Here is a 115,343-nt window from a genome sequence, read left to right as displayed (position 1 = left end):
GTTGCCTTCGATCATTCTCGGGGTCTTCTGTTTTTTCTATCTGCCTGACGGACCTCAGTCCGCGAAATGGCTCACGTCCGGCGAAAAAGCGTCGTTGCGCGCCGTGCTCGAACGCGAGGCGGGGCGGGATCATGGCGACCATTGGCGCGCGCTCAAGGACGTGCGCATTCTGATTCTCGGCGTCGCCTATTTCGGGATCGTCATCGCGCTCTACGGCTTGAGCTTCTGGCTCCCGCAAATCATCAAGGCTTTCGGATTTGGCGTCATCGCCACGAGTTTGCTGGCGTCCATTCCCTATATTTGCGCCGCGCTCGCGATGTGGGCCTGGAGCCGCAGCTCCGACCGGCGCCGTGAGACCGTACGCCATACGGCGCTCGCCGGCGTCGTCGGCGCAATCGGACTGGCCTGCGCCGCCTACGCGCCGACGCCGTTGCTATCGATGATCGCGCTGTCCGTCGCCGCCGTCGGCGCGGTCGCGGCGCTGCCGACCTTCTGGAGCTTCACGACGCTGGCGCTCGGAACGGGCGACGCCGTGGTTGGCGTCGCGGTGATCAATTCGATCGGCAATATCTCGGGTTTTGCCGGGCCTTATCTCGTCGGTCTGGTCAAAGGCGCGACGGGCGAATTTTCTGACGCGCTGCTCGCGCTCGCCCTGGGACCGCTGATCGCGGCTTTGCTGATTCTCCGCATCGGCGGGGTCAGCCTTCGATTTCGTCGCGCCTGATGTCTCGTTCCAGCCATTTTTCGGCTCCGGAGAGAGGCTTTCGCCGCGGCGAAAGCCTCTCTCGTTGCGGCTGATTGGACGTTCGCCAACGCCGCATTTAGGCGCGAAGACTCAGAGGCTCCCCAGAAGTTTCGTCATGACCTCGCCGGCCTTGCCGGGCAGCTTCGCCTGCTTGGCGGCGTCGAGATTGGTCGGCTCTCCGACGATGACAACGCCGACCATTCCCAGCGTGTAGTGCGGATCGCAACGGAAGCCATAGACGCCGGGCGTGGACAGCGTGATCGCCAATTCCTCATTGATCTTGCCGCGGAACGGCTCCGCGCCCGAAGGGAGCAACTCCTTTATCGTGACGGCGTTATGCCCCTTATCGGCCGCGACGAATTTAATCGTGTCGCCCGGTTTGATCCGCACGACCTCCGGCTCGAACACCATGTAACGGTCCGCGCCCTTGTTGAGCATTTTGATCTCGACGGTTTCGCCCGCCATCGAAGAGCGCGACCATCCGATGAGGATCGCAAGAGCCAAAGCGGTTGCGCCGAAACGGCGGCCGAAGGTGAGATATGCGCGTGTCACGAAGCTTTCTCCCTGGAACTATTATTAGTTGACGCGCCAATGCAAATTTCTGTGCAACGGCGCTTCTCTTGGAAGAGAGCCCGACATCTAGCTATGCTGTTTTCGATCATCAATAACGAGCGGCAAAACTTCGCATGGAAGACTTCCATTGTGCTGCTGCAGAGCGGAATTCTTCTAGTTTGACCGCTCTTCCTCGCGCTTGATTTCGAGCGCGAGCCACTCATCTTCCGCCTTGGCGATGTCGGCTTGAAGCACGGCGAATGCTTCGCTCGCCTTTGCGAATTTGGCCGGATCGCGCGCATAGAGCTCCGGGTCATCAAGCAGTCTCTGCAATTTCGCGCATTGTTCCCGCAACGCGTCGATCTTGCCGGGCAGGGTCGCGAGCGCATGCTGCTCCTTGAAGGAGAGCTTCTGCCGTATCGCCGCCTTCACGCGCGGTGCGGGCTTTTCTTTCGTCTCCCGCGCCGAGGCGAACGCGCCTCGCGTCTCCACGCCCTTGCCGCGCTGAGCGACCATGTCGCTATAGCCGCCGGCATATTCAATCCAGCGGCCGTCGCCATCGCTCATCAAAACGCTCGTCGCGACGCGATCGAGAAAATCGCGATCATGGCTGACGACGATCAGCGTGCCGGGATAATCGGCGAGCATTTCCTCTAAGAGATCGAGCGTTTCGAGATCGAGGTCGTTCGTTGGTTCGTCGAGCGCGAGGAGATTCGACGGCTTCGCCAGCGCCCGCGCAAGCAGCAAGCGTCCGCGTTCGCCGCCCGAAAGCCTCCCAATGGGCGTGCGCGCCTGTTCCGGCTTGAACAGGAAATCCTTCATGTAGCCGATGACGTGACGCCGCTCGCCATTGATCTCGATCGTGTCGGAGCCGCCGCCGGTCAGCGCGTCCTGCAAGGTGGTTCCCGGATCGAGACTCGCGCGGCTTTGCTCGAGAGTCGCCATTTCGAGATTGGCGCCTAATCGCACCTTGCCGCTGTCGGGCGCGAGCGCGCCGGTCAGCAGGTTGACGAGCGTCGTTTTGCCGGCGCCGTTCGCGCCGATGATTCCGATGCGGTCGCCCCGCAGAATGCGCGTCGTGAAATTTTCGACGATGACGCGTTCGCCGTAGGACTTGCCGATCTTGATCGCCTCGATGACCAGCTTGCCGGACAGCTGCGCTTCGCTGGCTTCAAGTTTCACGTCGCCGGTCGGCATGACGCGATCGCGGCGCTCCGCGCGCAGATGATGCAGGCCCCCGAGTCGCTTCATATTGCGCTTGCGCCGTCCCGAAACGCCGTGGCGCAGCCAATGTTCTTCGGCGACGATCTTGCGCTCCAACTTGTGCTGCTGCTTTTCCTCTTCCTCCAATTCGCGGTCGCGCCAGGCCTCGAACTCCTTGAAGCCGCGCGCTAGATGGCGCGTGCTGCCGCGGTCGATCCAAAGCGTTTCACGGGTCAGATCCTGAAGAAAGCGGCGGTCGTGGCTGATGAGCACGAGCGCGGACCGCAACGTCGCGAGCCTTTCTTCGAGCCACAGGATCGTTGGCAGATCGAGGTGGTTCGTCGGCTCGTCGAGCAGCAGAATGTCGGGCTCGGGCGCGAGAACGCGGGCGAGCGCCGCCCGCCGCGCTTCGCCGCCCGAGAGGCGCCGGGGGTTTTCGTCCCCCTCGAGCCCCAGATCGTTGAGCAGGGTTCTGGCGACGTGAGGATCGTCGAGCGGCCCGAGGCCAGCTTCGACATAGGCGAGAGCCGTGGCGAAGCCGGAAAAGTCCGGCTCCTGCGGCAGATAGCGCAGCGATGCGCCGGGCTGCAGGAAACGCACGCCGGCATCCGGCTCGATTTCGCCGGCCGCGATCTTGAGCAGCGTCGATTTGCCCGAGCCGTTGCGGCCGACGACGCATAGCCGGGCGCCTGTCGCAACGGCGAAATCGACGCCTTCCAGCAGCGGCTTCCCGCCGAGCGTGAGCATGACGCCCTGGAGGGCGAGGAGGGGCGGAGGGGCCATTGGAAGCTTAGCAGCGTCTTATGAACATGAGATAAGCTTCTTCCACGCAGGCGGGCCGGTTGTCACCCCCGAAGCCGCCGATAGTTCCGGAGCGAGAGCGATGCCGATCACCACCGAGCAAATTCACGCCGGACAGGCGGTCTACACGCCGAACATGCTCGCGATTTACGATGTGCTGGTGCTCGGCCTGTCCAATCGCTGGATCTGGAAATGTCCGACTCCGCGGCTGCTCGCCCATTACGATCAACACATAAGCGGCAATCATCTCGATGTCGGCGTCGGCACCGGCTATTTTCTCGATCGCTGCAGGTTTCCCACTCCGACGCCGCGCGTCGCGCTGATGGATTTAAACCGCGATGCGCTGCAATTCTCGGCGCGGCGCATCGCCCGCTACGAGCCGGAGACCTATGTGCGCAATGTGCTGGAGACGATCGACTTTGACGGCGCCAAATTCGACTCGCTCGGCGTCAATTATCTTCTGCATTGCCTGCCGGGCGACATGGCGTCAAAGGCGCGCGCGTTCGATTTCCTGTCGCCCGTAATGTCTCCAGGCGCTGTCGTTTTCGGCTCGACGCTGCTGCAGGGCGGCGTGGCGCGCAGCTTCGCGGCGCAGAGGCTGATGGCGTTCTACAATTCCAAGGGTATATTCTCGAATACGCAGGACGATTTGGCGACGCTGACGCGCGAACTCGAAAAGCGCTTCAGCGCGGTCCGCGTCGAAACGGTCGGCTGCGCCGCGCTGTTTTCCGCGACGGTGTAAGGTTCAGGCGCCTAGCCCCAAAGCCTTCCGCACCCGCGCCGAATAGCCGTAGAGATCAGGGCGCAGCACGATTCGCCCGCCTTCATCGACATAGGCGGTGAAATATTCGATGTGGATCGGCAGCGGCTTGGCGAGATTGATGTAGCGCTCCGAGCCGCCGATCAGTCGGCGAACGCGGCTCTCCGACCAGCCGCTGCCGGGGCCGAGCACGGCTTCGGCGAACGCGAACGGCGCATCGACGCGCATGCAGCCATGACTGAAGGCGCGATGTGATGCGGAGAACAGGTTGCGCGACGGCGTATCGTGCAGATAGACCGAGAAATCGTTCGGGAACATGAATTTGATGCGCCCAAGCGCGTTGCGCTCGCCGGGGGGCTGGCGCACCACGAGCTTGCCGCCGCGATAGGACACGTTGAAGCCGCTCGCCGCGATGGCGGCGACGTCGCCATTCGCCTTCGGCAGCATCTCCTTGTTCAGGATCGACGGCGGCACGTTCCAATACGGATTGACGATGAGGTACTGCAGCGCGTTGGAGAAGATCGGCGTCGGCGTCGCCTCTTTGCCGACGATGACGCGCGTGCGATGCGTCACCTCGCCGTTGCGCACGACGGCGAGTTCGAAATCGGGAATATTCACCTCGACCCGTTCTTCGCCGAGGTCGCGCGGCAGCCAGCGCCACCGCTCCATATTGGCGATGATTTCGGCTTCGACTCGCGAGGTTGAAGCTTTGGCGAGCCCGGCGGCGCGACGCCGCTTGGACTTGCTTGCGGGCGGCAGGACGTCGCTCTGGGTGACGTTCCCAGTGGCTGCGGCGTAAAGTCCGTCAGAGGCCGGCGCGCTGGCGCGCTGCGTTCTCAGCTCGATGAGTTTTTCGCGCAGCTGCTGATAGCCATAATGCGTGGGATTATAGGCCTGCAGCGCATCGCCGGCGGTCGCGCCGGCGCCGGCGACTTCGGCCACGGCCAGCGCTGGATCGGGGAGGGTCGTTTTCGCCCCGACGAGTCGCGAGATGCGTTCAGGTTCGATCCGGGCGCCTCGCGCCTGCAGCGCATAGGCGGCGATGGCCTCCGACAGAGCGAGTTCGTCCGCCGCCGAGGGCGCCGCCTTCTCTGCGTCGGGCGCGGCATAGGCGCGAAGATCCAGCCCGTCGTCGGCGGCGAGCGCGAGGCGCGCGAGCGCGGCCCGAGCCGAAGCGCGCCATTCTCCATTCTCGATCCAGAAAGGCGCGAGATCTCGAGCGGCGTAGGCGGTGGCCAGAGTGGCGCGCAGACGATGGCGTTCAGGGCCGAGAGCCGCGCCGCCGGACGTCGTCCAGGCGTCGAGCGCCACGGCGAGATCGCGCTTCTCTTCAGGCTGAAGGCTCCAGGCAAGGTCCAGCGGGTCCGGTTTTACAGGCTCGGCGCGCAGCTCGACGTCGAGCAAAACCGCGGCGGGCGCGGCGTCCGCGACGGCGAAGTTCGGATTGTCCAAGGCCGCGCGCGTCGGGACGCGCACCACGTCAAACAGCGCGACCAGCGGCGGCGGGTCGAACAGTTCGGCGCGGCGCGGCGGATACTGCGCCGCGACCGCCGGAGCGGCGAACGCCGACAGGGTCGCAGCCGCGAGCGCGGCGCGGAGAAGTCGCTTGGCTTTTTCGCCAGCGGTCATAGCGGTTCCTTGCGCAAAATCCCGTCGCGGCGAGATCTGCGGCGCCTTTCCAGTCAAGATATGGGTGGAGCGCCGCCGCGCGGCAATCCTCCATTGCTTCGCCGGAACAGTAACGCGCGCCGTGAGGCTTGTGAATCGGCGCGAGGCGGCGCGCCCGGCTCACGATCCGAAAAAGCCGGACTGTGGCGGCGACGCCACAACGGCCCGGCCTCCGAATCCAGGTTAGCGAGGCGTACTCACCGCGTCACGGCCGCGCTTGTCGCGGCCATCCCCGCGACGACACGATGCAATTGTGAGAACAAGAGCCGAATGCCTCCGCGCGATGCGTTTCGCGATGTCCTGTACAATGGCGCCGAGCGATGGCGGGCCGGATTCGAACGCGCTATGATGTGTCATGGACCCCAGAGGCCGCCAATGAAGCCCTACATCGTCATTGTCCATAAGGACGAACACAGCGTCCATAAGGACGAACACAGCGCCTACGGCATGAGCTTTCCCGACGCGCCGGGATGTTTTTCGGCCGCCGACGAGATCGACGATATTTTTATCATGGCCAGCGAGGCGCTGGAACTTTGGGCGGAGGGCATGCGCGAGGACGGTCTACCGATTCCTGAGCCGCGCAATTTTGAACTCTTGCGAGCCGACCCGAAATGGGCTGAGCGTTTTGCCGATGCGGAAATTGTGATCGCCATCGAAGCGCCTTGGGCGCAAAGGCGAGAAGCGGCCGAGTGAATCAGTCTTTGGGCCAGCCTGCGCTTTCATAAATGCTGAGCACAGTCTTTGGCGGCATGTCTTTCTTGTCACGAGCCGCCACCCTTCGCTTTCGAGGCGGCGAATGATTTCGCGACTGTTGGTGAGCATGTGAACGCCTTTTCGATTCGGCGCTCATTATTTCAGCAAGAAACAGCCTCTGCCGGACGAAGAATAGTTTTCCGCGTTATGCACATTGCGATGATGAAATACGGGGAGATTGGGGAAAGAAGTTGATCAAGCCTTGACTGTCTCGAATCACCCCGCCTCGACAAAACTCTCCAGCACCATCTTCCTGCCGGCCTTGTCGAATTCGACCGTGAGCTTGTTGCCGTCGACCGCCGCCACGGAGCCGGGCCCGAACTTCAAGTGAAACACCCGCGCGCCCACTACAAAGCGCGAGCCGCCGGTTGAACGCGCGATCACTTCGCCCTCGATCGTCACGGGCTGCTTGCCGCGTGCGCCGTGCGACTCGCGCGTCGCGCCGCCACGCGCGCTGTCGCTGCGCGCCGAATCTGCACCCGCCTTGGCCCGCTTCCATCCCGGCGTCGAATAGTCGGAGCCGTAGACGTCGAGATTGGCGAAGCGCGAGACGCCATAGGAGCCATATTGCGAACCGCTCGGCGCCTCGACCACCTCGACATTGTCCGTCGGCAGATTGTCGATGAAGCGCGAGGGCACGGTCGCCTGCCACAGCCCGTGAATGCGTCGGTTGCTGGCGAAATAGATTTTGGCGCGGCGCTTGGCGCGCGTCAGCCCGACATAGGCGAGACGGCGCTCTTCCTCGAGGCCGGCGCGTCCCTGTTCGTCGAGCGTGCGCTGGCTCGGAAACAGCCCTTCCTCCCAGCCGGGAAGATAGACGGTTTCGAACTCGAGGCCCTTGGCGCCGTGCAGCGTCATGATCGACACGCGCTCTTGATCGACGGCGCTGTCGGCCTCCATGACGAGCGACACATGTTCGAGGAAGGACTCGAGGTCGGGAAAGGCCTCCATCGCCCGGACGAGCTCTTTCAAATTGTCGAGCCGCCCGGTGGCCTCTGGCGTCTTGTCCGAACGCCACATCTCCGTGTAGCCGGATTCATCGAGCACGTGCTCGGCAAGCTCATGCTGCGGCTTTGAATCGATCAGCGTGCGCCAGCGGTCGAGATCCCCGATGAGGCCGCGCAGCGCGCCGCGGGGCTTCGGCTTCAGCTCCTCGCTTTCGACTAGAACGCGCGCCGCCTGCATCAGCGGAATGGCTTCGCGCCGCGCATATTCATGCAGCATCTGCAGCGTCGCGTCGCCGAGACCGCGTTTGGGCGTATTGATGATGCGCTCGAAGGCGAGATCGTCGGCCGGCTGCGCGACGCAGCGCAGATAGGCGAGCGCGTCGCGAATTTCGAGCCGCTCGTAAAAGCGCGGACCGCCGATGACGCGATAGGGCAGGCCGATCTCGACGAAGCGTTCTTCGAATTCGCGCATCTGAAACGACGCGCGCACGAGAATGGCGATCTCTTCGAGCGAATGGTCCTTGCGGCTCAACTGCTCGATGTCCTCGCCGATGCTGCGCGCTTCTTCCTGGCTGTCCCAGACGCCGGTGAGCGTCGGCTTTTCGCCCTCGCCGCCATCGGTGAACAGCGTTTTGCCGAGCCGGCCTTCATTATGCGAGATGAGATGCGAGGCGGCGGCGAGAATATGTCCCGTCGAGCGGTAGTTGCGCTCCAGGCGGATGACCTTGGCGCCGGGAAAATCCTGCTCGAAACGCAGGATGTTCTCGACCTCGGCGCCGCGCCAGCCATAGACGCTCTGATCGTCGTCGCCGACGCAGCAGAGATTCTGTTTCCCCGGCGCCCGCTGCGAGATCAGCCGCAGCCACAGATATTGCGCGATATTCGTGTCCTGATATTCGTCGACAAGAATATATTTGAAGCGGCGCTGATAGTCGGCGAGCACATCCGGATTGTCGCGAAAGAGCCGCAGGCTCTCCATCAAGAGGTCGCCGAAGTCGACGGCGTTCAAGACCTTGAGCCGCTCCTGGTAGAGCGCGTAAAGCGCCGCGCCTTTGCCATTGGCGAAGCTCTCGGCGTCGCCGGCGGGAACCTGCGCCGGCGTCAGACCGCGGTTCTTCCAGCCGTCGATGCGCATGGCGAGCGCCCGCGCCGGCCAGCGCTTGTCGTCGATATTCTCCGCGCGCAGCACCTGCTTCAAGAGGCGGATTTGATCGTCCGTGTCGAGAATGGTGAAGTTGGGCTTCAGCCCGACGAGCTCGGCATGGCGGCGCAGGATCTTGGCGCTGATCGCGTGAAAGGTGCCGAGCCATTGCATGGCCTGCGCGCCCTCGCCGACGAGCGCTTCCACGCGCTGGCGCATCTCGCGCGCCGCCTTATTGGTGAAGGTGACGGCGAGGATTTCATAGGCGCGCGCCTTGCCGAGCGCGAGAATGTGGCCGATGCGCGTCGTCAGCGCGCGCGTCTTGCCGGTGCCGGCGCCGGCGAGCACGAGCACCGGGCCGTCGAGCGTTTCGACGGCGGCGCGCTGCTCGGGATTGAGCGCGTCGAGATAGCGCGGCCGTCCCGCCCTCGCCGCCACGCGCGCGGCAAGCCCGCCCGTCTGCGGCGCGTAATCGTCGATCTCGGGCGGAGGGCTCTTCATGATTCTTCAATCATATAGGAGAACGGAAGGCGAATCACTGTTTCCGCGGTTTATCGCACGCCAATCCCCCGGCCCCTCATCTCACTTCTCCCCGCAAGCGGGGAGAAGAGGCGGCTGACGTCGCGCAAACGTTTGCAAAAGGAGCGCAGTCTCTATGACCCCTCTCCCCGTTCACGGGGAGAGGTGAGGTGAGGGGCTTGGGGACGTTTCACGCGCATCCAACGCCCATTCCAGCACGAACACCCGCAGCGCCGAGGAGAGGTTCGCCTCTCCGCGCCCCGCATCCACCCGCGCGATGAGCGCCGCGAGCGACACGCCGTCCTGCGCGGCGATGTCTTTCAGCGCGCGCCAGAAGGCGTTCTCAAGAGAGACGCTGGTGCGATGGCCGGCGATGACGACCGAATGCTTGACGACCCGGCGGGAACTGGCGTCTAGAGCGCGCTGCGAAAAAGTGGACGCCGGTTTTTCCTGCAAAGCGCGCTCTATGCTTTTGGAATCGATCACGTCATCTGCATTTGGGCGATCGCCCAAATGCAGCGTGATCTCTTGGCGCCTGCGCCTCGCTCACGCCTGATCGTCCGCTTCTTCCCGCTCGCGCCTATGCGCCTCCAGCCTGGCGCTTTCCAGCTGCGCCTGCGCGGCGGTCAATTCTCGCTCGGATTTGCTGCGCCCGAAGGCCGCGCGCTTCGCTTGCGCGGCGTCGTCCTTGGCGCGGCGGTCGCGCTCTTTGCGCGCGCGCCGCAGATTGACGACCTCGCCCATCAGGGCTTTTTGCGGAAGGCGTCGATCGAGACGACCTTCTCGTCGCCGTCTTCCTTGGCTTCGACCGGCTTAAGTTTTCTTGGCTTATCGGCGCTCGGCGTCTTGTTCGGCTCTGCTTTGGCGGGATCGACCTTCGCCGGCTTGAACTCCTTCACCGGCTCCGGCGTTTTCACGACGAGGCTTGGTCCGGCGGAAGGCGCGTCCTCCTCTTCGCTGTCTTCAAGCGCGTCATCGGCGCTTTCAAACCGCAGGCCGAATTCGACGGCGGGATCGAAAAAGCCGGTGACGGCCGAGAAGGGCACGTAGAGATGCTCGGCGACCGAGCGGAACGATAGGGTGACGCCGAAACCTTCTTCGTCGACTTCCAGATCGGAATATTGATGTTGCAGGATGATCGTCAGCTCGCTCGGCCATTGCTCGGCGAGGCGTCGCGACATCGTAACGCCCGGCGCGTCGGTGCGGAAGCTGATGGTGAAGTGATGGTCGCCGGGTAGATAGCCATTCTCGGCGACGTCGCCCAGCACTTTGCGCATGACGCCGCGCATGGCGTCCTGAACGAGAAGATCGTAGCGAATAATGTCTTTAGCCATTGCGTCGCGCCAGACTGCCATCTGTATGGTCGACCGGCTACCGCTTCCGACCGCCATGCCTGCCGCGCATGCATTACGGCGGCGCGGCGCGAGAAATTGAAGTGGAGGCTTCTGTTGCCAGGCGCCTCCTGACCCCGCCTAGAAGTGCTAACCCCTAGGGCTTAATTCCCAGTTTGGGCGCCGCATTACGCGGCGACGGCCACCGGAGCATAGTTGTCGTTGGCAACTATAAGTTTGACCCGATAACGGCGGTATCATGCCGAGCAAAAAATCACCCTTTACACCCTCGTCAATCCTATTTCGCCCCCGCCGAAACCCGCCGCCCGGATGGGCTTTGGTGGAGGCGCCGGGTACCGCCCCCGGGTCCGAATGGTTTATTACGGTGTTCGTTTATCGCCATAGCCGACGCAAGCGCCGGCAAAGTGAATATAGGCGCTTGCGGGATTTTGTGAAAGTCCCCACCGTCTGCGTCTTCAGCGCTTTTGTCGAAGCAGGCGAAGCCCGGACCTATTGCGCGCCGACGCGCTTCACCGCGCCAAAGCCCTTCGCGTCCATGGCGAGGTGCAGCCGGTTCTGCAGTCCGGCGTCGTCGCCCTTGACGAGCAGTCCGGCGTTTTCGGCGATCGCCTCGCAGAGCGCAGCCACCCAGGGCTCCTCGCTTTTGGCGAAATCGCTGAGCACATAGGAATGAACGAGGGCCTTATCGCCGGGATGGCCGATGCCGAGCCGCAGCCGCTTATAGTCATTGCCGATATGCGCGGTGATCGAGCGCAGCCCATTGTGCCCTGCGACGCCGCCGCCTGTCTTGATCCGGCATTTGGCCGGCGCGAGATCGAGTTCGTCGTGGAGAACCACGATCTCATCGAGGCCGATCTTGTGAAAACGCGCGGCTTCGCCGACCGAACGGCCGCTCTCGTTCATATAGGTCTGCGGCTGCAGCAGCATGACCTTTTCGCCGCCGATCGCCCCTTCGCTGACGAGGCCTTGAAAGCGCGCCCGCGCTTGTGGGAAGCCGTGTCGCTTGGCGATCGCTTCGAGCGCCATAAAGCCGATATTGTGCCGGTTCTTGGCGTAGGCGCGTCCGGGATTGCCGAGTCCGACAAGGAGCAGCATGGAATACCCCCACCCCAACCCTCCCCCGCTTCGCTGGAGAGGGAGCAGAACCGGCGCTTCGCCAGCTTCGTGAGATGCCAATCGTTAGCGTTCCCTCTCCCGCAAGCGAAGCGCGGCGGGGGAGGGACAGGGAGGGGGCTACTTCTTCTTTTCTTCCTTGGCGGGAGCGGCCGCAGGCGCAGCTGCAGCGGCCGGAGCCTCCTCGGCGCCGCCGCCCGCCGGCGGCGTCAGGCTCGCGACGGTGAAATTCTTGTCGGGATTTGTGGGCTTGCAGCCCTCCGGCAGCGGAATCGCCGAAATATGCAGCGAATCGTTGAAGTCCATGCCCGTCAGGTCGGCGGTGATGGCCTCCGGAATATTGTCGGCCGGCACCCACATCTCCACCGTATGATAGACGATGTTGAGCGCGCCGCCGCGCTTGATGCCAGGCGCCGCTTCCTGGTTGATGAAATGCACCGGCACTTGCACGCGCAGCCGCGAACCTGGCTTCAGGCGCAGGAAATCGACGTGCATCGGCGTATCTTTGATGACGTCAAGCTGATAGTCGCGCGGGATGGCGCGCTCCTTCTTGCCGTCGATGTCGAGCTCGAAGATCGTCGTGAGGAAGTGCCCGGCGAAAATCAGTTGAGACAGGTTCTTTTTCTCGAGCGAGAGCGGCTGCGGCGCTTCGCCGCCGCCATAGAGCACTGCTGGTATACGGCCCTCACGGCGAACGCTGCGGGCGGCCCCCTTGCCTGTCCCGCTGCGCACCGTGGCCGCGAGCTTTTTGGTCTCGGCCATGTCGGTGTCCTTTAAATCAAAAGAAAAGGCGCTGCTTCGCCTCCAGGGGTGTCGGAAACGCAGGCGCCGCGGCGCTTATAGGGGAGGGAGAGGGGCATGGCAAGATTGGAGGTTGGCAGGCGAGAAACGGTGCGAGTATGGAACATTACTGAGAAGGAAACTTGGGAGGGGTTCCAAAAAATTCCCCAATGCGAAATCGAGCTTCGAAATCTGGTGTATACGTGGGTGCGCTTATGTCCAAAGAAAGCAAGGGCAATTGAGCAAAAATCTCGTGGCGCACTGCGACACGTGGCATATCTATACTTTGAGGATCGTCCTGATCCGGGTTTAAGATGTCCTGGACTAATGACCTGTCCTTCTCATTCAGATCTTGCATCGCTTCACGCAATATTTCAGTTATTGCCGCTCGTTCACGTTTAACATCAGTCTTAGATAGATATTTCTGATTTTTTTCGAGCCATTCAAGTCGCTTGGTCGCGCGCATTAGTTTCCCAGGCGTCTTAGTCCTTCGCTCTGTTCTAAATACCTGTCTTGGCGATTTGACCGTTTCCGACGCGAAGCTTTCAATAAATGCTCCACTGAACCTTCGACCGTCAGCAATTATTTCGCTAAGACCTTCTTTGAAATCCTTATAATTCGCGATTGCAGTACAAGTAGTAAAAATTCCTGCCATGACAATGGTCGTCCATCCTTTGAGACTCCCCGCGGAAAGCCGGATTATCAGTTCAGTGTCGGCGGGATAAATTGAAATGGCCGCCGCAAGAGCCAACTCCGACGCTCTCATTCCGAGGCGCTCCAAGTTGGGCTCCTTAATTTCAAAAGGTTTTAAATGAAAATACGCCTCGGCTAATTTGGCCATCTCGGCTCTCGAAACGAATCGCTTAGCAAATACTGTGAGACATAAAATGCGTTCGCAACCGGCGATCGAAGTGGCGAAGCGCAAAACACTTGCGAGCGCCCCTTTCCGATAGCGACTGACGCCTCATATGGCCGCAGATCGCCGGCCTTTTGGGCGGCATGGCGCAGCCGCGGCTTTTCCGGCTGCAAGAGAAAGGGTTCCAACATGCGTACACTCGTGACTTGCATGGCGCTCCTTGGACTCGTCGGCTTGGCGGCGACGCCGGCCCAGGCCGACCGTCGGCTCACCGGTCAGGAGAAATCAAGCATACGATCGGCGATGAAGGACATGGGCTGTTCGGGTGGCAAGATGGAATTCGACGACGGAAAATTCGAAGTTGACGACGCCAGGTGTCGGGGCGGCAAACAATACGATCTGACGTTCGATCGGAATTTCAAGCTGACCAGCAAGGAGCTCGAAGACAACGGCGGTCGCGGGCACTATGGCAGCGGACGTTATAACATGCGCGATAACACCCGCGACGACAGGCGCGGCGCGTATTAACGCCGCCTTTCGCGGTCATAGAATTTGCCGTCCGCGCATATGCGCGACGCCGCGCCGGAAGATTGATGTTGGCCGGTGCGGCGGCGCGTGTGGCGCGATTGGATCAGGTCCCCACCCGATGTCGAGCGTTGAGGAGCCTGGAAAGCTTCCGGCGCGATCGACATAGGGTGGGGTTTTCTCCAACCGAATCGCCGGCGCAACCCGCGTCAACAGGCCGAGCGGGGAGTCCTGATCGACCAGATAATGATTGAGATCGTCCTGGCTGATCGGAATGGGCGCTTCCCCGTTGGCGGCGAAACGCATGCCGAGCATGGCCGTCCTCGCAAGCGACGCACGGACGATCCAGCGGCCGCCTTCCTCTGCGCGGCGCAGCACCGCGGCGAGCACGCCGAGCGCGCCCAGGCAGCCTGAACCGTAATCATTGAAATAGGCGGGAATGAGCGCCGGCTCGCTACGTTCAGCGCTGTGCATGGCGGCGAGGCCGGTTGCGGCTTGAGCGAGCTGCTCCCAACCGCGCCGCTCGGCCCAGGGACCCTGAAAACCGTAGGCGTTGACCTCTACGTAGACCAGGCGCGGGTTGATCCGCCACAGCTCCTGCGGCCCGAATCCTCGCTTGGCCAGCGATCCCGAGCGAAATCCCTGCACGAAAACGTCGCAGTCGCGAACGAGATCGAGCGCACGGGCGCGGTCGGCGTCGGCGCGCAAGTCGATATAGGCGGTCTTCTTGCCGGATGACGTGTCGATGTCGAAGCCGAGAATATGGTCGAGATAGGGGTTGCGGCAGTGAATGACGTCGGCGCCATGCTCCGCCAGCAGTTTGCCGATCGTCGGCCCGGCGACGACATGCGTGAAATCGAGAACACGGAGCCGCTCGAGCGGCCGCGCGGCGGCAGGCGTGAAAGGAACGGGCGCCGCGTCGCCCTGCCGTATAAGCTCGATCGGCGGCGTATCGCCGAGCGCGCGACCCTGCGGATGCGCGCGCCACTCCTCGGGGCTTCGCAGGATCGCCGCGCAGAGGCCGAGCGCCGAAAGTTCGTCCTCGAGCTTCTGCGCGTCAAAGCGCGCAACGCTCTTGGCGATGGCTTCACGCGCGTTCGGACAGTCGAGATGGCGCAATATGCCGTCGCGCAGATGCTGGTAGGCGCCGTTGAAGAAAATGTGTCGCCCGTCGCGGGTGCGGTAGAAATTATTCACCGCCGTATGGACGGCGCTGATGTCGAATTGCCAGCCGCTTTGAAAGAAATAAGCGATCTCATTGAACAGCAGGCCGGCGTGCCGCCGGTCGATTCGCACCTGCTGCGCGCCCAGGCCGCGACTCTCGCCGATAGAGGCGATTGTTGCGCCGATCGCGCCCATCAGCGCGACGGCGAAGTCATGAACCTCGATGGGCGAGTCGACATAGCCGGGCGTCTGATCGACATGAACAGGCGACGAATGTTGAGGCAGGTTCAGTCCTTGCGCGATCGCCGCGAGAATTTCTTTTTGCCGCGCGCTATACAAGTCTTCAACTCCGCAACGCGCGCCTTGGCGATTGTCGCTACGCCTTGGTCTCCGGCAGATTCAGCCGGATGTGCAGTTCGCGCAGATGCTTCATCGTCACTTCCGACGGCGCGCCCATCAGCAAATCCTCGGCGCGCTGATTCATCGGGAACAGCGTCACTTCGCGCAGATTTTCCTCTTCCGCGAGCAGCATCACGATGCGATCGACGCCCGGCGCAATGCCGCCATGCGGCGGCGCGCCATATTGGAAGGCGCGATACATGCCGCCGAATTTCTCGATCAGCACGTCTTCGCCATAGCCGGCGATCTCGAACGCCTTTTTCATGATATCCGGGCTATGGTTTCTGATCGCGCCGGACGACAGCTCCACGCCATTGCAGACGATGTCATATTGATAGGCGAGGATGGTGCGCGGGTCCTGACTCTCCAGCGCCTCCATTCCGCCCTGCGGCATGGAAAAGGGATTATGCGAGAAGTCGATTTTCTTCTCGTCCTCGTTCCACTCATACATCGGGAAATCGACGATCCAGCAGAATTCGAAGACGTCTTTCTTCGATACGCCGAGCTCGTCGCCGATGCGCAGCCGCGCCATGCCGGCGAGCCTTGCGGCGGCGGTCTCCTCGCCGGCGGAGAAGAACACCGCGTCGCCCGCCTTGACGCCCGCTTTGGCGGCGATCGCGGCCTGCGCCTCCGGGGGAATGAATTTCGCGATCGGGCCCTTGCCGGCGAGCGCGCCGCCTTCTTCCTCAAAGATCACATAACCGAGGCCCGGCGCGCCTTCGCTGCGCGCCCAGTCGTTCAATTTGTCGAAAAAGCTGCGCGGCTGGGCGGCGGCCCCCGGCGCGGGTATGGCGCGCACGGTCTTGCCTTTGAACGCCTTGAAGCTCACGTCCTCGCGGGCGAATTCCTCCGACACGTCGGCGATGAGCAGCGGGTTGCGCAGATCCGGCTTGTCGGTGCCATATTTGAGCATCGACTCGCGGAAGGAAATGCGCGGGAATTTCTGCGTAACGGCTTTACCGTTCGCGAACTCCTCGAAGAGTCCGCGCAGCACCGGCTCGATCGCGCCGAACACGTCTTCCTGCGTCACAAAGCTCATCTCGACGTCGAGCTGATAGAACTCTCCTGGCGAGCGGTCGGCGCGCGCGTCCTCGTCGCGAAAGCAGGGTGCGATCTGGAAATAGCGATCGAAGCCCGCGACCATGATGAGCTGTTTGAATTGCTGGGGCGCCTGCGGCAGCGCGTAGAATTTTCCCGGATGCAGGCGCGAGGGCACGAGAAAGTCGCGTGCGCCCTCGGGCGAGGACGCTGTCAAAATCGGCGTCTGGAACTCGAAGAAGCCCGCCTGCTTCATGCGCATGCGGATCGAATCAATGATGCGGCCGCGCAGCATGATGTTCTGGTGCAGCTTCTCGCGCCGAAGATCGATGAAGCGATATTTGAGGCGCGTGTCCTCCGGATAGGGCTGGTCGCCGAAGACCGGCACCGGCAATTCGGCGGCGGCGCCCAACACCTCGATCTCGTTGACGTAAACCTCGACCTGTCCTGTCGGCATGTCGGGATTTTCGGTGCCGGCGGGGCGCTTGCGCACCTCGCCGTCGAGGCGCACCACCCATTCCGAGCGCAGTTTCTCCGCCTGCGCGAAGGCGGGCGAATCGGGATCGACGACGCATTGCGTCAGGCCGTAATGGTCGCGCAGGTCGATGAACAGCACGCCGCCATGATCGCGGATGCGATGGCACCAGCCGGAGAGGCGGATTTTCTGGCCGACGAGCGCCTCATTGGGCGCGCCACAATTATGCGAACGGTAGCGATGCAAGGGCCGGCTCATGGGGTGGAGTGTAAAAGGACGGGATCCCGAAACGATCGGGCATTTTCGCGCGCAGAAAGGGCATGGGCCATCGTCGGCTGTCAAGCCGAGCCCCGTCGGGCGGGAGACCTATTTTCTGAAGAATGCTTCCGCCGCCGCGCTCGCCGCCTGTTTTCCCGCGCGCTTGGCCTCAAGCCGGGCGATCTCTAGCCGTAGTCTTTCGATGCGCTCGTCGAGTTCGGCGACGGACAGAAGATCGAGCGGCTGGCCGATCTCGAAAGCCGCCGGACGCGGCGCGTCATCCTGTTCGCTTTTCATCACCGCGCGACCTCGGCTGGATTTCTTCGCTCGCTGGCCAAAATAGCGCTCAAGGAGTCGCGCGCCAACTTGTGGACGCGCGTCATTTGAGCGTAACTTCCGGCGCGCTTGATGATCCGCGCAGGCGGGGCGTCGGCGGCCGCGGCGCGGCCGGAAGCGCCAAGACCGCCAGGGCGCGGCGCGTTCCGCGCCCGCCTCTCTCGCCGGACGAACTAGGTATGACCAAGTGGGTGTATAGTTTCAGCGCCGGTCGGTCCGAAGGATCGGCGTCGATGAAAGAGCTTTTGGGCGGCAAGGGAGCCAATCTCGCTGAAATGGCGTCCCTCGGACTGCCAGTGCCGCCCGGCTTCACCATCACCACCGAGGTCTGCGCCTATTTTTACGCCAACGGCAAGACCTTTCCCGCCGATCTCGCCGGGCAGGTCGACGCCGCGCTTGCCGATATCGGCCGCGTCGCCGGGCACGCCTTCGAAGACAAGCAGCAGCCGCTGCTCGTCTCGGTGCGTTCGGGCGCCCGCGCCTCAATGCCCGGGATGATGGACACGGTGCTCAATCTCGGTCTCAACGACGAGACCGTGGAAGCGATCGCGCGCAACTCCGGCGACGAACGCTTCGCATGGGACTGCTACCGACGCTTCATCGAAATGTATTCCTCCGTCGTGCTCGGCGTCGAACATCACCAGTTCGAGGAGGCGTTGGAGAGTATCAAGGAGAGCAAGGGCTTCGCGCTCGATACGCAGCTGACGGCTGACGATTGGCGCAAGGTCGCCGCGCAATACAAGGCGATCGTCGAACAGGCCGCCGGCAAGAGCTTCCCACAGGATCCCCGCGAGCAATTGTGGGGCGCGATCAAGGCGGTGTTTTCATCCTGGATGAACAATCGCGCCATCGTCTATCGCGGCCTGCACAACATCCCCGAAAGCTGGGGGACCGCGGTCAGTATTCAGGCGATGGTGTTTGGCAATATGGGGGCGCAATCGGCGACCGGCGTCGCCTTCACGCGCAACCCTTCGACCGGCGTGCGCGAGCTCTATGGCGAATATCTGATCAATGCGCAGGGCGAAGACGTCGTCGCCGGCATCCGCACGCCGCAACCGATCGCCCAGTCCGCGAGCCACGCCTCCGGTTTCGAGAAGATTTCGCTCGAAGCGGCGATGCCGGCGATCTTCGCCGAATTCAAGGGCTACGCCGACAAGCTCGAACGCCACTTCCGCGACATGCAGGACATGGAGTTTACCGTCGAGCGCGGGAAATTATGGATGCTGCAGACGCGCGCGGGCAAACGCACGGCGCGCGCGGCGCTCAAGCTCGCCGTCGACATGGCTCGCGAAGGCCTCATCGGCAAGGATGAGGCGATCACGCGCGTCGAGCCGCAGTCGCTCGAACAATTGCTGCATCCAACGATCGATCCCGCGGCGAAGCGCAATATTCTCGCCACGGGTCTCCCCGCCTCGCCGGGCGCGGCTGTCGGCGAAATCGTCTTTAACCCCGAAGAAGCCGCGAAGCTCGCCTCGAACGGACGCAAGATCATCCTCGTGCGCATCGAGACGAGTCCCGAAGACATCACCGGCATGCATGGGGCGGAAGGCATTCTCACCGCGCGCGGCGGCATGACCTCGCACGCCGCCGTCGTGGCGCGCGGCATGGGCAAGCCCTGCGTCACCGGCGCCGGCGCGCTGCGCATCGACTATGAGGACCAGAGCTTTACCGTCGCCGGCAAGCGTTTCGGCAAAGGCGACCGCATCACCATCGACGGGTCCGCCGGGCAGGTCATCGCCGGCGAGGTGAAGATGCAGCGGCCGGAGCTCACCGGCGAATTCGCCGTGCTGATGTCCTGGGCGGACCAGAAACGGCGGCTGAAGATTCGCGCCAATGCCGAAACGCCGTCGGATGCCCGCGCCGCCCGCCGTTTCGGCGCCGAGGGCATCGGCCTCGCGCGCACCGAGCATATGTTTTTCGAAGGTGAGCGCATTGTCGCGGTGCGCGAGATGATTCTCGCCGACGACGCCGAAGGGCGCCGCCTCGCGCTGGCGAAACTGCTGCCGATGCAGCGCGAGGACTTCAAGCAGCTTTTTGAGATCATGTCGGGCCTGCCGGTCACGATCCGTCTGCTTGATCCGCCGCTGCATGAATTCCTGCCGCATTCGGACGCCGAGATCGCCGCCGTGGCGCGGGCGATGGGCGCCGATCCGGTGAAACTGCGCCGCCGCGCCGCGCAGCTTTCCGAATTCAACCCGATGCTCGGCTTTCGGGGCGTGCGGCTCGCTGTCATCTTCCCCGAAATCGTCGACATGCAGGCGCGCGCGATCTTCGAGGCGGCGATCGAAGCCAGCCTTTCGACCGGCGAACCCGTCGACATCGAGATCATGGCGCCGCTCGTCTTCACACGCGCGGAACTCGATCTCGTCAAGGCGCGCGTCGCCGAAATGGCGAAGCTCGTCGAGGGCGAGACCGGAATCAGGCCGAACTATCACGTCGGCACGATGATCGAATTGCCGCGCGCGGCGCTGCGCGCCGGCGACATCGCGCCATCTGCGGATTTCTTCTCCTTCGGCACCAACGACCTGACGCAAACGACGCTCGGCATTTCTCGCGACGATTCGGGATCCTTCCTCAACGCCTATCTTGAAAAGGGGCTGCTGCCGGCCGACCCCTTCGTGACGATTGATCAGGAAGGCGTCGGCGAGCTGGTCGAACTCGGCTGCAAGCGCGCCCGCGCCGCGAACCCGACGATTACGCTCGGCGTCTGCGGCGAGCATGGCGGCGATCCGGTTTCCGTCGCCTTCTTCGACAAGATCGGCTTCGACTATGTGTCCTGTTCGCCGTTCCGCGTGCCGATCGCGCGGCTCGCCGCGGCCCAGGCGGCGCTCGGCGAGAAGGCCGTGAGCACGGCGTGATCCTGCTCGGAGAGCAGCGCTAAGAAAGGCGCGCGTCTCGTCGACTCGTCATGGCCGGGCTTGTCCCGGCCATGACGCAGGAGAGACGCCGCGCGCGCTCCGCCGTTCCCTCACGCGCTCTCCAGCTCCTGCTCACGGTGATTCATCTCGAAGCGGCGCACGATCAGCCGCACGAGATAAAGGCCGAACTCGGGGTTTTGAAAATAGAGCTGTTCGAACTGCTCATAAGTGATGACGAGCAGACTGACGTCGCTCTTGCAGCGCGCCGTCGCGGTGCGTTTGCCGTTGGTCGTAAATAGCGCCATCTCGCCGAAAATGGCGCCGGGCGAGAGAAGCGCGCCGCGTTCGACGATTTCAACGCTTCCTTCGACGACGACGAAGGCCTCGTCGGCTGCGTCGCCTTTCATGAAGACCGCTTCGCCGCGTCGCAACGTGCGCGGATGCATGAAGGGCTTCAGCCATTCGATGTTCAGGTCGCTGCCGTTGGCTTCGCGCACGCTGGAGATGAGCTTGCGCATTTCGCGCATGCGGGTGAAATTGAGCGGCAGGTTGATCGCATGTTTGGCGATCGTCGGCGGGCTGCCGATGATGAGCCCCAAGGTCACGCCCAGCACATTGCCCAGCATCGCCGTGATGCGCAGCGGAATCATCCGCTTCATGTAAGCGGCGCCGACGACCGTCGACGCTTCCGCCCAGGCGAGCGCCGTCAGCGCCACCCCGCCGACGGTCTTTCCCGTATCCGACGCGGCCCAGCTCATTAGCGTATCGATCAGTTCCGACATTGCAGCTTCCATCCTTACGGCGCGCTTAACCTTTGCGCGTAACCAAGACAAGCGTTCAAAAAGCCTGCGGGACTGGACTTTCCCATGCGCTTTCGCACATTCGCTCCATGCGACAAACGAGCCGAATCCTGCGGATCGACACATCCGGGCGCGGATTTTACGAATTTACCGAGGCCGTCCGCGACTTTGCGCGCGGCGCGCGGATAACGCAGGGGCTGGCGACGGCGTTCTGTCGCCACACCTCCGCGTCGCTGCTCATTCAGGAAAACGCCGATCCCACCGTGCTGCGCGATCTCGAAGCCGTCTTTGCAAGGCTCGCGCCCGAAGGCTCGGATTACGCCCATGATACGGAAGGCGCCGATGACATGCCGGCGCATATCCGCGCCGCGCTCACGCAGACTCAGCTCTCGATTCCCCTCATTGGCGGCGCGCTGGCGCTTGGAACTTGGCAGGGCGTCTTTCTTTTCGAGCACCGCCGGCGGCCCCACCGGCGCGAGGTCGCGCTGCATCTGATCGGCGAATGATCGCGCCGTTGCGTCATTCTGGCACGATCGCGGCGCCGCGCCGGCAACGGTTCCGCAAGGCTAATGAACGATAAGGTTTTGCGAAGGATCGCATCCGAGGCGGAGCGACGCAAATCGCGGCGCCTTGCCAGACGCGCCGTCGCACATGGATCAGTCTATGCGTCGTCAGTCGAGAACGCGTTTCGTGCGCAAAGGGGTTGCGCCCTGGGTCTTTAGCGTAACGGCGCCTTGGGCGCTCGGCGTCGGCATGCTGGTCTCCTTCACCGCGGTCGCCGGGCAGGACCCCGTCGCCGACTGGCGCGTTTCTCCGCTCGCGGCGCGCGCGCCAGGGGCGCTGACGCTCGGCTTCAGCGAGGCAGCGAGCGGCGATTACGGATTCTATGGCCCCAGCCGCGCCCAAATTCAGCAGGCGCGCCTCAACGTCGGCGGCCCAGAGGAGGGCGTTTCCGACGAGCGCGAGCCGCATGTCGACCTCAAGCCCGATGTGAAGCATTTTCCCCAGGTCGATCGGCGGCATAAGGGCGATCCGGTGGTCGCCATGCGGCCCGGTTTCGAGACGCGCCGGCCGCAGCCGGCGAATTTAGGGCTGAGCGAATCGCCGCCACTCTCCTTCGGCCTCGATGGCAAGTCGACGCGGCCGACGGCGACGCCGCTTGCGCCGCGCGGCAAAACCCCCGGCGACGAAGCGCTCGAAGAGGCGGACGCGGGCTCCGCGCCAGAGCCGGCGACGACGCAAAAGTCGATGGCGGCCGCCTCGCCGGCGCAGAGTTCGTCGATCTCGACGCCGACGGGGGCCGACGCGCCTCGCGACCTCGGGCGGGAGGCGCTGACCGAACGCGCCCTTCATGGCGCATCCCCGCAGACGCCGCGCGCCGTCGCGCTGGGCTCTTCGACGCCGGCGCTGCCCGACGCCGTGCCCATCGAAGTGTCGTCTTTCCCCGGCGCGACGCTGGCGCTGTCGACGCCAGGCCAGGCGTTGAGCGCGTCACGTCCGGATTATGCCGCTTCGATCGATCCGGAAAAGCTCGGCCGCGAGGCCCGCTGTCTGGCGGAAGCGGTCTATTTCGAGGCCCGCAGCGAGCCCGAGGCGGGGCAGGCGGCGGTCGCGCAGGTCGTGCTCAACCGCGTCCAGAGCGGGCTTTATCCGGCAAGCGTCTGCGGCGTCGTCTATCAGAACCGGCACCACTATCGTGGCTGCCAGTTCTCCTTCGCCTGCGAGGGCAAGTCGCTCCGCATCACCGAAGGCGACGCCTGGGAACAGGCGGTGCGCGTCGCCAAGGAGGTCATGGTCGGTCGAACCTACATCTCCGACGTCGGCCGTTCGACGCATTACCACGCCAATTACGCCCATCCGCGCTGGGCGCGCGCGCTCCGAAAGATGGACGTCATCGGCAGGCATATTTTCTACCGGCTGAAGCCGGGACAGACCTAAGACGTGTAGCGCGAACGAATGGCCTCTCGCGACAGATCAAATGGCCGCGCCATCAAGCGCGGCTGATAACCTCCATTAGGCGGCTTCAGGCTCCGCAAATAGTCAGCGCACGAACGGCGGCTCCTTGCCTTCCCCGCGCCACGCAGGCGGCGGCGACCGCCTTTCAGGGGCAGGCGCAGCCCTTAGTGCGCATCCATGCTGGGATAATTGATTGTAAACCATTTCGAAGAGCGGTAATTTACGTTAGCTTAGTCGCTGAGCGCATTGCGTTGTCTGTATTGTTATGAGGCCGGCCTATGCAATTTGAGGTCACAATTGAGTGTCGCACTGCGCCGCTTGTCGGGGATTCAGTCTCCCGCAGCCAGGAACTCGCCAACATTCTAATCGCTGTCGCCGCGGATTTGTTGGACCAAGGCTTGGCGCCCGGCGCCAAACTGCCTTTGCGTGACCGCAACGGCCACTCTGTCGGAATAGCCCAACTGATTGAACACCCCCACATGCTCGCTTCCAGCTCGCCCCTAGAGCTGAACGCGGGAGCCGGCGCTGATCGTCTACGACAAACAGGCGGCCAAGCGCCGCCATTGCGTCGGAAGCTTTTGGTGACCAGACGCTTGCAGCGTGACTGATGCGCTGCACTGTGCTTCGCCAAACTCGACCCGCATCCGCTTCCTAAATCCTGGCAATCCCGCCTCAGCCATTTGATCTGTCGCGTTACGATTCTACCGCGGCTCTAGCCTGAGCCGATGGCATTTTCCCTGCGAACGCCGGAAGAATCAGAAGCGAGCGTGCGGAACAACAAAGCGGCGGCATTCGGCGGCGGGACGATTATCGGAATCCTGGGGGCTGATGGGCTTGGGCGGCGCTGAGTTTCGGCTGGAGGAGCCGCTTTTTCGGCCGCTAATCCGTTAATCGACGAGTCGCGCGCGAACCAGCCCGCGCACCGAATTGCCGAGAAAAAACCCGGAGCGAGAAATATCTTCAAGGCGCAGGATCGACTCGCAGGCGCGCCCTTGCGCGATGAGCGCAGCGCGCAGCGTTCCCGGCAGCAGGCCGCAGGACAGTGGCGGGGTCAGTAAAATGTCGCCCTGAGGCGCGAAGAGGTTGCAGCGCGCCCCCTCGCATAGCTCTTCGCGCTCATTTTGAAAGAGAACTTCGTCGGCGCCGCAGCGCTGCGCCGCCTCGGCGAGCGCGTCTTCATAGAGCGCGCGCCGAGTCGTCTTGTGCCGCAACAGCGGATCGGCGGACGAAAAGCGCCGGTTTGCGACGGCGACGCGCCAGATGGTACCGGGCGGAATCGGCTCGATCGGCGTGACGCTGGTTTCAATCGTTCCGTCGCGCGCCAGGACCAGCCGCACGCGAAGGCGCCCGCTCGACGCCCCCGCGGCAGCGGCGTTCAGCGCATCGCGGACTCGCGCGTCATCATGGGCGAAGCCGAGCGCGGCGCTCGAAGCCGCAAGCCGCGCGAGATGTTCAGGCAAGAGGCGAAAGCCTTCGTCGCGCGTCCACAGCAGCGTTTCGATCAGGCCGAAGTCGTTCTCGCGCCCGTCAGAAAGCGCGCCTTGATCAGACATTCCTCATACTCTTCGCGCGCGCGGGAATCGGCGACGACGGCGGAGCCGACATTGCAGACGAGGTCGCCTTCCGGAAAAATGGTCAGCGTGCGGATCGCGACGTTGAAACGAATGTCGCCATCAGGCGCGATGACGCCGAGCGCCCCGCAATAGACGCCGCGCGCCGCGCATTCGAGATCGCGGATGATCTCCATCGCGCGGATCTTGGGCGCGCCGGTCACCGAGCCGCAAGGGAAAAGCCCGGTGAACAGATCCTTCAGCGTCACGTCGTCGCGCAGCCGCGCCTCGATGCCCGACGTCATCTGATGCAGCGTCGGATAGGTCTGGATGGTGAAAAGATCCGTCACTTTCACCGTGCCGACGACGGCGAGCCGCGAAAGATCGTTTCGAAGAAGATCGACGATCATCAGATTTTCGGCGCGCGATTTTTCGTCTTCGACGAGATATTGCGCGCGCGCCATGTCTTCGGTCGGCATCACGCCGCGCTGCGCGGTGCCTTTCATCGGACGGGCGCGAATGTCGCGGTCCTGCGCCTCGAAGAAGACTTCCGGCGAGAGCGACACGACGGTTTCGGCTTCCAGCGCGACGACGCCGCCATAAGCGACCGGCTGGCGCTTGCGCAGACCGCGATACAGCGAAAGCGCATCGCCGTCATAGCGTCCGTACAGCGGGAAGGTGAGATTGATCTGATAAACGTCGCCGGCGAAAATATAGTCTCGGCACGTGTTGAATCGCTGCGTGTACTCCTCCTGAGTCCAGGCAGGCGAAAGCGGAATGTTCGGCGCCGCGCTCTCGGCGGGCGGCAGCGACCAGGGCCGCGGCGCCCGAAACGCGCCGAAGAGGAGCAGCGGCGTCTGCGCGTCGGGCGTAGCTTGAGCGGCGAATCTGGGCTCCAGCGCATAGCCGAGCTCGTAACCGGCGTAGCCGGCGAGATAGAGGCCGCGTCGGGTCGCCGCCTCCATGCGTTCGAACGCCGCCGCGACGTCTTTCGCCGCGCGCGCGACGATGAACTCCTCCGGCTCCTCAAACAGCAGCGCCTGTCCCTCGCTGCGGCCGTCTTCGAAAACGACGTAAGGCCGCGCCGGCGCGTCTTTTTGCGTCAGGACGGCGGGTCGTTCGGCGGCGTCTTGCATTTTTGGCGGGGCTCGCAATGGAATGTGATGTTACATCAGCCGGCTCCAGTTATGAAACGCCGCGTCGTCGCGCAACCTCCGATCGGCTTTGCTCTGGCTGCGCGCGCGGGCTATGAGGCCATATGTCGAAATCCTCGCCGCTCCGCTTTCTCTTCATCGGCGACGTTCTGGGCCGTTCGGGCCGTGCGGCTGTGTCGCGCTTTGTCCCCCGGCTGCGCGAAAAATGGGCGCTCGACTTCGTCGTCGTCAATGGCGAGAACGCCGCCGGAGGCTTCGGCATCACCGAAGCCATTTGCGATGAAATGCTCGGCCTTGGCGTCGATTGCGTCACGCTCGGCAATCACGCCTTCGATCAGCGCGAAGCTCTTGTTTTCATCGAACGCCAGCCGCGGCTGCTGCGCCCGGTCAATTATCCGCCGGGAACGCCGGGACGCGGCGCCGGCCTCTATACGGCGGCGCGCGGGCAGCAGGTGCTCGTCGTCAATCCGATCGGCCGGGTCTTCATGGACGCGCTCGACGATCCTTTTGCCGCCATTGAGCGCGAGCTGGGCGCCTGCCCGCTGGGCGTTGGATGCGACGCCATTTTTATCGACATGCACGCCGAGGCGTCGAGCGAGAAAATGGCGATGGCGCATTTCGTCGATGGCCGCGCGTCCGTGGTGGTCGGCTCGCACACGCATACGCCGACCGCCGACGCGCAGATCCTGCCGGGAGGCACCGGCTATCAGACCGACGCGGGCATGACGGGCGATTACGACTCCGTCGTCGGCATGGACAAGGAGGAGCCGCTTCGCCGGTTCCTGCGCAAAACGCCCGGCGCGCGCTTTGAGCCCGCCAATGGCGAGGCGACCTTCTGCGGCGTGGCGGCCGAAATCGGCGCCGACGGGCTGGCGACGATGATCTCGCCGGTGCGGCTCGGCGGCCGACTGCGGGAAGAGTGGCCCCAGGAATGGGACGCGTCATGAGCATGCGCGAGGGCTTCGCTCAGCGCTATCGAGACACCGCGCGATCGACGAGCGACGCAGCAAAATGCTGGACGAGGTTATAGAGGATCACAGGCAGCATCACTTGCGGATGCTCGGCAAGGGCCGTTGAGGCAAGCACCAGCGCCGTGCCGTTGTTATTCATCCCCAGACCGAACATCATCGAAGCTGTGTCCGCCCGAGTGGCGTCCAAGGCCCGGGCAAGACCGTAGCCAGCCGCGAACATCACGAGGCATAAGCCGCCGACGATCGCCAGAATCGCCGCCAAAAAATCCAAGTCGGGGTGGGCGACGACGTTCGGCAAGGACAACGCCGCATTCGAATAATTGAGCAGCGCCAGGACGATCATATTCGCGATCTTCAGGTAAGGGCTCGCCACTCCGACCCCGGCTTGCCCCACAATCCGATTGACCGCGAGTCCTAAAACCGTCGGCAGGATGACCCATGCGCCGAGAAAGGCGAATGCGCCGCCAGCGGCGAGTTCATGCAGGTCTTCCGAATAGTCCCCGATCGTCACATAGCCGACTCCATGCAGAACAAGCGGCGTCAGTATCGGACTGAGCAGCGTCGTGAGCAGCACGAGTGAGAGGCTGAGCGCGAGATTGCCATTTGCATTTTGCGACCAAGCCGTCGAAGCGCCCGCAATCGGCATGGAGGCGATAAGCGCGAGTCCAACCAGGATCTGTTGAACCTCTTGGGGATTGTGCCAAAACAACAGCGTGACGCTTATCGCGGCGATAAATGTGAGCGGCACGAGAATATTGGCCGCCAATCCAGAGGCCAAGAGAGCCGGGCGGCCCAACAGATTTTTGATGTCGGCGGTCCTGGCCGAGAGCCCTGCGTTGAAAAGCAGGAGCGCCAACATGATCGTTGGCGGCGAAATATGCAGCTTTACCGCGAAGAGATCGAGCGGCGTGAGTTCTACGCTGCGGATCTTCAAGCCGGCCGTTGGCCAAAGCGCGGCTACAAAGTAAGAAGCTCCTACAATGTAGATAAAATAGTGATGAATAAAACCAGCTATTGTTTGAGCGTGACTTTTATTTTCAAGAGGCTTCATCGTGAGGCTGCCGTCAGCTGGACGAGTTAAAGTTGAAACTTCGCATCTGTTTGCGCGCCGAACCGTTGCAGTCGGCGTCTGCGCGCCGCCGTCGCCTGCATAAACTCTACCAAGAGCCGATAAGCTCGCTTAAATAGCTCATCGAGCAGCGCCCCCGGGCGCCGGTCCGGAGCGCGCGAATATGAAATGGGAAGATCTCCAGTCGTCCGAGAATATCGAGGATCGCCGCGGCGGCGGGCCGATGATGGGGGGCGGGCCCCGCATGGGTGCGGGGGGCCTCGGCCTTGGCACGATGGTGATTCTCGGATTGATCGGCTGGGCGCTCGGCATTAACCCCGCGATTCTCATCGGCGGCGCGCAGATGGTCAACAATATGCGCCAAGAGCGCGAAGTGGCTCTGCCCCGCCAGGAGGCGCCGCGGCAAAGCGCGCCGACCGATCAACTGGGGCGCTTCGTCGCTAAGGTGGTGGGCTCCAACGAGCAGGTCTGGTCGCGAGTGCTTCCCGAGCAAAAGGGCGTACGCTTTCAGCCGCCGCGGCTCGTTCTCTTCAACGGCTACACCCAGTCGCGCTGCGGCGCGGCGCAATCGGCGATGGGGCCGTTCTATTGTCCGCTCGACCAGCGCATCTATCTCGATACGTCCTTCTTTCGCGACATGCAGCGGCGGTTCGGCGGCGGCGGCGATTTCGCCTATGCCTATGTAATCTCTCACGAGATGGGCCATCACGTCCAAAACCTGCTGGGCATTCTGCCGAAGATTCAGAGGGCGCAGCAGCTCGCAGGGAGCCGTTCGGAGGCCAATGCGCTTTCGGTGCGCGCGGAGCTGATGGCCGATTGCCTCGCCGGCGTCTGGGCCAACAACGCCAACAAGCAGAAGCCCATTCTCGAGGAAGGCGACATCGAACAGGCGGTCGCTTCGGCGCAGGCGATCGGCGACGACCGGCAGCAAAGGGCGACTCGCGGATATGTGGTGCCGGATAGCTTTACGCACGGCTCGGCGGCGCAGCGCACGCAATGGCTGCTGAAAGGCTTGCGCACGGGCAGCATCGACGCCTGCAACACGTTCAACGAGTGAAAGTTACAAGACGCGGCGGGCGCGGGTCGTCAGATCGGCCCCCCGCATCTTGCGCACAAGTCGCGCGAGATCCGCGCCTTCGGCGGATAAGAGCGCGCTTTTTGGCGCAATGAGCCCGACCGGACGCGCCAGACCCGGCGCAAGACGAGTGATCAAGGAATCTGGAGCCAGCCGAAGCGTCCGGGCGCGGCTGGCGTCTTCATAGGCGAAAAAATCCTGCGCTTCCTCGGCGAAGTCGCGCTCCACGGCGAAACCGGCAAGCAGAAGGAGAAGATGGTCGCGCCGCGCCGCTTTCAGCGCCTGCGCCATGCCGTCGGCGGCGTGCGGCGCTTCGATCAGCGCGCAGCCGGCTTCGTCGGCGATCCGGGCCAGGCCTCGTCCCGGCGCGGCGAGGATCAGGGCGTCGGCGATCAGTCCCTGAACGCATGATTCGACGAGCGAACCGAGGCTGCGCGCCACGGCCTCCCGGCGCAGCGGCGCGCCGGGAGAGTCGAAGGCGATGAGCGCGGCGGTCAACATGTCGATGACATACCGGAAACCGAGGCGCGGCGGAATGCGGCGCCGCGTCAACGGGCGTTGCGTCCATCTTGTGAGCGGCGCCCATTGCGCGGGCGGCGGCCTTCGGTCACCATCGCGCCATGCCCTCCGCTTTCCCGCTCGAAATCCTCACGACGGATCAAATGGCGCGCGCCGATCGCCTGACGATCGAGAGCGGCGTGCCGGCGATGTCGCTGATGGAGAGCGCCGCCGCGGCGATCGCGCGGGCGACCAGCCAAATTCTTCAACGCACCAGCGGGCGGCGGGTCTTGGTGCTCTGCGGTCCGGGCAACAATGGCGGCGACGGCTTTGTCGCGGCGCGGCTGCTGCGCGCGCTGCGCTATAAAGTCCGCGTCGCCTCCCTGACCCCGCTCGACCAATTGCGCGGCGACGCGGCGCAAGCGGCCGCCGCTTGGCCTTGTCCAGTCACGTCCGCGCTCGACTGCAGCTTCGACGGCATCGATCTCGTTATCGACGCTCTGTTCGGAACGGGTCTCGCGCGCGATCTCGATTCGAACGCAAGCGCGCTCGTCCGCCGCCTGAACCGCTGGCGGCGCGAAAGCGGCCAGAACGTCGTCGCCGTCGATATTCCCAGCGGCGTCGACGGCACGACCGGCGCGGTGCGCGGCGCGGCGGTGGAGGCCGACGCGACCGTCACCTTCTTTCGCGTGAAGACCGGCCATCTGCTTTTGCCTGGCCGTCTGCATTGCGGCGCGCTCACCTGCACGCATATCGGCATTCGACCCTCCGCGCTGGATTCGCTCGGCGTTGAGACTTTCGTCAACATGCCGCAGCTCTGGCGCGACGCGCTGCCGCTGCCGCAAGTCGAGGGCCACAAATATTCGCGCGGCCATGCGCTGGTCGTTTCGGGCGGCGCCTCTTTTACAGGCGCCGCGCGGCTTTCGGCGGCTGCGGCCTTACGCGCCGGCGCGGGTCTCGTGACGCTCGCCAGCCCAACCGAAGCGCTTGCGGTCAACGCCAGTGCGCTCACATCCGTCATGGTTCGGCCGGCCGACGGGGCGAAGGGCCTCGCCAAGGTTCTCTCCGATGAACGAAAGAACGCCGTCGCCATCGGTCCAGGGCTGGGCGTCAGCGAGGAAAGCTGCGCACAGGTCGAAACAGCGCTTGCGCCGCAGGCCTATCGCCGCGCCGCGGTCCTCGACGCGGACGCGCTCTCGAGCTTCGCCGGCGATCCAGAGCGGCTATGGCGCGCAACGCGCGCTGCGCCGGGCCCGGTGGTGATGACGCCGCACGCCGGCGAGTTCGCGCGGCTCTTCGCCGCTTGCGAGAACGATTGCGGCTGCCGCTCGAAACTCGACAAGGCGCGCGAGGCGGCGCGCGCCAGCGGCGCGATTGTGCTCTTCAAGGGGGCGGACACAGTCGTCGCCGCGCCGGACGGACGCGCCTCAATCCTTCCTTATGCGACGCCGTGGCTTGCCACCGCGGGCTCGGGCGACGTCTTGACCGGCGTCATCGCCGGCTTGCTGGCGCAGCGCATGGACGGCTTCCTCGCTGCGTCCTGCGCCGCCTGGATGCATGCGCGCGCGGCCGAGATTTTTGGACCCGGGCTGATCGCCGATGATGTCATCGCCGCCTTGCCGCAGGTGTGGCGGGAACTCTGCGCGGTCCAACAAAAGTAGACCGAAGCGAGCGGCGTCCCTGGTTGTTTTACGAGCGTGGCCCCATGCCCCGATAAGCCGGCGGACACTTGTGGTGACCTCAAGACCTTCGTAGACTCGTCCTGCTTGAGCGAGGGCGCTCGACTCCGACGATAATCGCCGTCGTTCGCGCTCCTGTCCGAGCGGCTTCCGTCGCTGTCACATTGCTGTCGCAGCCAGACCGCTTTTGAGGCGATGGCCGAAAGAAAACGGGCGTGATGAAATCCTTCGAAAAACTGTTGCTTGAGAACAAGGCCTGGGCCGAGGAAGTCCGTGAGCGCGATCCCGGCTATTTCGAACGTCTTGCAGCCAATCAGAAGCCCGAATTCTTGTGGATTGGCTGCTCCGACAGCCGCGTGCCCGCCGACATCATCGTCAACGCGCTGCCGGGCGCCATTTTCGCGCACCGCAACATCGCCAATCAGGTGATCGCCACGGACTTCAACTGTCTCAGCGTCATCCAATACGCTGTGCAGGTGCTCAAAGTTCAGCACGTCATCGTCTGCGGTCACTATAATTGCGGCGGCGTTCGCGCCGCGCTTGACCGACAGCGCCCCGATCTGGCGCTGCTCAATAAATGGCTGATGCATATCAAAGACGTCTATCGGATGCACAGAGACGAGATCGACGCGCTCAACTCTCAGACGGAACGCGCCAACCGACTGGTCGAAATCAATGTGATCGAGCAGGTGATGCGTCTGTCGCAACTTTCGATTGTTCAGACCGCCTGGAAAGAGGACCAGCAGCCGATGCTGCACGGCTGGGTGTTCGGACTCGACGATGGAATTCTGCATCAGCTCATCACATTGCCGCCGGGCAGCGAAGTAGACGTCATCTATCAGCAACATGGCGGCGAAGATCTCTAACCCGCCGCGCGGCATAAACCGCCAATAGGGAGAACTCAGGCGTGTTTAAGAGACATCTCGACTATTACGTCCGCTACCTCGATCATGATATTCCGGCGGGGGTCGTGGTGTTTCTCGTCGCAGTGCCGCTGTGCCTCGGCATTGCGGTCGCTTCCGGCGCGCCGCCCTTCTCCGGAGTGATCGCCGGGATCGTCGGCGGGCTCGTGGTGTCGCTTGTCAGCGGTTCGCAGTTGAGCGTTTCGGGTCCTGCCGCAGGCCTGACCGTCATTGTCGCGGCTGCGGTCGAAAAACTTGGCTTCGACGCCATGCTGCTTGCGGTGGCGCTGTCGGGCCTCCTGCAAGTGGGGATGGGCTTTCTGCGGGCGGGCGTCATCGGCGCGTTTTTTCCGTCAGCCGTCATTAAGGGCATGCTCGCGGCGATCGGCCTGATCCTGATCATGAAGCAGCTGCCGCACGCGGTTGGCTACGACGCCGATGCGGAAGCCGACTTGTCGTTCCTCGAGGACGACAGCCACACGCGTCTCTCCTTCCTCTGGGACGCCTTTCGCTCTTTTTCGACGGGAGCGGTGATCGTTAGCGTCGTCTCCCTCGCGATCATGCTCCTTTGGGATACGCCCTACATCAAGAAGCATCGCTACCTTTCGATCGCTCCCGGTCCGCTGGTCGCGGTGCTGTTTGGCATCGCCTATAACGTCGTGGCTCAGACGCTGTTTCCCTCTTTGGCGATCGCGCCGCAGCATCTCGTCAATCTTCCCGCCATCTTTGGACCGATAGATTTCGCGCGGGAGTTCAACTTTCCGGACTTTACCCGGCTGATCGATGTCCAGATCTACGTAACCGCCGCCACTTTGGCGCTGGTCGGCAGCCTTGAAACTCTGCTGAGTCTCGAAGCAGTCGATAAGCTCGACCCACTCAAGCGCATCGCGCCGACCAATCAGGAGCTCAAAGCGCAGGGCGTCGGCAATTTCCTGAGCGGCATGTTGGGCGGATTGCCGATCACCGCAGTGATCGTGCGCAGCTCAGCCAGCATCGACGCTGGCGCACACACCAAGGTGGCGTCCTTTGTCCACGGCGTGCTGCTGTTGCTCAGCGCGATGTTCCTGGCGAGCGTGCTCAATATGATTCCGCTCGCGTGTCTTGCGGCGGTGCTGCTGCTGACGGGCTACAAACTCGCGAAGCCGAAGCTCTTCGTTCAGCAATATGAAAAGGGATTCAACCAATTTGCGCCCTTTGCCGTGACGATCGGCGCAATTCTCTCGACGGATCTTCTCAAGGGCATGGCGATCGGCATGGCCGTGGGGCTCTTCTTCGTGTTGCGCGCAAATTATCACTCCGCATTCACGCTCACGCGCGACGGGCGGAACTACCTGCTGCGCCTGCAAAAGGACGTGTCCTTCCTCAACAAGGCGCAGCTGCGCAACTACCTCGAGAATGTCGAGGAGAACAGTTACCTCGTGATCGATGGCACGCGCGCCGGCTTTATCGATCAGGACATCATGGAGACGATTCAGGATTTCATAAAAGCGGCGAGCGATTACAATATCCGCGTTGAACTCAAGGACATGCGGGGCCTGGAGCCGGTCAACGGATTGGTCCCCGCCGAATAGCGCCGCGGCGAGTCACATCGACGTCAGCGCGCGGCGGGAAAAATCGCAGGCGGCGAATTCCGGGTCGAGCCTGCAGGATTTCCTGTAGGAGCGACGCGAGAGGGCAAGGCTCTTCTTGACGCCCTCGCCGTTGCGGTGCGCCTGTCCGAGCATGGCGCACCCCCAAGGATCGTTTTTGTCGCAGGCGATCCTAAAGCTGCGAAATTGACAGCGATCTTTGGCCCTGTCCGAAAGCGACTCAAGCGGATCGCCCTCTTCGGCGGCGTTGCGCATATGCGCGGCGCGGTTGGTGCAGCCGGAGGCCTTGCCAAGCGCACAGGCCATTGCGAACAGGAGCTGCGCGTAGCGCGGCGCGACGACGCTTTCGTTCTCCTGAAACGCAAGCGCCAACCGGAAGCAGTGTTCGCCGCTGCGCTTGCCAATGCAGGCTTGATAGCATTCCTCAGGGCGGGCTGCGCAGTGATCGCGCGTGACCGCTTCATCCCCCAAGAGCAATCCGCCAAGCGAGGCTTCCTTACGGAAGACGTCCGCCGGACAGGTGCGCGCGCTGGATTGCAGCGTCTTGTCGCGATCCGTTTCGCCTGTTGCGCGGCGGGCGCCGTCAGCGTCGAAGGATCCGTTTTTTGCGTCGGCGATGGCTGTTCCGACTCCCAGGATCGCGGCTATCGCAATTGTTAGCATAAGGCGAATTGAGCATCCGCGCTGGCGCATGGCGATATTGCTCCCGTCGATCGAGGGGCGCTCGATTGTGATCCATGTCGCGCCCGATCGGCTCTGCTAACAAGAATTGGCGCTTGGACGGATGCGGCGGCGCACGCCGCGCGACTCGAGCGCTTATGGCGCGAAGCCCTCGAAGACGATCTGATCGGCCCATTCTCGCGCCCGCGCCGCCATCTCCGGCGAGCGCACGGTCCAGGTCGTTACGGGAACCTTGAGCGCCTCGCGCAGCAGCAGCGGAATCGCGTGCGGAAGATCGCGCACGCGCCAAGACAGGAAGTCCGGCAGGGTGCGCCTGTAGTGCAGAAAGTGCGTGAGCTCCGCGCGCTGTGCGGTGGACAGCTGCGGCCAATCATCTGCGTCGTAATGCGCCTCGCCGACGATGCCCAGCGGTCGATGCGCGATCCCGAGCGCGGCGGCGCGCGCGCGAAGAAAGGCGATCTGATCGGGGTCGAAACTTTCGACGGCGACGGGACCGCTGTAACGCGCCAGCGCCTGCGCCGTGCGCTGCGCGACGGTCGTGTCGCCATCGAAGGCGCTCTTGATCTCTACAATGATCGGCGTTCGCCCGCCGATCTCGGCGAGAAACTCGGAAAACCTCGGAATGGCGTCACTAGCGCCGCGCAGCCTCAGACGACTGAGCTCATTCGCGCTGCGCATCGCGACAGCCCCGGCGCTTTCGGTCAGGCGCTCGAGAGTCTCGTCGTGAAATACGACGAGTTCGCCGTCAGATGTGAGCTGCACGTCGCATTCGACGCCAAAGCCCGCGGCGATCGCCGCGCGGGCGGCTGAAATCGAATTTTCGATCACGCCCTTCGAGGGATCATGCAGTCCGCGGTGGGCGATCGGCCGCGCCGTCAGCCACGAAAAATCCCGGGAGTTCACGGAAGAATCTCGAAGATTCCTTCCACTTCGACAGCGGCGTCGAGCGGCAATTGCGCGACGCCAACGGCGAAGCGCGCATGTTTGCCATTCTCGCCCAACACGGCGGCGACGAGATCGGAAGCGCCGTTAACGACCTGCGGCAGCGAAGCGAAGTCGGGCGCGCTGTTGACATAGCCGCCTAGCCGGACGGCGCGCAATTTCGAAAGATCGCCGACGGCGGCGTTGGCTTGGGCGAGGACGTTGAGCGCCGCCTGACGCGCGGCGGACTGCCCGGCCTCAAGCGAGACGCCGGCGCCGAGCTTGCCTTGATGCGCCGGGTCGAGGCCGTTGGCGCCGAGCGGCAGCTGTCCCGATATGAACAGCAAGGCGCCCGTGCGCACAAAAGGAACATAGTTGGCGACCGGCGCGGCCGCAGCGGGTAGAATCAGTCCCAGCGCTTGCAGCCGCGCGAGCGGGGTGTCGGACGGTGCGGTCATAGCGCCTCCTCAAAGAGAAAGTCGTTGCTCCCAATGAAGCGCGACCCTAGTTTCCTACGCCACGCGACGCAATGGCGTCGCGTGGCGCCGCCACCAGAAAGAGGTCCAATGATTTCGTTACGCGTGCTGGCCGCCGCGATCTGCGCGGCGACGCCGGTTGGCCAGGCGTTCGCCGAGCGCGCATTGCCGCTCGCCAATCACCGCGCTGTTTATGATCTGAGCCTGTTGAAATCGAGCGGCGCGAAGGCGCCGGCGCAGGCGCGCGGTCGGATCGCCTTCGACTTCTCCGGTTCGGCCTGCGAGGGCTATGTGCAGAACTTTCGACAGATCACCGAATTGCAGCCATCGGAAGGGGCGACCAAGCTGTCCGACATGCGTTCGGCGACATTCGAGGGCGGCGACGGCGCGGAGTTTCGCTTCAAGGTGGAGACCAAAGTCGACAATTCGCGGACCGATGAAGTCGACGGAAAGGCCAAAAAATCCGCCGACGCCCGGCTTGCCATCGATCTTGCAAAGCCAAAGCGCACGCGCCTGGAGCTGTCCGGTCCGATGCTTTTTCCGACGGAACATTTGCGCAAAATCGTGGAAACGGCCGCGGCCGGCGAACAGCTGCTGGAAGCGCGGGTCTTCGACGGCACGGGCGACGGCGAAAAGGCGTTCGATACTTTAACGGTCATTGGCAAGCCGACGACCGAGCCGCCCCAGGAAAAGGTCGCGCGCGTGAATGCGCTCAACAATATCCGTCGCTGGCCGGTTGCGATTTCCTATTTCGAGCTGGGCAAGAAGGACGGGCAGCCGATTTATGTGCTGTCCTTCGACCTTTATGAAAACGGCGTCTCGCGCGCGCTGAAGCTCGACTACGGCGACTTCGTCTTGCGCGGCGACATGACGGATCTCGTGTTGCAGCCGACGCCGACGTGCAAAAAATAGCCCGACGTTCAGCGGTTCACCGGCGGAGCAACAGCGCTGCGATTTTGCGCGCGATGGATCGCGGCCGCCAAAAGATCACGGCGTGGATATCGAGAGTCTGGTCCAAAAAATCCGCCGTCGGCGGAATGGCGAGGAGCGTCGCATCCTCTGGAGCGCGTCTCAGCGCCGCTTCGTCGTCGGGCATTGCGATGGCGACGCCGCGGTCCGTGGCGATTGCGCGCGTTACGTAATGCAGCAGCATGAGATTGGCGACGATCTCCTGCATCTTCGAGCGCGGATTCTTGCGGTAGACGCATCGCGGCGCGCGAATGAGATATTCGCCGCTGCTGTCGTCGGACCGCAGCATCAGCGCGACGAGACGGCCGCTTCCGGGCCAATAGCATTCGCTCTGTCGGTTGAGATGGATGAACGCGCCTTCGAAAACCTTCGAGTCTATGTGATGTAGCTCGCATGCCCCGCGACGCTGGGCCTGCGTCGCGTCGACGTAATCGAAGCGAATCTCGACGTTGGGCGCCAAGGGAACGCGCGCGTCGCCGATCCGGCTCAGCACTGCGGCGGCCACCGCCGTTGAGGCGTCGACCGTCAGATGGTTTTCGTCCTGATAATGCGCTGCCGTCGGGCTTCCTGAAAAAATCTCGTTAAGCCAGATGGCGGGCGTCGCATAACGCGTCGCCGCGTCCGCGTAGAGCCGATGCGCGCGCCGCGTTGCGCTGCGTAGCGCTTTGGAGGCCGTCGGCCGCGGGTCCAGGCAGAGAAACATCAGGCGGATTCGACGCCGGGCGCAACAGGCCGCGATCGCTTCGAGCGTATCGGCGACGAGGCTCGCGCGCAGGCAGCCGGCGGCGAAAAGCAGAATGTCGTTGAGACAATATTCGAAAATGATGACGTCCGGAGAAGCCGTCGCGTCACGCTCCATCTTCAAAAGCGCCAGCAAACCGTAGAGCGACCCTACCGCGCCGAGAAAACGATTCTCGACCTCGTGCGCCGACGCCTGCCGTTGAAATTGGAAGGCCCAGCCTTCCCGCATTCCGGCGTTGGAGCCGCCGAGCAGCAAAATTTTCATGCCATCGAAATTTTCATGCCATGGAGATATGTTGCGCCAATGGTCGCGACCAGCAGCCCGCTTGACGATGCTAGCCGGTTCGCGCGCGCGAGGCCATAGACGAAGCTTGCTAAAATGCTTATGGCCTAACGGGCGCCTTGTCCTAATTGAAGCGGTGGTCTTTGCGCGAGGGAGCGCGTTCGATGTTTCCCATTCCGCAATGCGTCTTTCTCACGCGCGGCGTCGGCGTTCATCGCCATCGTCTGACGGCGTTCGAATATGCGCTGCGCGACGCCGACATCGAACAGCAGAACCTCGTGGCGGTGTCGTCGATTCTTCCGGCGGGATGCGAAATCGTTCCGGTGGAACTGGGCGTCGCGACGCTTCAGCCTGGCGAAATCACTTTCACGGTGCTTGCGCGCGCTGAGACCGACGAGCCCGGTCGGCGCGTCACGGCGAGCATCGGCCTCGCCCGGCCAAGGGAGCCGACGCTCTACGGCTATATTTCGGAGCATCACGGCTATGGCATGACGGAGCGCGAGAGCGGCGATTATGCGGAAGATCTCGCCGCGACGATGCTCGCTTCGACGCTCGGGATCGAATTCGATCCAGACGCCGCCTGGAATGAGCGCAAGAAGGTCTATGAAACAAGCGAACTGATCGTCGAGAGCCTGTCTTTGACCGCGGCGGCCGAAGGCGCGCCGAACGGCGATTGGACCTGCGCGGTCGCCGCGGCGGTGTTCCGCTTCGTCAAACTCGATGGTTTGCCATGAGCGGGACGCCGACATTCGCCGCTCCGCCGACCTTCCTCGGCGTCGCACCTGGTGCTGACGCGGCGGTTGTCGTCGCCGGCGTCCCTTTCGACATCGGCACGACCAACCGCAGCGGCGCGCGCTTCGGGCCGTCGGCGATTCGTCACGCCAGTCGTATGTTGATGGACGGCGAGCATCCCGCGCACTGGACGTCCCCCGTCGATCTGCCGCTCGCCGACGTAGGGGATTTCGCCATCGCGCTGGGCGACATCGCCGCAAGTCTGAAGCTCATCGAGGATCAGGCGTCGGCCTATGCGCATCTCGTGACGCTTGGCGGCGACCATGGAATCACGCTGCCTCTCTTGCGCGCCTGCGCGAAAAGACGCGGCCCGCTGGCGCTAATCCATTTCGACGCTCACGTCGATACATGGCCCGATAATTTCGGCCAGCCCTATGCGCATGGCTCGATGTTCTATCATGCGATCAACGAAGGCGTCGTCGATGCGCGCCGCATGATTCAGATCGGCATTCGCTCGCCGGTGCAACGCGACGTCTACGACTGGACGCGTGGACAAGGCGTCACGATCGTCGCCGCGCAGGAGGCGCATGAAATTGGGCCAGCGGCGATCGCCTCGCGGATCGTCGAAGTCGTCGGCGACGCCCCCGTCTATTTGACGTTCGACGTCGACGCGCTTGATCCGGCCTTTGCCCCCGGGACCGGCACGCCGGAAATCGGCGGTCTGGCCACGTGGCAGGCGCAGTCGATCATCCGCAAGCTCGCCGGTCTGAACTTCGTCGGGATGGACGTCGTCGAGGTGGCGCCGGCCTATGATGTTTCCGAAATCACCGCTCTCGCCGGCGCGACGATGGCCTGGGAATACCTCTCCCTGCTGGCGGCCTCTGCCGATACATCCCGGTCCGCCTTGCGCTCTCCTTAGCTCCTTCGCCAGCGTCAATGCGGCTCTTGCCAAGGGCCGGCCTTCGGCAGCACTCTGCCCCGAACAGCCGGATGCGGCGGGACGCTTCGAAGCGGATCGAGGCGTGCAAGGGCTAGGGGAGGGCGGCATGTCCAGTGCGGAGCGGCGGGCGCGAGAGGTGGTCGGCGTTTTCTCAGACGGCTATGTGCTCGAGAGCGCTGTCGAGGAATTATTGAATTCGGGGTTCGACCTTGGCGATATCAGCCTGCTTGCGGGTGAAAAAGCGATCGTCGGCAAGCTCGGCCATAAATATGAAAAGGTGGAGGCGGCCGAAGACGACGGCGCCGCCCCGCGCGTGGCCTATGCGCCCAGGGAATCTTTGAGCAAGAAAGAGGGCGCCATCATTGGCGGTCTCGTCTACGTCGGCGCCACCGTGGCGGCCGGCGCGGCGCTCGCGTCAGGCGGAGCACTGGCGATGCTTCTTGTGAGCGGCCTGATCGGCGCGGAATTTGGCGGCCTCATCGGGGTCGTGCTTGGCGAGTTCATGGAGGAGCGTCACGCGAAATATCTCCAGGAGCAACTTGACCACGGCGGCTTGTTGCTCTGGGTGCGAACGCGAAACGAGGCGCTTGAGGAAACCGCCAAGCGCATCATCGCCAAACATTCCGGCCGCGACGTGCATGCGCATGACGTGCCAGCCGCCGCGGCGTGAATGACGTTGAAGCGGCCGCGATCAGGCCGCTTTTTTCATCAGCTCGGCTTTACGCTTCGATAGCTTGACGCCCAGGGCGTCGAGATCGACATCGCTCTTGCGCGCCTCGGGAAACATTTCCTGCTCTTCTTCCTGGACATGGTGCATGACATATTCGCCCAGCACCTTGACCTTTGCGTCGAAGAGATGGTCTTGCGGCGACATCGAGAGGATCTCGGCGATCAGCTGCTTGGCGCTTGCGTGCTCAACTTCGGCTTCGTCGAGAAGCTCTTCGTCGTCGATGCTCTTGCGCAACGCCGGATAGAAGATTTCCTCTTCGATCTTGGCGTGAACAGTCAGCGCGGCGCAAATTTTTCGCGCGAGCTCTTCCTTCTCGGTTTCCTTACCGAGCTTTTCATACTGTTTGAACCAGGTTTTCACCTCTCGGTGATCCTCCCTCAGGAGCTTGATGGCGTCCGCCGTTTTGGAGGCGCTGGCCGACGTCTTCGCGCCCGTTCGGGGCTTCGACCTTTTCGTGCTGCCGCCCGTGCTTGCTGTTGGCATTTTGGTTCTCCTTTGCGCGGTTGTTAACTTGGCTGTTCTGTCTGCGTGACCGCATCACGCATCCAGATCGACCGTCAGTTCTCTGGGCCAGTAACGAAGTTCGGCGCAGGCCGCGATGAACGCGGCCGCGTCCTTGACGGTCGCAAGCGGAATGCACGCTTTATCCAGCGCGTCCGCGACGCCGGCTTTCTCCAGCAGCGGCAACGCGCTCTTGGTGAAGCCGATGAACTTGCAGTGCGCGAAGGCGTCGCTTGCAAAATCGCGCGCGGCGGCATCGACGACGAGATCGGCGGCGCCGGTCTCCGACGCGATGATGGCGACGGCGTCATAGAGCACCGACGGTCCTCCGTCGATCTTCTGGGCGGCGGGCTGCATGGCGCCGTCGTCAAGCACCACGCCGCCGATGTGGGGCGCGACAATCTCGTAAACCGCTCCGATCTTTTCGACGGCCTCGATCAACGCCTTCAACAACTTCGCATCGGCGCCGTCCGTCACGAGAATCCCGAGCTTGCGCCCCGTGAAGGATTTGGGACGCGCCAAAATGCTCAACGGCGCGGACGGGGGAAGCTCTTGCCGCGTCGGGCGCGCGGCCTTCGCCGGATCGGGCATTTCAAGCCGCAAGCCGTCAGCCACGCGCGTCGCGAGCGCAACGTCAATGTTTAAGAGATGCGAGACGACGCGGGAGCGAACGTCCGGGCGCTCGCATTTGCTCAGTTCGAAAACGAGCGCATCGCCAATGTGTTTGCGCTCAATCGGCGTCTGGCTGATGAAGAATTGCCGCGCCTGGCTGTAATGATCGGCGAAGCTTTCGGAGCGAAGTCTCGTCTTCGGCCCGGCGACTTCTTCCGGGAATGACGTGAAGCCGCGCTCGGGATTCTCGCGCGGTCCGCCGAGCGCGCCCCAGCTGTTGGGCTCGTAATTGACGCGGCCCTTCGGGTTCTTCATCGCCATATGCCCGTCCTGCTGGAAATGCGCCATCGGGCAGCGCGGCGCATTGACGGGAATATGGGTGAAGTTCGGGCTGCCGAGCCGCTTCAACTGTGTGTCGAGATAGGAGAAGTTGCGACCTTGGAGCAGCGGATCGTCGCTGAAATCGATGCCAGGAACGATGTTCTGCGTGCAGAAAGCGACCTGTTCGGTTTCTGCGAAGAAATTGTCTACGGTGCGGTCGAGCACGAGGCGACCGACGATCTGCACGGGAATCTGCTCTTCGGGAATAATCTTCGTTGAGTCGAGAATGTCGAATTCGAATGTGTCGGCGAACTCTTCGTCAAAGAGCTGAAGGCCGAGCTCCCATTCCGGGAAATGTCCGCCCTTGATGGCGTCCCAAAGATCTCGCCGATGAAAGTCGGGATCGGCGCCATTGATCTTGACTGCTTCATTCCAAAGCACCGACTGCAGACCGAGCTTCGGCTTCCAATGAAACTTGACGAACGTCGACTTGCCTTCCGCGTTGACGAAACGGAAAGAGTGAACCCCAAAGCCTTCCATGAAGCGGAAGGAGCGCGGAATGGCGCGATCGGACATGATCCACATGATCATGTGAAAGCTTTCCGGCGACAGCGAAACGAAGTCCCAGAAGTTGTCATGCGCCGTTTGCGCCTGGGGGAAGCCCCGATCAGGCTCAGGCTTCGCCGCGTGGATCAAGTCTGGAAACTTGATCGCATCCTGGATGAAGAACACTGGGATATTGTTGCCGACGAGGTCCCAATTGCCTTCTTGGGTATAGAACTTCACCGCGAAGCCTCTCACGTCGCGGGCGAGATCGGCGGATCCCTTACTGCCCGCTACGGTCGAGAACCGCACGAAGACTGGCGTTTGATCGCCCACCCGCTGGAAAAGATCCGCGCGCGTCACGTCTGCGAGAGATTTCGTGAGCTCGAAATAGCCGTGCACGCCGAATCCACGCGCGTGAACGACGCGTTCCGGGATGCGCTCGTGGTCGAAATGGAAGATTTTCTCGCGGAAATGGAAGTCTTCGATGAGGCTCGGACCGCGCGCGCCAATGCGAAGCGTGTTTTGGTCATCGGAAACCGGGATGCCCTGCTGCGTGGTGAGCGTCTCAACTTCGTCGTTCGCAGTCTGGTGCGTTTCACCGCCGTCGCCTTGCGGCTGCGCGTAAGACATCTCAGTCTCGGCCGCCAGAATATCGGGTTGCGCGATTTGACTCTTTCCGGCGTTCGCCATGGCGGATTTGACCGGATTGCGCTTTGAGCCCATCAGAAAAACTCCGAAAAAAACCGCGACGAAACGCGAGTGTCCCGTGAGCGAAACCTCGGGCGATCCGACTTGTTCCCCCGGGCAGAAAATTCTCTCGGAGCCAAGAGAAGCCCAACTGCAACTTGCGACGCGACGTTATCTCTTGGCTACGCCGCGAGCGCGTGGGATGGCGGATGCAGCGGCAGCGCATTCGATCTTGTTCGGAACTATGCGCTATGCTGTATTCGCGTGCCCGAGTGGGTCGGAAATCACGGGATTTCGGCAAGTTACGTCAGGGTGCTCAAGGTGGCGTGGGCGACGAAAGTCTACAGGGCGTCGAAAAGAATAGAGGGCGCGCCCTCCTGGATTATTGCTTTGGCGTTATTCGGCGCGAGCCTGTCTGTTCGCATCCTGTTGGATCGCTGGCTCGATCCGATGAAGTTTCTCACCTTTCATCCGGCGATCGCCGCCAGCGCGCTGCTGTGCGGCTGGCGTCAAGGCGCGGTGGTGTTGGCGCTCTCCGCTGTGTCGGGGTGGTATTTTTTCTTCGAGCCGCGCAACTCGTTTTTGCTCAGAGAGCAGAACGCAACGTTCGCGTTGATCGCATTTCTCCTCGTCGGCGGGTTCCTGCTTGTTCTCGTGGCGGGAATGGCCGATCTGATCAGGCGTCTGGAAGCGGCGCACCAGGTGCAGGTCAGCCTGTTTGGCGAGCTTCAGCATCGCGTTGCCAATAACCTCCAAATTGTCCTGGCCATGATCAGCAACGCCCGTCGGGGCGTGCTGGACGTGACGGCCGCCGAACGGATCGCGGCCGCCGAAGATCGGATCGCGGCGATGTCGGCATTGCATCGCCGGCTCTACGACAAAACAAGCTACGAACAGGGCCTCGCGCCTATTCTTGACGAGATGTTGCGCAATGACTTTGGCGACCTGCCGATCCAGCTGTCGTTAGAGATATCCCCAGACGCAAAATTGTCCCTGGATCAGATGACCGCGGTGCTTCTTCTGGTCAATGAAGCCGCGCTCAACGCCGTCAAGCACGTCTTCCAAAAAGGCGCGGGATCGAAATTCGAAGTCGCCTTGCTCAAACAGGCGAACGGCCGCCTGCAGCTCATCGTTCGCGACGACGGTCCCGGAATCGCGCCGGCGTCTGCGGTCGCGTCTGGCTCTCTCGGCATGAGCATCATGCAAGCCTTTGCGCGTCAGCTGGGCGGATCGCTGGAGATGAACGCCTCCGCCGGCACGACGTTGATGGTGGAGTTCCCTGGCGACTAGCGGCGCAAGCGGGCGGTCGCGAGCCATCCCGTTTGGCGGGCGCTGGGAGGCGCCGATGCAGCTCAAAGGAAATGTCGCTGAGCGGCGCTGGCATGTTGGAGAGCTTCGTAAAGACGCTCAACGTGACTAAGCGCTCAAGATCCTGCCGAATGGCGAAAGGTGCTGGCCAAACTGCGCGGTGGACTCGCACTCCGGCTTGAAGCTCCGATCGTCCTTATTCATCCGCCAATGCTTAAGCCAGCCTGCCGGTTTTCCGGTCACGGAGTGCACACCAAAGACGCTCCCGCGCCAGTTTTAAATGCGTCCAATTTGCGACTGAGGCATTTTTGGCACTATTGTGACATCGCTCACAAGAAATTGGCGAGAGCTGATTGCATACATATTGACTTGCGGCACGGCGTCAATTAGCGCATATGCTGCAATGCACTTTAAGCTGCGAATGTTACCGGATCGAATACCTCATATTTGCTTTAATCGGAGACGCTAGGATGGATAATTATCCAATCAGGTCATGCAATTGGACGCGACTGAAAGGAATAATGTCGCCGTCCATAAGCGATGGTGGCGGCCCGATCTAGGCACTAACAGCACGTCCCTCGGTTTTAAAACGCATCGCACATGCCCGCTTCGGCGACGCATGATCCCCAACCACATGTGTACAGCCAGAGATATCCCATGGACGAACGCAATCCGAACCTGCAGAACTCGGGATTTCGCGGCGACGAGGTCGGAGAGTCGGAGCCGATCGCGATCATCGGAGTGGGATGCCGCTTCCCTGGAGGAGCCAATAGCCCGGACGCATATTGGGACCTCCTCGTCTCCGGCCGGCCGGCTATTCGCGACGTTCCGGAAGACCGCTGGAGCATGGATCGATTCTTCAACGAAAACCCAGATAAACCGAACAAGATCTACACCCGCAAGGGTGGCTTTCTCGACGAGGCGGTCCATCGCTTTGATGCTGCGTTCTTCAATATATCGCCGCGGGAGGCGGTCCATGTAGACCCGCAGCAGCGGCTGCTCATGGAGGTGGCCTGGGAATCTCTGGAGGACGCTGGCGTCGTTCCGGAAACGCTCGCGGGCTCCGAAACAGGCGTCTATATTGGCGGCTTCACGCTCGACAGCATGCTCGATCAGCTGAGCCCGCATAATCGGGAGAATATCAGCATCCATTCGGGCACCGGCGCGCTGATGACGTTGCTGTCGAATCGGCTTTCCTATTTTTTCGACTTCCGCGGCCCAAGCCTTTCGGTTGACACGGCCTGCTCCTCGTCGCTCGTGGCCGTGCATCTCGCCTGCCAGGATATTTGGCGTGGCCACGTTTCCTTGGCGCTGGCGGGCGGCGTCAACGTCATGTTGCGCCCCGAGTATCCGATGATCATGGGCAAGGGCCACTTCTTGGCGCCGGACGGCTATTGCAAGAGTTTCGACGAACGCGCCAATGGCTATGCGCGCGGCGAGGGCGCCGGGGTGGTCCTGCTTAAGCCCTATGCCGCCGCCATGCGCGACGGCGATCATGTCTACGCGACGATACGCGGCACAGGCGTCAACCAGGACGGGCGCACCGACGGCATCACAATGCCAAGCGCTGCGGCGCAGGAGGCGCTGATTCGGCGTGTCTACGCGCAAAGCGGCGTGCCATTTAGCGACGTGCGCTACGTTGAGGCGCATGGCACGGGGACGCCGGTGGGCGATCCCATCGAAGCCGGCGTGCTCGGGCGCACGATCGGCGCTGGCCGCGAGGTTGACGATGCCTGCCTGATCGGTTCGGCGAAATCGACGATCGGCCATCTCGAAGCGGCGGCGGGCGTCGCCGGTCTCATCAAGGCGGCGCTCTGTCTTGATCGAGGGGCCGTGCCGCCGCAAGCCAACCTGCAGAACCCCAACCCGAAGATTCCCTTCCAGGAACTCGGCATTCGCTTGCCGACCAGCCTCGAGCCGTTTTCGCAAGGCGATGAGGACATCTATTGCGGAGTCAATTCTTTCGGCTTTGGCGGCACCAACGCGCATGTGGTCCTTCAGCGCGCAGAGAATCCGCGGTTGGAAGAGAAGAAGGATGGGTCAGCGGGAGAGCAGATCCTCACCCTTTCTGGCCGCGATCCCAAGGTGCTGACCATTCTTGCCCGCTCCTATGCGCAGATGCTCTCGCGCGGCAGACGTGCGGCGCTTGAGGACATTTGCCATTCGGCGCGAATTCGACGTTCCGCCCACGAGTGCCGATTGAGCGTCGTCGCCGCTTCGGCCGCCGAAATGGCGACGGAGCTCGAGCAGTTCGCCGCGCATGGCTATAGCGACCACGTCATTCAGGGCAAGGCGGCTCGGCGAGCCGAATCGCGACCGGTTTTCGTGTTTACCGGCATGGGGCCCCAGTGGTGGGGCATGGGCCGGCAATTGCTCGAGAATGAACCGGTCTTCCGCAAGGCGGCGGAGGAGATCGACGCGATCTTCCGCCCGCTCGCCGGCTTTTCCATCCTCGAGGAAATGCGCGAGGACAAAAGCCGCTCACGGGTCAAAGAGACTCGTATCGCGCAACCCGCAAATTTCGTTGTGCAGGTCGCCTTGGCCGAACTTCTCCGTTCCTGGGGCGTCTATCCGGCGGCGGTGGTCGGACACAGCGTCGGCGAGGTGAGCGCCGCCTATATCTCGGGGGCGCTCAGCCTCGAGGACGCCGTCGCTGTCTCTTATCATCGCAGCCGACTTCAGCAGCTGGCCGCCGGCAAGGGACGCATGCTGGCCACCGGTCTCAACAGAGAGCAGGCCGACCGCATTCTGGAGTCCTATCCGGATACAGTTTCGGTCGCCGCGATCAACAGCGTGTCAACGGTCACGTTGGCTGGCGATGGCGAAGCGCTGGCGTCAATCGCCGAGCAGCTCGCCAAGGACGAAATCTTCAATCGATTCCTCGATGTCGAGGTGGCCTATCACAGCCCCCAGATGGAGGAGCTGAAGCCCGAGCTGCGGGAGTCCCTGCGCGGGCTTCGCCCGCAAACGCCCCACACGACGCTCTATTCCACCGTCACCGGTCGGCGCGTCGAAGGGCCCGACTTGGACGCCGAATATTGGTGCGCCAATATGCGGGAGCCTGTGCTGTTCGCCGATGCGATGGTCGCCATGGTGGCCGATGGACTGAGCGGCTTCCTTGAGGTCGGCCCGCATCCTGTGCTCTCGACGTCAATCAAGGAAGTTCTCCGCAACAGCGAAGCGGGCGGCGTTTCGATCGCCACCTTACGCCGTGAGCATCCCGAGCGCGCGACAGTGCTGGCCGCCCTCGGCGCGCTCTATGTAAATGGTTATGACGTGAACTGGCGCGCGCTTTCTCCCGCCGGCGCGCGCTTCGTGAAGCTGCCTTTGTATCCCTGGCAGCGGGAATATTATTGGAACGAGACGAGCGCAGGCGCGCTCGACCGACTTGGCCGCACGGAGCACCCCCTGTTGGGAAGTCGGGTGTCGTCGCCCACGCCGAGCTGGGAGCATGATCTCGGTAGGCCGTCGATCTCCTATCTGGCCGATCACGTCATCGAGGGATCAATCATCTTTCCGGCCGCCGGCTATATCGAGCAGGGTCTGGCGTTGGCGTCGCTTCTTGACGGCGGACAGGCCAGTTACACGCTCGAAGATCTTTCCTTCCTTAGACCCCTCGTCTTCCCGACGCTCAAAGATCCGATTGTTCGGGCGACCTTCGATCGGAGCTCGAGGGAATTCCATATCTATGGCCAGACGGACGACGAAACCGACTCTTGGACGCTGCACGCGATGGGCCGGGTGCTTACCTTGCCGCCGCCTCCCACCGGAGCCGAGTCGTTGGCGGAGGTGAAGGAGAGAATAGGGGAGTCGGTCGACGTCGGCGAACTTTATGATCGGTTGGCTGCGCACGGGCTGTCCTATGGTCCGCACTTCCGCACGATTCGCAATCTGACGCGGTACGGCGCGGAGATACTGGCGGAGCTGGAGGTCATTCAAGGGCCATCTGAGGAGCTTGAGGCCTATCGGCTTCATCCAGCCCTCCTTGACGGCGCCATCCAAACCCTTGTGGGCGCGATCGGCCAGGGCAACCTCCAGGAATCGACCTATCTGCCGGCTGGGGTGGGTCGAGTGGTTTTTCATGCTGGAAGCGGCGCTCCGCTTTGGGCGCACGGACGCGTGACCAATCAGTCCTCGGACGGGTTCGAAGGCGACCTCATTCTCTATCGCGCGGACGGCAGCATCGCGGCGGAAGTCCGCGGCGTCAGGTGCAAGGCGCTCCACACGAAGAAGCTCACGCCAGAGGAGCGGCGTGAAAGCCGATCCTACGGGCTCGCCTGGGAGGTCAAGCCGCTCAGCGAAACCGATCAACAGGCTGGAGATTGCCTGCTCTTCGCCGCAAATCCGGACTCTTGCAAAGAACTCGCGGCCGCGCTCGAAGAGGTCGGCGCCAAAGTTCGGACGGTGGACGCGCAATCACTGACGGACGTCGTCGCCGCGCGCAAGCTTATCGACGAAAGCCCGCAGCTTCGCGCCATCGTCTTTGTGGGAGAATCGACGCCGGGCGCGGACGATGCGGTGAGCGATCTTGGCGAATCCAAGCGCCTCCTGCGCCTTGCGCAAGCGCTCGAAGGCCGGGACGCGGGCGACGCCTCCCCCAGACTGTTCGTCGTGACGTCGCTGGCGCAGCCCCTGCCTGGTTCGCAGACGGTGAATCTGGCGCACGCCGCGCTGATCGGTCTGGCGCGCACGATCGCCGGCGAAAATCCCCAATTGAGATGCACCGCCGTCGACGTCGATCCCCTTGACGGGAGCTGCAGTCTCCTCGCTCGGCAAATCCTCAGCGACGATCCCGAGACTGAGGTCGCGTTGCGGGGCGATGTGCGGCGCGTGCAGCGGCTTGTTCCGGCGGCCGCTCTCCGCCAGGAGGAGGAGGAGCCCGAGACACGCACCGTCTCCGCCACCTCCGTAAAGGCCTTCCGCCTGTCGCGCGGAGCCGAGAACCGCCTCGAGAGCCTGCGCTTCGAGGAGGCTCCTCGGCCAGCTCCCGCCGCAGGCGAAATCGAAATCGAAATCAAGGCCGCGGCGCTCAACTTCAAGGACGTGCTGAAGGTCCTGGGCATGTTGCCCGCCAAGGCTCTAGAGGGCTCCTATCACGGCGCGGAACTCGGCATGGAGGCGGCGGGCGTCGTCACCGCCGTCGGCGAAGGGGTGACAGCCTATAAGGTCGGCGACGAGTTGATGGGCTCCTTCAAAGGCTCCTTCAGCTCCCATGTGCGCGTTCCCGTCGATCGCCTGCTCACCATGCGCAAGCCTTCTTCCTTGACGTTTGAAGAGGCCGCCAGCGTTCCCGTCATCTTCATGACGGCCTATTACGCCCTGCATGACATCGCACGGCTGAAGGCTGGCGAAACCGTGCTCATTCACGCCGCCGCCGGCGGCGTGGGGCTCGCGGCGATCCAGGTCGCGAAATCGATCGGCGCACGTATCTTCGTCACGTCGGGAAGCGAGACGAAACGCGACTATCTGCGCACGCTGGGCGTGGAGCAGGTCTTCGACTCGCGCAGTCTCGAATTCGCCGACGGCGTCCTGAAGTCGACTGGCGGCCGGGGCGTCGACGTCGTCCTCAACTCGATCGCGGGAGAGACGCTGGTCAAAAGCTTGGAGGTGACGGCTCCCTTCGGACGGTTCGTGGAGATCGGCAAGCGCGACATCGTCGAGAACGCGCGCCTGCCGCTGCTGCCCTTCAACAAGAACCTCCTGTTTGCAGCGATTGATCTCGACCGACTCATGGCCGAGCAGCCGAGTGCGATTCGGGAGCTTCTCGCCCAGATCTGGGACCGTTTCGAGCACGGCGATCTCCGCCCCACGCCTGTGACCATCTTCCCGCTGCACGAGGCCGCGGACGCGTTCCGGTTCATGGCGCAATCAAAGCAGACGGGTAAAATCGTCCTGTCCTTCAGCGACCCGGCGCGCGTCGAAGTCGTGCCGGAGGAAGTCGAGAAAAAGCTGATTCAGCCGAAAGCCTCCTACATGGTGACCGGCGGCTTCAGCGGCTTCGGCCTGAACGCTGCGCGTTGGCTGGCGCAGCAAGGGGCGGAGAATCTGGTCCTCGTCAGCCGCAGCGGCGCCTCCTCCAGCGAGGCGCGACGCGCGGTGACGGCGCTCGAAGCGCAAGGCGTCAACGTCATGAGCGTCGCCGCCGACGTCAGCGTCGAAGCCGACGTGGCGGCGATGATGGCGCGGATCGACCTCGAGCTTCCGCCGCTGCGCGGCGTGGTGCATTCGGCGGCTGTGTTGGATGACACCGTGCTTTCTGGACTCACCGACGAACGGTTCGATGCGGTCTATCGCCCCAAGGCGGTCGGCGCCTGGAACCTGCACCAAGTGACCCGCAACGCGCCGCTGGACTTCTTCCTGTGTTTTTCGTCGATTTCGGCGCTCATCGGCAATCCTGGGCAAGGAAACTATGTCGCGGCCAACGTCTTCCTCGACATGCTCGCGCACTACCGGCAGACGCTCGGCCTTCCCGGTCAAAGCGTCAATTGGGGCGCGATCGGCGACGTCGGAATGCTGACGCGCGACAAGACGGTTGCGCAGCACCTCGCGCGGGCAGGCATCCAGCCGATTTCCTCCACAGAGGCGCTCGAGGATCTAGAAGGATCTCTGCTTCAAGGGACGGCGCAATTCGCCTACGTCGATGTCGACTGGTCCAAGTGGGCGTCCACCCATCCGGCGAGTTCGGCTCCCCGCTTCGCGCCTCTTGTCAGTGAGGCCCGCGACGAGTCCGACAGCGTCATCGACCGCGTCCGCGCTGAACTGGCGCAGATTGAGCCGGAACAGCGCGGCGAGCACATTGTCGGCATCGTTCGTCGCGTCGTCGGAGAGACTCTTCGCATCCCCTGCGATCGCATCGACATAGACGCTCAATTGTCCGATATGGGCATCGACTCGTTGATGGCCGTTGAATTGCAGGTCGCGGTCAAAGCGACGCTGGGCGTCGAAGTTTCTCTCATGGAGCTCATGAAGGGACGAACGGTCGCGTCGCTCGGTCGAGATTTGCTGAAGCGTTTAGGCTGAAAGCGACTGACCAATCTATCAGATCTGCACCTGCTGAGTTCGAGGAACATAAGAAATGCGCATTGATGCCGTGAAGGCCGCCTTGCCGTCGCGCAAGCTGTCGAATGAAGACATCCTTCAGATTGTCCGTGAAAGCAGCGAAGCGACGTATGACGGCGATCTCGACGCGGCGATAAAGAGAATCGAGAGCTGGCTGACCTACAGCGGCGCGCAGACGCGTTACACGCTTGAGGAAAACGAAACGCCGTTGAGCGTCTTGACCGGCGCCATCGACGCGGCGCTCGAAGAAGCGAAATGCACCAAAGATGACATCGACACGCTCGTCTATGTTGGCGTCGGACGCGGATTCATCGAGCCGGCTGGCGCGTATCTCGTGGCGCATGCGCTGGGCTTTAAGAATGCGCATTGCTTCGATGTGCTGGACGCCTGCAACAGCTGGTCGCGGGGGGCGCAGATCATCTATCACTTCCTGCAGTCCGGAAGCAGCAAGCGAGCGATGATCGTCAATGCCGAGTTCAGCGTCACCGGCAATCGGCTTGGCAATTTCGCCCTGCGGCACGAGGGAGAGTTGACCTGGACGTTCCCGACTTACACGATCGGCGAGGCGGCCACGGCGACCATCCTTTCAGCCGATCCGACGAACGAGTGGAAGTTCAAGTTCCGCTCCCGGCCCGATCTCGCCGATCTGTGCACGATCCCCGTCAACGGCTTTCAGGGCTATTGCAACCAGACTGAGCGCATCGGCAAGAACGGCAACCGGTTTACGTCTTACGGCTACGAGTTGTTTGAGGCCGCGGGCCCCGAGCTCATCCAGGTGTTTCAAGATCTCAATCCGCCTTTGGACAAGCTCCGCGCGATTTTCCCTCACGCGGCGTCGCAAAAGGCGGGCGACGACCTCGCCGATCTGTTCAAGCTGCGGCATCTGGTGTCCAACGTCTATCCGCGTTGCGGCAATCTCGTTTCCTGCTCGGTGCCGGCGGCCATGGCCTTCGCGATCGAAGAACAACGTGTCGCGCGTGGAGACCTGCTTGCCGCGGTCGTCGCCAGTGCGGGCATGTCATTTTCGGCATATTCCTTCACCTACTGAAGCAGCTCACGATGATGCTCAAGACATTGCCCGCCACTGTCACCGGCGCCTATGGCGTCGGTTGCTGCATCGCGGCGCGTTGCTCAAACAGCCAGCGTCGATCACGAGTCCTTGCGGAGTGGAGACGCGCCTCTCTCATTCGCCGGGATCCCGGTCCTTCGTTCCGGCGACTGTTTTCCAAACGGCCGCGCGCGGTCGAAGGGCGGGAGAAATGAGCGACGACCACATCGTCGCGATCTGTGCGGACGATTACGGCCTGTCCTACGGGGTGAGCATCGGCATTCTCGAGGCGCTGGACGCCGGCCGGCTGACGGCGGTCTCCGCCCTGGTGAATGGCCCACGCTGGCCCGCCATGGGGGTCGAATTGCGCCGGCGCTGCCGGAACGCAGACGTCGGTCTGCATTTCAACCTCACGCTGGGCCGCCCGCTGGGACCGATGCCGACCTTCACTTCGGAGGGGAGCTTTCCGCCGGTCTCGACCGTCGTCCGCCTCGCCCTGCGCCGCAAGCTTCCCCTGGCTGAGATACGCGCTGAGATCGATCGCCAGCTGGACCGCTTCGAGACGGTGATGGGCCGAGAGCCGGATTACGTCGACGGCCATCAACATATGCATGGGCTGCCGGGCGTCCGCGACGCGTTGATCGAGGCCTTGGCGGCTCGAGGGCTCGCCGGTCGGGTTTGGCTGCGCGACGCCGGCGACGAGCTCCATCGCATCGTCCTGCGCGGCGCGCATGCGCCCAAAACGCTCGCCCTGGCGCTTGCTGTTCAGGGCCTGTCTTCCGGTTTTCGCCGCGCCGCGCTGCGTCAGGGCTTCGTGACCAATGAGGGTTTCTCCGGCCACTCGGTTTTCGATCCGGGGAAGGACTACGCACGCGCCTTCGAGACCTATCTTCGCGCGCCGGGGCGCCGCCATCTCGTCATGTGCCATCCCGGCCATGTCGACGACGAGCTCAGGGCCCAAGACTGGGTGACCGTCACCCGCGAGCAGGAGCTCGCCTTCCTGCTCTCGCCGCGTCTACCGGACATGCTGGAAGAGCGAGGATTAAGGCTCGCGCGGCTCAGCGAGGCCCGTCCGCAACCATCGCCGGGCGGCGGACGGATGAGCGAGGGGATGCCGCAATGAGCGAAGCCCTGACGCGGCTGCTCGAAGCGCAGGGGATTTCCGCATGAGCGAAGGCGCGAAGCGGGCCGTCGTCATTACAGGCGCATCAACGGGCATCGGCGAAGCCTGCGTCAAGTTGCTCGTCGAAAGGGGCTTCCTGGTTTTCGGTTCGGTGCGCACGGCCGCCGACGCCGAACGTCTGAAGGCGCAATTCGGCGAAAATTACGCGCCTCTCCTCTTCGATGTGACCGACGGCGATGCGGTCGCGCGGGCAGCCGTTGCGGTCGAGGACCGGCTTCAGGGCGGGACGCTGGCGGGGCTCGTCAACAACGCCGGAATGGCCGTGGCGGGGCCGCTGCTGCATGTGCCGATCGAGGAGCTGCGCCGGCAGCTTGAGGTCAACGTCATCGGCCAGATTCGGGTGACGCAGGCCTTCGCGCCGCTGCTCGGCGCCCGCGCCTCGCAGGAAGAGCCGCCGGGCCGCATCGTCAACATGAGCTCGGTGGCGGGCCGGATGGTCGGGCCGTTGATGGGACCCTACAGCGCTTCGAAATTCGCGCTCGAAGCCATGTCCGACGCGCTCCGCCGCGAATTGGCGGTCTATGGGATCGCGGTCGTGGTGATCGAGCCCGGCATGATCGCCACGCCCATCTGGGACAAGGCCGAATCGGCCGCCTTCGACGCCTTCGACCGGACGATCTACGGCCCAGCCGCGCGTCGCGTGCAGAAATGGGCGGTGGACCAGGGGCGCACCGCAGTCGGGCCAGAGCTTGTGGCCGAAGCGGTCCATCGCGCGCTCGTCGGGTCGCGGCCGCCGCTGCGCATCCTCGTGCTCGGCAGCAGCGCCTTACACTATTACGCACAGCTGCTCATACCGGCGCGCCTCATGGACTGGCTGATGGCGCGCCATTTCGGTTTCGATAAAATTCGGCGGCCGCTGGTCTCGAGTCGCGCCGCCAAAAAAGAAGTGATCCAATGGCCCTAGACCGCCCGAAGATCCTTATCGCGACCTTTGGCACGCTTGGCGATGTGAATCCGTTTATTGGACTAGGGCGCGCCCTGCAGCGGCAAGGGTGCGTCCCTGTCATCGCCACGTCCGAAGAATATCGGGATGTGGTGCAGAGCGAAGGGCTGGACTTCCGGCCTATGCGACCGGATCTCGGAGAAATCTCATCTCGGCTGAATATGCAGAAGGGCGAGATCGCGACCAAAATGTCGCGGAGTAAAAGATTCCTATTCGATCAGGTGATGTTTCCACATCTTCGCGACGCCTACCGTGACGTCATGGAACTGACGAAGGATGTTGATGGAGTTGCGACGCATTGCTTAGCGTTCGGCGCTAAGGCCGCCGCAGAACAGCGGAATCTTCCTCTCTTCAACGTGTTTCTTTCGCCCATGCTGCTGTTTTCTGCGGAAAATCCTCCGTTAGGGACGCCGGCGCCGTTCATTATATCTCCGTCGCCGCTCGCCGTCGGATACAACGGACTCCTGATAAAAACGCTCGAAGCGGGGTTAACTCTTCTGGCTTCGCCGCTCGCGCGATTCAGAGATGAACTGGGTTTGCCTCGCGTGCGCGGTTTTGAGCTTTTGGTGGGCGCTCCGGGCGCAGCGGCGACGATCGGGTTGTTTAGCTCGCTCCTCATGCCCCCGGCTTCCAAGCGGACAAGGTCGGAAATTGTTGTTGGACATAGTTTCCACGATGGGTGCAACACGCCAGCGGGCGCGTCGGACCCGGAGGGGCTTCCGTCTGAGTTAATAGAATTTTTGGACTCAGGGTCCGAACCGATCGTCTTCACGCTTGGGAGCCTCGTCGCGATCGATCGGATAGACTATTTTCGAGCCTGCGCCATCGCAGCTCGATCCCTCAACAGGCGTGCAATTCTTTTGGCGGATAGCGCCGATGTGAACAAATTGCGCCAAGAGATGTCTTCCGAGATTTCCGTGCACGGCTACGTCCCGCATTCGCTGCTGTTTCCCAGATGTTGCGCTATCGTTCATCACGGCGGAATGGGATCTGTGGGGCAGGCGCTTCGCGCCGGCAAGCCACAACTCGTAACCCCCTTCTGTAACGACCAATTCGATATCGCTGAGCGCCTGAGGCGACTTGGCGTTGCGCGTACGCTGAAGGCTAAAGACGTCTCCGCTGATCAATTGGCGCGGAACATTGAATGGCTCTTGTCGTCGGCTAGTTATGCTGACTGTGCGAGGGCGGTCGCTAATGAAATCGCATTAAACGATGGCGCGGAGTCCGCCGCGGCGTTAATATCGCAAAGGCTCAGGCGTCCAGGACGAGGAATAAGCGGTTGCGTTGTCGAAGGTGAGCCTGGAACAGAGCGCGTCTGAGGGTTGCGGCGGCAATGTCTTAATCCCGAAAACGGCATGGCGGGTGAAATGAACCACGAATTTCGTTTCGGAGTGTCGGATGGCGCGGCTCTGCATCGGGCGGAACGTTTGCTGCGGAATCGCATTTCCCTGCGATCGATCCACCAGATCCTTCTCATCGCAGCGTTGACCATCGGCCTGCCGCTTTTCGTGTGGGCGTATTTCGTGGGCGCCGACGACGCGCCCGCCAAACCGATCAAGGAGACGGCGTGGGCTCCCGCGGCCCTCGGCGTTGGCGCGCTGGGCTGGATCGAACCGCGCTCGCGACTCATCCGAGTCTCGAACGAGGCGGCCGCGACCGGCGGCGTGGTCGGCGAAATACTGGTGCGGGAAGGCCAGGCCATCAAGGCGGGGACCCGGATCGCGGTGCTCTCGGACTGGCGTCGTCGCCGAGCGGAAGTGGCGCTCGCTGCGGCGGAAATTAGCGCCGCCAAGGCGCGCCGCCTTGCTGCCGAGGCCGAACTCGAGAGCGCCCAGCGGGACGCCGAGCGCAAGAAGAGCCTATACAAATCCGGCTCCGCCACGCTTTCCGTGGTCGATGGCGTCGAGTTGCGCCTGAAAAAGGCCAAGGCGGATGTCGACGTCGCGACCGCGAGCGTACTGCAGAGCGAGGCCAATCTGGAACTCAAGGAGGCGCAGCTGTCGCAGGCGGTGTCGACCGCGCCGATCGACGGCGTCGTCATCAAGATCAATGCGCGCCCCGGCGAGCGCATCGGTCCCAACGGAGTGGCCGACATTGCCAATCTCAACGAGCTGGACGTCGTCGCCGAAGTTTACGAGACCGACATTCCACGGGTCAGAGTCGGTCAGAAGGCGATTGTAAAACTTCCGGAGCGGACCGCGCCCTATCCGGCAAAGGTGCGTGAGATCGCTTTTCTCGTCCGCAAAAATCATGTCAACGACGCTGATCCGCTCGCCGACCGCGACAATAGGATCGTTGAGGTGCGGTTGACTTTGGAGCGTCCAGGCATCGAGCAGCTTTGGCACCAGCTCTTCCGTCAGGTTCAGGTGCAAATAGAAAAGTGAGCGGTGTACCCCCGGCGCTCTTCGCCGCTCGATTGGCGTGGCGCCAGCTCATCTACGACAAGCCCAAACTGCTTGCCGCCACTTTGGGCGTGTTGTTCGCCTGCGTGCTCGTGTTCATGCAACTAGGCTTTCGAGATTCGCTTTACACCAGCGCGTCTTCCGCGCCGCTGAAAATGCAGGGCCAGCTGTTTCTACTGCACAAGCAGACGGAAGCCCTCTGGCGCCCCGTCTCCTTCGAACGAAGCATCCTGATGCGCGCCTTGGGCCTTCCAGCAGTGCGGCGAGTCGTGCCCCTCTACATGTCGCTCGGACAATTCAAGAATATGGATACCCATATCCAGCGGACGCTGATGATTTATGGGTACGATCCCACGGCCGAGCTCATTCATATTGACGACTTTGCGACGTTCAGATCCGAGCTGCAGCGGCAGGATACGGCGCTCTTCGACGTGACCTCACGCCCGGAGTTTGGTCCGATAAAGGAGTTGATCGCCTCCGGGCGCGACATCACCGAAATAAACGGTCGCAAAGTAAAGCTCGTCGGCACCTTCAATATGGGCACCACTTTCGCCGCCGACGGCAACGTCGTGATGAGCGATCTCAACTTTCATCGCGTTTTTCCTTCGCGATCCCTCGATCAGATTGATATCGGCTTCGTCCTGCTGGCGCCGGGCGCCGACATCGCCGCGGCGCAAGCCGCACTCCTGCGACTCGTCGGGCAGGAAGTGCAGGTCTTGACCTATGAGGAGCTCGTCCGCTTCGAGCAAGCCTATTGGGAGAATTCGGCGCCGCTCGGCTTCATTTTCGGTTTCGGCACGCTTATGGGCCTGATCGTTGGCATGGTGATCGTCTATCAGATCTTGTTCACGGATATCGGAAACAACATTCCGCAATACGCCACTCTGGTGGCCATGGGATACAGCCAGTCTTATCTGCGAAACATTGTCTTTGCTTCGTCGATATATCTGGCCGTATTCGGATTTCTGCCGGGCATGGCGCTGTCCACGCTGCTGTATCAAGTGGCTGAGCGTTCTATTTTCATCCCGTTCCCAATGACGCTCGGGCGTATCGCCAGCGTCTTCTTTTTCATCCTGACAATGTGCGCGCTGGCTGGCTTGCTGGCGATACGCAAATTGAAATCGACGGATCCGGCCGACATGTTCTCATGAGCATGATCGACGTGAAGGGTTTGAATTTCGCTTTTGGACAAGGCGAGTTGCGTCGTCAGGTCCTGACAAACATTCATCTTTCCATCGAAACCGGCGAAATCGTTATTCTCACCGGGCCCTCTGGCTCGGGAAAGACGACGCTGTTGACCATTTTGGGAGGGCTGAGGCTTGCGACCTCCGGAAGCGTCGTCGTGCTCGGCGAGCAACTGGTGCGAAGCGAAACCAGCACACGGATCGCTGTGCGGCGGCAGACAGGATATATTTTTCAGCAGCATAATCTCTTCCTCTCGCTGACCGCCACAGAGAACGTCTGCATGGCGCTTGAGCTGCATGATCTATTTTCTGAAAAGGAACGGGTTGGGCTCGCGCGTCAAATTCTGACTCAGGTCGGACTGGAGGAGCGTCTGGAGTATCGGCCCCAGCAGCTTTCTGGCGGACAGCGCCAGCGCGTTTCGATCGCGCGCGCCTTGGTTTCCAGGCCGAAGATCGTGCTCGCAGATGAGCCGACCGCGTCTCTCGATAAGAATAGCGGCCATGAGGCGGTCGAAATATTGAGAAACCTCGCCAAGCAGAATGGAACGACGATTTTGATCGTCACCCACGACTATAGAATATTGGATATCGCCGATCGCATCATCAACCTCGAGGATGGGATCATCAAATAGCGATCAAGTCGCACCAAAGCCGTCAGTGTCACGATACGTCGAAATGGGTTTGATCCACTCGCGTCGGCCAAAGCGTGGATCGGTCGCGCCGGAGACCAGCATCGCAAGTTAAATCAGGTGAATGCTGTCCGGACGCAACGTTCGTTCGTTTTCTGGTAGGAACGTCAGCCAGAGTCGCACAAAGTCCTACTCGGCCGAATACAGGCCAGAGGAGAAAGTCAAAATGCGTAGAGTCTTCTTCTCAATATTAGGCCTGCTGGCCGGCTATGCCGCTGGAGCAGCCCTGGGAGGAGTCCTCGTCTCGCTTTTCTCTGGCAACGTGCACGATAAGGATCTTGAGATCGTGATGACATCTGCCTTCGTCACGGGGCCAGTGGGAGCCTTGATGGGATTGCTGGCCGGGTTGTTCGTGCAGCGCGGCTCAAAAGGGGATGAGCGAAAAAAGCAAGGCGAGCCCCGATAGAATGAAAGCGATGATCCCCCCGGAACGCACGAAACTCCCGATCTTGTAAAAGCCTTCGCTGCGCAGGGATCGACCCAGGAAGTAAAGGCAGATGGCGCCGATCAAGAGCTTGAACCAGATCGGGTTATCGCCAAAGGAAAATATCGGTACGACCATCGCGCCTGCCCTTCAGAAACGTTTGTCAGCAAGACATTCGCCTTCCAAAGGAATGCCCGCTTTCTTCAACAAGCGCGTTGAAGGCTTGCCGAGCGGATCAATTATGCAAGCTGCTCGCGCTCCTTCGCGCTCAGCAGCACAACGTAGTTTTGACGACCATCTTTTTCCCGGCCACGAAACACCTTGATCGCTGTTGTGCAGAGACAGAGACTCAGAAATCGATGACGCGAACCACTAGCGCCGCGCAGAGCCCGGCTTGGCCATCCTGCGATGCTGTTTGGCTAGGAAGGTCGCGGGCATAGCATGTATGAACGTCGCGGAAATCTTGTTCCTCGATCCGCTGACGACTTGCGCCTGGCCCTGCATCATCGCCTCGAACCCGTCACGCGGGACGCCGGCCGCGCTCGCCTTCCTGGCCTGGCCGACGCGCGTATCCAACATGTCGGCGCGGCGAAAGAAGTCCGTCTCCGTCGCGCCCGGCATGAGCAATATTTCAAAAGTTCTCGCCGATCGTCGAGCCAGCGTCCATGCGTGCTCAAGTAATCTCGTCCATTTCGGCGCGCTTCAGCTGCATCAGCAGATAGCGCTGGCCGGCGTCTGAACCATGCGAGGCCAAACAGGCGCTTTCGTTGCTTGCTCATCAACCTGTTTCTGAACTGGTTCACCCATCGAAACTGACAATGGCCGCACGAACTTTTCCTGTCGTTCGTCGAAAAAGCGTTAGGCCTTGCGTATGAGGGCTGCTGCGCTGAAGGCGCAGGCCTCGCGCATTGGGCTTCGGTTACGAGCCTTCTACGGCGACGACAAAGGCCTTCGTCATTGCATCAGCAACGGCAAAACGCCCGAGGAGAAACCGCAACAAACATCGACGAGCTCCGCTTGTCGCTATACGCGCGTGACTTAAATGCAATGACGGTCAACGGCCGGAAATCTGTGGTTTTCAATTAGAGCTTACGATGATCCCACGGAAAAGATTACTCTTTCTTCTGTCGCTTATAATGGCGTTCGCGCTTGCGCGCGTTCCCTGCCTCGCACATGCGGCTCTCATCTCAGCTTCGCCTCAGGATGGCGCAACGGTTCCAAGCGGAGAAGTCGTCATTCAACTTCGGTTCAATAGCCGTATTGACTCGAAGCTTTCGCGTCTCACGCTTCTCAAGGCCGCAGATCCAAGCGTCGTTCAGCCTCTCGAAACGAGCCCAGTATCCGAGGGCCTGAAAGCGAGAGCGCCGGACTTGCGGTCGGGCGCGTATACGCTCGAGTGGCAAATACTGAGCGTTGACGGCCATCTGACGCAAGGCAGGCTGAACTTCCGCGTGGAACGCTGATTATGCAAGCTTTCATTGCGTTGTACGGCTTTTTGGACCTCGTGCTGCGCGCATATCTCCTCGCGACGCAAGCGATCATCGTGGGGGGCATAGCGTTTCTGACGCTTGTTCTGTCCCCTGTTGACGGGAAACTAGACGCCGAAGAGGCGCCGATTGCGCGACGTTGCCTGCGCATCATTTTTTGGAGCTGCTGTGCTTCGGTCTTCGGCGAGATCGTTGCCGTGGGCGTGCTGACCGCGATGCTCGTCGGAACGTTGCAGGTGGATTTTGCGGTCGCAGCCAGCGCCGACGCCGTCGTCAGTCATTTCATCGCCATGATCCTGTCGGGCGCACTGGCGCTTTACGCCCGCCTCGGCGCAAGCGCCTTTTTCAAGTGGAGAGGAGGCGCCGTCGCCTTAGCGTTGCTGCTGGCGTGTGCGCATGTGGGCGTGACACATGCCGCGAGCCGGCCCGTCGCCTCAGCGTTGCTGGTGACAACCGAGATTGTGCATGTGCTTGCAGCGGCGATCTGGATCGGCGGCATTCCGTTCCTTTTGGTCGCGCTCGGAATGACGAAGCAGGGTGCGGCGCGGCGATTGATCGTCTCCAAATTCTCCCGGAACGCCATGTGGTCTGTGGGAGCATTGATCGCCGCCGGCCTTCTGATGACGACGCGCCACTTTTCGGATTTCAGCGCGTTGTATGAAACGAATTACGGAATGCTGCTCAGCACTAAAATCGTGCTCCTCTTTGGCTTGCTGTGCTTTGCCGCCGCGAATCTCTCAACAACTCGCAAACTGTGGCGGATTTCTTCCACGCCGATCAGAAGATTATTACGTTTCTCTGAGGTGGAGGTGGGACTGGGCCTCGTTACGCTGTTTTGCGCCGCCGCTCTTGCATCTGCGTCGCTCCCGACAGACGGCGCGGAGCGCACGAGCCTGTCTGAGATCACGGCGCGTTTTGCGCCGCGTTGGCCGAGTTTCTATAGTCCAGCGTATGCCGAGCTGTCCGCTGCGCAAACGCCCGCTGACGTCTCCAGCGTAGCCGAACCAGCAACGCCTAGCCCCCCCAGCGCGGCGGACATTGCCTGGGCGGAGATGAATCATCATTTGGCGGGCGTTTTTGTTGTCCTCATGGGCTTTTTCGCGTTGCTTGAGCGCCATCGCCAAACCGCGTCGGCGGCGCGTCATTGGCCTTTGTTATTTTTGTTGCTTGGCGGCATTTTGGTGGTTCGCGCGGATGAAACCGCATGGCCCCTCGGACCCATAGGGTTCTTCGAAAGCCTTCGTGATCCTCAGATCGTCCAACACAAAGTCATTGTGGTCCTTATTGCGACCTTTGCGATATTCGAATGGCAGGTTCGACGAGGCCGCTTTAAATCAGACTGGCCAGCCTTCGTCTTCCCGATAACAACTGGCGCGGCGGCAGCGTTTCTGTTGACGCACTATGGACACACGGAAGGCAAAGACGAGGTTCTGGTCGCGATCAGTCATACGCCTATCGCGTTGCTCGGGGTTGTCTCCGCGAGCGCGCGCTGGCTGGAAATACGTTTGTCGGACACCTCCGCGGGTCGAATTGCTGGTTATGTTTGGCCCATGGCATTCCTCTTATCGGGCCTCCTGCTTCTGCTCTACCGAGAAGCGTGACCGGCAGCAGCATGCATCCTGAGAAGAACAGTTGAGCAACCGGGAGCTGCGCCTACCTTCTCCCGGTCAGAAAAAAGGCTTCCATCGCGCCCTTGCCTTTGATTTCGAGGCCGTCGCGCGGCGCCAAAACGAAGTCCCTGCACAAATGCTCGTAGGTCGATGCTGAAACCTGGATGCGGCCCGGAAGGCTGTTCGACTCCAGCCGGCTCGCAACGTTCACCGCATCGCCCCAGATATCGTAAATGAACTTGTGCGCGCCGATGACGCCCGCGACGACGTCGCCGGAGTTTATGCCCATCCTGATTTCGAGGGGCGTCGGCAAAGTATCGTTAAGAATGTCCAGTGTTTCGGCCATAGCCAACGCCATGTCCGCGACGGCGTGCGCGTGATCGCCCCGATCGCCGAAGAGCCCGCAAGCGACCATGTACGCGTCGCCAATCGTCTTGATCTTCTCAACGCCAAATTTGAGCGCGAGCCCGTCAAACGCCGAGAAAACGCTTCCCAATACGCCAACAAGTTCGGGAGCCGGCAGCCTGGAGGAGAGTTCGGTGAAGCCGACGAAATCCGCAAACAGAATCGTGACGTCGCTGACATGATCCGCGATGACCGTTTCGCCGCTCTTCAGGCGCGCGATAATCGGCGCCGGAAGAATATTGAGGAGAAGCTGCTCGGAGCGCTCTTTTTCGATGCGCAACGCTTCGAGCGCCTCGCGCTCTCGGTCCCGTAGATGCTTTTTCTCCAGTGACGATCCGATACGCGCGCGAAGGAGCACCGGATCGAAAGGTTTCGCGAGATAATCATCGGCGCCCGCTTCGATGCATCTGACGATGGAGTCGATCTCGTTCAAGGCCGATATCACGATGACTGGAATGTCTCTCAATGCAGGATCAGACTTGAGGATCGAAAGAACATCGAAGCCGCTGATATCCGGCATCAGCAGATCGAGGAGAATGAGATCGACGGGCGCCTCCCTCAACATCTCCAGCGAGCAAGACCCATTTTCAGCCAGCGCGACAGAGTGGCCCTGTCGTTCCAGTCGGCGCTTCAGGAGCTCCCGATTGGACGCGTTGTCGTCGACCACGAGGATACGGCTCGGCCGTACGGCGACACTGTCGGCTTCGGCTTCTGAGATCGGCTGGACAGAGGCGACGAAGCGATGAGCGACCATGGCGGACACAGGTCCCGAGCCGACTTCGGCGTCCGCCCGCGCCTCGGTTTCGGGGAGTGAAAAACTGACCAGGCCGTCGATACGCTCAAGCAGGCGCGAGGCTTCCTCTAAAAGTCGATTGAGGTCCGAGACCAGCGCCTGCGTGTCGTCAATGCCCGCTGCGTCTTCGCGCAGCATCTCGCCATATCCCTTTATGGCGTTGATGGGCGTGCGCAGATCGTGCCGCAAGTGGCGACGATAGTCCTCGGAATCCTCGCCTGGCCCGTGTGTCGGCTCGCGCGACCGACTGACGAGTGACGCGATGACATCAATCAGCGAATGGCTGGCGGCGTGGATTTTTTCGAGGTCGTCACGAAATTCCCCGTGACCGTTCCTTTCGGCCTCGTCCAGCAAAATTTCTGCATAGCCCGCAATCGCCTCTGCAGGCGCGCTCAGCTCCTGCTGCACATAAGCGAGCAGTGCGCGATCGCTCCTGTCGGCGGACGGCCGGAAGTCATGCGACGTCATGTTATTTTCCCAGAAAACCGGAACGCGCCAACGTCCGCTGTCCAAGATGCGTGAGTCGCATTTCTCATAAATGGTTCAACCGGTGGGGTCGCCAGAGTTCGCTCTACGATGACGGCGACAGGAACGCGGCCGTGCATCTGGAGACGGAGGCTTCGAGACGACAATTGATCAGACGATGCTAAGCGCCAGATTGAATCAGGGCCGTGATCTTGCCCAGAAGTCGCGTGATCTCGACAGGTTTCGTGTCATAGTCGTCGCATCCCGCTTCGATCGCCTTCTCCCGGTCCCCCGCCATCGCATGGGCGGTGAGGGCGATGACCGGAATCTTGCGCGTCGCTTCGTTTTCTCTGACCCGGCGGGCCGCCTCCCAGCCATCGATGACCGGCAGGCTCATGTCCATCAGGATGAGATCGGGCGATTCGGCGGCGGCCATGTCGACGCCCTGCTGGCCGTCTATGGCGATCACGACTTCATAGCCATTTCGCCTGAGGCGCCGCGACAGCATATCCCGGTTCATCTCATTATCTTCGACAAGCAAAATCTTCACCACCGACCCTGTCTCCGATGTCAATGCGCTTGGACGGCGTCCGTCGCGCTGGGATTGAGGCACTGACGCATAATCGTCACCAGCTCCTCAAGATAGTCATGGTCCTTCGTGATGATGTCGGCTCCGAATTCTTTCAGCTTGCAAATATCCTCTTCGCTGAGATCTTTCGCCGTGACGATGATGACCGGCAAATGGTCATAGACGCGGCGCTTACGCAATTCTCTCAGGAAACCGAACCCGTCGAGATTTGGCATCATCAGGTCGAGAAGGATCAGGTCCGGCGCCGGATTTTCAGCGATCCAGTCGAGCCCATCCTGCCCGTTGATGGTGGCTTCGGCCGTGTAGCCAGCGCCCGAAACGCAGCGGCAAAGAAGCTCGCGCGTCGCGGAGTCGTCCTCGATGATGAGCACCGTCGTTTCGCTCGATGCCGCGCAATATTGCGTCATCAGGGCCGTCAAGCGCTGACGGTCGATGGGCTTTGTCAAAAGCTCCGCCGCCCCGAGCGGAATCGCCAGAGCGCGCTCGTTGAGAATCGTCACCATGATGACGGGGATGTTCCGAAGCTCATCATCCTCCTTGAGCTGCCTGAGCACGCTCCAGCCGTCGAGCTGGGGCATCATCACATCTAGCGTGATCGCATTCGGCCTGTGCTGTCTCGCCAGGGCTAGCGCTTCCAGCCCATTACGGGCGGCGATGACGTGATAGCCCTTGTTCTCCAAAGTTCGTGTGAGCAGGTCGCGCGCGGTCGCGTCGTCGTCGACGACCAGTATCGTCGGGAGAGGCCGGGACGAAGTCGGCTCGGCTCGTTTCTTCGTCGCGATGGGCTCCTGCCGGTCCGGAAGCCTGATCGTGAAGGTCGAGCCTGCGCCCAGCGCGCTCCCAACGGAGATGTCGCCGCCGAGCGCTGCGCAAAAATGCTTGGTGATCGCGAGCCCCAGCCCCGTCCCCCCGAAGCGCTTCGTGGTCGACGCGTCGGCTTGAGTGAAAGCCTGGAACAGGCGGGAAAGCTGCTCCTGCGTCATGCCGAGCCCCGTGTCGGACACGTGAAAAATCACGGAAGCGTCGGCGTCTCGCTCGACGGTCAAAGTGACTTTTCCCTGGCTCGTGAATTTGTTTGCATTGCTCATGAGATTGAGCAGGCACTGCTTGACCTTCGTTTCGTCGGACAAAAAGCCGCCCACGTCGTCCGGGCAGCAGAGCTCCAGCGCATTGCCGTTCTTGTCGGCGAGGGGCTGAACGATCGACAGGACCTCATTCACGAGAGGCCTGATCTCCACCCTCTCGATGAAGACCTCCATCTTTCCGGCTTCGATTTTGGAAAGATCGAGAATATCGTTGATCAGGCCAAGCAGGTGCCGGCCCGCGCTCTCGATCCTCTTCAGGTCTTCGATCGGCTCTGGGTCGTCGTTGTCGAGCGCGTTCTCCTGAAGCATTTCGCTATAACCGATGATGGCGTTGAGCGGTGTGCGCAGCTCATGGCTCATGTTTGCAAGAAAGGCGCTTTTCGTCTTGCTGGCTTCCTCGGCCGCCACGCGCGCGACGGACAATTCCTCGTTCGCGAGCTGAAGTTCGCGCGTGCGCGCCCGGATCTTGTCCTCCATGGAGTCGTAAAGGCCGCGCAGCTCCACGGTCATCGAGCGGATCGCCCTCAGCAGGAGCCCCGTTTCATCACGGCTGCCGATCTCGAAATTTGCGTCGAGATCCCCCGCGGCGACCTTCTCGGCGACGCCGACAGCGGTCTTGATGGGCTTGGTGATCGTGCGCGCGACGCCCATGGCCAGAGCGATAATCGGCGGAATCATGAAAAAGAGCAGCCAGAGCGTCGCCTCCTTTTGCGCGCTGGTGAGCGCGAAGGCCTCCTTCGTGCTCTGCTGTACGACCATGCCCCAACGAAATGAGGGAACGTAGGTCCACGAGGCGACGACGGGCCTGTTCTCGAGGTCATCGAAGAGGCCCGAGCCGTGGACGCCGGCGAGCGCCCGAGCGAGCGCAGGAAAAGCGCCGCCATCGAGCGGCGCTCTGATGCTGAACGCCTTAGAAGCGTCGTGCCGCAGCGGATTGACCACGACCATTTGGCCCTGATCCAAGCGGGCGGCGACGAGCACCTCTCCCGTCTCGCCGAGACCCGTGTAGTCGTTGATGAGGCTGTAAAGCTCCTGATTATCGAGCTGGAAGACGACGACGCCAATCACGACGCCGTTTTCCAGAATGGGCCCTGCAATAAAGGCGGCAGGCTCTTTCAGCCCGGGGTAGATCTGAAACGCCGAAATTTCGGCCTGCAGCAATGTGCGCGCCCGATTAAGCGTGTCCGAAAGCTCCGTTCCCTTGAGCGGTCCGCCGAGCGAATTTGGGTTGAAAAGGGCAGGGTCCGATTGCTCGAAAAGCGTGAAGCCTTCGGGCGAGACGATCGCGCAGTTGACATAGTTGAACGTGTCGGAAAAACGCTTGAGAACCGGGCCGTGTTTCGCGACAGCCTGGCGATAGGACTCCGAGTCTCTCCCGCTCGTCCTTATGGCTTCGGAAAATTCCCTTGTGGCCTCGCCAATTGAGGCGCTGTGCATCAGCGACTCGACGCTTCTGATTTTTTCAAGCGTCAGAGTCTCCAGCTGCTCCACTTTCTTCTTGGCGACAACCTGCAACGACGTCTGAATCGTCTGCTCGAGAGACTCTCGCGAAATGTCATAAGTTCGCCAGGCGAGGAGGCCGCAGGAGACGATATTGATCGCAAGGAACCAGAAGATGATCTTGGCGCCGATGGAGCGCCGGAGGAAATCGAGCCTGGGGAGCTTCATGGATCAGTCCGCCTCTGTCGGATTAGCCCATCTGCCGCCCCATCGGTTGTACAAGGCGGCAAGAAACTCCTCCCACTCGGCTTTCGTGCGGGTGGGCGGATAGGGCACGGGACGGATCGGACGATCGATCGTCCAGACAAGCTCGATTCGGCCATCAGGTTGAATTTTACCGACAGAGAAAGACCGCCACGTATGCTGCGTGTAGGGATCAACCGACACCAGACCTTCGGGCGCATCGAGGGTCTCGGTCAGCATGGTGCGTTTGACCCTCTGCACGTCGAAGGACTGCGCCTCCTCGACCGCCTTCGCCCATAAGATGACGCTGAAGTATGAGGTCGCGATAACGTCGCCCGTCACACGGTTGGCGCCATATCTTTCACGAAAGGCGCGAACAAACCGCTCGTTCGCCGGCTTCTTGATCGCCTCGAAATAGCTCCAGGCGCTGTAATGGCCTTGGAGGTCGGCGATCGGTAGGCTGCGAAGCTCTTCCTCGCCGATGCTGACGGAGACAACCGGCGCCTTGTCAGCGGAAAGCCCAGCGTCGCTCAGCGCCCGATAGAACGCCTTGTTGGAATCGCCCACGACTGAACTGACAATAACGTCCGGCTGCGCCAGCTTGATTTTTTGGACCGCCCGAGAGACGTTGGCGCTTCCGAAGAAAATATAGTCTTCGCCCACAAGCTCCGCGCCTAGCGCGCGGATCGTGTCCTTCATAATTTCGTTGATGCTGTGCGGCCAAACATAATCTGAGCCGATCAGATAGAATTTTCTGCCAATGTGATCGAGGCTCCATTTGATCGCCGGAATGACCTGCTGATTGGGCGCCGCGCCCGTGTAGATAATGTTGGGCGACTGTTCGAGTCCCTCATAGGCCATGGGATAGACCAGGAGCTGACCGTATTTTTCGATAATGGGCGCAACCGTCTTACGGCTTGCGGAGGTCCAGCATCCGAAAATCACGGATACGTGTTCCTCGGTGATCAGGCGCTCGGCTTCTTTCGCGAAGGTCGGCCAATCGGATTTGCCGTCGGCGATGATCGGCTGAATCTTGCGCCCCAGTAAGCCGCCCTTCGCATTGATCTCCTCAATCGCGAGCAGCTCCGCGTCGACCATTGAATTTTCGCTGATCGCCATCGGCCCAGTGCGCGAATGCAGAATTCCGACTTTGATCGGCGCGCTTTCCGCCTGGAAAAGGAACATCGTCGCGGCGAATACCATCGCGGCGGCGATAGCGACCGCGACAAAGCCTTTCCACGCGCTGCGAGTGTCGAGGGCCATTGGCCGTATCCTGCTTCCGAGTTTGCGAAGATCGAAATCGAACGTCATTTACTCGATCGTCGCATTGCATGACTGGATGTTTGAACGGAGGCTGTTCGAACGCGCCTCGAAGTGTCGGCGTCGGCGTTGTTTGTCAATTCCGTTCAACAGAAATTCGCGCCGTGTCGCGTAAAGCCCGACGGGATTCATCCCGCACATAAGGCATGTGCCCGCCGGGCAGAACAACGAACTGCACGCGCGAACCATCGCCAAAGGCGGGAAGCTGGTCCAGCAAGAGTTTCGTCGCAAAATAGGGCGTAACGAGATCGGTAATTCCGTGCACGATGAGAACCTTGAGCCGCGGATCGAGCGCCAACGCCTCGCGCAGGTCTGAGACGGCTTCCGCGTTGACGCGCCCACCGCGCCCGTAATCCCATTGGTGCGCAATTTGCGCATTGAGGATTTCATATCGCGCGTCGTTTATTGGCCACTCTAGCTTTTCGGTCACGATCCGGCTCATGGCGGCGCCCAACGGCGTGCGTAGCGTGTCAAGCACTGGGTCCTCCCAGTCGCTGTCTTGCGAAAAGGGCGCGGGGTCGAAGCCGGCGACGTCGCCATCATAAGCGCTCAGAATCCGTTGGTCGTCGCGCATCCGCTCGCGACTGAACGTCTTGACGTGCACACGGCCGCCGAGCTGCGACACAATCTTGCTGTTGAGACCGGTGAATTGCGCTACCCTGGCGCTCAGCCGCGACAGAGCGTCGGCATCCCGCACCCCCTTGAGCAGATCGGTCAGATAAGCGCCTCCGGCATATTCCTCGACGTCGGCAAGTGCGGCTCGATCCTTTGCGCCGCGCGTGACTGCTGCAAACGAAGGTAAGTAAGCTGAGTAGGACAGAAGATTGCGCGCGTCCAACCAGGTGAAGTCGAGGACTGGGGAGATGAGAATGAGGCCTGTCACACCTACGCTTTCGCGCTCTCGCAGCGCGTGCACCAGTTTGACGGCGCGGAAACTCCCATAGCTCTCGCCGACAAGATATTTGGGGGAGGCAAGGCGTCGATGTGTGGTCAGCCATCTGCGAATGACCACGGCAAGCGCGTCGGCATCGCCTTGGACCGAGAAGAATCGCTTCCTGAGATCCTCGCCGTCGCCAAGGATCTTGCTGTAGCCTGTGCCCGGCGGATCAACGAACACCAGATCGGCGAAATTCAGCCAGCTCTCGGCGTTCTCCACGATTGTGGGCGGCGCCGATGGCGAGAGCGGGTTGGCCATCTGAAGGCGCCATGGCGACAGCGCGCCCAGGCCCATCCACGCTGAGCCCGCGCCGGGTCCGCCATTGAAGACGAAAGCAACCGGCCGCATGAGCGATTCCGCGCCCGCGCGTTCATAGGAAACATAGGCCACATCCGCTTGCGGCGCATCACTTTGGGCGTCCCGCAGATGCACGGCGCCTGCTCGCGCCGTGAACGCCACCTTCTCGCCGCCGAGCGTGATCGTATGGTTGGTGACGACTTCCGCGGGCAGACCGCGTGACGGAACGGATTGTTCGTTTACACTTTTCTTTCCCGCTGTCGCATCGTCCGCCCGGCATGGGAAGCAGCCGCCCGCGACGATTGCGGCAAGCAAGAATATCCATCGAATTGGCGGTTTACTCGTCATGCTTCGCCCATAGCAATCGCGTCGTACAATTAGTTTGAAGCGGTCTTATTGCGACATCTCGCTGCAACGCGCGAAGTTCCCTCTCGCCTATATGCTCTCAGAAAAGCATCGATTCCCGCATCGACCATCGCGTTAACCGAGGCTTCGGCTCTCGGTTCGAGACCGAGCGCGGTGTGAAGCGGCAGGTCTCCGCGGACAAGACTCAAAAAATGGCTCGCGGCTTCTGTCGCGTCTGAGAACGTCAAGAGGCCGCGGTCTTTGGCCTCTTCGAGCAAGGCGGCGACGCGCATGAGCTCGTTTTTCGGCCCGCTTTCAAAGAAGAGCCTGCAGAGTTGCGGAAAGCGCATGCGCTCACTGGAAATCGCCTGAAAAAACGCCATCGACTCCGGCGTCAAATACACTTCGACAAATTGACGCGCGAAGCTTCGAAGCGCCTCGACAAGGCCGATGTCGAGATCGGGCATCTTCAGCCTGCTCGCTTTCAGGCGGCATTCCGCTTCGATCAAATGGGCGAATAAAGCTTCCTTGCTTGGAAAGTAAGCGTAGAGCGTCGCCTTCGACACGCAAGCGGACCGCGCGATCGCGTCCATGCTCGTCTCCGCGAAGCCCTGTTCGAGGAATAATTTTCGCGCAGCCTCGATCACGGAACATTCCTTCCGTCCCGCAACATGCGCCTCTGTCGATCCTGCCGTCGCATGATCCGCCGACGGGCTCTTCATGGCGGGGTCCTCAATTTCAATCTTTGTAGCGGTAACGCCGCAAGGACTCTGGCTTTCATTCAAGGCTCTGCCCCGCACCATAGGCTCATTCTCGCACCTTCGCCGGGCTCAACCCGGCCTGTCGCCGTGGGGTGTGACGTATCTATCGGCCCACTTTTGAAAAGTTTCAAACTAAACGATCCAGTTCAATTTAACGTTGACACGCGCCAAAGGGCAAGCATAAAACTGAACCGTTCAGTTTAACCTGGGTCCGACATGAGCTGGAGGGCGCCTCAAATATCCCGGCCGTTGCTCAACCCTCATGTGGGGGATCGCCTCGCTCTTGCGCTCGAAAGCCCGAAGGCGCGAAACATCGCCCAGAGCGATCGACGCCAAGGGACATTGATCAGCTCGAAACGCAGGGCGGCAGCGCTGGGGCTTCTGCTTGCCGCGTTTCTTTCCGGCTGCGCTGTGGGCCCCGACTTTGTCGCGCCGGAGGCGCCCTTGGACGCGGGCTATGCGACGGGCAAGCCAGCGAACATCACCCAGTCAGCGCCCATCGCGGGCGGCGGCGCGCAAAAGCTCGTTCCTGGCCGCGACATTCCGGGCGAATGGTGGCGACTGTTCCGCTCCAAGCAGATTTCGGCGCTGGTGGCTGAGGCGGTGACCAACCATCCCAACATCGCGGCCGCGGAAGCGGCGCTTCGCCAGGCGCGCGAAACTACGGAAGCCGATGCGGCGTCCTTCTTTCCCTCGGCCACTCTGAGCCAGAGCGTCGCGCGCACGCAAATGACGACGGCGCAATTCGGCGGCTTCTCGCAAAGCTCCTCGTCGAGCGGGCCGACGGCGCTGCTCTACACGCTCCATAATTCGAATGTCGCCGTGTCGTTCACCCCCGACGTCTTCGGCAAGACGATGCGCACGGTTGAGAGCGATTTCGCCGCGGCCGAGTATCAGCGATTCCAGCTTGAGGCGACCTATCTGGCGCTGGCCGCCAATGTGGTGACCGCCGCGATCGCCGATTCCAACTACGCCTCGCAGATCAAGGTCACGCGCGATCTCATCGCCGCCTATCAGAAGCAACTCGACATATTGCAGAAGCGCTTCGAGCTCGGCGCCGTGAGCGCGGCCGACGTGGTGTCGGAAAAGGCGCTCGTCGCTCAGGCGCAAGCGACGCTGCCGCCGCTCGAAAAAGCGCGCGCGCAGACGCGCAATCAGCTCATGGCCTATCTCGGCCGCTTTCCCAATGACGATAAGGGCGAAGCGATCGACATCGAGCATCTGCATCTGCCGCGGGATCTGCCGCTCAGCCTGCCGTCCAATCTAGTGCGCCAGCGTCCGGACGTTCTTTCGGCGGAGGCGCAGTTGCAACAGGCAAGCGCCAATGTGGGCGTCGCCACGGCAAATATGCTGCCGCAGCTGACGTTGACGGGCAATGGCGGCAGTCAGGCTTCGAATTTCGCGCAATTATTCTTGCCGCAGACCTCGGTCTACAATCTTGCGACGCAGATCTCCGGCCAGGCGTTCGACGCCGGCAGATTGTTCCATCAGCGCGAGGCGAAGCTCGCCGCGCTGGAACAGGCGGAAGCGCAATATCGCGCCACCGTGATCAGCGCCTTCCAGAATGTCGCCAACGCCCTGCAGGCGATCAAGCATGACGCGGAGACGCTGCGTGCGCAGGTTGCGGCGGAAAAGGCCGCCGCCGAAAGCCTGGATATTTCGCAAGCCCAATATTTGGCTGGCTCGACGACCTATCCGACGGTGCTCAACGCCGCGCAGACCCTGCTCAACGCCCGTCTCAATCGCGTCCAGGCGCAGGCGGCGCGCTTCTCGGATACCGCGGCGCTGATGCAGGCGCTCGGCGGCGGGTGGTGGAATCGCCTCGACGAGACGCCGGCGTCGCTTCCAAAACCCACCGACCTCATTTCAACCCTGCCGATCGCAGCGGCGATACGCGCCGAGGCTGAGGAACGCTCCCGTGCCCGTTAACACGCTTTTGCAAGACCGTCTCGGATCGATGTTCAAGCCCATGATGATCATGCTGGCGATCGTCGCCCTCGTGTTCGCAGGCCTTTACGGTTTCGTCAGTTTCCGCTCGATGATGATCGGGCGGTTCCTCGCCTCCATGGCCAATCCGCCGCAGACCGTGTCGGTGACGACGGCCGCCTATCGGGAATGGCGCCCGAAGTTTTCCGCCATCGGCACATTCCGCGCCGTCAATGGCGCGGACCTCGCGCTCGAAACCTCCGGCATCGTTGAGAAGATCCACTTCCAGTCGGGAGAGGACGTCAAGGCGGGGCAAATTCTCATCGAGCTGCGCAAGGATACGGACAACGCTCGGCTCGAAGCCTTGAAAGCCACCGCGGAGCTCAACGCCATCAACCTGCGCCGCGACCAGTCGCAGCTCAAAATCCGCGCCGCGAGTCAGGCGACTGTGGATACGGACATCGCCAATCTGCGAAGCGCCAACGCCCAGGTCGTTCAGCAGGAGGCGGTGATCGCGCAAAAAACCCTGCTCGCGCCCTTCGCAGGAAGGCTCGGCATCCGTCAGATCGATCTTGGCCAATATATCGGCGCCGGAACGGTGATCGTGACTTTGCAGGCGCTCGATCCGATCTTTCTCGACTTTGTCTTGCCGCAGCAGGACTTGAATGGCGTCTCGGTCGGACAAACGATCGCCGCGACCGTCGACGCCTTTCCCGGCCAGAGCTTTACGGGCAAGATCGACGCCATCAGCTCCAAGGTGGATCTCGCAAGCCGCAACGTGCAGGTCCGCGCGAGCCTCGCTAATGGCGAACGCAAGCTGCGGCCCGGCATGTTCGCGTCAGTGGAAATCGCGACCGGCAAGCCTCAACGCCTGATCACGCTGCCGCAAACGGCGATCGTCTATGCGCCCTTCGGCAATTCGGTGTTCCTTGCGCAAAAAAGCGAAGAGAGCGCCGATAAGAAGGCGCCGCAAGGCTCCGGGCTCATCGCGCATCAAGCCTTCGTTCGGCTCGGCGAAGCGCGCGGCGATGAAGTCTCGGTGCTCGAAGGGGTGCCCGAAGGCGCGACAGTTGTGACGGCCGGTCAGGTCAAGCTGCGCAACGGCGCGCCGCTCGCCGTTTCGCAAGAGCCGTCGCCACCTGTCGACGACAACCCCAAGCCCGTGGATCAGTGAACGGAGATTTCGCAACATGCGTTTCACCGACATTTTCGTGCGCCGCCCGGTGCTCGCCACCGTGGTGAGCCTGCTGATCCTGGTGCTTGGCCTGAGATCGCTGGCGACTTTGCCCGTGCTGCAATATCCGCGCACGCAAAACGCCGTCGTCACGGTGATGACATACTATTTTGGCGCCGATCCGGCGACCGTCGCCGGCTTCGTCACGACGCCGCTCGAAAACGCCATCGCGCAGGCGAATGGCATCGACTATCTCACCTCGACGAGTCAGATCGGCGTGAGCACGATCACCGCCAATCTGCGCCTGAACTATGATTCCGGCAAGGCGCTCACCGAGATCAGCACCAAGATCGATTCGGTGCTCAACCAATTGCCGCAGGCCGTGCAGCGGCCCGTCATCACCGTCAAGATCGGACAAACGACCGACGCCATGTACATTGGCTTCAACAGCGACATCCTCACGCCGAGCCAGGTGACCGACTATCTCATCCGCGTCGTGCAACCGCGTCTGCAATCGGTGCCGGGCGTGCAGACGGCGGAACTCATCGGCGGCAAGACCTTTGCGCTCAGAGCCTGGCTCGATCCGGTGAAGCTCGCCGCCTATGGGCTCACCGCCAGCGAAGTGGCGGCGTCCCTCCAGAGCAATGACTATATCGCCGGCCTCGGCTCGACCAAGGGCCAATGGGTTCAGGTCAATCTCTCGGCGGCGACGTCGCTCCATTCACTCGAGGAGTTTCGCAACCTCGTCGTCAAGCAGGTGAACGGCGCCAATGTGAAGCTGCGCGACGTCGCCAATGTCACGCTCGGCGCGGACGATTATGAATCCTCGGTGTCGTTCGACGGCAAGCAGGCGGTCTATATCGGCATTCTAGTGGCGCCGAACGCGAATTTGCTCAATGTCGTCAAAGGCGTCAAAGACGCATATCCCGACATTGTCAAAGCGCTGCCCCAAGGCTTGAATAGCGAGATCGTCTACGACACGACGAATTTCGTGAACAGCTCCATCGACGAGGTGATTCACACGCTCATCGAAGCGGTCCTCATCGTCACCGCCGTCGTCTTCGTGTTTTTGGGATCGTGGCGCTCGGTGCTGATCCCGATCATGGCGATTCCGCTTTCGCTCATTGGCTCGCTGACGTTTCTCCTCGCGCTCGGCTTCTCGATCAATCTGCTGACGCTTCTGGCGCTGGTGCTCGCGATCGGCCTCGTGGTCGACGACGCCATCATTGTCGTCGAAAACGTCAACCGGCATCTCGGCGAAGGCCTCACGCCTGTCGACGCCGCGCTGCTGGCGGCGCGCGAACTCGCGGGGCCGATCATCGCCATGACGATCGTGCTGATCGCCGTCTATGTGCCGATCGGCTTTCAAGGCGGCCTCACCGGCGCGCTCTTCGTCGAATTCGCTTTCACTCTGGCGGCGGCGGTCACCGTGTCGGGCGTCGTCGCGCTCACCTTGTCGCCAGTGAGTTGCGCGCTCGCGCTCAAGCCCCCGAAGCGAGGCGAGGAGACGCTTGAGTCCCGCATCGTCGGCTTTATCGATGCGCGGATGGACGCCGTCCGGGACCGCTATCACCGGCTGCTGGACTCCTCCCTCAATTACGTCCCGGTGACGCTCGTCTTCGGCGGGCTGGTGCTTTCGAGCATCTATTGGCTCTACGCCAGCGCCAAGAGCGAACTCGCGCCAAACGAGGATCAGGGCATCATTCTGGCGCAGGCGACTCCGGCGCCCAACGCCACTCTCCAACAAAAGCTGTACTACGCCGATCAGGCATATAAGATCATCGCCAAGCATCCAGAGACCGACAGCGTGTTCCAGATCAATTCGCTGGCGGCGAATCTGTCCGGCGTCGTGCTCAAGCCCGCGGATGAGCGCAAGGTCGGCGCGGAGGACTTGCAGCATATGCTCCAACAGGAGCTGAGCGCCGTTGCGGGCGTGCGCTTCGTCGCCTTCCAACCGCCGCCGCTTCCGGGCTCGATGGGCTTGCCGATTCAATTCGTGTTCCAGAGCACCGACCCTTTCGAGAAGATGGACGGCATCTCCCGCGAATTCCTGTCGAAAGCTCTGGCGACGGGAAAGTTCATGTTCCTCGACACTGATCTCAAGATTGATCAGCCGCAGTTGTCGCTTGTCATCGACCGCGAAAAGACCGCGCAACTCGGCTTGAGAATGATCGACGTCGGCGGCGCGCTCACCACCGCGCTGAGCGGCGGTTATACGCAATATTTCGGGCTCGCCGGCCGTTCGTACAAAGTCATTCCGCAGGTCGCCCAACGGTTTCGGCTGAATCCGGATCAGATCTTGAACTACTACATCAAGACGGCGGACGGCTCCTTGGCGCCGCTTTCGACCGTCGCCAAGCTCGAAACCGCCATCGTTCCCGAGTCGCTCAATCATTTCCAACAGATCAATTCGGTGACGATTTCTGGCGTGGCCGCGCCGGGCGTCATCGCCGGCGAGGCGCTCGACGCGCTGAAAGAGGTCGCGCGCCAAGCGTTGCCCGCGACCTATACGATCGACTATGCCGGACCCTCGCGCCAGTTCATTCAGGAGTCGAGCGGCTTCGCGGTGACGTTTGGCTTCGCCCTCATCATCATCTTTCTCGCGCTCGCCGCGCAATTCGAGAGCTTCCGCGATCCGCTGATCATTCTCGTATCCGTCCCAATGTCGATCGCCGGCGCGCTGGTTTTCATCATGCTCGGCTTTGGCGGCGCGAGCATCAATATTTACACCCAGGTCGGTCTGGTGACGTTGATGGGCCTGATCAGCAAACACGGCATTTTGATCGTGGAGTTCGCCAATGAATTGCAACACGGCGGCATGTCGAAACGGGAAGCGATCCTGGAGGCCACGTCCATTCGCCTGCGTCCGATCCTTATGACCACCGCGGCGATGGTGCTCGGCGTCTTCCCGCTCATCATGGCGGCGGGCGCGGGCGCGGCGTCGCGCTTCAACATGGGGCTGGTGATCGCCTCGGGCCTTTCTATCGGCACCTTGTTCACGCTGTTTGTTCTGCCCGCGGTCTACCTCGTCCTCGCGGCGGACCATTCGGGGTCACGCAAGAAGGCCGCGCTCGATGTTGTGTCGCCAGCGCATCCATAAGTTGGGTCGGAGATCGTTCTTAAAGGCATGAGGCCCAGCCAGCGGAGTTTGATCTCTTTCTCCATGTTGCCGCGGCTTAGATCCGTCTCGCGAGGAGAAATTGAAGCACGTGGGTCTTGCCGCTTGGATAGACGCTGGGCTGCAAATCAGGCGAGGACCACCTCAGTGCGGGTCTGATAGGCATCGTGCAAGATTAGGTTAGCGAGACTGCGCGCAGAATCGTCCCAGGAATAAATCGGCATTTTTTCCTTTGTGATCGGTTCTCGATAGAGCTCCTCGATTTTGTCGGCCAAGTCGATCGAGTCCAGTAAATTGAAATAGCGGACGTGGTCTCCGCCGATTTCGTGGAACACCGGCAAATCCGAGGCGATGACGGGAAGCCCGTAACGACCAGCTTCAACAAGCGGGAGGCCAAACCCTTCGATCATCGATGGATAAACCAATGCGCGCGCATGGGTATAGCAGTGATGAAGATCGGCGTCGCTCGCCTTATCGAGCCATAGGAGGCGTCGCCCAAATTCACAGTGTTGTTTGATGCGATGTTGGAGAGATTCGCTTTGCCAGCCTGCTTGGCCAATGATGACGTAACGCGCTTCGACGCCGCTCGACCAAAGACGTTCGAAAGCGTCGAGCGCGATCGGATAGCATTTTCGCGGTTCAAGAGTGCCTACGCTCAGAAAGTAAGGCGTTTCGCTTGTGGTCACGATTTTGGCTTCAGGAGAAATCGAGGAATTCTCTTGGTCGTCGAAATCCGCGCCCAGTCGCCACCAGCCGATGCGAAGATTCGGCTTGGTAGCGAGGTCTTTGCGCGCGACATAGGCGATGAAATCCGTCGCAGTGCTCTTTGAGACGCATATGATGCGATCGCTTTTCAGCACGAGTTTTTCGAACCACTCGTTGAATTCCTCAGTCATTCGCGGCGTGACGCTGAGCGGATGGATCAAGGGGATCAGGTCATGTACGACCGTTATGAGCTGTCCGCCGACATCGGCCAGCCGCTGAGTAAGAGGCAGATGCTCGGAAAGCATGCCCCAGCTTGCGTCGAGGAGCATGAATTTGTCGCCTTCGCTGAACGTGATCGACGCCGGGAGCAACGGATGATCGTAGTAGGAAAGAAGTTCACTGTTTTCGACAACGACGGGAAGCGCAAATCGATCCTGGATCGATCTCTTGGCTATTTCGCGAACGACGCGCTGCACGCCGGTTTTCCCTCCAACACGTAGCGTTGGCGTTACATCGATGAAAATACGGCAAGAGGAGATTGAGGAGAGCGTGTCGTCCGAGGCGAGTTCTTTTGGCAATAGAGGCCGACGCCTGAGCCTCAAGCGGTCACGAGTCCTCGATCCATTGTGCAGGTGACCAAGTCCTAGCTGCTTGGTCACAGTCCAGTAGAATTCTCTCAATTTGAAGTAGACGAAAGCCGTTACTGGATCGAGCGCATCCGCCATGCGTCTGCGTTTCATTTCCAGGTTCTCTAGCTGAATCTGCGACGCGAGAAAAAGGGCGACCTCGCTTTCGTGTTCAATGTGCTGCTCCATCTTTGCTCTTCTCCAGAGTGTACGCCGAAAGCGCGGACGCGCGCCGCCTCGGAAGATTGGGGTGCTTTCATCTTGGTTGTCTTTGCCGCTGCCCTTCGCGGCGAGAGAAAGGAGCGCCGATTGCGTGGGCTCACTTCGCTTGCATACGGGCCATCAACTTGCTTGCGATGTCGCCGAGGCGACTCGCATAACGCTCAGATGAGTATCTCTCTTCGTATAATGCGCGCGTATCGCTCGTCATCGGATCGCTTCGTTCGCTCATCCCACGACGCTTCATCATGGCGGCGGCGAATTCGCTGGCTTCGTCCGCGATGAACACGTTGCGAAGCTGTGATGGATCGATCCCCATGCCCCTGAAAGCCTTCGACGTCGCGACGACCGGCAGTCCGCTGGAGAGAGCCTCCACGGTTTTGATCGAAAGGCCATGCCCTTCTCTGGTGGGGAGGAGAACTAAAGCTGCATCGGCGTAGGCAGACTGTATTTCAGCTACTCTGCCACGGAACAGATTGCGATGCTCCTTATACAGGAGTCGGTCATGGCTTTTCACGCCATCGGCGATATCGCCAAAAATTGAAATCGATATTTCGGGCACGCGCGGCACAATATATTTCAAGAACCATCGAACGCTGATGTAGTTGGCGGCGTTGTTGCCAGCGACGAAAATAGCGCGATCGCCATTGTCGTGAGGCGCCGCAGGGGCGATCGAGGGATAGATCAGCTCGTGTTGCGCGAGAGGCAGAAGCTGCTGAAACGCCGCATACTCTTCCGAATTCAAGTGAATGCAAACGTCCGCGCGCTTGATCCAATCGAGTTCGACGGCAAGCATGCTCCTATAGCCCACGTAAGGCGGGATGCTAAAGCCCGAACGATTGCGGAGTTCGTATTGCCGAGCCTGGATGTCGTGAGTGTCGAGGACGACGGGAATACTGCGCCTCTCGCGCATCTTCTCGGCGAAAGGCAAGACGAAAAAGTGGTTGGCATGAATCAGGTCAATAGCGTTCGTATCGAGCGCTTCGGGAAGAGGCGCGCGCTTCACCAGCTCCACCAGCCAGGTTGCCTGATCGCCATGCGTTAAGGGCCACCAGCCGTCCTTAAGGAGCGTTGTCTTGAAGAGATCAGGGATCGTGGCGGACGATTCATATCTCTCGTCGGCGGCGAGATCCTGACTATGCGCCCTGTAATCTTTCCAGCGTGCGCCGCGGCCGACCGAAGGCGTGACATCGTCCATGAGCGCAATGGAAAGCACACGCGCGCCGAGCTTTTTGTAGGCTCCTATCTGACTAGCGATAACCTGATGCGTCCCGCAGGAATGCCACGCAGGATGAACGACTGCGACTGTTTTACCCGATAGCGCGGCGCGGCCTGGACCTGATTGATGTATCGACATCCCGACGACCCCCTTTGGGCGTCAAGGTCGAACTCTCAGGGGACATTTATTTGCTCAATTCGTTTCGATTTGTTTCGATGTCGGTTTTGGGCAGCGATACCCTCGCGATCAGGCCGCCGCCGGTCCGCTCATTCAGCGTGAGGCGTCCGCAGTGGGCTTCGACGATCGCGCGCGCGATCGCCAGGCCGAGCCCGAAGCCCTCTGTTGTGTTCGCGGACGCGCCTACGTCTCCTCGCTCGAAGGGTTCCAGCATCAGATCCCTCCTTGCTTGGGGGATGCCTGGACCCCTGTCGGCAATCTCGACGACCGCTGCGTCATCGCTTTCGAGCACCCGGATTTCAGGATTCTCCCCGTGTTTCACCGCATTGTCGATTAGGTTGGAGAATGCGCGTTCGAGATTGTCCGGACTGCCCAGAACGTTGACGTGATCGATTCCGTCGTAGCGCGCATTGGCGCCCACATCGACGAACTGATCGACAATCGCTTGCAACAGGCTCGCCAGATCCAGCGCGACGATCTCCTGCTGGAAACCACCGCGCAGATAGTCGAGGCAGCCGCCGACCATCGCTTCCATCTGGTCGAGGTCCCGCAGCAGTTTTGCTTTCGTTTCGCTGCTCTCAATGTATTCGGCGCGAAGACGCATCCGCGTGATTGGGGTCCGAAGATCGTGGCTGACCGACGTCAACATCCGCGTTCGCTGAGTCGCCATCTCGGCAATACGACGCTGCATGCGATTGAAGGCCCGCGTCGCCTTGCGGACCTCTTCGGGGCCTGTCTCGGCGAGCTGCGCCGGAACGCTGTCGAGGCCGAAGGATTCGGCGGCGTCCGCGAAATTCGTCAGGGGCCGCGTAAGCGACAGCGCGGCCCATAGGGAGAATATGAACAAGCTCACCGCGACGAAGCCCAGGGTGACGATCGCGAATCGCGGAAATCCGGAAGGCCGCATCGGAGCGTCGAGCAGGAATTGCTGCCCATCGTGCAACGACCCGCTAAATCGCTTGTTGTCATCGTGCGCTGCGATCTCGACTCCGACGGGGAGGCGAAACCGAAAATAAACTGGCTGCGCCCCGTTGCGCGTGACGACTCCTGGCTCTGAGAGCGCGACGTGAAACCCCGGAAAGTTGTCGTTAAAACCTGTTGCGATGGCTGGCCTCTCCGCAGCGGAGGCGGCGTCCAACGCGGTTAAAGCCGCCACGACAATGGAGGCGCTCAGGTCGCGAGGGTGGCCGGGAGCGGGTTCGGACAGGAAAAGGATCGTCGTCACCGCCGCGTGGAACAGGCCGACGCATAGGAGGAGGAGAAGTCCCAGCTGCACATTGATGTTTCGGAGCGCAGATGTTCTCACTGGACGTTGACTTTCGCCGTGAACGTATAGCCCATCGAGCGGACCGTCTGAATGAGCGTCGGGTCTCGCGGGTCATTCTCGATCTTTTGACGAAGCCGGCTTATTAGGATGTCCACGCTCCGCTCGGTCGTGGACGACGCCTTCAGCTCCTCGCGCGAGAATATTTTTCCGGGATTGCGGCAGAGCGTCAGCAACAGGTCGAATTCCGCGCTCGTGAGGATCACCCGCACGCCGGTCGGGCCCAACAGGCGCCGTGTGGAAGAGTCCAGGAAGAATCCAGAAAAGCTATAGGCGCTGATTTTCTGGGACGACTCAATATCCGGGGCGGTCCGCCGGAGGACGGCCCCGATGCGTGCGAGCAGTTCACGCGGAACGAAGGGTTTGACAAGATAATCGTCCGCCCCAAGTTCGATACCAAGTATCCGGTCCGTGTCTTCGCCGCGCGCGGTCAACATGATCAATGGCGGACTTCCCGTGTTTCGCAAGCGCATGCAGATGGAAAATCCATCCTCACCGGGAAGGTTGACGTCGAGCACGACAAGGTCGACCCGCGCGCTTGCGAGAACCTCGTCCATCTGTTTGCCGTCACAGGCAAGCATCACCTTAAACCCGTTGTCGCTGAGATATTTCGATAACAGCGATCGAATATCCTCGTCGTCCTCGACGACCAGGATCCATCGCCTATCGGCCGCGCTTGATGCGGGTTTGTTCAAGGTCGGAGAGTTCACCTACTCGCGGCTTCGAGCCAGCGGCGAGTTCCAAACCGAGAGTTCCGCACAGCTGTGTCGAGATTCTGGCGCGGTTGTTTCGTTTTGTTGCGCGCAACGCAGCGTATGACAGCCAGTCGCTGGCGTCCTCGCTTCCTCACGTCCGCAGGCAGTCTGAATTCGAACGCACTCTGGCGGCGCTCAAGGAGTCAGCTTCGAAAATAACTTCTGGATAGAACCGTAGCAGAAATTCTCGATAATGATGAAGGACATATAAGATAACTCCATTCGGCAAAGCATCTCGCCATTCAGTGCTGCTTCCACAGCGATAATGCGACGAGAGATCTATCACTCCCTGTTGCCGGCCGGTCATTGCGGCAAACGAAAACCTATCAGGATCAGGCATCGTCGCCTTTCTCAAGACCTCCGTTCGAGACAGCACGCGGAAGAAATTAGCTGCGTTTGACGTTATGTCCTCCATGCGCAACGTGACGATCCGTGAGTCGTCATAATTCCACGAGATCATATCGCACAAAGGACCGTTCGTCTCAGGCTGAAAGTGACGCGATTCAAGAAACGCCAAGGTCAAGGCCATGCCGACGTCTTGGTCTACTTCACTCAAAGCACTCCTCTGACCAATCAGGAGGCGCCATCCATCAATCGGATGGGTTCGGAGGTGGGAGTAGTATGCGGAGACGACGACACTCAGAGGATTCCTTATAACGTGCATGCATTGCATGTCCGCAGATATATGGTTCTTTATGCTGAAGTAGTCAGCGTTCAGCGCGACAACGACATCATTGTCGGACTTAAGCGCCGTCTCTATAGTATATCCTGACTCTGGGCATTGACGCCCCCAAGGGATCGCGATGTATTTTAAATTATTCTCGCGGCAAATATTCGCGACTATCGATGTTAGCCAGGTCGATGCGCTCTTATGATGCGTAAATAGTGCAAGTTTTCTGCGTTTGGTTAGAGCAGACCGAATGCGACTGGCAATGTAAAAAGCATTTATCACTGCTTGTTTTATACCTAAGTAGAACGGCATGTACTGCTCACTTCTTGGTGGAGCAAGTGGCGCCCGGAATGTTCCGCACGGGAGTGTCGAGATTCCGGCTGCTTAGTTTCGTTTTGTTTCTAATAAGCCGAGCGTATCTAGGTGTCATCGTGTTGAGTTTCAGTCGTTCGGACCTGAACTTGCGAGATGCAGTCCGCCTCACTTGCCGGCCGCCGAACGGCGCAGGCGCGGCCGGTCACTTCGACCGTCTCATTGCGGCGCCAGCGGGGAGCGGGCGCCGCTCAAAGGTAATGTCGGCAAGATGTCCGCCGTTGAGAAGATGTGTGTAACAAGCGCCGGCCAGGCCGCTTGCCTACGCCGCCCAAGCGTAATCTTCGCGCGCGATCGCGCGCGAAGATTTTAGGAATCAAGGACTGTCGCTTGAGCGCGTCGGCGCCACATAGGAACGGAGTGTCCGCCATCAAGCGCACGCCGACCTATGGGCTTTCGTCTGGTTAAAACAGGCGCGATCACCATGTCTCCGGTCTCGATGCGAAAGCTCGCTGCTTGTGTAAGGACGAAAAGCGGCGACAGAGAATGGAGAACCGGGAATGGCGCTTAGGGAGCAAATCGACGAAGAGCTCAGAGCGTTTCTGGCGGAGACCAATTTCACCGGAGCGGGCGCGCTTATAACCGACCTTGATGGAACTGCGGTGCATGAGTTTGAAGGGCGGATCGTGATCCCTGATCCGGTCGCTTGCGGTTTAAAGCGCCTCAATGATCTTGGCCGCCCCATTGTGCTGAACACGCTGCGGTTTCCGTTGAACGTCATTCGCACCTTCGGGCGCGAGTGGTATTCGATCACCAATGCGCCTTTGCCGCTTGTCTCGCTCAACGGCGGCGTCGTCGGCTATCTTAGAGAAGATGCGGCTGGAGAGATCGTCTTCGAGGAGCTAGACGCTTTTCCGCTTGAGCCGCTGGAAATTGACGAGGTTCTGACGGGCGTGCGCGGGCTGCTTGCGAACGGCGTCGACGACCTTCTTGTCTTCTACTACACGCGCGACTGGATGATCGGCGAGACGATCTGGACGCCTGTCAGGGAGAAGATCCCCCATCTTCAGACAAAATACACGAGCGCGTCGTCGATCGTCTGCCTCTCGCTGGATGATCTTCGCGAGTCTTTGATGGCCCAGGACATCTGCATGATGTTTCTGCTCGTCGAAGCCCCGCAGGATCGCCTGATGGCCTATCAGCACGTCAAGCGCTCGAATTTCGCGACGCGCAAAGGCGTCGATAAATTGTTCGGCGTGCGCGCCATTGCGGACCGGCTCGGCGTCGACCTGCAGGCCTCTGTCGGCTGCGGCGACACGCCGATGGATTCATTTCTTTCCGGCGTCGGCCTTGCCGTCCATGTCGGATCGCGCGATCTGGAATATAAGGGCCTGCTGCGGACGGTGAAGATTGAAAGCTCCCAGGAGCTTGGCGAGCTGCTGTTTCGCCTTGGCGGGCTGGAGAGCGAGGCGCTGTCACAATGACCGCTGCGCAAGAAGCGCCAATCGATCCGCGCAAGGCGCGATCGAATGCGGGCAAAATTATCGAGCATCACCTTGGGTCAAAGCCCAAGAGCATCGTGGCGCGCGGCGGCGGCATCACCAATTTCGTGTTCGAGGTCCGCCACGCCGAAGGCGATTTCATCGTCCGCATGAACGCAACGCCGGACAAGCTAAAGGATTATCTCAAGGAGCAATGGGCGATCACCAAAGCCAGCGAGGCTGGCGTGCCGACCGCGAAAATCCTGGAGGTCGGCGCCGACATTATCGGCATGCCTTACATGGTGCTTCCGAAAGTCGAGGGACAGGAGGCGACGCATCATCCCGAACGCTTCACGATTTTGCGTGAAATGGGACGCCTGACCGCTCTGATCCACTCGGTGAAGACATCTGGCTTTGGCCAAACCTTCGATTGGTCGGGCAATACGCTCTCGCGCAAAGAGACTTGGAAGGAGTATCTGCGCGGGGAATTGAAAATTGAAGCGCGCGTCGACCTGCTGGATGAGCAGGATATGCTGGACGCCGGCCAGCTTAAACGGCTGAGATCGGTCGTTCGCGACATGGAGCGCTGGGACCCGTCGCCCGTTCTCAACCACGGCGACATGCGGCTAAAGAACGTGGTCGCCGACGCCTCTGGGGCGATCACCGCCGTGATCGATTGGGAGTGCTGCGCCTCCAACGTTGCGCCCTACTGGGATCTTTCAATGGCGCTTCATGATCTCTCGGTCGACGCCAAGCAGGAATTTCTCATGGGCTATGGCTTGAAGGAGGAGAAGATCCGCGAAATGGCGCCGATTATAAAGACGATCAATCTCATCAATTACGCGCCCTATGTGGAGCGCGCCGCCGCGGAAAGGGACAAAGCTCGGCTGGAACAATATCGCACGCGCCTCTCGGGGGCGCTGGATCTATATTCGCTTTGACCGCATTCACTCTTTATCCAGTCGCACTTTAAACAACAGTGGTCGGAGAGCCTGGAACTGTGCTGGCGCGCGTAATATCCTGCGACGCCGCGACGACCGCCGGTTCCAAAGACGTGAGAGAGAAACATGTTCGACAAACTTGTCCTCGCCTTAGTTTCAATCGCGCTCATGACCGGCTTTGCACGCGCGGAGGAGCGAACCGCCGACGTCGTCGACAACAAAGGGAAGGGGATCGGCTCCATCGAGGTCAAACAGGGGCCGCATGGCGTCGTTCTTCGCGTCATGCTGCGGCCGGGCGCGCTCGCGCCGGGCTGGCATGGCGTCCATCTGCACGAAGTTGGCGACTGCTCCGACATCGAAAAATTCATGCACTCGAAGGGCCATATCAATCCGTCAAATGCCGAACATGGGTTCCTCAATCCCAAGGGGCCGCACCCGGCGGATCTGCCGAACGTCTATGCATATTCCGATGGCTCCGCGCAGGCGGAAATGTTCATCGACGGCGTGTCCTTGAGCGGCGGCAAGATCAATCTCCTGGACGCGGACGGATCGGCGATCGTGGTGCATGCGAGCCCCGACGACCACATGTCGCAGCCGATTGGCGGCGCCGGCGCGCGCGTCGCCTGCGCCGTGCTGAAATAGGGTGGGCGCTGCGCGCGTGGCGGGCCACGACCGATAGTGATGATCACCACGTCTCGCCATAGCCCTATGAGCATCGCCTGCTGCGGAGGCGTCTCATAGTCCAAGAGGCGCAACAATCTGTGCCTCGATCTCGAGGGCTTCAACACGGCAGCCCTCAATCTGGTCATCCAGGCGGAGCCGACGGACATCGACTGCTGAATTCAGCCCAGCGCACGGCGCCATATTAGCCAGATTAGAACCGACGCCTTATCCAAGTGAGCGACTTCTTTAGCAAAATATATGAACGGGCCTTTCCGTGACGATCTTCGGCGATACGCATTCAGCGATCAAACCAAAGTCACTTTGCTCTTGAACAGAAATATTCCAGAAACAAAACAGTAGCATCTAAGTCACTTGGGTAGGTTGGCAGTCACCATTCCGTCGCAGTTGACTGTCCTTAAGCTAGAACGTGTTGACTATATCCCTTCCCTTGCGAATAAGCGGTGAGCCCTCGGGCATGAGTCTATTGAGCGGCAAACTGGACGTTAAACGGGCGCTGGGTCTGATGAACCGTCTTTCATTGAGCCGGCGCCAAATCTTCAGCGCCGCGACGGCCGGCGCATTGGTCCTATTCGGTACGCTCATTTATCGCTTCGTTCCGGAGAAGGGTTTCTCCCGCCAGGAGACAGGGCAGCCTCAGGAAGGGCGACGCGCGCCACCGCTCATGCGCAAGGGTAAAGCGATCTTCATTCCCGAAGGCTCGCCCTATCGAAGTCACATCGCCGTCGCGCCGGTCCAGGTCCGGGACGTTAGCCTGAGCCGCATTGTCCCAGGCGCGGTCGAAGCCGATCCGGCGCGGACGGTGAGAGTATTGGCGCCCGTCAACGGACGAGTTAGCGAACTCAACATCGAACTGGGCGACAACGTAAAGAAGGGCCAGCCGCTGGCGACCATTGATTCTGGCGATTTGGCGCAGGCGGTGGCCGATGCCGAAAAGGCCAGAGCCACCGCGAAGCTCACCAAAAGCGCGCTCGATCGCGCGACGGGACTGAATAAGGCGGGCGGTCTCGCGCTTAGAGAACTGGAGCAAGCGCAGAATGACTTTCTGCAGGCCACGTCGGAATTGAAGCGGGCCGAAGCCCGGCTCGACGTGATTGGCGACAACAGCAAGCTCACCGGCCAGCGTAAGATCACTCTTAACGCGCCGATCGACGGGACAATTACGGCGCTGGATACGGCGCCCGGCGACTTCATCGACAACACCACATCGCCGATGATGACCATCTCCAATCTAGATCGCATATGGGTTACTGCGAGCGTACAGGAGAAAGATCTCTCCTTTGTGCAGAAGGGGGAAAGGGTCGAAGTTTCGCTTGTCGCCTATCCCCACGAAGTATTCGCCGGAAAAGTCGAAATTATTAGCCAGTTGCTCGAGGCGGACACGCGCCGCAACAAAGTGCGCATCGCTTTCGACAATCCGAACGGCATGTTCAAATTGAACATGTTCGCGACCGTGCGCTTCTTCTCACCGCCGTCGCGACGCGTGGTTATTCCCCCCTCGGCTCTGATGATGGTCAATGATACGTCCAACGTCTTCGTCGAGGTCGCGCCTTGGACCTTCGAGCGAAGACCGGTCGATCCCGAAGCCGACATCCTCGGCGGCGCGGTTGTCGAGGGACTCGACGCCGGTCAGCGGATCGTCGTGCGGGGCGGGGTGCTCTTGAATGATTGAGCGCATCGTTGAGTTTTGCCTCAGGAACCGCGCCGGCGTGATATTGGCCACGGCGCTTTTGTTCGCCTTCGGCGTCTATTCCTGGACACAGCTAAAGATCGAAGCCTATCCGGAAATCGGCGACGTGACGGTGATCGTCACGACGAAGGCGACGGGCCTTGCCGCCGAGGAAGTGGAACAGCAGATCACCGTTCCCCTGGAACGCGTGCTGGCGAGCACGCCAGGCGTGCTCACGATTCGCTCGACCAGCACCTTCGCGTTGTCGCTCATCACCATGGTGTTCAAGGACGGCGTCGAGGACTATTGGGCCCGCCAACGCGTGTTGGAGCGCATCGCGCAGGTGTCGCTTCCTCCCAACATTCAGCCGGCGCTTGGCCCCCTCACGGGTCCGACGGGAGAAATTCTCAGATACACTCTGGAGTCCGACGCCAAAAACGTCGAAGAACTCTCGGAAACCCAGCGCTGGATCGTGATTCCGGCGCTCAACCAGGTTCCCGGCGTCGCCAGCGTCGCCAATTTCGGCGGCGTCACGCGTCAGTTTCAGCTCCAGCTCGATCCGGTCGCGATGCAGCGCTACGGACTCGGACTGACGGACGTCACCAACTCCATTGCTGCAAACAGCGCCAGCGCCGGCGGCAGCCGCATCACGCGCGGCGAACAGGCTTATGTCATTCGCAGCATTGGCCTCGTCCGCACCAAGGAAGACCTGGGAAATATCGTCATCACCGAGCATGGCGGCGTCCCTGTGTTGACCCGCGACGTTGGAACGCCGCGGTACAGCGCCCAGGAACGCGAGGGCATGCTCGGCAAGGATTACAACTCGAACGCCATTCAGGGCGTCGTGCAGATGCTGAAAGGAGAGAACGCCACGGTCGTTTTGAAGGCGTTGCACGACCGAATTGACGAACTCAACGCGCAACTTGCGCCTCAAGAGGTGAAAATCGTCCCCTATATGGACCGCAACGAGCTCGTGCAGCTCACGGTCTCGAAGGTTGCGCACACGGTGACGGAAGGCATCGTCCTCGTCGTCGTCGTGTTGATGCTTTTTCTCGGCAGCCCGCGGAGTTCGCTGGTCGTGGCCGCGACAATTCCGCTGTCGCTGGCCTTCGCCTTTATCCTGATGAACTTCACCAAGCTGCCGGCGAACCTTCTGTCTCTCGGCTCGATCGACTTCGGCATTATCGTCGACGGCGCAATCATCGTAACCGAATCGATTCTCACGCTGCGGGAGCACAATCCCGACCGCGAGCTTCGGGTGGGCGACGTTCAATTTGTCGTCGGGCAGGTGGTGCGGCCGATCTTTTTCGCCACGATCATCATCATCGCCGGTTACGTGCCGCTTCTGGGTCTGGAGCGCGTCGAGGCCCGTCTTTTCTCGCCAGTCGCCTATACGATCGCCTACGCCCTGATCGGCGCTCTCCTCTGCACGCTGATGCTCGTGCCTAGCCTTGCCTATATGGCGTTGCGCTATCCGTCGAAGCCCTTTCACAACCGCGTGCTGGAATGGATGGAGGCGCGCTACAAGGAACTGCTCTATCGCTGCTTGGAGCGACCGGCGATCGTCTATGTCACGACAGCGGTCGGGGTTTGGGGAGTCGTCATGGCCGGCGGCGCGGTCGGACGCGACTTTCTTCCCAATCTCGACGAAGGCTCGCTTTGGCTGCAAGTGCAGCTGCCGAGCGGCATATCCTTCGAAAAAGCGTCCGATATGGCCAGCGATTTACGTCGCGCCGTGATGGAGTTTCCGGAGGTCTCCTACGTCATCACTCAGATCGGCCGGAACGACGATCGCACCGACCCCTGGACCACAAGCCACATTGAGGCGCCCGTCGGACTGAATAGCTACGACTCATGGCCCGAACGCGAGACGAAGGAACAATTCATCACCAAGCTGACCAACCACCTCAGCAAGCTTCCTGGGATGGATGTCGGCGTGAGCCAGCCGATTATCGACAACGTCAATGATCTCGTCAGCGGCGCTCACAGCGCGATGGTGGTCAAGGTTTTCGGTGAAGACCTCAGGGAGACGCGCCGCATTGGCAATGAGATCGTCGCCGCGCTGAAGACGGTGAAAGGCACCACTCAGACGTCTATCGTGCAGGAGCCGCCGATCCCGCAGATCGCCTTCCATATCGATCGCGCCGCGGCCGCGCGTTACGGCATTAATGTTTCGGACGTATCGAATATGATCCAGATCGGAGTCGGCGGCGCCTCCATCGGACAGATTTACGTCAACGACCGCAGCTACGACATGACGGCGCGCTTTCCGCTTCAGTCGCGCAGCAGTCCGGAAGAGCTCAGTGATCTTCTTGTGAAGGCGTCGTCGGGCGTGCAGATCCCCTTGTCCGCGATATCAAAGATCTCGTTGCAAAACGGCGAAAGCGCCATCTCGCATGAGAAGACAAAACGTGTGCTGACCGTTCGCCTCGACTACGCCGACCGGGATCTCAGCTCATATCTCGCAGAGGCGCAAAAGAAAGTCGCCGAGACTGTCTCTTACGACAAGCAGTTGAACAGCGTCGTTTGGAGCGGAAAGTTTGAAAATCAGCAACGCGCGCAGGCGCGGCTCGCGATTATCGTCGGCGTCGTGCTGCTGTTGATGCTGCTGATCCTTTACATTGGCTTCGCCAAGCTGCGAAACGCGCTGCTCATTCTCGGGGTGGTGCCGCTGTCGGCGTTCGGCGGTCTCATCGCGCTGATCATGACGCAAGAGACGTTGAACGTCGCGACCGGCGTGGGATTCTTGGCGCTTTTCGGCGTCGCGGTGCAAAACGGCATCATCATGGTGTCGCATCTCAATCGCGTCACGGCGGTGCATGTCGCGTCAGCGCGTGCGCGCCGGCTGGGCACGGACGTCGCGGATGACGAAATCATCGGAGATGAGCGGGCGAACTTTCGCGATCAGGTCCTTGTGGGCGCGGCGGAACGTTTCCGTTCCGTGCTGATGACGTCGGCCGTGCCAATGGTGGGCATGCTCCCGGCGGCGTTGGCGACGGGCGTCGGCAGCGATGTTCAGCGCGGCCTCGGCACGGTCATCGTCGGCGGACTGTTCGCGGCGACCGGGTTGATCCTCTTCGTCATTCCGACGCTGCACTTTGTGATCGAGCGCTTCGTCGAAAGACGCATGAGCGGCAGCGCCAACGAGATCCTACAAGTTTGATGATCCGCTGCATGGGCAAGACGAGCGACATCTGCACGCAAGGAACCGGCGCCGCGTCCATGATGTGCGTCGCAACTCTTGCGTGGCTCGCCGCATCGCTCGCCGGTTGCATGGTCGGCCCTGATTTTGTCCAGCCGCTTGGCCCGGACGCGCCGCATTTCACGCCCGAAGGCACAGCTTCCCCTGGCTCGGGCCAGCGTTTCGTTCAAGGACGCGACATTCCGGCGGATTGGTGGGCGCTTTATCGCTCAAAGCCGCTCGATACGCTCGTGCGCGACGCGCTCGAACATAATCCGTCGCTCGAAGCGGCCGAGGCGGCGATTGGCGTCGCTTATTTCAACGCCGAAGCGCAACGCGGCGTGCTCCTGCCTCAGGTCGGGATCCTCGCCACCGAAAGCCAGAACCTTCAGTCGAACAACCGCGCGCTCAGCGCCATCAACCAGTCGCTGTTCAACCAGTTCTACCCGAGCCCCTATAACCTCGTCACGGGGCAGCCGACTCCGAGCCCGCTCACGACCAATCCTAACGCGCCTTACGGCCTCTTCCTGAAGCAGCTCTCGATCAGCTATGCGCCGGACATCTGGGGCCTAAACCGGCGAACGCTGGAGTCGCTCGAGGCGCAGACCCAACAGGCGGGGTTTCAGTTGGAGGGGGCGCGGCTGGCGCTTACCTCGAATGTCGTCGTCGCCGCCATTCAAGAGGCGTCGATCCGCGGACAGATCGAGGCGACGAAGAACATCATTGCGATCCTGAAGGACTCGCTCGAAATCCTGAACCGGCAATATTCGTTTGGCTCGATCGCCAAAGCCGATGTCGTTGCGCAGGAGGCGGCGCTCGCACAGGCCGAGCAGGCGCTGCCGCCGCTTGAAAAGCAGCTCGCGCTCCAGCGCGACCTCCTGACCGCTCTCGCCGGCCGGTTCTCCTTTGACGAGATCGAACAGAAATTCAGGCTCTCGCAGCTGAAGCTGCCGGGAACAGTTCCGGTGAGCGTGCCCTCGATGCTCGTCGCGCAACGTCCGGACATTCGCGCCGCCGAGGCCAATCTTCATGCCGCGACCGCCGCGGTCGGCATCGCGCGGGCCAGCCGGCTGCCGAATATCACGCTCTCCGCCAATCTCGGCGCCAGCGCCTTTCATGCCGCGCAGCTCTTTGCGCCCGGCACAGGGTTCTACACGCTTGCCGCCAACGCCGCGCAGCCGCTTTTCGACGGCATGACGCTGTTGAACAAGGAACGTTCGGCCGTCGCGGCTCTGGAGCAGGCCGACGCGCAATATCGCAGCACGGTCATCAATGCTTTTCAGAACGTCGCCGACGCGCTGCGCTCCCTGCAGGTGGACGCCAGGGCGGTCGAAACCGCTCGCAAGAGCGAAGACGCGGCGAAGCGCAGCCTTGATATCGTGCGCATGCAATTGAAGTATGGCCAGGTCTCGCAGATCGCCGTGTTTACCGCCCAGCGGATCTACTTCAGCGCCTCATTGTTGCGCGTGCAGGCCGAGGCGACGCGTCTGGCCGACACCGCGGCGCTTTTCATGGCGCTCGGCGGCGGTTGGTGGAATCGCGATCCGGACATGCCTCACTAGGATGACCGGCGCCGCGCAAAATGCGAAATCAAAGTTAGGCGAAGCCCCGACGACCACATGTCGCAGCCGATTGGCCGCGCCGGCGCACGCGTCGCCTGCGCCGTGCTGAAATAGCGCAGCGTCGCGCGGGCAGTCGCTGATGTGACGCGGGCGCTCGGGTAAGCCGGGCTTAAAAGCGGATAGGCGGCTGTCTCTGCTGAGTGGCGGAAGGGGTGACCGCCTTCATAGATTCCAGGTTAGTCCAGGACTGTATCACAAGCATCTGAATCAATTGATTGTACGTGCTTTATCGTCGTCCAGGCAAGTTTGTTGCGGTCCTATTGAAGCCGGAATAGGATATGGGCTAAAATGTGGGGTATCTGAGTTAGGCGGAGGCATGCCGAAGCAAGGAAAGCATCCGGAAAAAGCTCTCTCCGCGCTTAAGATTCGATCTCTCAGGGAGCCGGGACGATACGCCGATGGCAATGGCCTTTATCTGGTCGTCGATCCATCCGGCGCCAAGAGGTGGATGTTGCGAACGGTCGTGCAGGGCCGCAGACGCGACATTGGTCTTGGGGGAACCAGCCTCGTTTCGCTGGCCGAGGCGCGGGAAAAGGCGCTCAGCTACCGGAAGCGCGCTCGTGAAGGCGGCGATCCCCTTGCCGAGAAGCGAAGAGTGGAGGCCAAACCGCCGACCTTTAGTGAGGCTGCCGGGCGGGTCTTTGATGAGCACTTTCCGAGCTGGAAGAACTCGAAGCACGCATCGCAGTGGATGAACACGCTGCGGCAATATGCTTTTCCATCCATCGGCGACATGCCGATCAACGAAGTCGACAGTCCCCACGTCCTACGTGTCCTCTCCCCGATCTGGCTATCGAAGCCTGAGACAGCGCGCCGCGTTCGTCAGAGAATCGGCACCGTATTGAGCTGGGCCAAGGCGGCCGGATATCGGACGGGCGACAACCCCGTCGAAGGAGTCGCCAAGGGGCTGCCGAAGCAACGTGATCGGAATGAGCATCACGCTGCGATGCCTTTCGCCGAAGTTCCCGCCTTTGTTGCGCGACTTCAAGGCGCAGCCGACCAGGGCGAAATTACGCGCTTGGCGATCGAGTTCCTTATCCTCACCGCAGCCCGCACCGGCGAGGTGCTGGGCGCGAAATGGCGGGAGATCGACAAACCTGGACATGTCTGGACGATACCGGCTGATCGAATGAAAGCGGGGAGAGCCCATAGAGTGCCACTAAGCAGTCGATGTCTTGATATCCTGGAAAGAGCCAGGTTGCTGAGCGCAGGAAGCGAATTTATTTTTCCGGGGAGAACGATCGCTCGTCCGATGTCGAACATGGTCTTCAATATGATGCTCCGGAGGATGGACGTGCCGTTTACAGTTCACGGCTTTCGGTCTTCATTTAGGGACTGGGCTGCCGAACGCACGAGCTACTCGCGCGAAATATGCGAAATGGCGCTTGCCCACACGGTTAGCAACAAGGTTGAAGCGGCTTATCGTCGGACCGATTTGTTCGACAGACGTCGTGACCTTATGGAAAGTTGGTCGCAATTACTGGCGAGTGATCAATGTTTGACCTAGCAACGACCGCTGAAATCCTGACCAGCGAAAGCACCGATGTTGATATGGCCGCGCTGAAGTTAATGGAGTTTCAGTGCTGGATATACGGACCGAAGCACCGTTGGTTGTATAAAGCCGGGCGCACACGAACGCTTGTAACCTTGCTCCGAACGCTGAACTCGAAACGTACTGCAACTAAAAATCCAGAGTCGCGGCGTTCGCTTGAGAGGCGGATTCTAAAGATAGTCGATTATTATACTAGTAATGAAGCTAGGCCACGCCTAGCATATTTCGATCTTGATCGTGTAGTTGTATCAGCAGAGCTAAGAAAAGCCGTAGAACAAAGCCACGTCGTTGAACAAATAATCAGCTTTTCTTATATTTTTTCTCAGGGCGAATACGACTCCAAAAGTCGCGGCGGCAACACCATGGCAAGAAGCATTTTGTGCCAGACCGGCGGTATCAAATTCGCTCCCACAAGAACGAAGGCCATATGGTCAAAATTCAAGGATAGTGCGATTTTTATATATCTGATGAAAGACGGGTATGACTGCATTTTCCCAGATTTCTCTCTTGGATACGACTTTGGAAAGCAACTGTATCAGAGCGCCCAAGATCGAACACTGCTCCGAGAGCTATTTAGTCACTACAACCATATTGCAGCAAAACTCGTTAAATGCGGCTACATCTATGAACTCCTGGACGTTCCAGTCGTCCCATTCACTGAAGAACCGCGAACCTTCCCTCAGGGCGTCATTGACGCGATCACACGGTACGTGCCGCAAGACGACGGGGGGTTAACGTAGCTGTGCGGCAGCGCGTCATCATGACGTGGGCGGCTTCGTAGAGTAGCGCACGGACCATGGCGTAGTCGCATTTCGTGGTCCGCCCGACCTGCTCGACTTCGCCGGAAGCGTGCGCCCTGGCCGTGAGACCGAACACGGCCGCCACGAGCCTGGATTTGTCGAAGCGATGAGCGACATCGACGCCGGTGGGGAATGTGAGTGCGACCACAGGCCTCACAGCGGTAACGGTCATGAGGCGGCGACAAATTATATTTTTCTTCACGATAGCAGGCACCCTCTCGCCGAGCTTCGCCAGCGTCCGCAGGCCGTCCTCGTAGGCGGCGAGCAGCGACTCCGTCATGGCCAGGATCTTCTTGTCATCGATCGCCTCACGGACGCGCCTTGCGAACAGTGTGTTCTTTCCGACTCCGGTGCGAATGCCGAAAGCCTTCAGCGTGCCGCGCACGGTGTTGATGAGATCCTTGTTGCGTCGGACCATCGCCTGGCGGTGACGCAAGAGCAGTCTGATGCGCTGGCTCTAGTTAGTTTTGACATGGGCGATCTTGAAGGCCTGTGCGCATCGCTTGCGCAGTCGATTGTGCGTCACGCCTATCCGTCTTGATAGGCGAAGCCTTTGCGAAGGCCTTCATTTGGCGGACCTCGATGCAAATGACGGGCAGACCGCGTTCGGCTAGTCCGCCGAAATGCCGGGTGCCAGCGGACCCTCTTCGAGACCAAGTCGGCCGATCTCGCCTGCGAATTCCTCGATGCATCGGCCGATGTCGTCCGGATCGCTGGCGGCGACGCGCTCCATCACGGCTGCGCGGCTCGGCGATCGGCGCGATAGGTCACTCTTGGAAGGACCTAGTCGGCCGAGAACTGTCTCTCGTTCCAAAACCGAGGTCGGTAAAAAGGTCGCCGGGTTTTGCGCCGCCACGCAGCAGCACAACGCCGCCGCTCGTGGCAGAGTATTGCGCCGCCCCGTAGTCCTCGTCGAACAGGAGGTAGCAGATGTCTAAGGATGAACTGCCCGCATTCGGTTTCGTGCGGTTAAAGCAAGTAATATCGCCTCGCGGGCCGATACCGGTGAGCCGATCAACGTGGTGGGCCGGCGTTCGTTCGGGACGCTTCCCTAAGCCAGTCAAAATCGGTCCGCGTTCGTGCGCGTGGGACGTTAACGGTATCCGCGAACTCGTCGCGTCGATATCGAATTCCGGGTGCAATTCAGACCAAGTGCTTGAGGCGCGTCCAATCGACCGAACGTTACCAGTCGCGCGCTGCGACGAATGATCACCTAAGCCTCCAAAACTGAAGCCATAGCTCTGTCAGCGATCTGAAAAATGGTCGACGGCGAAGCTATGCGCAAACTCCAACCAAGTGAGAAGCACCATGTTCAACAACACACTCGATGAGAAACACTACGCCGGAACAGGCTCGCGGGGTGAGCCGACTGCGGCCGAACTAAAGGAGCACGTCCTCGAATGCGTCGACGCCCTCCGCACCTCTTCCTTTGGAGACGAAGAAGGCAGAGAATCTCTCGCCGATATTCTTGAGAACTGCGATCCGGGTCATCGCTGCGGTTCGGCGGCGTGTCTTATGTGTGGGACAGCCGCAAAGCGTTTCCTCGTCGAGCGCGTCGACAGGTTGTGGCCCGAACCGACGCCGCTAAAGTCTTTCGCGCTCATTTCACCGGCGTTTCAGCGCCCTCTAGGCGCCCTTGACTCCATCAGCTTCAAATCCATTCGAATTCTAACGCGCGAATGGTTGAGCACCGCCGGATTCAGAGATCTAAAGGCGCTTGGGTTCATAGACCTTTGTCACTCCATCGATCGTCGTACCGGTAAGGAAGAGTGGTCTCCACACATTCACATGGTTACGCCCGTGGAAGGCTCTGAGGGTCTAACGCGTGCGCTTAAAGCCACTCTTGAGTCCGGAGCGCAGGCTCCTATCCCAGTGCGTGGGGTGACTGTTCGGGATCGAAGCCGTCAGATTAGCTACGTCTTCAAACCGAGGCCAACCCGCACAGTTCGCTACGCGACGAGTAGCGGAAAGGCCTACCCGACGAAGCACTGGCTGAAGCGCGAACAACAGGTTGAATCTCTGATGTGGTTGGGCAGATACAGCGCTCTCGACCGCATCATATCGATCAATCTCGGCGCAAGCAGTCGGCAGCTGAAATCGTCGCGCACATGTGCCTCATCAACTCATGACATTGGCCGAAAACGTATGGCTACACAGCGTTAGCGCCATAGGCGGCCGACCATCGTTTTGATCAACGCCGGGTGAGGCATTGAGGCAGAACCGCCTTGCCTCACCGCCTCACCTCTCCTTCCATTTCCAAATGCGAGAAACGTCATGAACGGCAAATCATCCCGAACCAGCAAACTAATCAAGAAGGTTCAGCGCCAAGCCTCTCCGAAGAATATCAAGGGAAGTGTTGGCTCAAAGGCCGCAACTGCGGTCGCCAGGCCAAGGCTTGCTCTAAAGGCGCCTGCGAAAAGGCCGGTCCACTCGATTCCGACTTCAACAACGGCGATCCCTCTAAAGGGGTGGTCGGCGATACGCCTTCGTGATGAAGCAAAAGGCTTGCTATCGATTGAATTCCGATTTCCTGATGGCGAGGGCGGTGAGAGTCGGCACGAGATTCCCAACAGCTACACGGTGAGTCAAATGTACCGCGAATTGCGCGGATTCACTACAGCTCTCCCCGAACTGCCCAGAACCGCGATTCAATTCATTGAGCGCGTCATCGCTTCGGCTCCGGCGGGCTTTTGCGTCAAAGCTGCAAAGCCCGGTTGGAAGTGGCGTTCTGCCGACAGCGAGCATTCGCCATCCGTGTTCGTGACGCCGCACTTCACCATACCGAAGAGTGCACCTTTTCGATGGAGCGCGCGATCAAGCAGCGGGTTGGGAAGGATGTGCGGAACGTTGGAGGCTTGGCAGGATGAGGTGGCATCTTTTGCGAAGCACTCAAACTATCTCACTTTCGGCTTGTGCTGCGCTGCCGCCGCTCCGCTCGCACGCTTCGCAAACCTACCAGAACTTGCAGTTTTCAATCTTGTCGGTGAAAGCAGCGTCGGAAAAACGACCGTCGCACGCGCGGCGATGTCCGCGATAGCATCCCCAGATTCTATCCGCGGCTGGGACTTAAAGAACAGGGCATTGGAAGAGGCAGCCGCTCAGCACAATGATCTTCTGTTCGTGCTAAATGGCGCCGAAAAGGCTCCCGTTCGCGAGCGCGCTCTGCTGATTGAACGCATCATCCATATGCTGCCGGAAGGAACTTCCACTGCTCGTTCTTCGGTGGTGCAGGACAGTCTTCCCGACGAACGGTGGAGCACCATCGTTTTGAGCACCAGTAACTCAAAGGGAGCTGAAATGGTTCCGTCCTCACGAGGATGGGATGCTCAAGACGCCGTGCGTTTCATCGATATCCCCGTGCCGTCTATTGGCGGCGGGGGGATATTCGACCGCCTGGCAAAGGACTCGGTGAATGAATCCTCGGAGTACGTCAACAAATTGGAAAGGAATCTGCTTGGGGCATACGGCTCGTTTCTACCGGCGTGGATCAATTACTTGCTGGAGAAAGATCGAACGGTCCGGCTGCGATATTGGTCACGTTTTTACCTCGACCGCGCGCAGGCAAGTCCTGGCATTGAAGAGCGAGTAGCGCGGAAGTTTGCCCTCATCTATGCCGCAGGGAAAATCGCAGTTGAAGCGAAATTGCTGCCATTTGGGGAAGTGCCCGTGTACGATGCGGTTAAAACGCTCCACATTCGTTCGAAACGTTTTCGAACGAGCTCCTCACGGGATCTTCGCAAAGTTCTTAAGGATGTCGCCAATCGACTCCAAAGCGGCGATGGCCTTCACGAACCTTCTAGCGAAGGGAGAGTTGTGGTTGATGCGTCGAGAGTGCTCTTTGGAGTTAGGACAGTCTTGGACGGCACGCGTGTCATAGGCTTCAGAAAGGAGGCGCTAGAGATTCAATTCGGAGAGGCTTCGGCGCGAGCCTTCGTATCCTGGCTCCTTAAAATGAAATTGCTCCCAGCGAGCGATGGAGGACCAGTAACGACTCAATTGCGAGTCGAATTGAGTGTAGGTGGAAAACGAACAGCAAAGCCGCGCTTCCTCGTCGTACACGAAGAGCAACTTCTACGGGCTATTTCTAAGATTCAGTAGCTTTCGATCGACAATTGGGTGGGTCGCGCAAACGCGCGATCCACCCACCGACGCTGATCGCTAAAGGTGATTTGACGTCTCCTATTCGCCTTGGCGTATCGTTTGGCTCGTCAAACGAGCGGGGCGAGATGGCCAATGATGTCGAGCATGCTACATGGGACTTCACTATCCGCATCACGCGCACAGCCCTACTGCTCGCGCCACGAGACTATCTCAATGCGATCGCAGCTCGTCTTTCGGAAGCGCAGATTCAGGACGCGGTGAGGCGACGGGATAGCGCCGCGATCTTTGACTGGCTGATGGCCTCGATCTCATTGCAGGGAATTAGCGACGCGATCGCTCTTAGGTTTGACGCGCGTCACGGCGGCGTTTGCTACGCCGAGATCGAGTCAGCATTGCACACCCCGCCAATTTGCCCCCGGCTGCGGTGCTACTGGCGTTTTGAGGCTTGCCGGTATCGAAAAGGCGAGGGGACATGTGCCGAACCAGGCCTTCAACCATTTTGCCCGTTGCCGAAACATCCGCTGCGGAAGGGCTCCCTGAATGTTGCGGCTTACAGCCTGTTTCTATTTATCCGTGACATTTGCGACGGTGATTTCGTCGGCTGGATGGATGCGCGGCTGGAAGCTGCAGACCCAGGATTAGGCATTACCGGCCGGGTAGGGGCCATGGGCGCTGCGCTGCTGGATCCTCTTCGTCACGTCGACGGCGTCGGCCCCAAACTCTGGAACATGATGCTTGCCGACCTTTTGCTCGCCGCCGATCCGCAACGCGAGCGATGGGTGACGGTCGGCGCGAACATGATCGCCATCGATACGCTCATCCATAATTTTCTGCATCGCACTGGAATCTTGCGAAGGTTGGGAGCGGAGCACGCCTATGGCGCCGGATGCTATGCGTCACATGGATGCGCGGCGATCGTCTCAGGCCTTGCCGAGCGGATCGATGCTCGGGAGTTTAATTCGGCAAACCCTGCAACCTTCCCGCGCTTCGTCCAGCACGCCCTATGGGGATTCTGCGCCGCCTGGGGATGGAACATCTGCAACGGCAACACCATCGATGATCGTCGAAGATGCGCGAACGGCAATTGCCCGGCGTTCTCGGCGTGTGACCGCGTTCCTCTGAAGCCGCAGAGGGTCTGAAGCGCCGATCCCAGACCGTCTCCTCTAAAGGAGCGATTTTCCCCTTTTTTGAAGAGGCAAAACTAGGTCTTGACAATAGGAATATAATCCTGTATACTACCCCCAACGGGGTTTCGTGCGCGCTCGGCAGCGACGCCGCCCCGATCAATCGACCAAGGGCCTCAGGACCTTTTGTCACTTCTGGAGGGCAGGCATGACCGGCAAAAAGCAAATCGAAAGAGAGGCGAGGGAAGCCCCGACCCTCATCGTTTTTGGGCTCGATGACACCAAAAGGCCGCACGCCTCGGCTTTTCCCGCCCACGAGGCCGAACTCGCCGAAAAGGCCGCAGGCCTGATGGGCATGGCGGCGCTGCGCCTCGCGACCGACGCGCAAAAGGCGCTCGCCGCCAAGCTGCCCAAGGGGCGGGTGTTCGCCAGCGGCCGGGCCTTCGTGCCTTTCGTGCGGGCGGGGCTGTATGAGGCGATCGTCGCCGCCGCTGGGGTGCTGGCCAAAACCGCGCCATCGGCCTGTGCGGCCTCGGCTGACTCGCCAAAGGCCGACGCAGGCGCGGTGGCCCCGGCCGGGGTCGCCGGGGTCGCCAAACCCGCCACCCCGCCCCAGCCGGCCGGCTGGGCCGACATTCGGGTCGGCAGCGTCGTGCTCGCCACGGCCGGCCCTGACCAGGGCTGGTACGAGTCCGAAGTCATCGAAATTCTCGAAGATCTGATGAAGCTCAGATGGCGCAGCTGGCCGGAAGAGCCGGTTTTCGCGCGGCGATTTTCTCAGGTCGGCCTGCTGCCCCCGAACGGAACGATCTGAGGCGATGGCGAATGCCCGGGCTGCAACCAACCGGTTCGGCATCCAGTTCTCGGATTCGAAGCGCGGCATGCGCGCCTCACCGTCGCCGCCAAACCGAAGCCGACGCTCGCCATCTGGCTGTCTGGAATATTCTTGCGCTGGTCCGTGCCGACCGACGCAGTATATCGCCTACTTCGCCTTCCTTGGCTTGCGGCCCGCCCTTAGTGGAGACGGTTTCCTGTCACCTGGCTCTGGCGCTACGAAAAAATCGGCCAGCTGTATGCCGAGTGTATGAGCCAAATTCTCTAGGGTTTCTATTGTGGTGTTCTCTCGACCACGTTCGATACGTCCAACGTAGGATGGCTCGCATCCGGCCATAAGGCCCAGAGCCTCTTGAGAGAGACCTTTTGCAACCCGAAGGCGTCGTAGATTCCAACCAACCAACTGGCGAGCTTTCATGAACGACGAAGCGCACCACTTGCACACCATTAATCCAGGCATTAAAATACCTGTATTAAGAAGGACAGCCGCTGGCGCTTCGCCGGTGGCGACCGCGGAAGGCAACATGACCCACGTGTGTTTCGAGGAGGGGTCTTGGGGGAGGATAGGAATGGGGCTGTCAGAACTTGCTCTTCGTCGAACGCTGTTTCGCCACATGCTGTGATCGCCGAAGGAGCGCATTCAATAGCAGCCCCTCCGCGCCTCAATCCTTTCCTCGACCCCAAAATTCAGCAGGAGCATTCGATGTTCGATGCCTATTTGGACGCGATGCGCAACTACGCCGTTTTCAGCGGGCGCGCTTCGCGAAGGGACTATTGGTTCTTTGTGTTGACGCTGGGCCTGTTCGCATTCGCGGCGGCGTTCCTGGATTCGCTGTTAGGTACGACGAATCCTCACGGAGGCCTGTTTCTCGGACTGGTGTTTGTCGCGCACCTAATGCCGCAGCTCGCAGTGCTGGCTCGGCGTCTGCATGATGGTGGCTGGTCGGGATGGTGGCTGCTGGTTCTTCTTACCGGCGTTGGCGGGCTATTTCTGTTCGCGCTTGCATGCTTGCCCGGCACCAAGGGGCCAAATCGCTACGGCGCAGCGCCCGTTTCTGGCCCACGCTCGAACGCCAACGCTGTCAGCAGCGCGCCTAACGAGCCTCGCAGGCTCGCCACCAGCGCCCCTCAGAAATGGCTGCTTATCGGTTTCGGGCTCGCGATTCTGGTGGCAGTTATCGGAGGCAGTACTATGGGCGGAACTCGCGTTGGCTGCGATGCGCCAGAGGTCAAGGACCTGGTCTTAGGAAAGGTGGGCGGATTGCTCAATATGGTCAATAAGGGCATTGGAAACCAGCCGGGTATGCCCCAGGAAACGCTCGACCTGCTTGCGAGCGGCGGCAACACGCTCGATCTTCTACAAGGCAAAAAGCAACACCTTCCCCCCTCTCCGGATGGAAAGCCATACTTGACCGCCGTTAGCACGACATGGAGTGTTGGCAATCGGCATGCTTGCACTGCGCACGCGGTAGACAGCAAAGGCAGACCGTGGCCTGTCAGTTACATCCTCGACGTCGCTGACGACGGAAAGAACTTTTCGGTCGGGATCCAGCAATTCTAGGATAGCTAGCCGCTTCCTCATTGCTTGCACCACCCGGGCGCGCCAATGACTGAGGTGATTGATCGAAGCCTAAAAAGCTTTGGTGTCTGAGATTCAGCTCAGCCCCAGATACGGACCGCCTATCCACCGCGCCAAAGCGCGTAGACGAAAGCGCCCACGAAAATCGCGAACAGCGCGAGGCTCGGCCAGTCATAGCGGTCGCGGAAGGGCAGCTTGCGCCACTCGCGTTCAGCATCTTCGTCCCGGTTGTGTTGCCCTCGCCAGCCCATGAGAAGCTATTAGATCAGTTCCCAGCGCGCGGAAACCTCAGACGAAGTGCGGCTGCCGGAGCGCGCCACCGTCTCGCCATGGCGCAGGATTTTCCGGCTATCGCTCTCTCCGTCTCTCCCCCATACTGCAGGGGCATTTTTCGAGGAGGGCGACATGCTAAAAAAGCTTTTTGCTACTTCAGTCTTCATCGCTGGCGTTTTGGGTTCCGCAGGCGTTTACGCCCAGGCTCCATCCAACCCAGACTGTGCCGCCAAAGCGACTGAAAAGAAGCTGCATGGCGCAGCGTTGAACAGTTTCATGAAAAAGTGCGAGAGGGATGCAGCGACGAGTGCGTGCGACGCAGCTGCTGTCGAAAAGAAGCTAGCAGGAGCGGCCCGAACCAGCTTCACGAAGAAGTGCGTCAAGGACGCCACGACGACTCGCCCTGCTCAGTGATTTTCGCGATCATGTGCGGCCGCAGCTCCAGCGCCTTACCGATATAATCCGGCCAGCCGGTAACCTTCGACCGCGATACAACATCCGCCGACGACGCGGATCGAGGTCATCCACCATAGAACGCCCGCCGCGCAGGAGCAGATTGTTTCATCGCGCTTTAATTGATCCAGCGTCAGAACTCCGATCCAACGCTTGTCGAGCCGCATCGGAGTCCGCTTAGCGCCAGAAGGGGACTCTTTCGAAAGCCGCTCGTTGCTTGGGTTCTGATCGCTTACTCCCATGATCGATTTTTCATAGCCTTCGACGCCATGGTGTATCCGCCACTGGCACCATCGATAAAGTGGATGTGAGCAAGGCTGTTGGTTTTCCCCCTTAAAGGACGGCCGATATTCTCATTGGAAAGCAAGAAGCACGTCAAAAGTGCATATCGTTGTATGAACGTTCCATATCGGGCGAACTCAGCGGCTGTTTCAAGGCGCCGATCCAACTCCTCGGCGAACGCAGGCGAGCAGTCGAGGGTCAGGTACAAAGCATCGTCAAACTTGCGAAAGTCTGCGTTCGTAATCATGCTCTCCATGTAGACATCCATATCGCGACCTCCAGCCTTCGGTCGAAATTGGAAGGCGAGGTAACTAATCGTGTAAAGTAGGGTTGATTTTATCCACGCCATCCAACGCCAGTCGCCGGTCGCGGTCTTCGCCGCTGCCTCAAGTTTGATTGCCTGCGCGGCCGGACCGGGCACCAACGCGTTCAATGTCACGGGGTTTCCCGAGTTCTCTAGTGTCGCGATAAGGGCGATGATCTCTTCCATCAAGGCAGAGAAACGCGGATCCGACCCACGTGGAGCGATCATTGCAGACAGAATAATGCCATGCTTGGCTGGGGCGAGGCCCCAGCGACAGCTAAGCCCGGACAGGTCTGGCACGGCTCCATTAGATGCGGAATCCAGAAGATGGTTCCCAGCTTTGACCTGATCTGCAAACCAACCTAGGCCTCCACCCGAAAACATTGCGTAGACGCAATCAGGTCCGGCTTCGTATCGAACGACGCAAACGTCGGCACCAGCGGCACGGATCGACGAAACTGGCAACATTGCGACGCGCAGTTCAAGATTGAATTCAGTCTCTGAATGAGCCGCCATCGCTTGAAGCGCCTGCGATGCAGCGTCTGCGTCATTAGGGTCGACCGCGAAGCTTGCGCCGTCGCCGCCAAACACAAAGGGGAACGGGCGGCGTTCAATGGCATTTGTGATGGCAGAAATGACGCCAGCCCCCACCATATTAACCGCCTTATACCTCCCTTGCTCGATCGCGTTTGTCGAGCCGACGACATCTGCAAATCCGACAACCCAGCCATCTGGGAGCGGAACATGGTTTTCTGGACGCGCGGCGACAGAGAAAGAGGAAATGACCGGTAGGCTCGAGTAAAAGCTGGTTGATTCATCGACCATAAAATCGGTCTCATCATTCCATGGGAGTCGGCGTGATTATGTCAAGCCACATACACTCTATCGAAATCGCGCCTTAAGTGGAACCGTGGTCAAACGTCCGATTTGATAACTACGCACTGTGGATTTGCGCCTACCGGATCGTCCGCTACGGGTCAGATTTTGTCCTCGCGGGCGGCGGGGGATCTAATCTATTTCGTGCCCTGCTTTGCGGGCGCTGAGGTGGGTTGGGTCGGCGCTGATGGAGGCGTGCATGCTACTACCTTCCTCATCCGATACCAACCGCATCACTCGCCCGTGGAACAAAGGGTGCCTACTGGGCCAAAAGCGCCCGCTGCGGCCAAAGGATGTCTGGACCATTCGGGTCCGTCTACAGATTGAAAGCCGCAAGCGCGATCTCGCAATGTTCAATCTCGCTTTCGACAGCAAGCTGAGAGGATGCGATCTCGTGCGCTTGCAAGTGAATGACGTTTGCGTGGGCGGCAGAGTTCGCGATCGTGCGGTCGTGATTCAGAAGAAAACTGGCCGTTCTGTGCAATTCGAGCTGACCGAGCAAACGCGATTATCAGTCCAGGAATGGCTGGATCGGCGTGGAGTAACCAACAGCGGATATGTTTTCCCCAGCCGATCTGCGAAACATCCTCATATTTCGACTCGGCAGTATGCTCGCATTGTGAAGAAGTGGGTGGCGAGCGCAGGGCTCGATAGCTCGGCCTACGGAACGCACTCCATGCGCAGGACGAAGGCTGCTCAAATTTACAAAAAGACGGGAAATTTGCGTGCCGTCCAACTCCTGTTGGGTCACACTAAGCTGGAGAGCACGGTGCGCTATCTCGGAATCGAGGTCGACGATGCTCTTAGCATTTCAGAGCAAGTAGAACTCTGAGGCAACGGGCGACGCGGACTAGCCAATTGCCATGGCCGCGTCGCGCCATGAGCGGTCGCTCGGCTGTGATCCGCCGAACTATTTGATCCACCTTTCGCGGCCGTGCGCTGCATGGGGCAATTTAGAGTTTGGAAAGTCGCTACACGAGCGCTCTCTGCGCGACGCAGTCGCCTGCCGTCTACGACTGGGCTCCGCCCGAATCGGCGCGGGGCGTTCAAATCACCGCTGTCTTGCGGCAAACATCGACTTCGGAATAAACAATGGCCGCTTAGGAGGCCCTCTCATGGCAGAGCCGGTCGATAGCTTTGCGCTGACTCCCGAGCAACAAGACACAGCAGCCCTATTGGAGCGGCTATTCGGTAAGGTCATTGCCGATCGGTACGTGGATTTTTCTCTGCTCGCGGCGGGAGCGACGGAGCTTCACGTTTCAAGGCCAGTTGCAGCACACGTGCTGCGCGAACTTGAATCCATGCTTCGTCAGGCGCTGGAAGTGCCGATGGACGCAAAAGCGATTCCGGCCGAAAGGGACCAGGAGAACTTCAATAAGGCAGCTGCGGCATTGCGCGCCGTCCCCTTGGAGGAAGCGACAGTTCAACGTGCCCTTAAAGCGCTTAAGCCCCGTCTAAACCACGCGGATCAAATCAGGATGATAGCCCAGCGGCTAGGGTTTGCACCCGACGGCGACATCGCAAGCGCATGGGTGACGCTGTGCGGTATTTTCGGCCGAGCGCATGAGCGATCGTTTCATCGAACGCTCGAAGTTGATGATGAATTTCGGGCGCAGTTCCAGCAGCCGTTCGATCTTGTTATTCGGAGCGTCGCAATCGCGCTCCAAGGACGATACAGCGCTCTCATGCGCCGTGTAACAGAACTCGCTACCATGCACGACGCAGCTCATGCCATTAAACAGTTTGAGCGAGAAATCCCCGGGGCGATGCCGCTTCAGTGGCATTTTTTCCAAACAATTGATTCGCCGCGCTGGCTTATGCCGCTTCTCGACAGCAACCTCATCGGAGAGCCGATCGCGGAAAGCGGCGAAAGCGGGCGGGGCACGGGCTTCCGCCAATGGCCCGTCGGCAATTACCTCCTTCGAATGGCGAAATCAGAGGACACGAGCGCCCGGCGGCTCGTGACAGACGCCCTCTGGAGGATAGCTTCATCCAAACATCCAGACGTGCGACAACAAGGGTTAGAGATCGTCGCGGCCCTACCAGGAGATGAAGCCGCTGCTGTCATCGATATAGCGGTCGGATGGCTCGATCTTGATTTGCGCGACATGGTGCTCGAAACGCCGATGCGCTTGGTAAAATCGCTTGCGACGAGCGGGCAAACCACGGCGTCATTTCGAATGGCTCACGCCATTTTCCAGCTCTTCGATGACGATGGGAGCCTAGCAACGCTGCACGCGCAGCATATGTATGAGCACTATCTGCGCCAAGGCGTTGCCGAACTCGCCAAATTGGACGGCATAGCCGCGGTTCGCTTCTTTTCCGAATTGCTGGTACGCGCCGCGACAATAAAGCGGAAGTTTGGCGGCGAGCCCACGGCGGACTTTACGGACCACACACCGCATCCTATCGCCAAAAGCCAAATGGCGAACTATAGCGTGTACGACGGGCTGATCATTGCCGTACGCGACGCCGCTGCTACGGCCATTCAGAACGCGCCGGGCCAAACCCTCGGCATTGTCTCGTGTCTGCTCGAATATCACCTGCGAATATTCAAGCGAATTGCGCTGCATGTGCTTTCAAAGGAGCCTGCCTCTGCTCCTGACCTTGCGGCAGCCCTTCTCCAGAACCCGGCGTTCATCGGCGAATCCTGGTGTGAGGACGAATATGCCGAGCTGGCGTTAGCTTGGTTTCGGTCTATCAAACAGACCGATCAGGAGCACATCTTCGCTACGATCGACGCTATTCCGGATCAGCGCCGCGCCGGGTGGCGGCAGCGGTTTGAAGAGTATCACAGAACTCCTCCCACGGCGGAGAATGAGCGGGAGTTCGACGCCTCAATCATTCGGGACGCCACATGGAAGTGGCGCGACGCTTTACCTGCGGCGCGGCGAGAGGTGTTCGACAACATTGTGAGTGAGTACGGCGACCCCGACGCATGGCGGGGACAGTTGTTCCCGCCCGAGACTAGCCCGTTAACCGAGGCGGATTTTGCGAGCCGTCCAGTTTCAGAAATGGTCGCCTTTCTGGAATCGTGGCAGCCGCAGCAAGAGCCCGTCAAGCAAACTATCGCGGCTCTTGGCCAGCAGCTTCGGGATGCAATCGAGCAAGAGCCGGCGAGGTTCGCCGAATCCGCTGGTCAGTTTAACCGCCTCCGTTCGGTTTTCGTTCGACGGGTGCTCGAAGGCTTTGAAAGCGCCGCTCGAAAACAGCAAAAATTCGAATGGCATTCAATTCTGAGTTTGATCGAGGCCACGATCGATCGGCTGGCGGCGTCGGTAAACGGGTCGCTGCTCGTGGAAGGAGACGATCGCAATTGGCAGTGGGCCGCTTCGACGGCGGCAAACCTCTTGAAGGCGGGTCTTCGCCAGGGCGAGACCGGCCCATCATACGATTGTGCAGCGCGAATTCGTGCAGCGATCGCAAAACTTCTCCGCCTCGCGCCTCGCTTGGCTGAGACCCCGAATTTCGAGGAAGACTTTCAACGCTTTCCTTATTTTGCGGCTGAACAGACCTTGCGAGGCTCTGCCGTCGAGCTTTGCGTGCTATTTTTCTATTGGGCGGGCAAACAGGCAGATTCGCCTATCGCCACCGCTCCGCGCACTGCGCTTCAGCATTTCGCTGACATCCGATCATTGCTCGAAGCGGAACTCGACGACACATCCGCGAGCGGGCGCATTCCGCGAGCTATCCTGGGGCGTTACCTACGTCGGCTCTTCTACTTCGGCGAGGATTGGCTCAAACCGCACATGAGCGCGCTATTTCCGTCGGACGACAACGAGTTGCGGCGCGCGGCTTGGTCGGGTCATCTCCTCAACGACGCTGGCCCGGCGGGCGAGCTGATGTCGCAGCTTGAGCAAAGCTACGCCGACGAAATCAGTCGCCTTGGCCAGGACAATGTGGATGATGATCAAGATGTGCGCGAGAACCGCCTCGGGGAGTACTTGGTCTTGCTCTTTATCACTCAGCAATTACCATACGGCATTATTGAAGCGTTTTGGCGAACCGATGCGCCGCGGGCCCGCCAGCACGCCATGACGTTTCTGGGGCGACAATTGCAGTTGCCGCCTGCTCGGTTGCCGGATGATATGCGCGCTCGCGCGATGGGCTATTGGGATGCGCGCCTTTCAGCTGCCGAATCGACCAGTGACAAAGATACCTTCCGCCTGGAGCTGGGCGCGATCGGCCGATGGTTTGGCCAAGAGGGCATTGAATCAAACTGGCTCATTGAGCAGTTACTTCGCCTGCTGAAGGCAGGCTTCTCGCCGAACTCGGGCTACAGCGTCGTTGAGTGGCTCGGTAAAATCGCTTCGTCTAGGCCGGAACAGGCTTTAGAAGTGCTCTCCTCAATGCTGAAGACCCCTTATCGCGAGCCATGGACCTATTTGAACCGAGTCTCAATCCGTACGATTCTCTCAGAAAGTCTTGAGCATGGGACGACTGAATCGGTGCGGCGGGCGCAGGAGACAATCAGCTACCTCGCTTCACTCGGCGAAACTAGCTATCTCGATCTCCTGACCTCAACGGAAGCAGTGGGCGAGCAAGGACTGTGCTTAGCATCGGCACCGCGACTGCAGGATTGAACCTGCAACGCTATCGGCGTTGACGAGTCCGCTTTGGGTCAGAAGCAGACGCAGCCCATCCTCATACTGCAGCCGATCGTCTCCGCTCCGTTAGGCGACTCTCGAGGGATGCTGAGCAATGATTCATTCTGGTGGAGCACCAGACAGCCGCGCGTGTGTTTTGGGATTGCGGCGCTGTAAGCGGCCCATGCGACCTCGACATTCTCGGCGGCTGCGACCACCCGTGACGTCCCGAGGTCGTCGATCGCCGTCACCGTGAAATTGAGCGCCTTCGCCTCCTTTTGGTCGAGCCAATTAGCGTAGCCTTCCAGAGCCATCGCAAGAAACATAGCAGTGTCCGGCTCAAACCAGGTCGGCCGATATCGGCGCGAGATCTCGCCCGCAAGCCAGCGCGCATATTCGGCGGTGTTTTGGGGAATACGGCGCGCGCTCGACATGCGAACGAAGAAAGAACATGTTAGGAAAGGGGTCAAGAAGGTTCGCCCGATTGCAAGGCGAGGGACGCAAACCAAGTGTGAATCTGCTGGGCGAAATTCGGTCGTCTACCGGCCGTCCCCTCCATGAAAGCTGTGCAAAAAATTAATGATAAATGAGAGCTTAACTTGCCGCCTCGAACTCTTCGAGATTTCACCACATCAACGCACAATTGCCCTTTGTCTCCCATTCCAATGTCAAGGTCCTGCCGTTTTGTTCCCTTGAGCTACTGGTTGTGGGCTGGCAATGGCTGAGGGCCGTCGCTACGAACGCCTTCATGGGGTCGCTCTTCAATTCCTAGGTGTTGCTCATGAAACAGCACTCTGCGGAAGCAGTCGTCACCAATACGATTCAGCTGACGGAGTTATTGCTTTCGAGGAATCAACTGAGTTGGGAAGACGCCCGCGCCGGCGTCGAATTCATCAGAGAGGACCTCGCAAGGAGGTGGCCTAAAGACTCCTCGATGGTCCGGGCCAAATTCGACGAGTGGCTGCGCGTCCAGGACGCGCGTTTCGCGCGATTCCTGTATCTTTCTGCTCTGCGCCCATCGACGGCGATGGAGCAAGTCAAACATTGATCAGACCAAGGTAGACGGCGCGCACGCAAGCCTCCGTCTTGGTCGCAGCTCCCAATTTGGCCATCGCGTGCTTGAGATGAACGACAACGGTGCTTTCCGCGACATTGATGATGTCCGCTGTCTCTGACGCAGTTTTTCCCCGCGCTGCCCATGAGAGGACATCCCGCTCACGATCGGTGAGGGAAACCGCCGCCAAAGGCTGGCCGTCGCTGTCGAGAAAACGATGAGGCAGCTGCTGGGTTTTCGCCACGAGATCGATTGTCCGCTGAGCCCAATAGATTAGGACAAGATGCAGCCAATTGCGATTGACCTTGAAGCTGTTGACAAAGCCGCTCAGCGGATCGGTCCAAAAGAATGTGCAGACGCTGGAATAGGGTCGGCCGAGGTGATCGACATAGTGGAAGGGAATGACGACTCCCTCTGTGAATCCGTGATCCTTGGCAGCGAATAGGGTTTTGAGCGGGCCAGGAATGCGTCGCCCCTTGCGCTCCGGCAGCGGCAACGAAGACCAACTGAAAGGAATGTTAGACCGACGCGCCACGCCAATCGCAGGGTCTACCTCGATGAAGTTCTCCTGACGGTATGTCTGGTCCCAATCCCGGCGGTTCGTGGTCACGACCAGGGGCGCCTGATCGCCTGCCAGGGAAATGTCGACAAAGGCATAGGACGCAAATCCGCAGGCTTCGGCAACCCATTGAAGAACAGCGGTAAGCTCTTCGACGGTCGATGCAGACTCTATTTTCGCAATTACCTCGTCGAGGGACGTCGCCATTTAAAACTACCCATTTTTGAGAATGGGGACTGAAGCTCGATCTGCGCCATCGTCAGCCCAGCAGCTGGGGGGCTGGCGATGGCGAATGTTTCGAACGATAGCACAGCTATTTTCTTCGAGGATCAAGCATCTGAGGCGCGAGCAGCTGAGATTCGGCGATTTCGCAAAAGAATTTTCGTCGAAAACAAGGGCTGGAAATTGCGGGTAAGCGGTGAGGAAGAGAGGGACGACTATGACGCCTGTGGCGCAATATTGTGCGGCCTATGGCAAGACAAACGTTTGATCGGATCATTTCGAGCACAGCGGTGCGATCGACCTTACCTGAGCGCAGAGGTGTTTTCGCATCTCTCCGACAATCAGCCTTTGCCTAAGGCCAGTGACGCTTGGGAGATCTCTCGGTTTGCGGCGGCGCCAAATCGCTCGGACGCTGGCGTTCAACTTTACGCGCTGCTCGTGGCGTTCGCGCAGGCGCGTTCGGCACGATGCCTGATCGCCGTGGCCGACATGCAGCACGAGAGATTAATGAGGCGGCTCGGCATCGTGACGCGGCGCTACGGCGAGTCGAAACAAGTCGGAACAGATCGCTTTCAGAAACCCATTTTTGCGGTCCTTGGGGAAATTCCAATCGCCTCGCAGCCTGCTGAACTTCTGGAAAAACTCGCTCAAAGCCTTCAGAACGTGGAGATTATCGATGAGACATTGGTTCTCGGACCTTTCGCCCTTTCGGCGTGACACACTGTCTTTCTTCACTGAGATGGGCCGCACGTCATGCGAGCCTTTGCGTCGTCTGAATATGGGCTTTGCGCCCGTCTACCTTGTTACCGACCCCGAGCTGACGAAGCCGATTTTTTCAGCGCCCGAAGAGGAGATCGACAAAGGCAGGCTGATCTACAAGCTACGCGAGATCATGGGCGATAGTTCGTTCACGCTCAGCGGACCGCGGCACAGGGAGCGTCGCGCCGCGATGCACGCACAGTTGGCGCGCGGCCTGGCGACGAGCATTGCACCCAGCATTTCCGCTCTCCTACGTCGCTACGCCGCGGCGCTTGCGACCGAGCCGGATTTCGATGCGCATCGGGCGACGGCGCCGCTTGCCCTGCGCATTATTAGTCTCTTGCTCTTTGGTCCCGACGCGCTGGCCCCAGGCGATGAAGCCCTGATGGTGGAAGCGGTGAATTTGATCGAAGACGACCTCGCGGCCGGCATCTTTCAGATTCTTCCGGACCTGCCTTGGGTTCGAGCGCGCAAAAAACGCAAGCTCGCGGAAGGCACGTCCATGATGCACTTCGTGGTCGAGCGCGCGCGACGCAATGCAAAAAGAGACTCGCTCATTCGAGCGCTCGAAGAGTTGCAGCTCTCCGAAAAAGAACTGAACGACGAAATCCTGCTTCTGTTCCTCGCGGGTCACCATACCAGCGGAACCGCGATGGCGTGGCTTCTCTATTTTCTCTCTATCGATCCCGCGCTACGCGATGCGATCGCCCACGAGGCTGCCTCGATTTCTGACGAAAGCGGGGAAATCAATCCCCAGCTGCTGGCAAGAACGCCAATCGCGACGGCTGCCGCGCGCGAAGTCCTCCGGCTTTATCCGCCTGCTTACTGGCTCTCGCGAGAGGTCAAGAAACCTGCGACGATCGCCGGACAACGCCTGCCAGCAGGCACGTCGCTCCTCGTCAGCCCTTGGCACATGCATCGGGATCCTCGGTTCTGGACCGAACCCGAAACTTTTAGGCTCGATCGCGACCATCTGCGAAATCCCGCGTGGACTCCGTTCGGCGTTGGACCGCGGGTGTGCGTCGGCATGGGCGTCGCGATGCTGGAGCTCCAATTGCTCGCGCTGGAATTCGCCGCGGCATTCGAGATGACGGTCACAAGCGAGGTGCCGGCGCCCACGCCGACCCCACGCGTCACGATCGTTCCCCCCGAAATTCGGATCGCGCTAAAGCCTCGCCAAACATTCGCCAGATCAGACCTTCCTTCTCCGGAGACGCAAAGTGACGGACACGAATGCCCCTACGCCCGCCAGGCTAAACATCCTGCAGTTGCTTGAGTTGGCGAAGAGCTTTATCTGCGAAATAAGCCCACGAGTATCTGCTGGCATTGGAGACATAATGCTCGAGCTGGTGCGCGCAGTCGACGACGACGAGCCTTTGCTTAAAGACCGAGTGGAGATTAGCATCTTGAAGAACGATGCGGAATTTGCTTGCCGCAGTGTGGCCGAAGACGTCTCCTGTAATAAAAGAGCAATCTGACCACTATGTCGGCGTGCACTGCGGAGACGGGTTTGTTTAGCCGAGCACTGCTGCAACTGTTCCAAGGCAAGCATGGATCAAATGTGGGTTGTGACTTGCGGCGTCATGGCGCATTTTTAGTGATCATTAGCCATAGCTGCGCCCAGATGCGGGCGTCTGCCTCGGCGCGGTGGCGGCGACTTTGCTCGGCCTCATCCAAGGCCATACGGTATCGCGCTATATCGAATTTTCGATCTGTAACCGTTTTCTCAAGTAAAGCGTCGGCGCTGGTTTGGCGTACACAGAATGAAGGCTCGATCCCAGCTCCCTCAAATATCTGACTGAGCCAAGCCTCATCAAACGGGCTATCGGAATAAAGCTCTCGTCCGGCGAGCCCGCCGTTCATGGCGTTGGCAATATCGCGTACAGGAATGCCTCGCGTAGAAATCTCTGCAAGTGAAATCCCGTGCAGTGCTTCCGCGTTCTCGTCCCAGACTGTTTCGATCTGCCACTCAGCTAGCGGACGAACGAAGTGCGAGGCAGCAATAATCTGACCGTCATCGGGCCGAACGTATGCCCAGCCGACTTCGATCACAAAGCCGTCAAGACTTGAAGCCTCGCAGTCATAGAACACCGGCGAGGTAGGATCGGCCATCGATATCTCTCCACTGAAGTGGTGCGACGTGGCTCTACGAGCGGGTCAGGCTTAAAGGCTGGCGCCTTGCTCCTCGCATTCGTTGGCAAGAACACGATAAACTTGCATACGCGAGCATCCCAACGACTTTGCAATAGCGGCAACCCCGTGCCCGGCATCAGCCATCGCGAACAGTTGCTTCCGGTCAATCCGACGTTTGCCTCCGCGATACATGCCCTCAGCTTTCGCCCGATCGATGCCTTCGCGCTGACGCTCCTTGATGAACCGCCGCTCCAATTGCGCCACCATGCCGAGAACGGTCATAACAATTCGACCGGTTTCGCCTCGCGTTGTGACGTGAGGATCGAGCACGGTCACGAAAGCTTCTCGTTGGTCGCACTCGTGAACGATGTTGAGAACATCTCGGGTATCGCGACCGAGTCGATCAAGGCGCGTCACCATTAGCTCATCTCCCGGCCGGAGAAACTCTATGATGGTCGCCAGCTCACTTCGGCCGACGCGACTTCCGCCTGAAACCTTTTCCGAGCGAATGACGCCGCAGCCTTCTGCTTTCAGCTTAGCCTGCTGGGTGTCGAGGTCTTGATCAATGGTGCTGACGCGGGCGTAGCCAATTCGAGCCATAGGGTGTCACCTCAGGGTGTTAAGCCCGACCCTACAGTGTCACTAATAGTCGCCGTCAACCCCGAAGTGACATGTCTATCGATTACGGATGTTACGTCGCGTGAGGGTATACCCTAATGATATTGGCGGGCGCATCGATGGTAGCCGCCCCGGAGGAGAGGCGGCCACGGATTGCTGGCCTACGCCTAACCCTGTCGGACCCCAGTGCAAACACAGTCGCTCGCCAGTCGGCGCTCTCGCGAGAAGAGCAGACGGTTCATGCAGGTAACGCAGCATTTCACGAAGTGAAATGTTCACTGGGACGATTTTGCGCCATCATACGAGCATCATCGCAACCTCTTGACTATTAGGAGAACGGCGGCATCTCAATTTTTCTTTCGGGGTCCAGTTCGGCTCGCCTTAGTCGCAGGGAATTGACGACGACGCTGAGTGATGACAGCGCCATCGCCGCCGCGGCGATCGTCGGCGACAAGAGGATCCCGAAGGCCGGATAGAGCGCGCCGGCCGCGATGGGCACGCCAGCGGCGTTGTAGATAAACGCGAAGAACAGATTCTCACGAATGTTGCGCATCGTCGCTTGGGAAAGGCGTCGGCCACGCACGATGCCCCCAAGATCGCCCTTCAACAAAGTCACGCCAGCGCTCTCGATCGCAACATCGGTCCCAGTTCCCATGGCTATGCCCACATCGGCGGCGGCCAAGGCAGGGGCGTCATTTACGCCGTCCCCCGCCATCGCGACGATTCGACCCGCTTCGCGCAAACGACTAACGACTTTGCTCTTGTCCTCGGGGAGGATCTCAGCTTCGATC

The 115,343-nt window shown here is 60.7% G+C and carries 95 protein-coding genes, 1 other RNA gene and 1 pseudogene (1 of these 97 running past the window's edge); 52 read left to right on the top strand and 45 right to left on the bottom strand.

Going from position 1 to position 115,343, the window contains the following annotated elements; translation table 11 throughout:
- Positions 1–724: the 3' portion of an MFS transporter gene (locus A3OO_RS0100535; protein ID WP_018405878.1), read on the top strand. It extends 596 nt beyond the left edge of the window; only the last 724 of its 1,320 coding nucleotides appear in the window; its start codon lies off the left edge, out of view; the stop codon is at positions 722–724.
- 111 nt (positions 725–835) lie between these two features.
- Here A3OO_RS0100535 and A3OO_RS0100530 read toward each other — a convergent pair whose 3' ends face one another.
- Together A3OO_RS0100530 and A3OO_RS0100520 are read right to left on the bottom strand one after the other, a co-directional pair.
- Positions 836–1,297: a pseudoazurin gene (locus A3OO_RS0100530; protein WP_018405877.1), complete on the bottom strand. Its 462-nt coding sequence runs from the start codon at positions 1,295–1,297 to the stop codon at positions 836–838.
- Between the two features lie 174 nt (positions 1,298–1,471).
- Entirely contained in the window at positions 1,472–3,283 is a 1,812-nt protein-coding gene (locus A3OO_RS0100520; protein ID WP_018405875.1) for an ABC-F family ATP-binding cassette domain-containing protein, read from the bottom strand.
- Between the two features lie 100 nt (positions 3,284–3,383).
- Here A3OO_RS0100520 and A3OO_RS0100515 point away from each other — a divergent pair, with 100 nt between their 5' ends.
- A complete protein-coding gene (locus A3OO_RS0100515) occupies positions 3,384–4,043 on the top strand; it encodes a class I SAM-dependent methyltransferase (RefSeq protein WP_018405874.1) in 660 nt (219 codons plus the stop codon).
- A 3-nt stretch (positions 4,044–4,046) separates the two neighbouring features.
- Here A3OO_RS0100515 and A3OO_RS0100510 read toward each other — a convergent pair whose 3' ends face one another.
- Positions 4,047–5,690, bottom strand: a complete 1,644-nt coding sequence (locus A3OO_RS0100510; RefSeq protein WP_018405873.1) for a L,D-transpeptidase family protein — start codon at positions 5,688–5,690, stop codon at positions 4,047–4,049.
- Between the two features lie 414 nt (positions 5,691–6,104).
- Between A3OO_RS0100510 and A3OO_RS0100505 the strand changes: the two genes are divergently transcribed.
- Complete coding sequence (locus A3OO_RS0100505; protein WP_026222560.1) at positions 6,105–6,422, top strand: type II toxin-antitoxin system HicB family antitoxin; 318 nt, start codon at positions 6,105–6,107, stop codon at positions 6,420–6,422.
- Between the two features lie 276 nt (positions 6,423–6,698).
- Here the strand turns inward: A3OO_RS0100505 and A3OO_RS0100500 are convergent, their stop codons facing one another.
- The 8 genes from A3OO_RS0100500 to A3OO_RS0100470 form a co-directional block, all read right to left on the bottom strand.
- Positions 6,699–9,071, bottom strand: a complete 2,373-nt coding sequence (locus tag A3OO_RS0100500) for an ATP-dependent helicase (protein ID WP_018405871.1) — start codon at positions 9,069–9,071, stop codon at positions 6,699–6,701.
- Between the two features lie 171 nt (positions 9,072–9,242).
- On the bottom strand, positions 9,243–9,575 hold the full coding sequence (locus A3OO_RS0100495) for a ribbon-helix-helix domain-containing protein (RefSeq protein ID WP_425338958.1): 333 nt from the start codon (positions 9,573–9,575) through the stop codon (positions 9,243–9,245).
- Between the two features lie 60 nt (positions 9,576–9,635).
- Positions 9,636–9,833: a DUF4169 family protein gene (locus A3OO_RS0100490; protein ID WP_018405869.1), complete on the bottom strand. Its 198-nt coding sequence runs from the start codon at positions 9,831–9,833 to the stop codon at positions 9,636–9,638.
- Positions 9,833–10,423, bottom strand: a complete 591-nt coding sequence (locus A3OO_RS0100485; protein WP_018405868.1) for an SspB family protein — start codon at positions 10,421–10,423, stop codon at positions 9,833–9,835. The genes A3OO_RS0100490 and A3OO_RS0100485 overlap by 1 nt, the downstream gene beginning before the upstream one ends.
- 100 nt (positions 10,424–10,523) lie before the next feature.
- Positions 10,524–10,881: a transfer-messenger RNA gene (gene ssrA, locus A3OO_RS22800) on the bottom strand.
- Between the two features lie 49 nt (positions 10,882–10,930).
- Positions 10,931–11,536 (bottom strand): aminoacyl-tRNA hydrolase, encoded by a 606-nt coding sequence (gene pth / locus A3OO_RS0100480; protein WP_018405867.1) that lies wholly within the window; start codon positions 11,534–11,536, stop codon positions 10,931–10,933.
- A 138-nt stretch (positions 11,537–11,674) separates the two neighbouring features.
- Positions 11,675–12,316, bottom strand: coding sequence for a 50S ribosomal protein L25/general stress protein Ctc (locus tag A3OO_RS0100475; protein ID WP_018405866.1), 642 nt, complete (start codon positions 12,314–12,316; stop codon positions 11,675–11,677).
- 145 nt (positions 12,317–12,461) lie between these two features.
- Entirely contained in the window at positions 12,462–13,175 is a 714-nt protein-coding gene (locus A3OO_RS0100470) for a hypothetical protein (protein WP_018405865.1), read from the bottom strand.
- A 204-nt stretch (positions 13,176–13,379) separates the two neighbouring features.
- Here A3OO_RS0100470 and A3OO_RS0100460 point away from each other — a divergent pair, with 204 nt between their 5' ends.
- Positions 13,380–13,718 carry a PepSY domain-containing protein gene (locus tag A3OO_RS0100460; protein ID WP_156824714.1) on the top strand — a complete coding sequence of 113 codons (339 nt, stop codon included), beginning with the start codon at positions 13,380–13,382 and terminating at the stop codon, positions 13,716–13,718.
- Positions 13,719–13,733: 15 nt separating this feature from the next.
- Here A3OO_RS0100460 and A3OO_RS20895 read toward each other — a convergent pair whose 3' ends face one another.
- From A3OO_RS20895 to A3OO_RS0100445, 3 genes are all read right to left on the bottom strand, one after another.
- A complete protein-coding gene (locus A3OO_RS20895; protein ID WP_018405862.1) occupies positions 13,734–15,218 on the bottom strand; it encodes a CoA transferase in 1,485 nt (494 codons plus the stop codon).
- Positions 15,219–15,255: 37 nt separating this feature from the next.
- Positions 15,256–17,037 carry an aspartate--tRNA ligase gene (aspS, locus tag A3OO_RS0100450; RefSeq protein WP_026222559.1) on the bottom strand — a complete coding sequence of 594 codons (1,782 nt, stop codon included), beginning with the start codon at positions 17,035–17,037 and terminating at the stop codon, positions 15,256–15,258.
- A gap of 120 nt (positions 17,038–17,157) precedes the next feature.
- Entirely contained in the window at positions 17,158–17,346 is a 189-nt protein-coding gene (locus A3OO_RS0100445; protein ID WP_018405860.1) for a DUF1192 domain-containing protein, read from the bottom strand.
- A gap of 218 nt (positions 17,347–17,564) precedes the next feature.
- On the opposite strand from A3OO_RS0100445, the gene ppdK reads away from it, so the two are divergent.
- Positions 17,565–20,243: a pyruvate, phosphate dikinase gene (gene ppdK, locus A3OO_RS0100435; protein ID WP_026222558.1), complete on the top strand. Its 2,679-nt coding sequence runs from the start codon at positions 17,565–17,567 to the stop codon at positions 20,241–20,243.
- A gap of 110 nt (positions 20,244–20,353) precedes the next feature.
- Here the strand turns inward: ppdK and A3OO_RS0100430 are convergent, their stop codons facing one another.
- Positions 20,354–21,025 (bottom strand): Crp/Fnr family transcriptional regulator, encoded by a 672-nt coding sequence (locus tag A3OO_RS0100430; RefSeq protein ID WP_018405858.1) that lies wholly within the window; start codon positions 21,023–21,025, stop codon positions 20,354–20,356.
- Positions 21,026–21,132: 107 nt separating this feature from the next.
- On the opposite strand from A3OO_RS0100430, the gene A3OO_RS0100425 reads away from it, so the two are divergent.
- Together A3OO_RS0100425 and A3OO_RS0100415 are read left to right on the top strand one after the other, a co-directional pair.
- Positions 21,133–21,549 carry a secondary thiamine-phosphate synthase enzyme YjbQ gene (locus tag A3OO_RS0100425; RefSeq protein ID WP_018405857.1) on the top strand — a complete coding sequence of 139 codons (417 nt, stop codon included), beginning with the start codon at positions 21,133–21,135 and terminating at the stop codon, positions 21,547–21,549.
- A 157-nt stretch (positions 21,550–21,706) separates the two neighbouring features.
- Positions 21,707–22,981, top strand: a complete 1,275-nt coding sequence (locus A3OO_RS0100415) for a cell wall hydrolase (RefSeq protein WP_051080367.1) — start codon at positions 21,707–21,709, stop codon at positions 22,979–22,981.
- Positions 22,982–23,886: 905 nt separating this feature from the next.
- Here A3OO_RS0100415 and A3OO_RS0100400 read toward each other — a convergent pair.
- Together A3OO_RS0100400 and A3OO_RS0100395 are read right to left on the bottom strand one after the other, a co-directional pair.
- The gene (locus A3OO_RS0100400) at positions 23,887–24,552 is read right to left on the bottom strand and encodes an aminotransferase class IV (protein ID WP_018405853.1); all 666 of its coding nucleotides are present in this window, start codon (positions 24,550–24,552) and stop codon (positions 23,887–23,889) included.
- A complete protein-coding gene (locus A3OO_RS0100395; RefSeq protein ID WP_018405852.1) occupies positions 24,501–25,685 on the bottom strand; it encodes an aminodeoxychorismate synthase component I in 1,185 nt (394 codons plus the stop codon). Before A3OO_RS0100395 ends, A3OO_RS0100400 begins: the two co-directional genes overlap by 52 nt.
- Before the next feature lie 122 nt (positions 25,686–25,807).
- Between A3OO_RS0100395 and A3OO_RS0100390 the strand changes: the two genes are divergently transcribed.
- Positions 25,808–26,650, top strand: coding sequence for a TIGR00282 family metallophosphoesterase (locus A3OO_RS0100390; RefSeq protein WP_018405851.1), 843 nt, complete (start codon positions 25,808–25,810; stop codon positions 26,648–26,650).
- A gap of 25 nt (positions 26,651–26,675) precedes the next feature.
- Here the strand turns inward: A3OO_RS0100390 and A3OO_RS0100385 are convergent, their stop codons facing one another.
- Positions 26,676–27,608 (bottom strand): bile acid:sodium symporter family protein, encoded by a 933-nt coding sequence (locus tag A3OO_RS0100385; protein ID WP_018405850.1) that lies wholly within the window; start codon positions 27,606–27,608, stop codon positions 26,676–26,678.
- A gap of 298 nt (positions 27,609–27,906) precedes the next feature.
- Here A3OO_RS0100385 and ypfJ point away from each other — a divergent pair, with 298 nt between their 5' ends.
- Positions 27,907–28,800: a KPN_02809 family neutral zinc metallopeptidase gene (ypfJ, locus tag A3OO_RS0100380; protein ID WP_018405849.1), complete on the top strand. Its 894-nt coding sequence runs from the start codon at positions 27,907–27,909 to the stop codon at positions 28,798–28,800.
- A 3-nt stretch (positions 28,801–28,803) separates the two neighbouring features.
- Here ypfJ and A3OO_RS0100375 read toward each other — a convergent pair whose 3' ends face one another.
- Positions 28,804–29,370, bottom strand: a complete 567-nt coding sequence (locus tag A3OO_RS0100375) for a hypothetical protein (RefSeq protein WP_018405848.1) — start codon at positions 29,368–29,370, stop codon at positions 28,804–28,806.
- Between the two features lie 68 nt (positions 29,371–29,438).
- Here A3OO_RS0100375 and A3OO_RS0100370 point away from each other — a divergent pair, with 68 nt between their 5' ends.
- The 3 genes from A3OO_RS0100370 to A3OO_RS0100360 all read left to right on the top strand — a co-directional run bounded on the left by A3OO_RS0100370 (position 29,439) and on the right by A3OO_RS0100360 (position 33,468).
- On the top strand, positions 29,439–30,977 hold the full coding sequence (locus A3OO_RS0100370; protein WP_018405847.1) for a bifunctional ADP-dependent NAD(P)H-hydrate dehydratase/NAD(P)H-hydrate epimerase: 1,539 nt from the start codon (positions 29,439–29,441) through the stop codon (positions 30,975–30,977).
- 236 nt (positions 30,978–31,213) lie between these two features.
- A complete protein-coding gene (locus tag A3OO_RS0100365; RefSeq protein ID WP_018405846.1) occupies positions 31,214–31,861 on the top strand; it encodes a carbonic anhydrase in 648 nt (215 codons plus the stop codon).
- A 41-nt stretch (positions 31,862–31,902) separates the two neighbouring features.
- Entirely contained in the window at positions 31,903–33,468 is a 1,566-nt protein-coding gene (locus A3OO_RS0100360) for a SulP family inorganic anion transporter (RefSeq protein WP_018405845.1), read from the top strand.
- 12 nt (positions 33,469–33,480) lie between these two features.
- Here the strand turns inward: A3OO_RS0100360 and A3OO_RS0100355 are convergent, their stop codons facing one another.
- The 3 genes from A3OO_RS0100355 to A3OO_RS0100345 form a co-directional block, all read right to left on the bottom strand.
- Positions 33,481–34,149 carry a tetratricopeptide repeat protein gene (locus tag A3OO_RS0100355; protein WP_018405844.1) on the bottom strand — a complete coding sequence of 223 codons (669 nt, stop codon included), beginning with the start codon at positions 34,147–34,149 and terminating at the stop codon, positions 33,481–33,483.
- A 153-nt stretch (positions 34,150–34,302) separates the two neighbouring features.
- Positions 34,303–35,070, bottom strand: coding sequence for a glycerophosphodiester phosphodiesterase family protein (locus A3OO_RS0100350; protein WP_018405843.1), 768 nt, complete (start codon positions 35,068–35,070; stop codon positions 34,303–34,305).
- Positions 35,067–35,546 carry a RidA family protein gene (locus A3OO_RS0100345; RefSeq protein ID WP_018405842.1) on the bottom strand — a complete coding sequence of 160 codons (480 nt, stop codon included), beginning with the start codon at positions 35,544–35,546 and terminating at the stop codon, positions 35,067–35,069. The genes A3OO_RS0100350 and A3OO_RS0100345 overlap by 4 nt, the downstream gene beginning before the upstream one ends.
- A gap of 108 nt (positions 35,547–35,654) precedes the next feature.
- Between A3OO_RS0100345 and A3OO_RS0100340 the strand changes: the two genes are divergently transcribed.
- Complete coding sequence (locus tag A3OO_RS0100340; protein ID WP_018405841.1) at positions 35,655–36,476, top strand: cell envelope integrity EipB family protein; 822 nt, start codon at positions 35,655–35,657, stop codon at positions 36,474–36,476.
- 16 nt (positions 36,477–36,492) lie between these two features.
- On the opposite strand, the gene A3OO_RS0100335 is transcribed toward A3OO_RS0100340, so the two are convergent.
- Positions 36,493–37,539 carry an SGNH/GDSL hydrolase family protein gene (locus A3OO_RS0100335; protein WP_018405840.1) on the bottom strand — a complete coding sequence of 349 codons (1,047 nt, stop codon included), beginning with the start codon at positions 37,537–37,539 and terminating at the stop codon, positions 36,493–36,495.
- Positions 37,540–37,721: 182 nt separating this feature from the next.
- Here A3OO_RS0100335 and A3OO_RS0100330 point away from each other — a divergent pair, with 182 nt between their 5' ends.
- The 3 genes from A3OO_RS0100330 to A3OO_RS0100320 all read left to right on the top strand — a co-directional run bounded on the left by A3OO_RS0100330 (position 37,722) and on the right by A3OO_RS0100320 (position 39,899).
- A complete protein-coding gene (locus tag A3OO_RS0100330; RefSeq protein WP_018405839.1) occupies positions 37,722–38,291 on the top strand; it encodes a pyruvoyl-dependent arginine decarboxylase in 570 nt (189 codons plus the stop codon).
- Positions 38,288–39,208, top strand: coding sequence for an agmatinase (gene speB, locus A3OO_RS0100325; protein ID WP_018405838.1), 921 nt, complete (start codon positions 38,288–38,290; stop codon positions 39,206–39,208). The genes A3OO_RS0100330 and speB overlap by 4 nt, the downstream gene beginning before the upstream one ends.
- A gap of 127 nt (positions 39,209–39,335) precedes the next feature.
- A complete protein-coding gene (locus A3OO_RS0100320) occupies positions 39,336–39,899 on the top strand; it encodes a hypothetical protein (RefSeq protein WP_026222551.1) in 564 nt (187 codons plus the stop codon).
- 21 nt (positions 39,900–39,920) lie between these two features.
- Here the strand turns inward: A3OO_RS0100320 and A3OO_RS0100315 are convergent, their stop codons facing one another.
- A complete protein-coding gene (locus A3OO_RS0100315) occupies positions 39,921–40,442 on the bottom strand; it encodes a hemerythrin domain-containing protein (protein ID WP_026222550.1) in 522 nt (173 codons plus the stop codon).
- A gap of 54 nt (positions 40,443–40,496) precedes the next feature.
- Positions 40,497–42,569: a catalase gene (gene katE / locus A3OO_RS0100310; RefSeq protein WP_026222549.1), complete on the bottom strand. Its 2,073-nt coding sequence runs from the start codon at positions 42,567–42,569 to the stop codon at positions 40,497–40,499.
- A gap of 321 nt (positions 42,570–42,890) precedes the next feature.
- On the opposite strand from katE, the gene A3OO_RS0100305 reads away from it, so the two are divergent.
- The 14 genes from A3OO_RS0100305 to A3OO_RS0100240 all read left to right on the top strand — a co-directional run bounded on the left by A3OO_RS0100305 (position 42,891) and on the right by A3OO_RS0100240 (position 61,954).
- Positions 42,891–43,916 (top strand): sensor histidine kinase, encoded by a 1,026-nt coding sequence (locus tag A3OO_RS0100305; protein ID WP_156824713.1) that lies wholly within the window; start codon positions 42,891–42,893, stop codon positions 43,914–43,916.
- Positions 43,917–44,591: 675 nt separating this feature from the next.
- Positions 44,592–50,954 carry a type I polyketide synthase gene (locus A3OO_RS0100300; RefSeq protein ID WP_018405832.1) on the top strand — a complete coding sequence of 2,121 codons (6,363 nt, stop codon included), beginning with the start codon at positions 44,592–44,594 and terminating at the stop codon, positions 50,952–50,954.
- Between the two features lie 55 nt (positions 50,955–51,009).
- Complete coding sequence (locus A3OO_RS0100295) at positions 51,010–52,041, top strand: 3-oxoacyl-[acyl-carrier-protein] synthase III C-terminal domain-containing protein (protein WP_018405831.1); 1,032 nt, start codon at positions 51,010–51,012, stop codon at positions 52,039–52,041.
- Positions 52,042–52,252: 211 nt separating this feature from the next.
- Positions 52,253–53,164, top strand: a complete 912-nt coding sequence (locus tag A3OO_RS0100290) for a ChbG/HpnK family deacetylase (protein ID WP_040573509.1) — start codon at positions 52,253–52,255, stop codon at positions 53,162–53,164.
- A 43-nt stretch (positions 53,165–53,207) separates the two neighbouring features.
- The gene (locus A3OO_RS0100285) at positions 53,208–54,128 is read left to right on the top strand and encodes an SDR family NAD(P)-dependent oxidoreductase (protein WP_018405829.1); all 921 of its coding nucleotides are present in this window, start codon (positions 53,208–53,210) and stop codon (positions 54,126–54,128) included.
- The gene (locus A3OO_RS0100280; protein ID WP_018405828.1) at positions 54,119–55,486 is read left to right on the top strand and encodes a glycosyltransferase; all 1,368 of its coding nucleotides are present in this window, start codon (positions 54,119–54,121) and stop codon (positions 55,484–55,486) included. Before A3OO_RS0100285 ends, A3OO_RS0100280 begins: the two co-directional genes overlap by 10 nt.
- 48 nt (positions 55,487–55,534) lie before the next feature.
- Positions 55,535–56,551 (top strand): HlyD family efflux transporter periplasmic adaptor subunit, encoded by a 1,017-nt coding sequence (locus A3OO_RS0100275; protein ID WP_051080334.1) that lies wholly within the window; start codon positions 55,535–55,537, stop codon positions 56,549–56,551.
- A complete protein-coding gene (gene devC / locus A3OO_RS0100270) occupies positions 56,506–57,720 on the top strand; it encodes an ABC transporter permease DevC (RefSeq protein ID WP_245257064.1) in 1,215 nt (404 codons plus the stop codon). The genes A3OO_RS0100275 and devC overlap by 46 nt, the downstream gene beginning before the upstream one ends.
- Positions 57,717–58,385: an ATP-binding cassette domain-containing protein gene (locus A3OO_RS0100265; protein WP_018405825.1), complete on the top strand. Its 669-nt coding sequence runs from the start codon at positions 57,717–57,719 to the stop codon at positions 58,383–58,385. Before devC ends, A3OO_RS0100265 begins: the two co-directional genes overlap by 4 nt.
- A 223-nt stretch (positions 58,386–58,608) precedes the next feature.
- Complete coding sequence (locus A3OO_RS22795) at positions 58,609–58,848, top strand: hypothetical protein (protein WP_156824712.1); 240 nt, start codon at positions 58,609–58,611, stop codon at positions 58,846–58,848.
- A 91-nt stretch (positions 58,849–58,939) separates the two neighbouring features.
- Positions 58,940–59,191, top strand: coding sequence for a hypothetical protein (locus A3OO_RS23360; protein ID WP_156824711.1), 252 nt, complete (start codon positions 58,940–58,942; stop codon positions 59,189–59,191).
- 120 nt (positions 59,192–59,311) lie between these two features.
- On the top strand, positions 59,312–59,605 hold the full coding sequence (locus tag A3OO_RS23355; protein ID WP_018405823.1) for a hypothetical protein: 294 nt from the start codon (positions 59,312–59,314) through the stop codon (positions 59,603–59,605).
- 355 nt (positions 59,606–59,960) lie between these two features.
- Complete coding sequence (locus A3OO_RS0100245; RefSeq protein ID WP_026222546.1) at positions 59,961–60,329, top strand: copper resistance protein CopC; 369 nt, start codon at positions 59,961–59,963, stop codon at positions 60,327–60,329.
- A 2-nt stretch (positions 60,330–60,331) separates the two neighbouring features.
- Positions 60,332–61,954 carry a copper resistance D family protein gene (locus tag A3OO_RS0100240; RefSeq protein WP_018405820.1) on the top strand — a complete coding sequence of 541 codons (1,623 nt, stop codon included), beginning with the start codon at positions 60,332–60,334 and terminating at the stop codon, positions 61,952–61,954.
- Between the two features lie 52 nt (positions 61,955–62,006).
- On the opposite strand, the gene A3OO_RS0100235 is transcribed toward A3OO_RS0100240, so the two are convergent.
- From A3OO_RS0100235 to A3OO_RS0100210, 6 genes are all read right to left on the bottom strand, one after another.
- Complete coding sequence (locus A3OO_RS0100235) at positions 62,007–63,629, bottom strand: adenylate/guanylate cyclase domain-containing protein (protein ID WP_018405819.1); 1,623 nt, start codon at positions 63,627–63,629, stop codon at positions 62,007–62,009.
- Positions 63,630–63,807: 178 nt separating this feature from the next.
- Positions 63,808–64,179 carry a response regulator gene (locus A3OO_RS0100230; RefSeq protein ID WP_026222544.1) on the bottom strand — a complete coding sequence of 124 codons (372 nt, stop codon included), beginning with the start codon at positions 64,177–64,179 and terminating at the stop codon, positions 63,808–63,810.
- 17 nt (positions 64,180–64,196) lie between these two features.
- Positions 64,197–66,968 (bottom strand): response regulator, encoded by a 2,772-nt coding sequence (locus A3OO_RS0100225; RefSeq protein WP_018405817.1) that lies wholly within the window; start codon positions 66,966–66,968, stop codon positions 64,197–64,199.
- 3 nt (positions 66,969–66,971) lie between these two features.
- Positions 66,972–68,246: an urea ABC transporter substrate-binding protein gene (locus A3OO_RS0100220; protein WP_051080366.1), complete on the bottom strand. Its 1,275-nt coding sequence runs from the start codon at positions 68,244–68,246 to the stop codon at positions 66,972–66,974.
- A 133-nt stretch (positions 68,247–68,379) separates the two neighbouring features.
- Positions 68,380–69,852 carry a S10 family peptidase gene (locus A3OO_RS0100215; protein WP_018405815.1) on the bottom strand — a complete coding sequence of 491 codons (1,473 nt, stop codon included), beginning with the start codon at positions 69,850–69,852 and terminating at the stop codon, positions 68,380–68,382.
- A gap of 62 nt (positions 69,853–69,914) precedes the next feature.
- Positions 69,915–70,604, bottom strand: a complete 690-nt coding sequence (locus A3OO_RS0100210) for a TetR/AcrR family transcriptional regulator (RefSeq protein WP_018405814.1) — start codon at positions 70,602–70,604, stop codon at positions 69,915–69,917.
- 303 nt (positions 70,605–70,907) lie between these two features.
- Here A3OO_RS0100210 and A3OO_RS0100205 point away from each other — a divergent pair, with 303 nt between their 5' ends.
- The 3 genes from A3OO_RS0100205 to A3OO_RS0100195 are packed head-to-tail and all read left to right on the top strand — an operon-like array spanning position 70,908 to position 76,843.
- Complete coding sequence (locus tag A3OO_RS0100205; protein WP_018405813.1) at positions 70,908–72,572, top strand: efflux transporter outer membrane subunit; 1,665 nt, start codon at positions 70,908–70,910, stop codon at positions 72,570–72,572.
- Between the two features lie 28 nt (positions 72,573–72,600).
- On the top strand, positions 72,601–73,743 hold the full coding sequence (locus A3OO_RS0100200) for an efflux RND transporter periplasmic adaptor subunit (protein WP_198008845.1): 1,143 nt from the start codon (positions 72,601–72,603) through the stop codon (positions 73,741–73,743).
- A gap of 16 nt (positions 73,744–73,759) precedes the next feature.
- Positions 73,760–76,843 carry an efflux RND transporter permease subunit gene (locus A3OO_RS0100195; protein WP_018405811.1) on the top strand — a complete coding sequence of 1,028 codons (3,084 nt, stop codon included), beginning with the start codon at positions 73,760–73,762 and terminating at the stop codon, positions 76,841–76,843.
- Between the two features lie 146 nt (positions 76,844–76,989).
- Here the strand turns inward: A3OO_RS0100195 and A3OO_RS0100190 are convergent, their stop codons facing one another.
- From A3OO_RS0100190 to A3OO_RS0100175, 5 genes and pseudogenes are all read right to left on the bottom strand, one after another.
- On the bottom strand, positions 76,990–78,042 hold the full coding sequence (locus A3OO_RS0100190; RefSeq protein WP_245257062.1) for a glycosyltransferase family 4 protein: 1,053 nt from the start codon (positions 78,040–78,042) through the stop codon (positions 76,990–76,992).
- Between the two features lie 469 nt (positions 78,043–78,511).
- Positions 78,512–79,609, bottom strand: a complete 1,098-nt coding sequence (locus tag A3OO_RS0100185) for a glycosyltransferase (protein ID WP_018405809.1) — start codon at positions 79,607–79,609, stop codon at positions 78,512–78,514.
- Between the two features lie 205 nt (positions 79,610–79,814).
- Complete coding sequence (locus A3OO_RS24135) at positions 79,815–80,456, bottom strand: sensor histidine kinase (protein ID WP_245257194.1); 642 nt, start codon at positions 80,454–80,456, stop codon at positions 79,815–79,817.
- Between the two features lie 36 nt (positions 80,457–80,492).
- Positions 80,493–80,714: pseudogene (locus tag A3OO_RS24130) on the bottom strand (two-component sensor histidine kinase); the annotation flags it as partial.
- Positions 80,715–81,109: 395 nt separating this feature from the next.
- Positions 81,110–81,826 carry a response regulator gene (locus A3OO_RS0100175; RefSeq protein ID WP_018405807.1) on the bottom strand — a complete coding sequence of 239 codons (717 nt, stop codon included), beginning with the start codon at positions 81,824–81,826 and terminating at the stop codon, positions 81,110–81,112.
- 1,602 nt (positions 81,827–83,428) lie between these two features.
- Here A3OO_RS0100175 and A3OO_RS0100165 point away from each other — a divergent pair.
- From A3OO_RS0100165 to A3OO_RS0100130, 8 genes are all read left to right on the top strand, one after another.
- On the top strand, positions 83,429–84,352 hold the full coding sequence (locus A3OO_RS0100165) for a Cof-type HAD-IIB family hydrolase (RefSeq protein ID WP_018405805.1): 924 nt from the start codon (positions 83,429–83,431) through the stop codon (positions 84,350–84,352).
- Entirely contained in the window at positions 84,349–85,290 is a 942-nt protein-coding gene (locus A3OO_RS0100160) for a phosphotransferase family protein (protein WP_018405804.1), read from the top strand. Before A3OO_RS0100165 ends, A3OO_RS0100160 begins: the two co-directional genes overlap by 4 nt.
- A gap of 126 nt (positions 85,291–85,416) precedes the next feature.
- Positions 85,417–85,932 (top strand): superoxide dismutase family protein, encoded by a 516-nt coding sequence (locus A3OO_RS0100155; protein WP_018405803.1) that lies wholly within the window; start codon positions 85,417–85,419, stop codon positions 85,930–85,932.
- A 496-nt stretch (positions 85,933–86,428) separates the two neighbouring features.
- The gene (locus tag A3OO_RS0100150) at positions 86,429–87,643 is read left to right on the top strand and encodes an efflux RND transporter periplasmic adaptor subunit (protein ID WP_040573340.1); all 1,215 of its coding nucleotides are present in this window, start codon (positions 86,429–86,431) and stop codon (positions 87,641–87,643) included.
- Complete coding sequence (locus A3OO_RS0100145) at positions 87,636–90,803, top strand: efflux RND transporter permease subunit (RefSeq protein ID WP_018405801.1); 3,168 nt, start codon at positions 87,636–87,638, stop codon at positions 90,801–90,803. The genes A3OO_RS0100150 and A3OO_RS0100145 overlap by 8 nt, the downstream gene beginning before the upstream one ends.
- A gap of 11 nt (positions 90,804–90,814) precedes the next feature.
- Positions 90,815–92,383 carry an efflux transporter outer membrane subunit gene (locus A3OO_RS0100140; RefSeq protein ID WP_040573501.1) on the top strand — a complete coding sequence of 523 codons (1,569 nt, stop codon included), beginning with the start codon at positions 90,815–90,817 and terminating at the stop codon, positions 92,381–92,383.
- A 376-nt stretch (positions 92,384–92,759) separates the two neighbouring features.
- Entirely contained in the window at positions 92,760–93,950 is a 1,191-nt protein-coding gene (locus tag A3OO_RS0100135) for a tyrosine-type recombinase/integrase (protein WP_040573339.1), read from the top strand.
- Positions 93,938–94,735 (top strand): hypothetical protein, encoded by a 798-nt coding sequence (locus A3OO_RS0100130; protein ID WP_018405798.1) that lies wholly within the window; start codon positions 93,938–93,940, stop codon positions 94,733–94,735. Before A3OO_RS0100135 ends, A3OO_RS0100130 begins: the two co-directional genes overlap by 13 nt.
- Here the strand turns inward: A3OO_RS0100130 and A3OO_RS22485 are convergent.
- On the bottom strand, positions 94,695–95,231 hold the full coding sequence (locus A3OO_RS22485) for a transposase (protein WP_198008726.1): 537 nt from the start codon (positions 95,229–95,231) through the stop codon (positions 94,695–94,697). The two genes, A3OO_RS0100130 and A3OO_RS22485, sit on opposite strands and share 41 nt — an antisense overlap.
- A 174-nt stretch (positions 95,232–95,405) precedes the next feature.
- Positions 95,406–95,531 (bottom strand): hypothetical protein, encoded by a 126-nt coding sequence (locus tag A3OO_RS24495; RefSeq protein WP_280642567.1) that lies wholly within the window; start codon positions 95,529–95,531, stop codon positions 95,406–95,408.
- Between the two features lie 194 nt (positions 95,532–95,725).
- On the opposite strand from A3OO_RS24495, the gene A3OO_RS22785 reads away from it, so the two are divergent.
- The 4 genes from A3OO_RS22785 to A3OO_RS20870 all read left to right on the top strand — a co-directional run bounded on the left by A3OO_RS22785 (position 95,726) and on the right by A3OO_RS20870 (position 100,834).
- Positions 95,726–96,004, top strand: coding sequence for a helix-turn-helix transcriptional regulator (locus A3OO_RS22785; RefSeq protein WP_083909719.1), 279 nt, complete (start codon positions 95,726–95,728; stop codon positions 96,002–96,004).
- Between the two features lie 1,065 nt (positions 96,005–97,069).
- Positions 97,070–98,893, top strand: a complete 1,824-nt coding sequence (locus A3OO_RS0100105; protein ID WP_083909718.1) for a DUF927 domain-containing protein — start codon at positions 97,070–97,072, stop codon at positions 98,891–98,893.
- A 128-nt stretch (positions 98,894–99,021) separates the two neighbouring features.
- Positions 99,022–100,035 carry a hypothetical protein gene (locus A3OO_RS23905; RefSeq protein ID WP_018405792.1) on the top strand — a complete coding sequence of 338 codons (1,014 nt, stop codon included), beginning with the start codon at positions 99,022–99,024 and terminating at the stop codon, positions 100,033–100,035.
- A 193-nt stretch (positions 100,036–100,228) separates the two neighbouring features.
- Complete coding sequence (locus tag A3OO_RS20870; RefSeq protein WP_018405791.1) at positions 100,229–100,834, top strand: hypothetical protein; 606 nt, start codon at positions 100,229–100,231, stop codon at positions 100,832–100,834.
- 168 nt (positions 100,835–101,002) lie between these two features.
- On the opposite strand, the gene A3OO_RS22775 is transcribed toward A3OO_RS20870, so the two are convergent.
- A complete protein-coding gene (locus A3OO_RS22775) occupies positions 101,003–101,272 on the bottom strand; it encodes a helix-turn-helix domain-containing protein (protein WP_026222538.1) in 270 nt (89 codons plus the stop codon).
- A 285-nt stretch (positions 101,273–101,557) separates the two neighbouring features.
- Between A3OO_RS22775 and A3OO_RS22480 the strand changes: the two genes are divergently transcribed.
- Both A3OO_RS22480 and A3OO_RS0100075 read left to right on the top strand, forming a co-directional pair.
- A complete protein-coding gene (locus tag A3OO_RS22480) occupies positions 101,558–102,415 on the top strand; it encodes a DUF805 domain-containing protein (protein WP_156824708.1) in 858 nt (285 codons plus the stop codon).
- A gap of 423 nt (positions 102,416–102,838) precedes the next feature.
- On the top strand, positions 102,839–103,120 hold the full coding sequence (locus tag A3OO_RS0100075) for a PsiF family protein (RefSeq protein ID WP_040573494.1): 282 nt from the start codon (positions 102,839–102,841) through the stop codon (positions 103,118–103,120).
- A 271-nt stretch (positions 103,121–103,391) separates the two neighbouring features.
- On the opposite strand, the gene A3OO_RS0100065 is transcribed toward A3OO_RS0100075, so the two are convergent.
- Entirely contained in the window at positions 103,392–104,570 is a 1,179-nt protein-coding gene (locus A3OO_RS0100065; RefSeq protein WP_026222536.1) for a DUF3095 domain-containing protein, read from the bottom strand.
- Between the two features lie 250 nt (positions 104,571–104,820).
- Between A3OO_RS0100065 and A3OO_RS20860 the strand changes: the two genes are divergently transcribed.
- The gene (locus tag A3OO_RS20860) at positions 104,821–105,453 is read left to right on the top strand and encodes a tyrosine-type recombinase/integrase (RefSeq protein WP_051080365.1); all 633 of its coding nucleotides are present in this window, start codon (positions 104,821–104,823) and stop codon (positions 105,451–105,453) included.
- Positions 105,454–105,736: 283 nt separating this feature from the next.
- Positions 105,737–109,204, top strand: coding sequence for a hypothetical protein (locus tag A3OO_RS0100050; protein ID WP_018405783.1), 3,468 nt, complete (start codon positions 105,737–105,739; stop codon positions 109,202–109,204).
- A gap of 38 nt (positions 109,205–109,242) precedes the next feature.
- On the opposite strand, the gene A3OO_RS0100045 is transcribed toward A3OO_RS0100050, so the two are convergent.
- The gene (locus A3OO_RS0100045) at positions 109,243–109,533 is read right to left on the bottom strand and encodes a hypothetical protein (protein WP_156824707.1); all 291 of its coding nucleotides are present in this window, start codon (positions 109,531–109,533) and stop codon (positions 109,243–109,245) included.
- A 455-nt stretch (positions 109,534–109,988) separates the two neighbouring features.
- On the opposite strand from A3OO_RS0100045, the gene A3OO_RS0100040 reads away from it, so the two are divergent.
- A complete protein-coding gene (locus A3OO_RS0100040; protein ID WP_018405781.1) occupies positions 109,989–110,255 on the top strand; it encodes a hypothetical protein in 267 nt (88 codons plus the stop codon).
- Here the strand turns inward: A3OO_RS0100040 and A3OO_RS0100035 are convergent.
- Positions 110,245–111,027 carry an autoinducer binding domain-containing protein gene (locus A3OO_RS0100035; protein ID WP_018405780.1) on the bottom strand — a complete coding sequence of 261 codons (783 nt, stop codon included), beginning with the start codon at positions 111,025–111,027 and terminating at the stop codon, positions 110,245–110,247. The genes A3OO_RS0100040 and A3OO_RS0100035 overlap by 11 nt on opposite strands.
- Positions 111,028–111,105: 78 nt before the next feature.
- On the opposite strand from A3OO_RS0100035, the gene A3OO_RS20855 reads away from it, so the two are divergent.
- Both A3OO_RS20855 and A3OO_RS0100025 read left to right on the top strand, forming a co-directional pair.
- Positions 111,106–111,759: an acyl-homoserine-lactone synthase gene (locus A3OO_RS20855; protein WP_018405779.1), complete on the top strand. Its 654-nt coding sequence runs from the start codon at positions 111,106–111,108 to the stop codon at positions 111,757–111,759.
- Positions 111,719–113,077 (top strand): cytochrome P450, encoded by a 1,359-nt coding sequence (locus tag A3OO_RS0100025; protein WP_083909717.1) that lies wholly within the window; start codon positions 111,719–111,721, stop codon positions 113,075–113,077. Before A3OO_RS20855 ends, A3OO_RS0100025 begins: the two co-directional genes overlap by 41 nt.
- Before the next feature lie 305 nt (positions 113,078–113,382).
- Here A3OO_RS0100025 and A3OO_RS22475 read toward each other — a convergent pair whose 3' ends face one another.
- The 3 genes from A3OO_RS22475 to A3OO_RS20845 all read right to left on the bottom strand — a co-directional run.
- Entirely contained in the window at positions 113,383–113,913 is a 531-nt protein-coding gene (locus A3OO_RS22475) for a 3'-5' exonuclease (protein ID WP_018405776.1), read from the bottom strand.
- A gap of 51 nt (positions 113,914–113,964) precedes the next feature.
- The gene (locus A3OO_RS0100010; protein ID WP_018405775.1) at positions 113,965–114,534 is read right to left on the bottom strand and encodes a recombinase family protein; all 570 of its coding nucleotides are present in this window, start codon (positions 114,532–114,534) and stop codon (positions 113,965–113,967) included.
- A gap of 346 nt (positions 114,535–114,880) precedes the next feature.
- The coding region (locus A3OO_RS20845; protein WP_018405774.1) for an HAD-IC family P-type ATPase at positions 114,881–115,343 on the bottom strand (463 nt) is incomplete at its 5' end.

The sequence above is a fragment of the Methylocystis rosea SV97 genome (genome assembly GCF_000372845.1).
Taxonomy (GTDB): Bacteria; Pseudomonadota; Alphaproteobacteria; order Rhizobiales; family Beijerinckiaceae; genus Methylocystis; species Methylocystis rosea.
The sequence above is the reverse complement of the archived record's forward strand: the minus strand, read 5'-3'. Positions and strand labels throughout refer to the sequence as shown.

Bases quoted from the DNA above. Each gene is read 5' to 3' on its own strand.
- A3OO_RS0100520 (WP_018405875.1), bottom strand. From the start codon at position 3,283: ATGGCCCCTCCGCCCCTCCTCGCCCTCCAGGGCGTCATGCTCACGCTC.
- A3OO_RS0100515 (WP_018405874.1), top strand. From the start codon at position 3,384: ATGCCGATCACCACCGAGCAAATTCACGCCGGACAGGCGGTCTACACG.
- A3OO_RS0100510 (WP_018405873.1), bottom strand. From the start codon at position 5,690: ATGACCGCTGGCGAAAAAGCCAAGCGACTTCTCCGCGCCGCGCTCGCG.
- A3OO_RS0100505 (WP_026222560.1), top strand. From the start codon at position 6,105: ATGAAGCCCTACATCGTCATTGTCCATAAGGACGAACACAGCGTCCAT.
- A3OO_RS0100500 (WP_018405871.1), bottom strand. From the start codon at position 9,071: ATGAAGAGCCCTCCGCCCGAGATCGACGATTACGCGCCGCAGACGGGC.
- A3OO_RS0100490 (WP_018405869.1), bottom strand. From the start codon at position 9,833: ATGGGCGAGGTCGTCAATCTGCGGCGCGCGCGCAAAGAGCGCGACCGC.
- A3OO_RS0100485 (WP_018405868.1), bottom strand. From the start codon at position 10,423: ATGGCTAAAGACATTATTCGCTACGATCTTCTCGTTCAGGACGCCATG.
- pth (WP_018405867.1), bottom strand. From the start codon at position 11,536: ATGCTGCTCCTTGTCGGACTCGGCAATCCCGGACGCGCCTACGCCAAG.
- A3OO_RS0100475 (WP_018405866.1), bottom strand. From the start codon at position 12,316: ATGGCCGAGACCAAAAAGCTCGCGGCCACGGTGCGCAGCGGGACAGGC.
- A3OO_RS0100470 (WP_018405865.1), bottom strand. From the start codon at position 13,175: ATGGCCAAATTAGCCGAGGCGTATTTTCATTTAAAACCTTTTGAAATT.
- A3OO_RS0100460 (WP_156824714.1), top strand. From the start codon at position 13,380: ATGCGTACACTCGTGACTTGCATGGCGCTCCTTGGACTCGTCGGCTTG.
- A3OO_RS0100445 (WP_018405860.1), bottom strand. From the start codon at position 17,346: ATGAAAAGCGAACAGGATGACGCGCCGCGTCCGGCGGCTTTCGAGATC.
- ppdK (WP_026222558.1), top strand. From the start codon at position 17,565: ATGACCAAGTGGGTGTATAGTTTCAGCGCCGGTCGGTCCGAAGGATCG.
- A3OO_RS0100430 (WP_018405858.1), bottom strand. From the start codon at position 21,025: ATGTCGGAACTGATCGATACGCTAATGAGCTGGGCCGCGTCGGATACG.
- A3OO_RS0100425 (WP_018405857.1), top strand. From the start codon at position 21,133: ATGCGACAAACGAGCCGAATCCTGCGGATCGACACATCCGGGCGCGGA.
- A3OO_RS0100415 (WP_051080367.1), top strand. From the start codon at position 21,707: ATGCGTCGTCAGTCGAGAACGCGTTTCGTGCGCAAAGGGGTTGCGCCC.
- A3OO_RS0100400 (WP_018405853.1), bottom strand. From the start codon at position 24,552: ATGTCTGATCAAGGCGCGCTTTCTGACGGGCGCGAGAACGACTTCGGC.
- A3OO_RS0100395 (WP_018405852.1), bottom strand. From the start codon at position 25,685: ATGCAAGACGCCGCCGAACGACCCGCCGTCCTGACGCAAAAAGACGCG.
- A3OO_RS0100390 (WP_018405851.1), top strand. From the start codon at position 25,808: ATGTCGAAATCCTCGCCGCTCCGCTTTCTCTTCATCGGCGACGTTCTG.
- ypfJ (WP_018405849.1), top strand. From the start codon at position 27,907: ATGAAATGGGAAGATCTCCAGTCGTCCGAGAATATCGAGGATCGCCGC.
- A3OO_RS0100370 (WP_018405847.1), top strand. From the start codon at position 29,439: ATGCCCTCCGCTTTCCCGCTCGAAATCCTCACGACGGATCAAATGGCG.
- A3OO_RS0100365 (WP_018405846.1), top strand. From the start codon at position 31,214: ATGAAATCCTTCGAAAAACTGTTGCTTGAGAACAAGGCCTGGGCCGAG.
- A3OO_RS0100355 (WP_018405844.1), bottom strand. From the start codon at position 34,149: ATGCTAACAATTGCGATAGCCGCGATCCTGGGAGTCGGAACAGCCATC.
- A3OO_RS0100345 (WP_018405842.1), bottom strand. From the start codon at position 35,546: ATGACCGCACCGTCCGACACCCCGCTCGCGCGGCTGCAAGCGCTGGGA.
- A3OO_RS0100340 (WP_018405841.1), top strand. From the start codon at position 35,655: ATGATTTCGTTACGCGTGCTGGCCGCCGCGATCTGCGCGGCGACGCCG.
- A3OO_RS0100335 (WP_018405840.1), bottom strand. From the start codon at position 37,539: ATGAAAATTTTGCTGCTCGGCGGCTCCAACGCCGGAATGCGGGAAGGC.
- A3OO_RS0100330 (WP_018405839.1), top strand. From the start codon at position 37,722: ATGTTTCCCATTCCGCAATGCGTCTTTCTCACGCGCGGCGTCGGCGTT.
- speB (WP_018405838.1), top strand. From the start codon at position 38,288: ATGAGCGGGACGCCGACATTCGCCGCTCCGCCGACCTTCCTCGGCGTC.
- A3OO_RS0100320 (WP_026222551.1), top strand. From the start codon at position 39,336: ATGTCCAGTGCGGAGCGGCGGGCGCGAGAGGTGGTCGGCGTTTTCTCA.
- A3OO_RS0100315 (WP_026222550.1), bottom strand. From the start codon at position 40,442: ATGCCAACAGCAAGCACGGGCGGCAGCACGAAAAGGTCGAAGCCCCGA.
- katE (WP_026222549.1), bottom strand. From the start codon at position 42,569: ATGTCTTACGCGCAGCCGCAAGGCGACGGCGGTGAAACGCACCAGACT.
- A3OO_RS0100300 (WP_018405832.1), top strand. From the start codon at position 44,592: ATGGACGAACGCAATCCGAACCTGCAGAACTCGGGATTTCGCGGCGAC.
- A3OO_RS0100295 (WP_018405831.1), top strand. From the start codon at position 51,010: ATGCGCATTGATGCCGTGAAGGCCGCCTTGCCGTCGCGCAAGCTGTCG.
- A3OO_RS0100290 (WP_040573509.1), top strand. From the start codon at position 52,253: ATGAGCGACGACCACATCGTCGCGATCTGTGCGGACGATTACGGCCTG.
- A3OO_RS0100285 (WP_018405829.1), top strand. From the start codon at position 53,208: ATGAGCGAAGGCGCGAAGCGGGCCGTCGTCATTACAGGCGCATCAACG.
- A3OO_RS0100280 (WP_018405828.1), top strand. From the start codon at position 54,119: ATGGCCCTAGACCGCCCGAAGATCCTTATCGCGACCTTTGGCACGCTT.
- A3OO_RS0100275 (WP_051080334.1), top strand. From the start codon at position 55,535: ATGAACCACGAATTTCGTTTCGGAGTGTCGGATGGCGCGGCTCTGCAT.
- A3OO_RS0100265 (WP_018405825.1), top strand. From the start codon at position 57,717: ATGAGCATGATCGACGTGAAGGGTTTGAATTTCGCTTTTGGACAAGGC.
- A3OO_RS22795 (WP_156824712.1), top strand. From the start codon at position 58,609: ATGCGTAGAGTCTTCTTCTCAATATTAGGCCTGCTGGCCGGCTATGCC.
- A3OO_RS23360 (WP_156824711.1), top strand. From the start codon at position 58,940: ATGGCGCCGATCAAGAGCTTGAACCAGATCGGGTTATCGCCAAAGGAA.
- A3OO_RS23355 (WP_018405823.1), top strand. From the start codon at position 59,312: ATGAACGTCGCGGAAATCTTGTTCCTCGATCCGCTGACGACTTGCGCC.
- A3OO_RS0100245 (WP_026222546.1), top strand. From the start codon at position 59,961: ATGATCCCACGGAAAAGATTACTCTTTCTTCTGTCGCTTATAATGGCG.
- A3OO_RS0100240 (WP_018405820.1), top strand. From the start codon at position 60,332: ATGCAAGCTTTCATTGCGTTGTACGGCTTTTTGGACCTCGTGCTGCGC.
- A3OO_RS0100235 (WP_018405819.1), bottom strand. From the start codon at position 63,629: ATGACGTCGCATGACTTCCGGCCGTCCGCCGACAGGAGCGATCGCGCA.
- A3OO_RS0100225 (WP_018405817.1), bottom strand. From the start codon at position 66,968: ATGAAGCTCCCCAGGCTCGATTTCCTCCGGCGCTCCATCGGCGCCAAG.
- A3OO_RS0100220 (WP_051080366.1), bottom strand. From the start codon at position 68,246: ATGGCCCTCGACACTCGCAGCGCGTGGAAAGGCTTTGTCGCGGTCGCT.
- A3OO_RS0100210 (WP_018405814.1), bottom strand. From the start codon at position 70,604: ATGAAGAGCCCGTCGGCGGATCATGCGACGGCAGGATCGACAGAGGCG.
- A3OO_RS0100200 (WP_198008845.1), top strand. From the start codon at position 72,601: ATGTTCAAGCCCATGATGATCATGCTGGCGATCGTCGCCCTCGTGTTC.
- A3OO_RS0100195 (WP_018405811.1), top strand. From the start codon at position 73,760: ATGCGTTTCACCGACATTTTCGTGCGCCGCCCGGTGCTCGCCACCGTG.
- A3OO_RS0100185 (WP_018405809.1), bottom strand. From the start codon at position 79,609: ATGGACGATGTCACGCCTTCGGTCGGCCGCGGCGCACGCTGGAAAGAT.
- A3OO_RS24135 (WP_245257194.1), bottom strand. From the start codon at position 80,456: ATGTTGACGTCGGTCAGCCACGATCTTCGGACCCCAATCACGCGGATG.
- A3OO_RS0100165 (WP_018405805.1), top strand. From the start codon at position 83,429: ATGGCGCTTAGGGAGCAAATCGACGAAGAGCTCAGAGCGTTTCTGGCG.
- A3OO_RS0100160 (WP_018405804.1), top strand. From the start codon at position 84,349: ATGACCGCTGCGCAAGAAGCGCCAATCGATCCGCGCAAGGCGCGATCG.
- A3OO_RS0100155 (WP_018405803.1), top strand. From the start codon at position 85,417: ATGTTCGACAAACTTGTCCTCGCCTTAGTTTCAATCGCGCTCATGACC.
- A3OO_RS0100150 (WP_040573340.1), top strand. From the start codon at position 86,429: ATGAGTCTATTGAGCGGCAAACTGGACGTTAAACGGGCGCTGGGTCTG.
- A3OO_RS0100145 (WP_018405801.1), top strand. From the start codon at position 87,636: ATGATTGAGCGCATCGTTGAGTTTTGCCTCAGGAACCGCGCCGGCGTG.
- A3OO_RS0100140 (WP_040573501.1), top strand. From the start codon at position 90,815: ATGGGCAAGACGAGCGACATCTGCACGCAAGGAACCGGCGCCGCGTCC.
- A3OO_RS0100135 (WP_040573339.1), top strand. From the start codon at position 92,760: ATGCCGAAGCAAGGAAAGCATCCGGAAAAAGCTCTCTCCGCGCTTAAG.
- A3OO_RS0100130 (WP_018405798.1), top strand. From the start codon at position 93,938: ATGTTTGACCTAGCAACGACCGCTGAAATCCTGACCAGCGAAAGCACC.
- A3OO_RS22785 (WP_083909719.1), top strand. From the start codon at position 95,726: ATGTCTAAGGATGAACTGCCCGCATTCGGTTTCGTGCGGTTAAAGCAA.
- A3OO_RS0100105 (WP_083909718.1), top strand. From the start codon at position 97,070: ATGAACGGCAAATCATCCCGAACCAGCAAACTAATCAAGAAGGTTCAG.
- A3OO_RS23905 (WP_018405792.1), top strand. From the start codon at position 99,022: ATGGCCAATGATGTCGAGCATGCTACATGGGACTTCACTATCCGCATC.
- A3OO_RS20870 (WP_018405791.1), top strand. From the start codon at position 100,229: ATGACCGGCAAAAAGCAAATCGAAAGAGAGGCGAGGGAAGCCCCGACC.
- A3OO_RS22775 (WP_026222538.1), bottom strand. From the start codon at position 101,272: ATGAAAGCTCGCCAGTTGGTTGGTTGGAATCTACGACGCCTTCGGGTT.
- A3OO_RS22480 (WP_156824708.1), top strand. From the start codon at position 101,558: ATGTTCGATGCCTATTTGGACGCGATGCGCAACTACGCCGTTTTCAGC.
- A3OO_RS0100075 (WP_040573494.1), top strand. From the start codon at position 102,839: ATGCTAAAAAAGCTTTTTGCTACTTCAGTCTTCATCGCTGGCGTTTTG.
- A3OO_RS0100065 (WP_026222536.1), bottom strand. From the start codon at position 104,570: ATGGTCGATGAATCAACCAGCTTTTACTCGAGCCTACCGGTCATTTCC.
- A3OO_RS20860 (WP_051080365.1), top strand. From the start codon at position 104,821: ATGCTACTACCTTCCTCATCCGATACCAACCGCATCACTCGCCCGTGG.
- A3OO_RS0100050 (WP_018405783.1), top strand. From the start codon at position 105,737: ATGGCAGAGCCGGTCGATAGCTTTGCGCTGACTCCCGAGCAACAAGAC.
- A3OO_RS0100045 (WP_156824707.1), bottom strand. From the start codon at position 109,533: ATGTTTCTTGCGATGGCTCTGGAAGGCTACGCTAATTGGCTCGACCAA.
- A3OO_RS0100040 (WP_018405781.1), top strand. From the start codon at position 109,989: ATGAAACAGCACTCTGCGGAAGCAGTCGTCACCAATACGATTCAGCTG.
- A3OO_RS0100035 (WP_018405780.1), bottom strand. From the start codon at position 111,027: ATGGCGACGTCCCTCGACGAGGTAATTGCGAAAATAGAGTCTGCATCG.
- A3OO_RS20855 (WP_018405779.1), top strand. From the start codon at position 111,106: ATGGCGAATGTTTCGAACGATAGCACAGCTATTTTCTTCGAGGATCAA.
- A3OO_RS0100025 (WP_083909717.1), top strand. From the start codon at position 111,719: ATGAGACATTGGTTCTCGGACCTTTCGCCCTTTCGGCGTGACACACTG.
- A3OO_RS22475 (WP_018405776.1), bottom strand. From the start codon at position 113,913: ATGGCCGATCCTACCTCGCCGGTGTTCTATGACTGCGAGGCTTCAAGT.
- A3OO_RS0100010 (WP_018405775.1), bottom strand. From the start codon at position 114,534: ATGGCTCGAATTGGCTACGCCCGCGTCAGCACCATTGATCAAGACCTC.